Origin of the sequence: Paraglaciecola sp., assembly GCF_039943935.1 — a bacterium.
Classification (GTDB): domain Bacteria; phylum Pseudomonadota; class Gammaproteobacteria; order Enterobacterales; family Alteromonadaceae; genus Paraglaciecola.
Map to the genome: position 1 here is coordinate 173,015 of NZ_JBDUZQ010000004.1, position 101,332 is coordinate 274,346.

The following is a 101,332-nucleotide window of genomic DNA, read 5'->3' on the forward strand; positions in this document are numbered from 1 at the left end:
CGGAACAGTAGTTCATCACCCACTCTATGACCATAGGTATCGTTTACGGTTTTGAAACCATCAAAATCTATAAAGATGAGCGCGCCTTTATGATTCAGCTTAGGCATATTCTTTATGGCTGTGTGTGCTAATCGGTAAAAGTAATTTCTGTTAGGTAACCCTGAATTAGCGTCATAATAAGCCAGCTTTGATATTTCTTTTTTATTGGTTTCAACGGTGTTCATCATATTAGAAAAGGACTCCTTAAGATCACGAATTTCTTTGGGGATGATTTTTGATAACTTCCATTGTAAATCGACATTAGTTTCTCCCTTTTCAATTGACTTAATCACTCTTGATAAGTTTTCTATGGGATTGATTAAAATGAAAGACACTGGGATGGTAATCAGTAGAGCAAGCCCTAGACCCAATAACATGACAAGTATTGCAGTTTCATCGATGGTCTTTGCTTTGTCTTCTAACTCTTTTATGGGCTGTGGAACCATCACTCCCCAATTGGCATTAGGGACATGGGTATATCCAGCAATCATGTCGCCTTTTAATGCTGGAGAATAGAATTTTTCTACGCCAGTTTTGTCTTCGAGCATTTTTGAAACAGCGCTGATCTGAACAATGTTTTTTCTTTCTTGGATCCAAGAGTCTAGTGGGTGGGCCAATACATTGCCGGCTTGATCTATGATGGCTGCATGCCCTTTTTCTCCAAATGCAACTCTTTTTCCCATTTCAATAATATATTCAGTTGAAAGGTAGGCGAGTAGAATCCCTTGATTGTTCCGTTTCACGACTAAAAGTATGGGACCACTGTTTATACTTGAGTCTTCAGTGACAGTGGATAGTTTGATGCTTTGCCCCTGAAGTGTATCCATGGCTAGGCTGACAATATCCTGGTTGATTTGTTGTGGGCAGCTTAATCTAGCTGTAAAAAGGCAGCTTTTGACATTGCCATTCTCATCAATCTGAGTGATTTCGGTAAATTTGTAGCTTGCTAATAGCGCACTAAACTCTGATGAATTAATTTGAGTGGTAGACTGTTGATCTACGATTGAAAATAGGCTGGTTATATCTTGATAATAGCGTTCGAATGTAGCTGAAAGGTTTTTGGCAATGACGAGGTGTTTTTGACTGACTTCTTCTACTTGAGAGTCTAATGCTTTTGAATAGGGCCAAGCCCAAAACAAGGTCATGGGAGTGATAACAATTACACAAACTGTCAAAGTGATTAAGTGTCTTAACTTCATACGAATTCTCTTTGTAATTAAAGACAGTCATTATTATTTTGCATAGTGTACTACATTCTTAATTGTTTGATGGCTGATGTCGCACTATTTACAGGAGGGTAGTTCTTTTTGGTAAGGTGGGAGATTTAAGGTAATAAAGCGGCGAAATAGTTAGACTGTATTCCATGACTTCTTGTTGGTTTATTTATTTGACTCTATACTTTATTCATAATTTTTGGCCGCCCGAAATACACTGTTGGCACGGTGCCCTCTGAGTTTGAGTTCCCTTTTTGAACAAGCGTTATAGCAAGCTAAAAGATGTTCATTAAATCTAATTATTCAACAAATAAAAAGGGAATACTGCTAAGTATTCCCTTCTTTGACATTAACTAAAGGAACTAGTTTACTGTTTAGTATTTAGTTCTATAGTTTCATTTTTGATTAAAAGTTCACCGTTAACGACGCTTGGACGTTACGAGGGTTAAGCGGTCGATAAAATGGTGAGCCAATAAATGCAAATGACAAGACTTCTTCATCAAACAAGTTATCCACGTTTAAACGTAAGCTAACGTTTTCTGGCATTCCAAATGGGTTTACACCGCCTAAGTCAATGTATGCACTAACTAAAGTGTAGCTGTCCATTGTATAGGTTTCTGCGTAATCCGTGTAACGGCTGCTTGTGTATTTGGCTGAAATATTAGCCACAAACCATTCTGTCGGCTCATAGGTTATTCCGCCTGTCATTAGCCACTTGGGACTATCTGCTAGACGACTACCGGCAGGATTGGTTCCGAATCCATCAACTAAGGTTGCATCTTTATATGAAATGTTAGCATTGAAGTATAGTTCTTTATTGAATGCTTCTGGTTGATATACCCCACTCAATTCAAAACCTACAGCTTCTGATGCGCCGCCATTAATATAAAAACCTTCTGGCTGACCCGTTGCAGGGTTGATAACGTTACTAGCAAATAAACGATTGTCGAAGCGGGTGTAGAATAATGCTAAAGCGGCATTAAAGTTTTCTTGGTTAGTACGGTAACCTATTTCAACGTTATCGGCTTCTTCTCCTTCAGGTGTGTCTGCTTCAAAACTAATGGCATTGTCATAGATATCGTCCGTACCACTTGGTAATGCAAAGTTTTTAGAATACGAGGCAAATAGTTGGTCGTTGTCATTTAAAGCATACACAGCGCCGATTGAAGGCAAAAAGTGATTGCTAAACTCTCCGCCAACAGATTGAGGGCCGTAACCTGCTGCTCCGTCAATTTCGTAATCGTTGTAATCGCGGTATCCATCTAGAGAGTAATCAACACTTAAAGATTTCATACCGACTTCTAGCTTTAAATCATCATCCATTAAGCTAATGGTATCTTTGATGTATAACTGAGTTGTATCCCGAACAGAGGTGTAGTCACGTCTGTAATAGGCCACTTCATCCCAAATTACGTCACCATCAGAACTGCCGGCCGTTTTGTTTAAACGTTTTTGGGTACGGTTGTAGGTATCTTCTTCAATCCATGCTCCAAATTCGATATGGTTGTTTTCAAGCTCTAAGCTAAAATCAGCCACAAAACCTTTACGCTCGCCACCAACTGAAGACAAACCGTATTGTACGCCTCTAGGGTGCACTACATCTAATCCTGCAGCAGCTTGGTCTGTGTAAATACCCAATGTATTGCTATAAGAATCTGGTGATACACCATAGCCATCTTTGTCTTCAAGGTAAGCCGTTCCGGTGAACATTAAGTTATCGGTTAAATAGGTATTTAATTGCAGAGAATATAACTTGTCATCCCGCACGTTAATACGGTCTTCATAGTAGCTAGTACAGTTACTACCGGTAAATACAGGGGTAAAGTCCGATTCGTCTATAACGCCATCTTGGTTAAAGTCATAAACCCCAGGATCAGCAGATATACAGCCTTCTGGAATAGAGTCGGAATAACTGTAGTAATAGTCCGCTTCAAAAGTAGAGGCAAAGCTTGATGGTGAGTCGTAATCAAAAAAGTCATTAGCTACGTAACTAAATTCTAGTGTTGTACCTTGGTCAAAGGTGTAAATTGCTTTACCTTCAATGTGCTCTCTGTCAATTGTTCCCGGTCCGCGCCACAGATCACTGTCTGTTTTTGAACGGCTGATATAGGCTTTAAATCCATTAATATCGCCTGTTTCAAGCTTTACAAAAGAGCGTTGTAAATTATCATCACCAATGGTCATAGAGACTAGACCGCCCATTTCATCTGATGGGGCTACTGAGTAATAAGACGCTATAGGACCTAAAGAAGAATAGCTAGGCGCTGAGACATCACCAGCTCCTGGAGAGGCAACCACAGATGCTAAGTTTTCGTTGTCGACATATCTAAAAATTGGACTTCCACCAAAAGCATCAGAACGCCCCATGGGCACACCATTTAATACAAACCCTATTTGACTTAAGTTAAAGGCACGTACATTGACTGAGTTACCAAATTCATATAAGCCTAAAGCACCATCTGTTTGAACATTAAAGCCGGGTAAACTTTCTAGCATTTTTAATCCAGAAATCCCCGCAGGAGCAGACAATAATGCTTCACGTGTAACGGCTAAAGTGTTGGTGACTTCACCTGTACCAATCGCTATTTCGGTTTCAGAAATTCGACGGCCCACGACTTGAATTTTTTCTTCTGCGTCAGCAGTTTGACTCGTATCAGATTCTTGTGAAAAAACTGGAGATGCAACGAATATAGCGGCAATCGATGCGCTGATTAAAGAAGGGGAAAAATACTTATTGGTAGTTCTCAAAGGTAGCTCCTTGGCTGTAATAGTTCTTTGTAATCTTGGAGGTTGTTGGTAATAAATAATTACTGAAATCAATAAACGTACCAATAAGGATCTAATCGATTTGGATTTCTCTATTTACGTCAGAAGGCTAGATAAGCTGGGGGGAGCTAATTTGTAACATTTTGTAAGGTGTGTTTTTTGTTCAACTTGATAGTGGATAAAAATTGTTTATTCGTTTAGATTTGCACCATTAAAGAATAATTGTGCACTATTATTTCATTGGTGGAGAATAATATATTTTTAACATAGGTTAATATATGTGATTTAGGCTACAAAATATAGCCCTGTTAAAGTAAAGAAGGTAAATTGTAGAATCTATATTCTAGTTTGACTTGGCTGGTGGTTGGTATTAGCAATTTATGTTCTTATCTTATGCTGGCTTAAGGGCTTAGGTTTTTGTTAAATTCAGTGCGGTTTCCTTTGCAATATCGTAGTGATAAATATGATTCTTTTTTACAACTCGATTTAGAATATCACTAAATCGTTTTTTGTTAACATTACTAAGTTGGCGACTTTGTATTTCTTTAAGTAATTCTAAAGTTTTTATTTTCTTAAAATCTAGTAACTCAGCATCAACTAAACCTTGAAGTAGATTTAAACTAAAGGCGAGTTCTCTGGGAAACAAGATATAGGCTTGGTAAAATTGCTTTGTGGCTTCTACAAACTCTTTTGCTGCATACTTTCGTAAGCCATTCTTATTGTACTCAAGAGCTTGAGGTTTCCTTTCTCCAATGCTTTCCGCTCCTTTAGCTATAAGCATTGAGGATACTGTTTTTTCGTTTTCGTCTTCAATGTGTTTGAGTTTTTCTTCGCCCAACTCCAAAAATTCCTTGGCTTTGATTGTGTTGCCGATATTTTGCCATACCATTACTGCGTCAGTAATGGTTGAAATCTCTGAATTTCGAAGGTCTCCCATACCTTTTCGGGTCAACACTTCGTGAGTCTTTTTTTCGTTTCCTTCTAAAAAAGCCACAATGGCATGCATGTAGTCTTTACGAATAGTGAGTTCTGGGTTTAATGATTTTCTGCCTGCGGCTCCGATTAAGTATTTTGCCACTTTTAAACTTTCATGCCGTTCGTTGGCAAGTTTTTGTTCTGCTTCAAAAATATAGCAACGAGCTAACTCAAGTGATATTTCGTCGAAATGCTCTCGGTTTGAGCGGTTGGACTCTCGCTTCTTTTCTAGAAATTTAATTGCATCCTCACAGCGATTTTGTGCTTGAAATATATGGGATTTCAATTGGCACGCTGGAATAGATAGTTCTCCTTCATTAATTTTTCCCATGTAAAGTTCAGCTTTACTGTATTGATTTTTTTCTACATTTATTCTAGCTAACCATTCACAGGCTTTACCGTTTGTGAGTTGTGAGTCAGTTAGGCTTGTTAACAGTTCTTCACTTTGCTCCACTTTACCGTCTAGGAATAGTGCCTGAATGAGCCCCCATTTCGCCCAAAGCACCTTATCGGAGCGCTCTAATATTTCAGAATAGAGTTCACGAGCTTCACTGAAACGACTAAGTTTAGTTAATATTTGAGCCTTTAATTTAACCATGGCAGAGCGGAATCTTGGCCTTTCGTTGGCAGCAATTAACGAATCTACAGATTTTAGTGCTTTTGAATAATTGTCGTCATATAGGTTTTCATAAATTGGTAACAGAAATTTATGTAAATTTAAGCAATTTTTGACACTTTTTTGTAGATTATGAATAGTGTAAGGCTTTACGACTAATGCCTCAGGATGAATGTTGACTATTTGTCCTATGATTAATGGCAAACGATCGTAGGTTATGAACATGACGCATGTTTTTTCATTAATCAGTTTGATTTTTTGTAAATCTTGGACCACTTCAACCCCATTTTTGTATAGGCCGAGGTGAAAATCCATCAGTAATAAGTCAATTTTATTTCGCTTGATGTTCGCCTTGAGCTCACTGCCATTACTAAAGCAACTTATATGCGAAAACCCCATGCCTAAAAGATGGTTACGAATATTGGCTCGAGCCATTCCGTTATCTTCGACAACGGCTACTTTAACTTTGTGAAATGACATAACATCTTTATAAAAACAGTAATCAAGAAGTAGCATAACAAGATACATCAAGAAGATAGCGAGCCTATTTAAGGTGTAAGTATGAAAATATAGAACTATAAGATGCCAAGTTTTATGAGTTTGGTATATTGAGATTAGTCACTTAAAATTTCAACATTACGCTAATGTTTGAGTAATGGTTTTGTAACATTTTCAGCTCGAGTTATGTTAATAGAGCTCAACCTGATAGGAGTAAAAAAATGTCTATGGAGACCGCTTCAGTCATTTTTGAAGAGCTAGAGTCATGCCATGGCGTTAAGATTGGGCATGCAAAATTAGCTAACGGGAGGGCTTTGAATGCCTTAGCCTTAGGTATGATAGATTTACTTTACGCGCAACTTAAAAAGTGGCAACAAGATGAAAACATCGCCATGGTTTACATAGACGGGGATGGAGACAGAGCTTTTTGTGCAGGTGGTGATGTGGTGTCTATGTTTCACACCATTGCAACAACCAACAGTACGCCAGCTAGCTCAGATGAATATGCGCTGCAGACCTACTTTACCCTAGAGTATGAGCTTGATTATCTTATCCATAATTATACCAAACCCTTGCTGGTGTGGGGGAATGGAATTGTTATGGGAGGAGGTTTAGGTTTGATGTGTGGTGCAAGTCATCGTATTGTGACGACAAGTTCACGTATTGCTATGCCCGAAATAACTATTGGTTTGTACCCTGATGTTGGTGCAAGCTTTTTTTTAAATCACATGCCTGCAGGGTGTGGTTTGTTTCTTGGGTTAACTGGAGCAAGTATTAATGCTGCTGATGCTCTGCATACTAATTTGGCTGATTATTTTGTGTCTGATGGCCTCAAGAAGCCTTTTTTTGAAAAACTGTTATCAGCAAATTGGCAACGTGGTTCCTTAGTCGCCACTCTAGATGAAATATGTGAGACCTTTCAAAATGCTAGCTTTGAGTTTTTACCACAAAGCCACTTAATTCCTCATCAAAATTGGCTGCATAAATTAGCTGACTTACCTTCTGTAAGAGATACAGTTAAGGCTATTTTATCAACACCTAGTGAATCAGATCTTTGGCTTAGTAAAGCACAAAAATCCTTGAGCCATGGCTCTGCTGTGTCGGCTCATATTGTGTTTGAACAACTCTGCCGTGCTCAGAATATGAGTCTGTCTCAATGTTTTCAAATGGAATTAGGTCTGTCATGTAAGGCTGGAGAGTTTGGGGAGTTTCAAGAAGGGGTGCGTGCACTGCTAGTGGACAAAGATGGCAAGCCAAACTGGAAATACAAAACCGTTGAAGAGGTACCTGAATCTGTGGTTGAGTATTTCTTTGAAGCAATATGGCCAGCAGAATTACATCCTTTAGCCCATTTTTGTGAAGTGTAATACTCACCAAATTTAAATTAAGAGAACAACAAGTGAATTTACAGAATAAAGTTATTGCCATAACAGGCGCAGCCCAAGGGTTAGGAAAAGCCATGGCACAAGAGTTTGCAAAACAAGGGGCACACATCGCCCTTTTAGATATGCAAAAAGAAAGCGTTGAAGCTCTAGCTAATGATATAAGAAAGCTAGGCGTAAACGCCCTAGGGTACGCGGTAAATGTGACCGACGAAGTGCAGGTTCAGCAAACCTTTGCCACGCTTGTAGATGATTTTGGTCAGATCAATGGTTTGATCAATAGTGCGGGGATTATGCGTGACGGTATGTTGTTAAAAGTAAAAGACGGCAAGGTTGCAGATAAAATGTCTTTGCAACAATTTCAGTCAGTGATGGATGTAAATGTAACTGGCACCTTTTTATGTAGCCGTGAAGCGGCAACTCAGATGGTTGAAACTAAAAGCCAAGGCGTGATCATTAATATTTCGTCGGTCTCAAGAGCAGGTAATATGGGGCAAACAAATTACTCGGCTTCTAAAGCTGCGGTAGCCACTATGACAGTATCTTGGGCAAAAGAATTAGGACGCTTCAAAATACGTACTGGGTGTATTGCACCAGGGTTAGTTGAAACGGCTATGGCAGCGCAAATGCGACCAGAAATGCGAGAGATGTTTATTAAAAGTATCCCTGCGCAGCGTCTTGCCGAGGTAGAAGAGCTGGCTCATGCCGCTAAGTTTATTTTTGAGAATGATTACTTTACCGGCAGAACGCTAGAATTAGATGGTGGCACTAGGGTATAGGATGTCTAACCCAGCTAAATGGGTTACTGTAAATTGGAGAGTACAACATTAGCCCTTATTTATTTCTAATGTCGTACTGAACTCCTTGGATTAACTGGGCTAATCAATAATATCTTCAGCAGGTGTATTTACCTTAGGAAAAGGCTTAGCTTGTAATGTTTTAACAGGCTTACGCTTTATTTGTTTTTGTAAATACTTGATGGCCGCTTCTAGTTGGGCATCTTCGCCATTATAGGTGGCGTAAGGTAAGTTACTGACTTCTATATCTGGAGAGATGCCTCGACCTTCTGTGATCCAGCGCCCATCCATAGCAAATACTGGAAATTCAGCCACCCTTGCTATGCCTTTATCAGCCTGTCTGTTACGACCAGTTAACCAAACGCCTGCTCCTGCGGTTTGTTTGCCAATAACCGTTCCTAACTCTAAAGCTTTAACACCAGCAGTAAAGGTTTCGCCATCTGAGTAGGTATATTCGTCAGCTAATATGACCAGATGGCCTCTAAAGGTTTGCTGCATATTGGTGTTGGCTTCTTGTCCTGGGGGTTGCCAAAAAGACCATGCGCGTCTTAATAGTTTTTCGATAAGCCAGCTGTCTACGTTACCGCCTCGGTTTCGTCTTACATCTATGATCAGGCCTTGTTTTTTGTATTGAGCATAAAACTCTCTAGCGAAGGTAGAAACATCGTTGGCACCCATGGCATACAAATGTAGATAACCTAGGTTTTGGTCTGTATCAAATACCTTTTGTTGGTTATAGGTGGTCCAGTCATAGTAACGTTGAAAGATAGCATCTCGTTTGCTGCCGGCTTTAACCACTGTTTTTATGATCTTATCACCACGTTTTAGGTTAAGTAATACTTGTTTGCCCACTTGGTTTTGCAGCGCTTTAACTAAGTCTGATTTACTTTGAATTAATTTGCCATTTATGGCGGTGATAATATCACCGTTTTTAGCGTTAACATCAGGTCTAGCGAGAGGAGCGAGTCGTTTTATAAGCTCGGGATCATTTTGGTAAATGTGGCTGATTTTAAGGCCATCGTCTGTTTGTTGATACTCTGCGCCTAAAGATGCTTGTTGTGGTGCATTTTTATCGTAAGGCATATCGCCGCCGCGCACTTGTGAGTGTAAGGCGTTGAGCTCTCCCATCATTTGCTCAAAAATGTCGTTAAGTTCATTTCTATGGGTTAGTCGAGACAAAAGAGGTTGGTATTTTTGTTTAACTGCTGCCCAGTCTAAGCCTCGCATGTTTTTATCAAACAGAGAATCACGATGCATTAGCCATGCATCGTGAAATATTTGTTGCCACTCTAGCGCTGGGTCTATTGCTAACTTCCAAGCAGATGTTAGTACTCTGCTGCCCGAAGTTGAAGCGGGGAACTTGCCCGCGGCTTTCACCAAGTACATAGAGTTTTTACTATCGGCTCGTCTAATAAATAGGGTGTTACCATCACTCGACAAGGTGTAATTTTGTACTGAACTACTAAAGGTTGAGATTTTGGTGTTAGGTTTGATCTCTATGGCCTTTAGTGATGGTTTGGTATTGGGCTCCGATACTTTGTCTTGTAGATATAAATATTTTTTATTGGCCCGCAAATTGGAATAGTTGCCAGATGGGACAGGAACTTGCCACAATCGATTTTGTATTTGGTTCCAATCTACTTGTGGTTTGTCTTTTACTTGGGCTGTTTCATCGGCTTTATCTTGTTTGCTATCTGTCGTATCTTTTTTAGTCTCAGCATCTAGCTCATTGGTATCGCTAAAAGGAAATTTTGCATCCTCTTTAAGAGATATAGCGAATACTTGAGTCCGTCTGTCAAAACTTGGCCCCATGTTTCTGTCACCCCAAGGTGATCTTGGATAGCTATTAAATTCTCTGTCTGACAAAAAATATAACCATTTTGAATCGTCTGAAAATGCCGGAGAATAAGAGGCATATTTTTCAGTGGTTAGTAATTTTTGAGTATTGGTGGCCAGCTCAATCAGCATGATTTGGCCGCGCTCAGCTTTAACGCCAGAGTATGAAAGGGCGATCAGTTGACTATCTTTAGACCATGTTAATGATGCAACAGGGCTATTGCCTTCGTTTCCAGATAACAGCTTGTTATTGCTTAGTGTGTCTAAATCGAGCAACCATAGATCGCCATTTTTATCATCATGGACCAAGGTTTTCCCGTCTGGTGACAAATATAAATTCCATCTAAATAACTGTCCATCTGTGGTGAGTTGTTTCGAGCCTTCTGAACCGTCAGCTGGATATTGCCAGACTTCTATTTCGCCACTGCTGTCATTTAAAGCGTATACCCACTGATTGTTGTGGCTTAGAATAGCTTTACGGGTACGAGAGTCTTTGGGTGTGGCTATTTCAACTAAGCGTGAATTGTCAGTGTTAGCAATAGCAACTCTGCCCCTTGCTGTTAACACTACCTTTTTGGCCGAAGCTGCTTGCGATGCGCTGGTCAAATAGTCCAAAGGCTTGTTTATCCAGCGTTCACGTAAATGGGCGAAATCAGACGTAAGGGAAATATCTAAGGTCTTGGTTTGTTTGTTTGAAATATCAAATAACTTGATGTCAGCGCCTTGCTGAAAAACAATTTTGTCTTGATAAATATTTGCAGAACGTATTTCCCAGTCTTTAAAGTGTGTAAGTTGGGTTTGGCTTTTACCGTTTAATTTCATGGACCAAAGATTATCTACACCACTTTGATTGCTGATAAAATAAATTTCATCATCAGCGAGCATAGTGTTGCGAATTGAGCCTTTATGTTTTTTGCTTAAAGGCGACGCTTCTTTTTGTGAGCTTAATGTGAACTTCCATAGTTCACCTGTCGCACCACCTTGGTAGGCACGAGCGTTGTCTGTTGATACTTGTAACCCAAATTGCACAAAGTAGAGTTCATTGTTGGTGGCAATGGTGCCTTCAACGGCATCAGATAAAGGAAGAGTGTTGGTTTCTAGTGTATTTGGATCTAGTTGCTTTAAGGTCCAGTTACCTATAGGGCCAATGCGTCCATTGTAGCTATACAGAACTTTACCGTCAGGGCTCCAACCATGGTTTTTGACGGTAACGTTTTCAAAGGTTAAGCGTTTGGCTATGCCACCTTGAATAGGCATGATGTAAATTTCAGGAGAATCGGTGTAGTTGGCCACAAAGGTAATCCACTGACCATCATTTGAAATATGGGCTTCACGCTCTTCGTTGGGGTGAGTCGTGAGGCGTTGTGCGTATTGCTCTCCAAGGGTGAATTTCCATAGGTCGCCTTCTGCTGTAAATACTAAGGTATCACCATGTAAGGTGGGGTATCGATAATAACCTGGAGAAGCCCAAGCTTGTTGAATAAAGGTGATACACAGTACCAATAACAATACACGTATAGCAGACATAACACTTCCCTTGATTTATAGGTTCTTATTACTGAACTATCGCAATTTGTCATACAAAGTAAAAGACTGTTTTATATGAAACCCCCAATAAAAAGGTCAAAGTGAATATGCCCCTAATGTTACACTTAGCTATATTGAGTTTAATTGTAAATATTAGGTGTTATGAGTAAGCTTTTTTCTCCTTGGATATGCCCATCTTGTCAAAGTACTTTGGTTTTAAATCAGAATGTATGGCGCTGTGAAAACAACCATAGCTTTGATCTCGCTAAAGAAGGCTATGTAAACTTGTTACTAGCCCAAAATAAAAATAGCAAAGCTCCTGGCGACAACAAACAAATGGTAAATGGCCGTAGGGCTTTTTTAGAGTCTGGCCTTTATCAGCCTTTGGCACAAACCATAACGGGTATGTTCAAACTGCATCTGCCTTTCTCTGAACCTGAAAACAGTATCAATATACTGGATGCAGGGTGTGGTGAAGGGTATTACCTTAATTGGTTGGCTGAAAACCTAACATTGCCTAGTGATGAATTAACAATTCATTATAGCGGTGTCGATATCTCTAAATCTGCGATACAGAAAGCCGCGAAACAATACAAAAAACAGCAGTATGCGGTAGCAAGTACGTTTAATTTGCCAGTGTCTAGCGCTAGCCAAGACGGGGTGTTACAAATATTTGCACCAAGCAGCGAATCAGAAATTCATAGAGTGTTAAAAAGCAAAGGAATTTGGGTAGTGGTTAACCCTGCCGGTGACCACTTGCAGCAGTTTAAATATGCTTTATACGATGCGCCCACTCAACACCAAGCTAAATCTATAGAGCCTGAAGGCTTTATATTAAAGCAACAGTTTAATTTAAATTTCGAGTTGGAGCTGAATGATAAAAAACAAGTTGAAAACTTGCTTATGATGACACCTTACTACTGGTCTGCTACGGAAGAAAAACGGCAACAACTAACAGAATATGTAAGAGAGGTTACGGCTGACTTTGATATACGTGTTTACGTCAAAAAGTAGCCTTAATTGATTGCTGTAAATTTGGCTGATTGCCATTGAATCCAATAAAAATAAAATGAAGAGGCAATATGAATTCTTGGGTTAAAGACTCTATTCAAAAGATCAATGCAGACTTACACCGTTCGGCTGATACCCATTTGTTTAAATTGGATATCCCCAGATTAACCAATATTGATATTTACTTAAAAGATGAAAGTACTCACCCAACGGGCAGCTTAAAGCATAGGCTCGCCAGATCACTTTTTTTGTATGCTCTGTGTAATGGAAAAGTTAATCAAACAACTACCATTATTGAAGCTTCTTCGGGAAGTACTGCTGTGTCTGAAGCGTATTTTTCAAGAATGCTAGGTTTACCATTTATAGCTGTTATGCCTCGTAGTACTGCCCAAAGTAAAATTAAATTGATAGAAATGTACGGTGGCCAGTGCCATTTTGTAGACTCAGCTTCGCAAATGCATGGCGAGTCACTGCGTTTAGCGTCTGAGCTCGATGGTTATTTTATGGACCAGTTTAAACATGCAGAACGAGCCACTGACTGGCGGGGTAACAATAATATTGCCCAAAGTATATTTCAGCAGATGGAGCGTGAGCGATATCCGGTTCCTGAATCTGTGGTCATGAGTGCAGGTACTGGCGGAACATCTGCCACATTAGGGCGTTATATTTTGTATCAAGGTTTTAATACTAAGTTGGTGGTTGTTGACCCTGAAAACTCTGTTTTTTACGACAGCTATATGAAAAAAGACTCTACTCTTATTAGCGACAAATCAAGCCGGATTGAAGGTATAGGGCGCCCTAAAGTTGAGTTATCTTTTCAGCCTGATGTCATTAACCACATGATAAAAGTGCCAGATGTTGCCAGTATCGCTACTATTCATTGGTTAGAAAAACTAATAGGCCGAAAGGCGGGCCCATCTACAGGAGCTAACTTGTGGGGAGTCTTACAGTTAGCAAAAGAGATGTTAGACAATAAGCAACAAGGCTCTATTGTCAGTGTAATGTGTGACAGCGGTGAACGTTATTTAGATACCTACTACAACCATACTTGGGTAGCTGAGAATATTGGTGATTTAGAAGATGTCACCAAAGCACTAGAGTGGTGGTTAGTTAGAGATTAGCCTGTAGTCAAACGTCCATCTACAATTCTTTTTTTTCATTTAAATATAGTGAAACGAGCTAACTGTTTTCAGTCAGCTCTACCTCGAACTAACATATTTTATTTAGATTTCATTTTGGGTTTAATTAGGCCTAAAGCTTGCTTGTTATGTGTACTGAAATGTGAGTCTTTTGAACTTATTATTTACAGAGGCCACGTCATTATTAATATAAATTATGATTTTAACGTTGCAACTTATTAACAATAAAAAGACCAAATGTCTTAACTTGGTGACATATTCATGGAGATAGAAGTCAAATGCAGTGCAACAGGAGTGAAAAGCATAATAGAACAGGTTGGGCTCAAGTTTTATTAATATCTCTATTTTGGGGTGTGCTGATAGCCATAGCCTCTCAGGTTTACGCCGCAGACATGAGTCGCTCTGGTTTTTCCGGGCGCTTTGTTGATGGCATGATTTTACCAGCCTATAAGCCACTAAAAATTAGTGGGCAGGGGCCACAAGGGCAAACCTTAGATGTAAAGTTGATAAAAAATAATGCCACCGTCTCAATGGCCAGAGTGACAGTAAATAGCGACAACTATTGGTCTGTTACCTTAGCTGAACAAAGCCCAAGCGGGCCATATCAACTTAAAATCATTGAAAAAAAACGTACAAAAGTGATTAATGATATTTATATAGGCGGCAGGGTTAACGAGGTAGATAACCCAGAAGGGCGCATTATTTTGTCAACGACCCTAAGCGACAATATGTATTTGGAACCCGGTGAAGACATTAAGGTTAGTGGTTATTCAGCCCCTAAAAGCTCCTTAGATATAAAGCTTATAAAGGATAAAACCACGTTTACCATGGCCAGAGTAGAAGCCGCTGGTGATGGGCAATGGCAAGTAATTATGCCAGGTCAAACAGCAGGTGGGCCATTTACGTTACTTGTAACCAATGGCAAGTTTAACAAAGTGGTTAACGGCATTATTATTGGGCAAGCCGACATAAAAAAGCCAGTAGTTAGCCAAATTAAAAATGAGTTTTTAAAACCAGACTTTGATGATTCATCGTGGCCATTAGCTAATTTACGTTCACTAGAAAACCTACCTACCAATCAACCTTTACTAGTTAGAAAATATGTCAACTTTGCGTCAGCTCCCAGCAAGACTATTCGTTTTAATTTGGGAGACAACCATCAGGTTAAACAGATTTATATTAATGGTGAGTTGTTAGATGATAAAAGTTGGACCAAGGGCTCGCTAACTATTAATGTACCTAGCAGTATGTTGCATTCTGGGCCGAACCTTGTAGCTATGATTTCTAAAGAGCATTGGGACAATACACGCTTTATTGGGACCGCAGGACGTTTCAGCCTTAGCATTAATAACCATGATCTAGATTTAAAGAGCAGCTGGCGAATTTTTAATTCGTCAGCTGAAGCGTTATAATATCTAACCATTTATGTACTCTTAGATTGAAGGGTAGGTTGAAGTGAAAAACGAAATAGACAGTAAATTTGTATTATCTGTATTTGATAAAATGCGAGAGCATGGTGAAAAACAACAAGAACAATATATTTTAGGGGGGCTAAAGGGGTCAACTGATTTTGACGGTTACACCCTGTTTATCGAAGATGCATTGGTGATGTTGCGATTTGGTTTTCACAATCAATATGCTTTTGAATATGAAAAAGAAGAACATTTAGAGCAATTTTTGAAGAAAATGACAGCAATAGAGAATAGATATTAGAACAAGGAGCCGCAAAGGCCGTTCGGTTCGTTTATCAAGCAAGTGTTTTTGTTACCTTTTGATGTCTAGAGCAATGCGCCCTGTATTAGCTTGTCTTTTGTTTCGCATTTAATACTTATTAACTTAACTCGGTAGAGTTGATGTCGCGAGAAGTTAAAGTTATTGGCTTTGCCAGCAAGTACTGTCAGTTGCTGCATCCTCGAAGATTTAACACACTCTACTAGACGTTGGCGTTATGTTCGGATTAGGCCTGTTTAACTCTTGCAAAATCAATGACTGTGCTGAAATCTATGTGCACAGGCCTTCAACCTTTAGGGACGAGTAGTTTAGTTATTTAATAATACATTAAGTATTGTTTAGTATAATAAAAGCCACTGTTATTAAGCTGAGGTTCATATATATTAGAAGGCACTTCCTTTGATACTTATCATGAAAAAGTGAACTCAACTATGTTGTTTATGTTAATTTTTGCTTCTCTTGCTTTGTGCATTTTATTGTATTTCAAGCAAAGCCCCAAAGCTGGCAAGCAGTCACTCAATACGCTAGTAAAGCATAGAGAAAAGCGAATGTCGCTTATGCCTGTTGTTAAAAGTGATTTACCTGATGCAGCAAAAGTGCATGCACATGAAAAAAAATTAAAAGAGCTCGAATACGCTGAAATACCTGAGAGTTTTTATCAATTTGAGTTAATTCAAGATATAGATTCCGATACGGAAATTGACATCAAAAATCACTTGCAGACAATTCGTAAGCCTCATCCCTTACTGCAACACTTAGTACATAATATTTCTGACCCTAAAAAATTATATGATGTGATTAAAACTGATCCTGAGCTTGTCGCTAAAATAATTAATGTAGCTAACTCACCGCTATTTGGTTTGGAAAAACCCATAACTAATGTAAATCATGCCGTTATTTACTTGGGTGTTATGCAGGTTAAAAATATTGCCACTCATTTTGCGTTACAAGAAAGTGTAGCTTTTGGAGATAAAAGTCAGCAGTTGGCTTATGAGAAAATTTGGTCAGCTGGTTTTTTGGCTAGCTCTATTGCTCAGTTGTTGGCCCAGGAAATGAATTTAGATAATTCTGCTGAATTATCTACTAGGTGTCAGTTGAGCTATTTAGGTGATATATCAATTTTATTTTCAGAACCACAAACAGCTGAGTTATATTTAGGAAAAGTAAGCTTTTTTGATCGTATTGATAGGATACAAAAACTAATAGGTACGAATCCGAGTGTGCTGGCTAAACTATTGGCTGAACAATGGAAACTTCCACAGGAAATATCAGCTAATATTTACTTAGGGCTATTACCCTTTAATAACTCCCTAGCTAAGTTAGGGTTGCCAGAAAGACAAGTGAAGGAAATCTTGCTTTGTTATATCAGTTGTCGTTTGGCTGATATTATTTCCTTTGACCACAAAACAGATTTCATCAATAGTCAGGATTTGAATTTTGAACACACCCAAAGGCTTGAGTTTTTTCACATTGCAGAGCAAATTGAAAATGTGCAGTTTGAAGAGATAAATAAAACTTTTGCTAGCCCTAAAGTAAAAAACAAAATTACAGAGTTGATAGCGGGAATTAAAGAAGACAAATCGATATGAGCATTTAGTCTTTTACACTGGCAAATAATGGTGCGTTACATATTATCAACCCTTCTATGCTTACGACCTTGACCTTTCTTTTGCTTAACATTTTTTGAAAAAAACATCGGCATAAAAAACCACGCCCAATAATTATTTGAGCGTCTAATCGTATCGATGTTTAATGGTGCTCATAGAATGTATCAACTTTTGTTTTTGGTGCTATCTGTAATCACTGATACTAATAATGCAGGTAAAAAACTTAAAGTTAAGAAAGTTGAAACTAATATCCCACTTAGTACGATAATTCCCACTCCACGGTACAGTTCTGTACCTTCACCGGGAATGACTACTAGAGGTGCTAGCCCAAAAATGGTGGTGGAGGTTGACATTAGAATGGGCTTTAAACGCTTATTGACGGCTTGTAAAACGGCATCTCTTACCATCATGCCTTGTTCTAATACATAGCGGCGTGTTTGGTCGACTATTAAGATAGGGTTATTGACCACAGTACCTAGTAAGATTAAAAAGCCTAACATAGTGATCATATCAAAAGGCTGATGGTATGCAGCGATCCCCATTGAGGCAAATAAGGCATTAGTGCCATTGACGGTAACCAAGCCTAATAACCCGCCTGCCATACCAAGTGGTACGGTTGCTAAGATAAATATGGGATAACGCCAATGGGTAAAAATAGCCACCAATAATAAATAGCTAAGCACTAAAGCAATAATGAAATTATTGGATAAAGCGGCTTTTGTTGCTTCAAGTTGGTCTGCTGCGCCACTAATACTCACATTAATTCCTTGGGCGATTTTGCCTTGTTGCCATAGGGTAGGTAATAGTTCTTCACGCACCTTTTTCTCGGCGGTTTCTAGTGCTATATCTCGCGGAGGAATGATATAAACCGTCACTGTTCGATTTCCATCAACTCGGCGAACCGAGTTGCTGTTTTGGCTTTCATGTAAGTCTGCTAAGGCATTTAATGGTAAAATTTGTCCATTTGGGGTAACAATTGGCATGCTTTCTAGTTGTGATAAATTCTGTTGATTACCGGCTTCACTGAAAATGAACATATCCACTTTGTCATCATTTAAAATAAACTCATCAACATAAGCCCCATCACTCATGGCCGAAACTGTGTAACCAAAATCGCTATTGCTGATACCCAACTCAGCTAAGCGGAACCAACGAGGTTTAATTTCAATGAGAGGTTGATCTAGAGTCAATGAGCCCGGGTCAGAATTGATTTGAGGGTTATCAAATATCGTGTTTGCTTGCTGATAAACAGCATCTGCGGCCTGATATAAATCAACTACATTGCTTCCTGCAATATCTACAGCTACGGCGCGAGTGCCACCGTCGTTACTAGAAATTATGGAGCCTCTGGCAGAAAATGCGCGCATGTCTGGATAGCTCTTAAATTTTTCGGTTATGGCGGTCATCATTTGATTGATATTGGCTGGATCTACCGGTGCGCTTAGAAACCAAATTCGCCCCACTGACACCGACATTGAATAGTACTCTAAGGGCGGCATATCGGTTTTACCAGCGTCAAAATCACTGCTATCTGCCATTATATAATCTTTGAAGTAGGTGCGTAGTTCAGCACCAATTTTTTGCATTTCTGATAGGTTATAACTGGGCGGGGCTATCATCATAGAAAATGCTTTTGGCTCTTCGCCTTCTGGCAAATATTCGGCTGCTGGCATCAGTGAATATGCTGCGCCCAAAATCACAACAATAAAACCTGCTACTGAGACTCTAGCTCTGGATTGACTAACGGTGAACCAATCCGCTAGTTTTAGCCACTTTTTTGAAAGTGTTAGGCTTGTATTTTGTTTAGCATCAGTCTTTTGAATGATGTTGGTCATGGCTACTGGTACCAAGAATATAGCCACTAACATGGAGGCTATAATTGCTCCTGATATTGCAATGGCAATATCTGAGTATAATTGCCCCGCTTCTTGGTCTATAAATAGTATTGGGGCAAACACTAAAACGGTGGTGGCGGTTGACGCGAGTACAGCTGGCCATACTTCGGTGACACCATTTATGGCTGTTTGTGCTTTCGAAATACCTTTACGTTTTGCCTGAACAATGGACTCTAGCACCACTATAGTATTATCAACCGTCATGCCTATGGCGAATGCCACACCGGCTAAAGAAATTATATTGATGGTGCGACCAAACATTTTCAGGGCTAAAAATGCGGCGATAGTACACAAAGGAATGCCCAGTACCCCCACTAATGTGGCTTTTCCTGACCGCAAAAAGTAAAACATTACTAAGGTCGACAAAATAGCCCCTAAGGCTAGATTCTTCCAAACGTTTACCAACGAGCTTTTGACGTATTTGACATCGTCACTGGTTAGGACCAATTCTAAGCCATTCTGAGCCAATAAGGTTTGATTGATGTCCTCCACTAAAGGCAACATTGCGGCTTTTATAGCGAGTACATTTGAGCCTGATTCTCGATTTACTGAGAGCCTAATTGTGCGTTCACCATTATTAAAAGACACCCCTCTAACTTCAAAGTGATCTAAGGTAACGTCTGCCACATCTTTGAGTAATATGTTTGCGCCATTGTTGCTGGTGTCACGACGCACAATAAGGTTTTCTAATTCAGGTAAATGTTCGAATCGCCCAATAACACGCAATAGGTAGCGACTCTTACCGCTTTCGATATCGCCCGCAGATGAATCGCTATTTCGGTTACGTATAGCTGTTCTAAGCTCGGTTAAGCTAATGCCTCTTTGTGCTAACTTAGCGGTATCGACTTTAATTTGAATTTGCCTCTGAGCTCCACCATTTACGCTGACTTCTGAAACACCGGGTACGCTTTCCATTCGAGGGCGAATGTAGTCATCTGCATAATCACGCAATAAGTCTACATCTAGCTGCATGGGGTTACCAAGTTGAGGTTTTAAGGTAAAGTGCATAAAAGCATTACCAGAAAAAGAGCTAGAGTAAATACGAGGTTGGTCGACATTTTCTGGATAAGCCGGTACTTGACTTAAAGCGTTGTTTACTCGAATCAAGGCATCATTTGCATCTACGCCAAATGGAAACTCAAGCTCAATATTGGCAGAGCCCATTTCAGCGTAAGATACCATGCGGGTTAAGTTGGGTAGCCCGCGTAAATACCTTTCTTGTTCTATGAGTATTTCTTTTTCGACGTCTTGAGGCGTTGCTCCTGGCCAACCTGTATCTACACTTATGGTCCGTACTTCTAAATCGGGGATCATTTGCACCGGAATACTGAGTGCTGCAACTAATCCTAAAATAGTGACTATAAGTACGATGACAGTGACTAATGTGCCACGTTTGACGGCTTCGGCAATCACAATGAAGATTCCGAAGTTACTTCGACTAAAGCGTCATTTTTCAATACCGCTACGCCACTAATAACCACAGGTAATTGACCGGCAATACCCGTAATTCCCACTAATTCACCATCATTCTCAACAATGCTAATACTCACTTGTTTGGCTTGGTTTTTAACAATGGTAAATACACTATTGCCGCCATCGGGGTGCTGTTTTATGGCTGACTTAGGTACCCATGCTATTGCTCGTTCACTTGAGGGTAAATTTATCTCTGCTTGGGCAGACATACCCACTAATAAACCTGCGTCACTAGGTAACTCAATTAAGCCGACTAAGGTGCGGCTTATATTTGCTGCGCTGTTGACTACAGTATTTAACTTAGCAGGTATACTGGTTGCATCAATGAAATCAGGTGTGACTGCTACCACTATGTTCTTTGAGCTTGATAGGGTGCGGTAATATTCCTGTGGGATCGATACAGCTAAACGCAGATTATCTTGTGAAACTAACTGAAAAATAGGGGTTTGCTGAGTAACCCACTCCCCAATATTGACATACCGGGCTGTTATGAGACCAGCAAAGGGGGCTCTCAGTGTATGCCGCGATAACATACTTTGTTGTAGCTGCAGTTGTGTATTGGCTTTACGAACTTCTGCGTTAGCAATGGTAACATTTGCTCTTAGCTCTGCTATGAGGGTTTCGGCTGCAAGTTGCTGTTGTGAGAGCTTTAGCGATTCTTGATACAAACGCTCAGATTCTTGTTGTGCGGCTATTGCTGCCTCTAGCTCAGCTTGAGCTTGTTGCACTCCTAGCTCAATTAATTGGGAGTCCAATGTCATCAAGGTTTGGCCTTTTTCTACTGCTTGCCCCTTTTCAACTAGTAATGAAGCAATTAGTCCTGCTTGAAGTGATGCTAGTGATGATGATTGAGGAGCTTCAACTGTGCCAATCAATAATAGAGACTCAGTTTGTTGGCTAATTTTAGGGTTAACCACTTGCACCCTTACGGTCTCTGCTAACGTGAGTTCGCTGAAAAGGAGTAACGTTAATATGCACAACTGGGCTAAAAAATAATTCTTCATTAGAGGCCTATATGATTTTGGAGTAGCCGAGCTAAGCAGATAGAACCGCCCCATGGAATTTGTTGTTAATTATAAATAGTAACTATTCTCATCAAGCCTTGCAATGATATTTAGTTACCTTATTTAAGGTTTGCATTGAAGGTTTATACTTTTTTCATAGAGGCGATTTACTTAAATTTTTTTAAGTATTTTATATTATGCCATATCAACCTAGCACAGATATTTACACTAGAATTATCCTAATAAACATATCAATTACCTTAAAGCCAAAAACGTTTTTTTTGCAACAACATAAAATTTTGTGCAATGAATAAATGTGTTATCAGTAGAAGGTTGTTTGACGGAAAGTTATGTAATGGAGGCATTAGGACAATCATATTAGTTGATGCTTTCTTAAGTATAAAGAGACCTAACACTGAAAAAAATTAGGTCACAATTAGTTACTTGAGGTGTATGGAGAGTTAATAATAGGCTGAAGCAAACGTAATAACTAGCTACATTACAGGCTTTCTATTTTCGCTAACATTTGACTAAATTCAGCTAGTTCTAACTCTAAGTATTCTCCACCATCTAACCATTCTACGCCAATCATGACGTTATCTTCAGCTAAGTCCTCAACCCAAAACTCTAACCAATCTGCAAGGGTAATGGCTTTAGGAGTGTAGTCTTGCCATTCGTCAATGCAGTGTGCTTGAGCAAGTTCAATGCTTGACCATAGTGGCATAACATCGGTATTTTCAAAGTTAACTGAGTCAAGAATGACCCAACCTTCGCTGGCGGTGTCTTGTAATGCCCATAGTGTTTGGGTTTGTTTTACTTTTGTCATGAAATCGGCAGGTGCGGGATTGGTGTCTGTCATAATAAAGTGTCTTTTATTGATATATGGCTAACATTCTACGGGGTTCGGTGCATCAATGCCATGTTGCAGAGATATATGTGCAACCCTGCTTTAAACAGCACGCTACAGATATTGGTTGTTTTGTTTAGTAGCAACAAAAAAGCCCTAAATACTTAGGGCTTAATCATGGTCTATATGAACTCTAACTCATCTTCTGGTGACATTCCGAGTTCACGAAGCTCCTGTTTTAGTTGATGTCTATCGCGAATAGCTTCGATTTCTCGCCATTTACGTTTGCTGTTTTTAGTCTTGGATGTACGGCTTTCTGAATCTAACGTTGACAATAATTCGGACTTATCCATTTGGAACCTCTTTATCATTATTTATAGCGCAGTGATTACAACAATACCTCTTTTAAGCAAATGTGATTTTTGTTCACAAAACAGCAGCTTATAAGATATGTACCATACAGCAACCTAAAATAGAACAATAATTTGCCTATTTTATTTCTCAGATTTGAATTGTTGATGCAAAAGAAAACTTTAAAAGCTTTAATTTAACTACTGTAAAGCCACCTTAGATTTAGTTATGTTGTTAGGTGTATTGTTCTTATAATTAGGTGGTTGGAGTATTTGAATGTTAGGAAAAGTACTTTTTCCATATTGAGCAAAGTTGTTGCGTATCACTCAATAGTGCAAAGTTGATGGCCATAGCTGATAAGCTTGCATCATGAACTTGAGGCTCGTACGCCGCACAAGCATCGGTAACAACAATGGCGTGGTAATCTAAGTGAAATGCATCTCTGACGCTAGACTCAACGCAGCATTCGGTGGTGACACCACAAAATACTAAGGTGTCGATATTTTTTTGGTCTAATTGCTTGTCTAACTCGGTGCCATGAAATGCGCTATAGCGGGTTTTATAAACAACAGAATCTGAAGGCTCTGGGAGAACTTTGAAAAAATCACTCCCTTTAGTTCCAACTCGACAAATTGCGCTTTCTATTTCAGGATCTCTACCTTGACGACTCATCCATTTTTTCCAAGAAGGAGAGTCTGTTTCTTTTGCTGTTTTTAAGCCAATAAAATAAATAGGGACGTTGGCTTTACGGGCGGCAGTGACTATTTTTTGGCAGTTGGCAATAGCGGTTTGAACCGAGTCCATGTTTAAACCAAACTGGCCTAACAAACCATCTGGACTCGCAAAGTCTTGTTGTATATCAATAATACATAAGGCTGTGCGACTAGGCTCAATCCAAGAGGCTTGTAAGGTTGTGACTTGACGTTGGGCTGAATCAGCCATAGTGCGCTCTTAAGTCAGGTAGAATATGCTGGCCAAACTTATGTAATCCTTTTTCGTAATCATCAAAGATGATCATCACACCATCCATTTCAGTGTTATCTATGACGTCTATTAGCTGCTGCTTTACTGACTTTACTGTGCCTACTAACTCGCGGCTCATAAAAGCTCCTTGAGAGCGAATCACCATGGCATTGTCTTTCAATGCGGGATCAATTCCATAAGAGCGCATCATGCCCTCAACTGCCCCTGAATCTTTTCCTGCTCGGTAATAATCAGCTTTGGCTTGTGCTGCTTCTTCGGTGTCTTCAATAATTAAGATGGCCATGCAGTAACACTTCACTGAGGTGTTTAGTTGATCTGCAATGTCACGCGCCATGCGAGTGATTTTTAAGGTTTCTGCATCATCTTTTCCACCTACAAAACAGGCATCTGTATTTTTTACAGAAAAGCGTAAGCCACGCTCTGACTGGCCTGCACATACAGTAAATGGTTTTTTAGATGGTTTAGGTTGTGACACACAATCTTCAAATTTAAAGTACTTACCGTCGTAATTGACATGGTCTTCTTGCCAAAGCTTATGAACTAACTCTGTCCACTCTTGGGCATAAACATAACGTTCATCATGGTCGACGTCATCGCGCCAAACACCCATTTGATTAAGCTCATCTCTGAACGACCCTGACACTATGTTAAGCCCTGCACGACCGCCAGATATCTGGTCTAAGGTGGCAACCATTTTAGCGATGGCGGCTGGATTCATCATTAAGGTATGCACAGTGGCAATAACTTTTGCGTGGTTCGTGGCTTCTGCTAAGCCTGCCATCATAGTAATTGATTCTAAGGATGTGCCCCAATGCTCGGTTTTGCCCCCATAGCCACGCCATTTAGCCATGGACATGATGAAGTCCATCTTGTAGCTATCAGCAATTAGGGCTGCTGTCTTATTTTGTTGATATGTGGCATCTAGAGGTGGGGTGTTTTCTGAAACAATCCAGCCGCCATTTGCTATAGGTAAAAACACACCAAATTCTTTTTTATCAGTCGTCATTGATATTATTCCTTTTCTGGAACGGTTAACGGCATAACGGCAGATATCTATTGAGTAGGTGAGCTATCTGTCAGTGGTTGCTTTAATCGAGGTGGTTGCATAAAGCAAATCCCAATAAAGATAAGTATTGGAAGGGTGCCAATGATTAAAAAAGGTGGAACGAATGTGCCAGTTACATCTTTTAGGTATCCGCAGACCAATGGCGCAGCCGCCGCAACTGTGGCGCCTAAATTTAGTATTGAAAATAAGGGTAAATATGGCCCTGTACCAAAATAGCGAACTAACAAAACAGTACAAGACAAGAAGGTTAATCCGAATCCAAAACCAATTGCAAATGAATAAAAACCTAAGGTGATGATTGTTTGCCCAAAACTAAGGGCAAACATACCTCCTCCTAGTAACAACAGTGCTATTTGTAGCATGATTTTGGGCTCAACAAACTCTCCTATAAACCCTCCAAATATTCGAGATATGGCGTTACAAAATGCTTCAGCTGACAGCAAGGTACTGGCTAAAGCAAATGTAATTCCTACTTCTGTTAAATGTGCTACTGAAAAGCTATTGACTGTAATGCCAACAAATAACACCGTTGAGTAGGCCGCAAGTAATAGGAGAAACTGAGGTGTTCTTATGGCCTCTTTGAAGGTCCAAACTTGTTCTGTGGCATAAACCCTCTGATTGCCCGTATCCACCAATGCTTGTTCAGGTGGGTGCTTTAGTCGTTTTGAATCAGTGAATAGTAAAGATGTAAGCATTAGTATAACTGATACTATAATTGCTCCTAGCATCAGCAACCAATGATAACGCCAATTTCCTAACATATCGGTTGCTAACCAAACGACTATAGGACCAACAACACCTCCTAAGCCGCCTACTGTGTAGTAGAAACCAAATGCAGTGGAATGCTTTTTAAAAAAGTGAGTGATAACGTAAGTGCCGGGCACGGAGCCAACAAAGCAATAACCGGTACCAACTAAAATACAGCCACAAAAATAAGACAACGGTGTTGCTGTCATGAACAACATCATGAACCCCACGCTTAATAAGGCGAGGCCTGCTAGAAGAGTATGTGATAAACCCCACCGTTTAATAGTGATTGTAGGTAAGTAACTCCCAATTCCGCATGCTAGGCCTAGGCATGTGAAACCTAGGCCAGCGGTTGTCCAATCCCATTGAAGCTCTGAAACCATAGCAGGCAATACTACGCCTAAAGACGTAAAGGTTGCTGCGGTAATCACAAAGAAACCAAGACTAAAGGCACACAACACGAAACGCGCTTGTATATCAGCGGTTAACTTACCCATAAGGTCTCCAATATTTTATCATTATCATTTTGACTACTTTCTACAAGTTGTAGTGAACTGACATACGCCATTCACGACCCTTACCCGGTAATACTGCCACATCGCCATATATATCTTGTAATGGGGTGAAATAGGTTTCGTCTAACACGTTGTCTACGTTCAAGCTAATGGACCAGTCGTTGTAATTGACGAATAGTGCCGCTTGCATCAACAAGTAGCTAGGGTACTTAGTGGAAAACTCGGTGAAGCCAGAGGTTTCTGTTACATGACGCACACCCCATGTTGTCCCTACGCGGTCAAACATACCCACTTCACCAGCATAGGTGGCATAAACACTTGTCACTGCGTCTGGTATACGAGTATCTTCTAACGCACCTAAATAATATTCACTGCCAGTTAAGGCATACAAGCTGTCAGAGAAATTGAAGGCTGCTACAGATACCCCATAGTTGGATACATCGTCTAAGCCAATCTCTCTAGGGTTAATAACATAGTAGCCATCATAACCGTCAACATATTCGGTTTTTTGCTTATTAGATGTAATGCTGAAGCTTAGGTTGTCGGTGGCAAGAATACGTAGTTCGAGCTCGACGCCTTCGCTTTCAGTGCGGTTTACGGTGCTACCTGCGACAGTGCTAAGTTCAGTTCTTTCTTGATTATAACCAGAGAGTGAACCTGTCACTATTCCATCGAACAACTCTAATTTAACCCCAGCTTCAACTAGCTTGCCATCTGATAACCATTCACCATCAGCGATTAAATCAGGGGATACTTCACCTGCTTGGCTAAATTCGATAGCAGCGGACTCAGCGTAACTAATGTAAGGTCGAATACCTGAAGGTAGGTCTAACAATAAGGTGGCGCTGTAGGTAAACTTGTCATCTGTATCTTTGGCTTCTGTTACGCCAGCATAAGAGTAGGTAGGGTCACCATTTTCAGTGGAATCTAAGTCGTAATAGTCGTACCTAGCACTCAATGAAAGATCCCAAATATCCATAGTTGTGGCATCAAGCATTGCAAAAATAGCGTTGTCGGTCCACGTTGATTGAGTATCTAAATCCCAAAAGAAATCAGAATTAAAAGGAGAGCCCATAATATCATTTGGCATAGCGCCAACTGATAAATCCCGACGACTAATGGCAATTTGCCCACCGTTATAAGATGCTTTTTTACGGGCATCATAATAGCGGCTGCTTAAGCCGACATTGTAAACACCTGTGATGGCGTCGCTGTTATTACCGAAAGTACTAATGTAAGACACCCTAACTTCGAATGTTTTCGCTAAATAATCAGCAGGAAAGCCATAACTTACAAAGCGCTGGTTATCTAAATAATCAGCAAAAACTTGTATTTTTAATTGGCTGTCATCGTCATAGGATTTGATAAGGTCTACAAAACCGGTAAAGGTGCCGGTATCAGAAAAGTCATTGTCACTGATGTAGACATCTTGTGGTGATAATTTGGTTGTGCCTAGATTGGTATCTAATGCTGCTACATCACCATCGGCGTATAAGTAAAAATCTGGATAGTGTGTCAGTTTAGCAAAGTAGGTAGGGTCCTGTGCAGACAGCTCTGTCCATTCCATCTGGCCATTACCATTTGTGTCTACTAAATCAGTATCCTGTCCGGTTTGGTAGGTGCCATTATCTATTAGCTCTTGGGTGACTCTGTTCCAGCCTAGGGTTTGCACATAACCTTCAGAAGTATATGACATCAGGCCCGCTGCTAGCTTCCAGCTATTACCTATTTCAAAATCAGCCGATAATTGCAGCATTTGATGTTCTGGGGTAATGCCATTATAAAAACTCCCAGAGTCTTCTAATTCAATGTAGGCATACACGCCGCCTTCAGCTTCTGAGATATTAACAGGTACACCTATCTGAAAACTGGCATTTTTCTTATCATAAGAGCCAAAGGTGACTTGGGCTTCACCGACGACATCAGGTAAAAAGCCACCAAACTGGCTGAGCCTAGCTGTCTTTGGCTCAAGGTTTAACAAGCCGCCTATTTTACCGGGCCCAAAGTTTGCTGTGGGCGGCCCTCTCAAAATGTCTACTCTGGAGGTAGAGCCTATTGGTGTTTGGTAGGTTCCTCTATTTTCAATACGCTTGAACCCATGAAAATAAGTTTCGGCCATTGTGCCCCTAACATTTAAGGCCCCTTCAACTCCATAAAATGAAGCAGTAAAGGTACCGGGTGCGACTGCCGTAAGGTCATCCACTGTAGTTACACCAAAGGCTTTTAAGGTTTCGTCTCCGACAAAGGTGGCAGAGCGACCTGTTTCTAACAGTGACTTTTCAAAACCAAAAAGCAAACTACTAGGTTGATTCTCTAGAAACCCTGCAATATCCCGTTTTGCAGTTATCGATATAACTTCTACTGCATCTTCATCAGTAACTTGAGTGGTATTATCCGTCGGTATTGTCTCTTGAGCCAATAGCATGTTTCCTGAACCACTAATCACAACCGCAGCGATTGAAATAAATGCAAAAAACTTATCTAATTTTCGCATAGTGTGGATCCTTTTGTTTATTGTGGTGTCAAGGAAGGTCTTACACTATCAATTTAGTCATCGTTACTTTGCCATCACCTGTTGAAGTACTTGACTATTTATGCAACCAATGACGTTTAACTAGCAGATATAGAGTGTGCGAGTATTATATACTAGTTATATACGTTGAATTTAATCTATTATATCTATTCGAAATAATAAATGTCTGTTCGGTTGATTTTTAAAAAGAATCATTTGCACATAAAAATATTGTCGGTCTCTAGAGAAGGTGAATCAATTTTTAATTTAAAAAAGCCAGACATCGTAATTCTAATAAGGAAACATAACTGATCATGAATACTTTAGCTAAAGCTGTAACTGTTGGTCTATTAGGTTGTGCGTGTTTTCTCAGCTCAGCAGCAGAGCTTGCCGATGGGCCCATTATCTTTGGTTATGGAAAGCACACTTCCGTGAAACAAGATATGAAAATTGCTAAGGATACAGAATTAAAAGTAGTATTTGATATTGCTAAACCAGGCAAAGATGGTGGGTTAAACCGAGGCTTTGATAGCGTGGCTCGTTTTTATAATATGCATGCTGCTAACGGGATCCCAAAGAAGAATATCGACTTAGTGGTTGTGGTTCATGGTGGAGCTACAAATGAAATGCGTAATACTGAATCTCATCAAGCTAAGTACGGTAAAGAGAATCCAAATGAAGAACTGATTGCTACTCTACTCGCTAATAATGTCCAGTTTGTGCAATGCGGTCAATCGGCCGCTTTTCATCAAGTTGATAATGAGGATTTGATTGAAGGCGTTGACATGGCTTTGTCTGCAATGACTGCTCATGCGCTTTTAGCTGCTAAAGGGTATAGTCAAAACCCTTTTTAATTTTAAACTGTGGTCAGTGACAAAAAAGGCGGGTGATATTCTATCATCCGCCTTTTTAAGTGTGTGTTTACTGCTTTAAATTAATTGTTAGCCGCTCTAAATTTAGCAATTAACTGGTTAGTTGAAGCATCAAAACTTAACGGTGCATCAGTGTTAACAAGTTTATCTAATACCTGATTACCTAGTTCTTTTCCTAGCTCAACACCCCATTGGTCAAATGAGTTCACACCCCATACTGCACCTTGTACAAATACTTTGTGTTCATACATAGCAACTAAAGCGCCTAGTGTTTTAGGGTCTACTTTATCAAACAACATAGTATTACTTGGTTTATTGCCAGGCATAGTTTTGTGAGTGGCAAGAGAGTTTAACTCTGAATCATCCAATCCTTTTGACGCTAAATCTACTTTACACTCTTCAAAGGTCTTACCTTGCATTAAAGCTTGGGTTTGACCAAAACAGTTAGAAGCTAACATAGCATGGTGGGTATCATCTTGGTTAGGCACATTCAGTGGTAACATAAAGTCAGCGGGTACTAAGACTGTACCTTGGTGAATAAGCTGGTGGAACGAATGTTGGCCGTTAGTGCCTTCACTTCCCCAGATTATTGGTCCTGTTTCATAGTCTGTTGCTGTTTCTGCACCAGCTATGCGTTTACCATTACTTTCCATATCAAGCTGTTGCACATATGCAGGGAATCCTCGTAAATAATGGTAATAAGGCAGCAGTACATGACTTTGAGCCCCAAAGAAATTGACATACCAAACCCCTAAGAGCCCTAACAACAGTGGCAGGTTTTGCTCTGCAGGAGCCGTTTTGAAGTGCTCATCCATGTCAAAAGCACCTTGAAGTAGTTCACGATAGTTGTCGTAACCTATAGTTAACGCTATCGGTAATCCAATCGCAGACCAAAGTGAGTAACGACCACCTACCCAATCCCACATCGGGAAAATATTATCTTCAGCCATGCCAAACTCAGTGGCAGCTTTGATGTTAGAAGATACGGCAATAAAGTGTTTTGCTATATCTTGCTGCGTACCGCCGGCTCCTAAAAACCATGCTTTAGCAGTCAGCGTATTTTGTAAGGTCTCTTGGGTGCTGAAAGACTTAGATGACATAACAACTAAGGTTTCTTCATGGTCTACTGTGGCTAAAACATCCTGAATGTGACAGCCATCTACGTTCGCCACATAGTGTACTTTTACGCCCTCAAACCAATAAGGTTTTAGTGCTTCCGACATGATTTTTGGACCTAAAAAAGATCCCCCTATACCAATTGCGACAATTTCTTTTAAAGCTTTGCCTGTATACCCTTTAAGCTCACCACTGTGAACACTCGCCACAAAGTCTTGAATTTTTTGTTGGCATGCCAATACCTCTGGCATCACATCTTCACCGTCAACTAAAACAGGCTTTCCTGAAAAGTTACGAAGAGCTGTATGCAAAACTGCACGTTTTTCGGTGTGGTTTATGATATCACCAGCAAACATGGCATCGCGCTTTTCTGAAACCTGACATTCAGTAGCTAATGTTTGTAATGCACTAAGTACTTCGTCAGTGATTAAATTTTTTGAAAAGTCTAACTCAATGCCACAAGCTGATTCGGTGTACTTTTCTGCTCTTTGGGGATCGGCTGCAAACCAATCTCGCATATGTTGAGTTTTTATTTGTTCTGCTAGGCTTTCTAGGTTTTGCCAAGCTTTAGATTCAGTCAGTGCTGTCATAGGAGACCTCGAGTGTAGAGTGATATAAAAATAATGACAAAAAAGCGCCGCAGAACGACGCTTTTTTTTAAACTAATTTAGCTTATAGATAGCTTTTCAATAGTGTTTCTAGTTTTACTTGATCGATGGCGAAGTTGCGAATACCTTCAGATACTTTTTCGGTTGCCATTGCATCTTGGTTCATTTCCCAGCGGAATTGCGCTTCGGTTAAAGGCGCGCCTGGTGTTTTCGTTGCGCCACTATCGGTCAACTTAACAGGAAGAGGTGCGTCTGATTGTGATAACTCTTCTAACAAAGCTGGGCCTATTGTTAAACGGTCGCAACCAGCTAGTTCTGTAATTTCACCTGTGTTACGGAAGCTTGCTCCCATTACAACCGTTTTGTAGCCGTGCTCTTTATAGTAATTGTAGATCTTTGTTACAGATACTACACCCGGATCTTCTTCGGAGGTATAGTCAGTTTTACCTGTACTCTTTTTGTACCAGTCTAGAATACGACCTACAAATGGAGAGATTAAATAGGCGCCAGCTTCTGCACATGCTTGAGCTTGAGCAAAACCAAATAAAAGTGTTAGGTTACAATTAATTCCTTCTTTTTCTAGCACTTCAGCTGCTTTGATGCCTTCCCAGGTAGAAGCCAATTTTATTAATATACGACTTTTATCGATACCAGCTTCTTTATAAAGAGCAACTAACTTATGAGCTTTTTCAATACTGCTAGCAGTATCAAACGATAAACGAGCATCTACTTCGGTAGAAATACGACCAGGAACAATGTTTACTATGTCTGTACCTATGGTTACGGAGAGTTTATCGCCTGCATCAATGATTTGCTGTTCTGGATCTGATGACTGCTCTTTGGCCCATGCTACAGCGTTCTCTAGATGAGATTTGTACTGTGGCATTTCAGCGGCTTTTAATAACAAAGAAGGGTTTGTAGTTGCATCTACTGGCTGGTACTTTTTAATTGCTTCGATATCGCCTGTATCTGCTACAACAGTGGTAATTTCTCGTAAAGCTTGTAATTGGTTAGACATAGTATCCTCTGTAATGGGTAACGCTTAGTTTATGCATGATGTTAATGTGCTATAGCTTGGTCATGAACTCAAAGAAGTAAGCTAACTATCTTATGCTTAATGTTTACCAAACATATTAACAGTCCTTGTGGCGAAGGATATAACTGTTAAAAAACTGATGCTAGTAAAAGGCTATTATTACTGACAAAAAAACTAAGGTGTATCAGAATAGTAACAGTTTTGTGGGTTTCTATGTCGTAGGTTGACAATGTTGTGCTCTTTTTAATTTAATGATTACCGTTAAACCAAACAAACTTGTTTTCTTGAACCTGCCCCCAATATCCGTTTCTAACGTTTATTATTTAATTATTACTTCACAGGGCCTTTTTAATGTTAGTGGTTATATCTCCCGCAAAAAATCTCGACTATACAACACCGCCTACTACTGAAACATTTTCACAGCCTGAAATGTTAGAAGACTCAACGTTTCTTATTGAGCATTGTCGTAAATTAAGCCCAGCTAAAATTGGTTCGTTAATGAAAATTAGTGACAAATTAGCGGGGTTAAATGCTGACCGTTATGCCAGTTGGGAATTACCTTTTACCACCGATAATGCCAAACAGGCATTACTTGCGTTTAACGGTGACGTATACACAGGGTTAGATGCTGGGACGTTGACGGAAGATGACTTAAGTTATGGACAGCAACATTTACGCATATTGTCTGGCTTGTATGGGGTTTTAAAGCCTCTAGACTTGATGCAGGCGTACAGGCTGGAAATGGGCACTAAGTTAGATACAGGCACACATAAAAATTTGTATCAATTTTGGGACGACCGAGTAACCAATAAATTGAATGAAGCGCTTGCTGCACAAAGAGATAATGTTTTGCTTAACCTAGCTTCTAATGAATATTTCAAAGCGGTAAAACCAAAATCCTTAAATGCAGAAGTTTTTACACCTGTTTTTCAAGATTGTAAGAACGGCCAATACAAAGTGATTAGTTTCTTTGCTAAAAAAGCCAGAGGTATGATGGCTAGGTATATCATTGAAAATCGTCTAACGGATGTGTGTCAGTTAAAAGAATTCGACACAGGGGGATATCAATTTTCAGAAGCAAAAAGTACAGATAAAGACTTAGTCTTTACCAGAGAAGAACAAGGGTAGAAGAAAATTTCAGCGGTTGAATAGTAAGGTGCAATAATTTTTAGTTACTGCCGATATATTTATTGGTGGCATTAATTTTGCCTTTACAATATTAACCAATACTCAAAATAGAAAATAAGGAGGCCTTATGACCTTTAAATCATTAATGCTAGTAAAAATCGCCACTGTTTCGCTGTTGTTTTCAAACCTCAGTCTTGCTCAGTCTGAGCAGTTAGAAGTTAAAAAAGCTGAAATTCAAAAAGAAATGCAACAAAGAATTGAAGACCGCTGTGGGGACGATCAAGATTGTATTGAAAAAATGAAATCTCGAATGGCAGATAAAAAAGGCGCTGAAAGAGGAGGTAGTGACAGTAAAAAACAGCAGATGTTTATTGAGAAACGCTGTGGTGATGACCAAGACTGTATTGAAAAAATGAAATCTCGTATGGCAGACAGAAAAGGGACTGAAAGGGGAGAACGTGACAATTCTAAACAGCAGATGTTTATCGAAAAACGCTGTGGCGATGACCAAGACTGTATTGAAAAAATGAAATCTCGTATGGCAGACAAGAAAGGCACTAAAAGAGGAGATAGTGACAGTGTTAAACAACAGATGTTTATTGAGAAACGGTGTGGTGATGATCAAGATTGCATTGAAAAAATGAAATCTCGAATGGCGGAAAGAGAATCAGTTAAAGAATAACTAGAGAAAGCTATTGATTTAATTGCGAATTAAATAATTAGACTAATAGGTCTAGGTATTGTACCTAATACTCAAGTATTGACATGCAGATTTTTTAATCGCACTCGACAGGTTTAAATGAACTTAACGCAATGATGTTGCATTAACTTATTAAACCAATTCGAGGATTAACCATGTTGAAAATTGTTAAAACTTCTATCGCTATCGCTACGGTATCTTTGTTAACTGCTGCTCCAGCCCAAGCTGACGTTGGTGAAGCTTTACAAAATATTTGTACTATTGTAAAAGCTGATGACAAAGGCGAATTACGTAAGAAGATGAAACGAGTACAATCAGATTTTAGATTGAAATTAAAAGATTATTACACGGGCGTTTCGTGTGGCGGTAACAGCCTAATTCGTACCGCAATGTTAAACAATGCAGTTGAAACAGGTACCTTGATGGTTAAAAAAATGCCTAAAGGTGATCTTTCTGCTCCAGAGAAAGATGGTAAAACTGTTTTAGATTGGGCTAATGAGAATGGTTTAACAACTTCTCCTATCGTAGCTGTATTAAACGACCGTATTTAATTAAATAGTATTTAGTTCCATCGTGAACACCCAGTTCAACATGGATGGTAAGGCACTTTTTATTAAGTAATTTACCTTGGAAACGACCTCTTTGAGGTCGTTTTTTTTGTTTGAAATTCGTATTTGATTTTGGTGGTTCCCTGATTTTATGCAAACTCACGTAAAATAGTGGTACTCCAAGGCACCAATAAGGGACTAGCGTAAGGTGCGATAGTCTTTAGTTTAAGCGGAGTATTGGGTTTTATCATTTAGAGATTAGGTTGGGTGCTTTGTTTATTTTTCGTTGCTGTATCAGAACTAATACTAAAGTATTAATAGGCAGATTTCTTAATCACTCTCGGTGCGCTTTAATAAGGTCAACGCAATGATATTGCATTAATTTATTAAACCAATCCGAGGATTAACCATGTTGAAAATTGTTAAAACTTCTATCGCTATCGCCACTGTATCTCTGTTAACTACTGCTCCAGCCCAAGCTGACGTGGGTGAAGCACTGCAAAATATTTGTACTATTGTAAAAGCTGATGATAAAGGCGAATTACGTAAGAAAATGAAACGAGTACAATCAGATTTCAGATTGAAATTAAAAGATTATTACACAGGCGTTTCGTGTGGCGGTAACAGCCTAATTCGTACCGCAATGTTAAACAACGCAGTTGAAACAGGAACCTTGATGGTTAAAAAAATGCCTAAAGGTGATCTTTCTGCTCCAGAGAAGGACGGTAAAACTGTATTAGATTGGGCTAATGAGAATGGTTTAACAACTTCTCCTATCGTAGCTGTATTAAATGATCGTATCTAGTTAAGTCTTAACGTTACGCTAAAAACGACCTCATCTGAGGTCGTTTTTTTTGGGCGTATTTATCTAACGATACTGTTACTTAGCTTTAATTAGAGAATGAAATTGAAAGTTTTAGACAGATTAAATTGATTATTGCCTAGGGTTTGTTTATTTTTATGAAATCGTTTCCATCATACAAAATTAAACTAAAGGCTTATACTTGCAGCTAACTAAATCACATAAAAAATTTCTGGTAGTAAAAACCACACTACTTCTCCCTCTTTTAATTGCATTTTCTGGGTGTAATGAAACTAAATCTGAGCAAAAAACGCCGTTGTTCGCACCTAACATTAGCGCTATCAAGGTCGATCCTAACAATTGGCCAAAATCTGAATCTCCTATTAAACGCAGTACTGAGCAAGAAACAAAAATCACTGCATTACTTCAAAAAATGACCTTAGAAGAAAAAGTCGGGCAGGTAATTCAGGCAGATATTGCATCCGTTACTCCAGAACAAGTGACCAAGTATCATTTAGGCTCAATACTGAATGGAGGTAATAGCGCACCTAACGGCAATAATCACGCAAATCCTGAAGAATGGTTGAAATTAGCTGATGAGTTTTGGTTGGCCTCAACAGATGCATCTGATGATGGAGTCGCTATTCCAGCTTTATGGGGGATCGATGCTGTTCATGGTAATAATAATGTCTTAGGTGCGACAATATTTCCTCATAACATAGGGTTGGGAGCAGCAAATGATCTAGACCTAATGCGAAACATTGGGGCTATTACTGCCAAAGAAATTTTAGTGGTGGGTATTGATTGGACATTTGCTCCCACCCTTGCTGTGGTTCAAAATGATAAGTGGGGCCGTACCTATGAAAGTTATTCAGAAAATCCAGAAGTAGTAGCAAAGTATTCTGGTCCTTTGGTGGAAGGCATTCAAGGTGTGCCAAATACCGATAGCTTTTTAGGCGATGGTCATATGTTAGCGAACGCTAAACACTTTTTAGGTGATGGCTCTACTAAAGACGGTAAAGATCAAGGTGATACTTTTGTTAGTGAAGCGATAATGAGGGATATACATGGCGCAGGTTACCCTCCAGCAATTGAACATGGTGCGCAGGTTGTGATGGCCTCGTTCAATAGCTGGCATGGTAGAAAAATGCATGGTAGTCGCCAAATGTTGAATGATATTTTAGTGGACAGGCTAGGTTTTGATGGTTTTGTTGTTGGGGATTGGAATGGCCACGGGCAAGTTGCTGGGTGCAGCAATGTGTCTTGTCCTCAGGCAATGAATGCTGGATTAGATATGTTTATGGCGCCCGATAGTTGGGAGCCGCTATATCATAATACTTTAAAACAAGTTAAGTCCGGTGAAATAAGCCTAGAGCGACTTGATGAAGCTGTATCTAGAATTTTACGAGTGAAATTCAGAGCAGGTTTATTTACCGCTGGCCTGCCATCAAAGCGCACATATGCCGGAAAGTATGAGTTGTTAGGGGCCTCTGAGCATAGAGCTGTAGCCCGTGATGCTGTAAGAAAATCTCTAGTCTTACTAAAAAATAACGATGATATTTTACCATTAAGTCCTAAGAGCAAAGTATTGGTAGCGGGTGCGGGCGCTAACAATATTGGTCAACAAACTGGCGGTTGGACTTTGACGTGGCAAGGTACGGGTAATAAAAACTCAGATTTCCCTAATGCAGATTCCATATACGCTGGAATAGCAGATGCTGTTCAAAGAGCGGGCGGTGAGGCAATCTTAAGTGAAGTTGGCAATTTTGATGAGAAACCAGATGTGGCTATTATTGTTTTTGGTGAACAGCCTTATGCTGAGTTTCAAGGGGATGTGACTGATTTAGATTATAAACCTACTGAAGACTTAGCCTTGTTGAAGTCCTTTAAAGCTAAGGGCATTCCAACCGTTTCTATATTTTTATCTGGTCGTCCGATGTGGGTAAATCCGGAGCTTAATGCTTCAGATGCCTTTATTGCTGCATGGTTACCTGGTACCGAAGGAGCTGGTATTGCTGACATGTTGTTTACCGACCCTCAAGGAGAGACTCAACATGACTTCACTGGGCGTTTGTCTTTCTCATGGCCAAAGGATCCCCTTGATGTAGAACTTAATATTGGCAATGCTGACTACGATCCTCTTTTTGCATATGGTTATGGCTTATCTCTCAAGGATAGCCAAAACCTAGGGCGACTAAATGAAGAAATTGATCCTTCTTTAAATACAGTGAATGATAGTCGATTCTTATTTGCAGGAGACCCTGTACAACCTTGGCGTTTAGTATTGAATGATAATGGGGGTAATACTCAAGTGAGTTCAAACCATCAAATCAGCTCACAGTCAAAAGTAGAAATTCAAGCAAAAGACTTTAAAGCACAAGAAGATATAATCCAGGTTAATTGGACTGGACAAGGTAATGTTTCGATTCAAGGTAATCCCGTTGACCTCAGTAAAAAAGCGTCAGGCGGTATGGCAATCGAGTTTGATTATAATGTCTTGTTGCACAAAGCGACAAAGGTGAGTTTATCTCTGGGATGTGGTCTTGAATGTGCTAAAGAGTTTGATATAACTGAGGCGTTAAAAAGCAAGGCTATGTCTGAATGGCAAACAGCAAAAATTGATGTACGCTGTTTTATTAATGACGAGTCTAAGTTAGATAACGTTAATGTACCTTTCTTACTTAGATCTGATGCTGGATTATCCATACAATTAAGCACTATCAATATAGTTGAAGGTACACCCGGTAGTACTTGTAGTTTGTAATTATATAAGGTCCTCTTCTTGGTTTTTATGCTTAAAGCCAAGAAGAGTAAGTAAAATAGTAAGGTTCTGCATTCTGTTTAAAAAACTCATCAGTTTGAATTGTATACGCCAAATTAAAAAATACTTTAAAGCTCAACAGGCCTAGCCATGGTTAAAATAATTGTTAATATGATAGCGTTTTAATCTCATTAATCAGGAACGCTCTTTGTTAAACTGGCCATTCAATCTATCTTGTATAAAGCTAACTCAATTTATTGATCTTCCTAAATTTTATCAAGTTTTTGTCACTACGGGTTTACTTCTTAGTTATCAGCCTAGGCTGAGCGCGCAGGGATCAATTACTGAAGGCCTGCCAAGTGGAGGAAGCTGGTATCTCTTCATTGGCATTGTATTGGCATTGACTGTTATCACTATGTTGATGATGCAAACCATTCGAAACAGAAGGCTAGCTCGTAAACTAGATAAGTTAGCGACAATTGATGACTTAACAGGTTTAATGAATAGGAGGAAAATTTTAGAAAGTGTTGAGACTCAGTTCAATGAGATTAAAAATCGAAGTGGTAGCGTGTCTATCGCCCTAGTGGATATAGACTGGTTTAAACAAATTAATAATAAATTTGGGTATTTCACTGGAGATAAAGTACTTAAATTGTTTTCAGAACTGTGTATTGAAAAGCTTTCTGGTGACTTTTTATTAGGGCGGATCGGTGAAGAAGAATTTTTAATACTGATGCCAGATACCCATAGGGATAAAGCATATTTAGCATTAGAGCATTTACGCAGAAGCATGAGTGAAATTAGCGCAAAGATTAACATGCCTGATTTAGATGTAACTCTATCGGCTGGTATCTGCGAATATAAAAAAACCGACACTCCAGATAAAATGCTGCAATTAGCAAGTACTGCTTTGTACCGTGCGAAAAAAAATAGTAAAAACATTGTGGTAGTGTGCGACCGCACCATTGAATCAGGTTTGTAATGTCTGCAATTTTAGATGGGTTTGTTCTGACAGCGAACAGTTTTGAACGCAATGGTAAAACCTATTTAGATATTTGGTTTTTGACTGAGAATGGTCCAGTTAAAGGCACTACCTCTTCTCAGCAAGCTTTATTTTTTGTAGAGCAGTCAGATAGGCAAGCTATCAGTGAAATCTTCGATACTAACCGTGTAAAACATCACTACAAGCCTTTAGGCCTTACTACCTTTGAGCATAAGCCAATAGGAGGAGTGTACTTTGATACTCTACCTGCATTTTTCAAGGGAAGAAAGCTACTAGAGCATCATGATGTGTCCCATTTTGAAGCTGAAATTAGACTAAATGATAGGTTTTTAATGGAACGCTTTGTCTATGGTAGTGCGAGATTTACAGGCTTGGAGCAAGCAGCAAATGTAGCCAACCGGGCATTAGTTGATATCAATTGTAAGCCTGGTGAATTTGTCCCTAAATTTAAGGTTTTATCTTTAGATATAGAATGTAGTGAAAAAGGGCATTTGTTTTCGATTGGACTAGCCAGTGAAAATTTTCAATCTGTCTTGATGATAGGCACGCCGCAGCCATCACCTGATTGGATAACTTGGGTTGCAAATGAAAAACTGCTATTGCTGGCACTTGTAGAGAAGTTTAACCATTTTGATCCCGATTTAGTAATTGGTTGGAACATAGTTAATTTTGACTTTAAGTTACTTATTAAGCGTGCTGAAATTTATAGCGTGTCATTAAATATTGGCCGCGATGGTCAAAGTATATCTTGGCGTGATGCACGTAATGATAGTTACCAAGGTTTTGTGACAATTGCTGGGAGAGTGGTAATAGATGGCATTGAGGCCTTAAAAACAGCGACATATCAATTTGATAGTTTTAGCCTTGAGGGTGTCGCTCAAGAATTGTTAGGGCGCGGCAAAAAGACTGAAGACGTTGATAATCGGCTTGCCCATATTGAGCATGATTTTTTGTACAATAAACCTAAACTTGCTGAATACAACCTTGAAGATTGTCGGCTTGTTTTAGATATATTTGAAAAAACGAAAGTACTGGATTTTTTAGTGCTTCGAAGTCAGCTCACTGGACTTGAATTAGACCGAATGGGAGGGTCTGTTGCTGCTTTCGTAAATTTATATCTACCAAAGTTACATCGAGCTGGCTATATTGCGCCCAATCGACCTGTTGACGGTGGCTTAGCTAGTCCAGGTGGTTATGTCATGAATTCTAAGCCTGGTCTTTATGAGCATGTATTAGTGTTAGATTTTAAAAGTTTGTACCCCTCAATTATCCGAACTTTTAAAATTGACCCATTGGGATTAGTGGAAGGGTTAAAGTTTCCCAATGATGCAATAGAGGGGTATCGAGGCGGAAAATTCAGTCGAGAGAGTCATTTTTTGCCGGGTATAATCGAATCTTTGTGGAGGCAAAGAGATGAGGCTAAAAAAAATAAAGACGCACCTCGTAGTCAAGCCATCAAAATATTAATGAATTCATTTTATGGCGTTTTGGGTTCAGGTGGATGTCCATTTTACGATACGCGTTTAGCAAGTTCTATAACTCTTCGTGGTCATGAAATCATGCAAACCACAGCGAAATGGATTACAGGCGCGGGCTATCAAGTTATCTATGGTGATACAGATTCAACCTTCGTTTGGTTAGATGGAGAGTTTACTGCAGCAGAAGCAGAAAACGTGGGGGAATCACTGGCGACAATGATTAATGAGAATTGGTCTGCAGTTCTAAAGGAGGAATTTTCTTTAAATTGTGAATTAGAAATTGAGTTTGAAACTCACTTTAAAGATTTTTTAATGCCTACCATCCGAGGATCTGAATTAGGTAGTAAGAAAAGGTATGCGGGCATCAAAGTTACCTCTAAAGGAGATGAGCTAGTATTTAAAGGTTTAGAAACGGTGCGCTCTGATTGGACGCCTTTGGCTAAACAGTTTCAGTTGTCCTTATATAAAATGGTGTTCGCAAAAGAAAATGTGCATCAATATCTGCAAGATATGGTGCAAGAAACCCGAGAGGGTAAAAATGATGAACTATTGATTTATCGAAAACGTATTCGTCGGAAGCTAGTTCAGTATATAAAAAATGTTCCCCCTCATGTTAAAGCTGCAAGAATAGCCGATGAAAGAAATACTAGCTTGGGAAAACCCCTTAAGTATCAAAATAAAGGTTGGATTAGTTATATAATAACCACGAATGGACCAGAACCCATTGAATATCAGACGAATGCGATAGACTATGAACATTATATTGAAAAACAAATAAGACCTATTGCAGAGGGAATTCTACCGTTTATTGGTCTATCATTTGAAGAGATCACAGGTCAGCAATTAGGCTTGTTCTAAAACAAAAAAGGGCATCATATTTTACAATGGCGCCCTAAAAATATTCAATCGTTGATGGTACAAGTTACTTTTGAGTAGATAACCACACCACTAAATCAACCATATCATCTTGAGTTAAGTTTCTATCTTTATTAAAAACAGCTTGGTATTTTCCATTAACAATAAAACTTGGAACACTGCTGACATGTTTACGATATTGATTGATGTTTTTATTATTCATTTGCACTAGGCTGTTTACGCCAAAACTAGAAGCCATTTTATCGAAATCTGCTGGCTCAACTCCATTAACAACAAATATATTTCTAAGGTCATTAAGGCCTGTTACTTGAGAGCGTTGTACATGAATGTATTTAAAAATTGCACCATTTAATTGATCTTCTTTTTTCAAAGCTCGCGCGATCATCATGCCACGTGTTGCCTCATCTTGTATCTTAGGTGACGTAAAGCCCATGAAATTAACATGCACCTTTTTAAATTCCACGTCATCAGCCAGCTTAGTTTTCATATTCTTAACTAAAGGTTCAAAGCTAAAACAGTGAGGACACCAAAAAGAGAAAAACTCCATTACTTGTTTTTTTTCAGTCGCCTTCTCTGCAAGGACGTTGTAGTGAACACCTTCCTGCCATTTTGCTTGGGCTGCAGCTTGTAAAGGAATGAGGGTAGCAAGTGCAATAAGTAGTAGTATTTTTTTCATTGTGTTTCGCTTTTACAGGTTAGATATCTGCTATAGATTAACATAGCTCTTTAAAAAATCCGATAGGACTTTGTAAGTCAATGTTAATGTTTTTACTCAAATAAAATCAACAAAGCTAGCAAATATGCTGGCTTGCAAAGCTAACCTTTTAAAAGAGAAGTCCATACTAAAAAATATAATTTATTGCAAATCGAAGAAGTGTTGTCTCAGCAGATACATTAGCATTGTCATCGTAATTTATTGCAAACGTCCATATCACTCTCTTGGCTTAATTGATAACCTAAGGCCGTTGGTGTTGGACCGGCAATCGCTTCAGCTATTACTTAATTAGTTATGCCATTGATTCGAACGTCAGCTTGAGCGGTAAATGATGTTGCCGCTGTAACTGCGGTGGTAATTCATAATCTATTACACAATGTAACCCTTTGTTAGTTCAACAAAGTGATTTTTACAACGAAAGTAACAGAAGCGCTACTAATGTATCTGAGTCAAACGCTTTTCTAATAGGGCCGCAAGTTACCTGATCAACCGGAGTAGCTTCTTTGTAATTAGAAAACTTATTCTCTTTTTCTAAAAAATTTGTTGTTTCGAATTTTTGTTTACTTTCACAAAGTGAAATTTAGATTTTATCTGTACGGGTAAAAAGTTAGTGGTCGCACGTATGAGGAAAATAAATTTTTAAGAAGGAGATTTGATTAAATAACTATGTAATCAGTTAAGCATCTTAAGCACATGAATTTGCCGATTAACATTTCATTTTTGTCTTTTAAGTTTGAAACGTTAACACGTTAGATTTTTAGAGGAGGCTCTTGTAGGGCTGAAAACTGCTCTTTTAAAGCTAGTATTTGCTGTTCCCAATATCGCCCTTCAGCAAACCACGGGAATGCTTGAGGGAAAGCTGGATCGTTCCAACGATTGCTAAGCCAAGCCATGTAATGGATCATTCTCATCGCACGTAAAGGCTCTATTAATAACAGCTGAGAGCTATCAAAATCACAAAATTCTTCATATGCGGCAATAAGTGTGTCCATCTGAATAAACTGTTGTTGTCTATCACCAGATAGCATCATCCACAGGTCTTGAATCGCTGGGCCAGAACGGCAGTCATCTAAGTCTACGAATGTTGGGCCATCTCGCCACAAAATATTGCCTGCATGGCAATCGCCATGAAGTCGAATATGGTTGGTTGAATGATAGAGGTTTTGTGTTAATTCAATAACTTGTTCTAAAATAGTAAAAAATGCTTGGTGTAAATCCTTTGGGATCAAGGTGCTTTGTTTTAATTCTTCAGCAGGTGTGAATAGGTGGGATTGCATGCTGATAGCTGGCCTATATTTAAAATTAGCACTTTTAGCAATACCATGCATACGGCCAATAAATCGCCCCATCCATTCTAGTTGTTCTAAGTTATCAGCTTCAAACTGCCGTCCGCCTGCAGAAGGGAAAACCGCAAACAGATACCCTTGATAAAAATGTAGACTTTTCCCAGACTGTGTTAATGGCGCGACAATCGGAATTTCATGTGTTGCTAATTCCACAGAAAAGTCATGTTCTTCTTGTATTTGCAACGATGTCCAACGCTGAGGGCGATAGAATTTCACAACATAGCGTTTTTTGTCTTCGGCTAAAAATTGATAGACTCTATTTTCATAACTGTTCAAAGCTAGTAGTCCAGATTCCACTCGAATATTGGTAGATTCAATGGCATCTAAAATAAGGTCTGGGGTTAGCCCAGAAAAATCAAATGCTGTCATAAGTCAGGGTACAAAAACTTACTGATGGCTTCACTATGAATCACTTCTTCTGAACTAATTGTTGCATCTACTTCAAAATTAAACTCGGTTACTTTTTGTTCAATGTCATTAGGGTTTATGGCAATACTAATGGGTAAGTTAAATAACTCGCCACCTGCGACTGTCGCTTGTGCTGTGCCTATCATAATGTGTTTAGGCAGCCCTGATACAGATACAGAATATGTCTGCATATCTTGAGACTTGTTAAGAATTTTAATTGTGAATATGTTTTCAATCATGCCATTGCCCGTTTCCCTGTAGAGTGGAGTACGATCTTTAATTATATCTATTTCTAGAGGTGAGCGCGTGGCTATTTCAAACACTAACAAACCTGACATTAATAGTAGAACAACCGCATAGCCAATGAGCTTAGGGCGAAATATTTTTGTTACGCCACCGGCAAGTTCGGTTTCAGATGTAAAACTTATTAAGCCTTTGGGGTAATTCATTTTTTCCATCACCCCGTTACAAGCGTCTACACAAGCTCCACAGTTGATACACTCGTATTGCAAGCCATTGCGAATGTCAATTCCAGTGGGGCACACTTGTACACAAAGGTTGCAGTCAATACAGTCTCCCAAGCCTTTTTCTTGGTTTACTTCTCGCGGTACTTTACGACCTCTCGGACCTCTACTTTCTCCTCTTGAAGCATTGTAACCCACCGTAAAAGTATCTTTATCGAACATAGCCGACTGGAAACGAGCGTAGGGGCATATGTGGGTACACATTATCTCTCGCATCCAGCCCGCATTACCGTATGTACAGGTTGCAAAAAATAACACACAAATTGTTGCCCAAAAGCTGCTGGAAAATGTGAAAAAATTAATAAATAAAGCATCGATAGGGGTGAAGTAGCCCACAAATATTAAAGCGGTAAACAATGCTACGGCAACCCACGCTATGTGTTTAAGAGTCTTTCGCCATAGTTTGTCAAAGTTCCAGGCTCGTTGATCAAGCTTTATTCGTTTGTTCCGGCTGCCTTCTATGGCTTCTTCAAACCAAATATAAATAAATGTCCAAGTGGTCTGTGGGCACATAAAACCGCACCAGACGCGACCCGCAAAAGCCGTAACAAAAAATAATGCGAAGGCTGCAACGATTAGAATCCAAGCAAGTAGTGTTAAGTCTTGAGGCCATAACGTTAGACCAAAAATATTGAACCTTTGCGCACCTATGTCTAGCAAAATAGCTTGCTGCCCCTGATATTGAATCCAAGGAAAGATAGCAAAAATACCTAAGAAAAATAATCCAAAAAAGCGTCGAACATTTTCTAAAAAACCTTTTACAGATCTTACATATATTCGGCTACGAGGTGTATAGGTATTGTCATGTTTGTCTTTGTCAGGTTGATGAACTTTTACTGGTGAGATATTTTTTACGGGAATTCGCTCACTCATTTGTGGATCCTTAGAAAATAGAAAAGCAAAAGCACTGAAGCAATTTCACGTTAAGTATATCAGTATCTAGTTAACCCTGCTTGATGCTCATCATGAATTTTAAATTTAGTGTTAATATTAAATTGATATAAAAATATCATTTTTTTAATTCATTTTTGGTCGTTAAGTTCATGTCACTATTAGCTATTTACCTGTTAAGTGATGTCGGTTTAATATAGTGGTATATTTGTTTTTTATTGATGCTGGTGTGAGCGTAATGTTTCGATGGTTTATAGGTATATTAGGAATATTGGCTGTAGTGATAGTTCTAAGAACGCCGTTTGTGCAGTTTTGGGTTGCTGATATTCAAAAAAAGATGGCTGATTGGATGTTTGAAGCTTCGTTAATTGTTGAGAAACAACAATTACAGAGCTTTAGAGAAGAAATTAATCCTCAAACCCAAAATTTGCGTGAGTATCAAAAAGAATATTTGCTCGATGTCACTGAAAATATGTCGTCCCTAGGGAACTTTAACCTTCATTATTGTCAGAATAATGACAAGAATCCATATATTTATGGAGATACACTGCAATACATATGTGGTGAGATCATTCGAACTGGCATTCTTGATAGATATTGATTTCTATTTAGTTTGTTAGAAGCAATGTTAGCTCGGAATTTTTAACTTTATTAGGAGCGAAAATAGTGAAGACCTCAATGGCTGCATGTTTGAGTGCAATTATTCTGATTGCAAATTTTCAACTTATGGCTGCGACACAAGTTGAAGTTCAGTGGTTAAACCCAGAAAAATATCGAGATGTGAGGCCTACCTCAGAGCCAAGAAAACGGTTTAGAGAGTCAACCTTTAAAAAGCTTGATGCTTATTTACAAGAGTTAAGTTTTAGATTACCTGCGGGTAGTAAACTATTAATGACAGTGACAGACCTAGATTTGGCTGGTCAGGTTTTACCAGCTTCTTTTGCTGGTTTAGGGCATGGTTCTTCTGAAATCAGAATTATTAATGCTGTTGATATTCCTAGAATGAGTTTTAGTTATCAACTGATGTCTAGCACGGGAGAAATCCTTCAAGAGACAGATGTTAACTTAAAAGATATGTCGTTTATGAATCGGATGCCACAAAGCTTTAGGAGTGATACTTTGGGGTATGAAAAAAGTATGTTGAAGCGTTGGTTTAATAAAGAGTTTAATCAACAAATAGCGCAAAACGTTATGAAAAAAGAGACAGCAGAATAAGATAGTTAGCCGTAAAAACTATGTCTGTTTTTACCTGCTTTTTTAGCTGCATATAAGGCTTGATCTGATTGTTTAATCAATAACTCAGATGTGGTTGATTCATTAGGTGAAGTGGTTTTTATACCTATACTTAGTGTGACATGTTTGGCCACATCGCTGTAATGATGGGGGAGTGCTTCAGCCTTCAATTCATTAATAATATGTATCGCTAGTTCTTCTGCGCCTTCTGCTGAGGTCCGCGGTAATACGCATATAAATTCCTCGCCTCCATATCTTGCAACGAAATCAGTATCTCTTTGCAATGCATTACTAATTATTCTCGATATATCCTTTAAACATGTATCCCCAGCCGAATGCCCATAGTTATCGTTGAAGAGTTTAAAGTTATCTATATCCATCAGTAATACAGAAACGCTGTATTTATCTCTCATTGCTAGCTTTATGTCATGTTGAAGGCGAATATCTAATGCCCTTCTATTTGCGATTCCAGTTAAGCCATCAGACATTGACAGGTGTTCAAGTTTCTTCTTTTGTAACTCAATAGTTTCAGTAAACGCTTTAAAAGTTATGGCTAAATCGGTGATTTCATCATTACCAGATAACTGTGTTTGCAATTCAATCCCTTGAGATTTAGTCAATACAATTTGATTGAATACACTGATTCTTTTCAACACTCTTTGTTGAAATAAAAACGAAATAATGGATAAAAATATCACTCCACCTATTAAAACAACCCCTATTAGTTGGATTTGCTTTTGGGTTTCAATCGCAGAATAAGATACCTGCTTAGTGATACGTTGCTCTGTTTTATTGGTTACAAATCCAAGCTGGGTCACATAATCTCTAATTAAACTCTGAACAAAATTAGCTTTTCCTATTGTTCGACCTGCCAAACGTAAATATTGTATTTTTAACACTTCTAAGCCATTTTCTCCAAAAAGTAAGTTTTTGAGTTTGCTTGTTAATTTTTTCTCTGTCTCTGATCTTTCTTCCTGATAAAGTTTACTTAGCTGTTGTTTTAACTGCTTAAATAAAAACCTAACTTGTTGTAGTTTATTTTCATTTAAGGCAGTGCTGACATTGACTATGGCTTGGGAAAAAATCATAGTCCAATCTGAATATGATTCACCTTTAACAGTGATTGCCTGTTTGTTTAATTCGAATAGTTGCGTTTTCAGTAACTCTATATTGTCCCTAGTTTGCTGGCGTTCATCTATCAGGTCAGAAAACTCTTCAAGTTCTATAGCGATGGTATTAAGTTGTGTATCTAAAAACTCATTTTTAAATATTTCTTTTGCGGCTTTCCGAGTATTTAGCAAGTTACTTTGCAGCTGCTCTTTTGCCAATCGTTTCGAGGCATTTGAAGACGATTGAGACAAGATATCTGTGGATTCTAACAATGATGCGGCTTGAGTATAGAGTTGGTTTATCTCTATTATATGGGGCAAAGAGATTTCTGATACATTAGTTAAGGTTGATTCAAAGCTTAGTAGCCGTGAAAATGTAAAATAGCTCAATAGAATGAATATAAACATTATGCACATAAACCCTGCACTAAATACTGTGACTAAAGAGATTCTAGGAGCATTTTTTGCAGACGGTATTATCATTTCGTTATCCGCTTTATTCTATTCTCGATACTTGGGTATATAATTTTCTGTTGTTGAATTGAACGTGTCACAATTTCGGAAATTAAAGGTTGTTTTTGCGTACTTGCTTGCTGGCGTTTTGTATTCAAAAATACACTATATTCGTCACCTCCATTCGCTAAGTAATTAGAAATGGCTAGAGTATAGGTTTTTGACGGGATGATAGGTTCTTTGTTGATTAATATTGTCTGAACTCTTTGGTTGTCAGGATTGTCGGGTCTATAAGTAAATGATAACCCTGATATTTGTAGAAATCGGCCGTTGATTTGTTGTACCTGACTAACACTATGTTCTAGTGCTTTTTTTATTTGTGCCCCAGTGATGAATAGGCCTGTTATTGTGTTTCTAAAAGGAAGCTCAGTTACGATATCATGACGAGTAATAGGGTCGCCTTTGTTATAGCTTTTTTCTCCTCTAATATCTCCTGCATTCACAAACGCTATGTCTGTTTGAAGGTAACCTCTTATGGAGTCAGCAACTAAGTTTCCAAAGGGAGCCTCTTGCGTTCTGACTAGATTTCTCGAGGTGTTAATTTGAGTGCCCCAGGTTCCAATTTGTTGACCAAGTAATCTATTGAGCCTTTGATTATATTTTTTTATTAATGATGAAGTAGTTGGATTACCTGGTAATAATGCCCTGTCCAATTTGGGCACGTCAATCATTAGATTCTTATTGTCTGAATCCGAATCCCAGCGCATCCGGAGAAGAACAAATGGAGCTCTGGTTGCGACCGAATATATTTTATTCGTTTGCTGAAATGTTGAGTTTTGCTCTGATGTTGGTAGCACTCTTAATGCAAAGTCTATTTGATTTTCACTTAATAGCGTATGGTAATAGTCTCGCTCTTTAGCGTAGGTTAAAGCGATTAAATCTACTTTTTGGGCCCTTAGAAATGCAATTTCTCGTTGTATTACGTCACGAGGATCAACGACTTGTAGCCTTTTCAGTAAATACTCAGTAACAACTTCTTCATCAAGTATTGATATAAACCCAATTTTAATATCGTTCTTTTCAGCGATATAGGTTGAAGATATTCCTTCTAAATTATTATCAGTGAGTGGATCATAGATATTGCTAGAGATAAGTGGAAAAGCAGCTTCGTAAGAGCGTAAAGTAAGTTCATCTTCAGAATAACTAAATTCTCGCTTAGTTAATGTCATTAGATCAGGTTCTAGAGTATTCAGAATATCAATGATATGCGAGCCTTTATCTAGGCTAGATAGAGGGCTAGGTCCTAAACTTCCGCCTGCAAAAGTGAATACAGTCGGGGTTTCTTCAGCTCGTACGGTCTCTAATAAACTCGCTAGGTTGGAATAAGTACCATGAGTACTTATTCCAATGTCAGGCATATTCCCAGCATAAACAAGAGTTAAATGCTTTTCTGTTGCTACAACAACTGTATTTATTAATAGTAGACTAGCAGTCGTTACAAACAATAGCTTTTGTATCAACATATTTACCTTTGTAAAGCTGTATATACTCCGCCAAAACATATCTGTTGATGCTACCTATCAGTTGATGTGAAGTGTGACCACTTGTTCTTTATTTAATCATTATAAAGACTCTATTGTGTTTTGTTGTTCCTTTAACTTATCTATTTGCATACTAAAGTCAGCTAATTTAGCTTTTTCTTTATCTATTACAGCAGCAGGTGCATTGCTAACAAATTTTTCATTACTGAGCTTGCCCTGTGTTCTCGCACAATCTTTCTCTAGTTTATCCAAAGCTTTAGCTATTCGTGTTAATTCGGCGTCTTTATCAATAAGTCCCGCCATTGGGATCATTATCTCAAGTGAGCCTAACAACGACGTGGCGCAAGCGGGTGTATCTTCACTTTCTTGAATAGGGGTGATTGCTTCTAGTTTAGCTATGGATTGCAGGAAAATATTATTTTCGTGAAGTCGTCGAATATCTTCATCTGATGCGTTACGTATTAATACAGAAAGTGGTTTGCTTGGTGCAATATCCATTTCTCCGCGTATGGTTCTTATGGCTACAACAAACCCTTTTACCCACTCTAAATCAGCCATAGCTAAAGGATCAACACTAGATTTATCATATTCAGGGTAAGCTTGATTCATTATGGTTGCGCTGTGACAATTTGCTAATACAGCAACATTTTGCCAAATGGTTTCAGTGATAAATGGCATGATAGGGTGCATTAATCTAAGTAGGGACTCTAACACCACTATTAAAGTATGACGTGTACCTCTTTGTTGCTGTTCATCACCTTTTTGTAATACTGGTTTTGTAAGCTCTATGTACCATCCACAGAATTGATCCCAAGTAAACTCATAGATGATTTTTGCTGCCATATCAAAGCGATATGTGTCCATTGCCTCACGGTAAGCTTTAATAGTATGTTGGTATTGGCCCATTATCCACTTGTCTGCTAGAGAAAGGGTCATAGCCGAGTCTGAGTCAAATCCGCAATCGTGTTCTTCGGTATTCATTAATACAAAGTTACTAGCGTTCCACAATTTATTGCAGAAGTTTCGGTAACCTTCTAGACGTTTCATATCCCAGTTTATATCACGACCTGTGGAGGCGAGGGCGGCTAATGTAAAGCGTAAAGCGTCTGTACCGTGTTGCTCAATGCCATCTGGGAATTGTTTAGAGGTTTGCTTTTTGATTTTTTCAGCCATTTTAGGCTGCATCATATTACCGGTACGTTTTTCTAATAAATCGTCTAATGAAATGCCATCAATCATATCTAAGGGGTCGATTACATTCCCTTTAGATTTAGACATTTTATTGCCTTCGTCATCTCGAATTAAGCCAGTAACGTAAACGGTTTTAAATGGGACTTGTGGTTTACCATTTTCGTCTTTGATGAAGTGCATTGTCATCATGATCATTCTGGCTACCCAGAAAAATATGATATCAAACCCAGTAACTAGCACATCGGTAGGGTGGAAGGTTTTTAAGTCCTCGGTGTTATCTGGCCAGCCTAGAGTGGAAAACGTCCATAGAGCAGATGAAAACCAAGTGTCGAGTACGTCATCATCTTGTTTGAGTTTTATATCTTTAGGTAAATTATTTTCAGCACGGACCTGTGCTTCATCTCGACCTACATAGACCTTGCCTTGTTCGTCATACCATGCAGGTATTCTGTGTCCCCACCATAGTTGGCGAGAGATACACCAATCTTGAATATCGTTCATCCAAGAAAAGTACATATTTTCGTATTGTTTAGGTACAAATTGGATTTCACCATTGGTAACGGCTTCTGTCGCTACTTTTGCTAACGGTGCTGCACGCACATACCATTGATCAGTCAGCATTGGCTCTATGACCACGCCACCTCTGTCACCATAGGGTACAGTTAAGTCATGATCTTTGATTTCTTCTAATAAACCAATTTCTTCAAATTTAGCGACCACGGCCTTACGTGCTGCAAATCTTTCTAACCCTTGGAAGGCTTCAGGTAAATCTGCATTTAACGCGTCACTGGCTTCACCATTGGTATCAAATACTTCAGCTTCTTGACGAATTTCGCCAGTGAAAGTCAAAATGTTTATCATAGGAAGTTCGTGACGTTTACCTACCTCATAATCATTGAAGTCATGGGCTGGCGTAATTTTCACGCAACCAGTGCCTTTTTCCATATCAGCATGTTCGTCACCTACTATGGGAATACGGCGGCCTACCAAAGGTAACTCGATAAATTTACCGATTAAATCCTTGTATCTGGGATCTTCAGGGTTGACTGCCACGCCTGTATCACCTAAAACCGTTTCAGGGCGAGTAGTCGCAACGATCAGATAGCCTTTGCCACTAGAAGTTTTCACTCCGTCTGCTAATGGATAACGGAAATGCCACATATGGCCTTTTTTATCTTTGTTCTCTACTTCTAAATCTGAGATGGCAGTGTGTAATTTAGGATCCCAATTAACGAGTCGTTTGCCACGATAGATAAGGTCTTCTGAATACAATTGCACGAACACTTCTTGAACCGCATTAGATAAACCGTCGTCCATGGTGAAGCGTTCTCTATCCCAATCAACAGAGGTTCCTAAACGGCGCATCTGATTGGTAATAGTATTACCTGACTCTGCTTTCCAATCCCATATCTTTTCTATGAAAGTATCTCGGCCCATTTCTTTACGAGTCGGTTGATTTTCAGCTGCTAATTTACGTTCAACCACCATTTGAGTTGCGATACCAGCATGGTCTGTTCCTACTTGCCATAATGTATTGTTACCGCACATACGTTTGTAGCGAGTTAAAGAGTCCATAATAGTTTGTTGAAACGCATGGCCCATGTGGAGGCTACCCGTAACATTAGGTGGCGGTATCATGATGCAATAAGGTTCGCCTTCACCAGACGGTTTAAATTGACCGCTGTCCTCCCAATTTTTATAAATTTCTTGTTCAATATTATGGGGATTAAAGGTTTTATCCATGGTTTTGTGTCTCATTTATGCTTGAGGCAGGTAATGTATCAAGTTGATTACCTACGGCTCTATATTGTTTATAACGTTCTCTGGCCTGCGCTTTTAAGGCTTCTAATGCAGGTACAAAGTCAATGACTTGTCTAAACTTTTGGTGAAAAGCCGGTACAGTATCAGACAAGTTTATAAGAACGGGGCGATTGAATTGAGTTGGCGTTTGCCAGCAGATTTCTACCGGTGCGCCACCAACAGGCCCTTCACCAGCTAAATTGTGTGGTACAAAAGCATCATTGGGTAATTGCCACAATAGTTCATCAAAGCTTTCAGCTTGATTTTGATCTTGGCAGTATACTATGCACTTTTGTTTTTGCCTGTAGCTGCGAGTCGCTAACAAACAAGCCAGCGCAAAATGCGCTGGCTGTTGAAGTTTTTCTTGGGTTTCATCAAGTAGATAAAACATGATGTTAGACATTCTTTAAATGGCCTTAGTCTGGTTTTTAGGGCTAGTCTTCGGTTTCTATGCCAGCCCGATTCATTAAAAACTGTGACAGCATAGGAACTGGCCTACCTGTAGAGCCCTTATTTTTGCCTCCTAGCCAGGCTGTTCCTGCAATATCCATATGTGCCCAATTGTATTTTCGGGTAAAGCGAGACAAGAAACATGCTGCAGTAATAGTGCCTGCTGGCCTGCCACCTAAGTTAGACATATCGGCAAAGGGGCTCTCGATTTGTTCTTGATACTCATCCCATAATGGTAGGCGCCAAGCCTTGTCACCACTTTGTTCAGAAGCATTGATTAATTCATGGGCTAGTGGGTTATGATTGCTCATCACACCAGTGGCGTGTTTACCTAAAGCGACAACACAAGCTCCAGTTAATGTGGCTACATCAATTACTAACTCAGGATCAAAACGTTCTACATAGGTTAGGGCATCACATAACACCAAGCGCCCTTCAGCATCGGTATTTAATACCTCAACCGTTTGCCCAGACATAGTTGTTAATATGTCTCCTGGACGGTAAGCATTAGCATCTGGCATGTTTTCACATCCAGCTAATATCCCAACAATGTTGATAGGTAAGTTCAATTCAGAAATAGTATGCATCGCACCTAATACACCGGCAGCGCCACCCATGTCATATTTCATTTCATCCATGGCTTCCCCTGGTTTGATAGATATTCCACCAGAGTCAAAGGTCAACCCTTTTCCAACAAGCACCACAGGAGCTTGGTCTTTAGGACCACCGTTATGTTCCATAATAGTCATAATAGATTCGTTTACTGAGCCACGACCAACAGCTAAGTAAGTATGCATACCTAAGTCATCCATTTGCTTTTCATTAACTGAACTTACAGTTAAGTTTGGATAGACTTCGGCAAATTGTTCAGCTTGAGTTAACAAGTATGCCGGATTACATATATTGGGTGGCATGTTGGCCACATCTTTAGCTGTTTTAGAACCGGCTGCTACAGCTAAACCATGAGCCAATGCTCGTTCACCAAGAGAGAGTTCTCTTCGAGTAGGAACATTAAATACTATTTTTCGAAGTGGGCGACGTAATTCGCCTTTTTTGGTTTTGAGCTGTAAAAATGTATATAACGAATCTTGGGTAGCTTCTACTGCTTGACGGACTTTCCAGTAGGTATCTCTTCCCTTTACATGTAGTTCAGTTAAAAAACTGACAGCTTCCATTGAACCAGTTTCATTCAACTTCTTGACTGTTCTTGATATGATTTGTTTGTATTGACGCTCGTCTAGTTCACGTTCTTTGCCACAGCCCACCAATAATACTCTTTCACTCAAAATATTAGGAACATGGTGCAGAAGTAACATTTGACCAGCTTGGCCTTCTAGGTCACCGCGCCTTAATAGGTTGCTAATGTACCCTTCGCTGATATTATCAAGTTGCTCTGCAACAGAAGTTAAACGTCTGGGCTCAAATACCCCTACTACAATACAAGCACTACGCTGCTTTTCTGGACTGCCACTTTTAACACTAAATTCCACTGTCATTCCTTATTGCATAAATTGATTGAGTCACACCACCTTTAATTGTCGAGTTTTCCAAAACTTGTAATAAAAATAAGTCAGGTTTGGGCAATGTAGTGATATTATTGTAAAATTATCCACAGCCATAGATAATCTGTAAAGATTGTTTTGGCTTAGAGCCTTAAAAATAGGCACTTGATAAATTAAACTTGTGAAAACATTAAGTTTACTTAAAATTTCGCATAGTGCCACTAAAAATACTACTTTTCTATGGATGTATTGTGCTGATTTTCCGTTATTTAGTGAAAGAAACTTTGAAGTCTCAAGCGGCTATTTTTCTGCTGCTCATGGCAATATTTGTCACGCAAAAATTCGTTAGAGTATTAGCTGATGCATCAGATGGGGATATCCCCGCTGGTCTGGTTTTGGGTTTTCTCGCCCTTAGTACACCTGTGTTAGCGTCTCTTATTTTGCCATTAAGTTTGTTTTTAGGAATTATGCTTGCTCATGGCAGGTTATATGTTGACAGTGAAATGAGTGTAATGCGCGCGTGTGGCATTAGTGAGTGGTACATTACTCGTGTGATGTTAGTGCTAGCTATTATTATGTCAATAATTACCGCATTCTTTACCTTATGGCTAACCCCATATTCAGTGGAAAGCCAATACCAGCTTGAAGAAGAAATTGGTGCAAAAAGTGGATTAACAAGTCTTATTTCTGGGAGATTTCAACAAACAGCTAATCAACAAGCAGTTGTTTTTGTGCATGATATTGATGGCAGTGGGGAGCCTTTAAAGCGAATCTTTTTAGCACAAAGAGGTAGTGATTCTGAGCTAGAGAACGTGCGCATTGTTTACGCTAAAACAGGCGGAGTAAAAGAAGAGATTGATGGTTCTGAAAAGTTAATATTGAACCATGGTAAACAATACGAAGGAAAAATCGGTCAACAAGATTACCGTGTTGTTGAGTTCGACGAATACCAAATTCAGATAGCCGAACAACAGGCTGAAAAGAAGCGGCGAAAGTTAAGTGCCTATAAAACTATTGATTTACTCCATGATCCTTCGTTAGATGCTATTTCTGAACTTCATTGGCGTATTGCTATTCCTTTATCTTTACCGTTTTTAGTTTTAATTGCTGTGCCTTTAAGTGCCGCTAATCCAAGACAGGGGCGTTTTGGAAAAATGTTTCCTGCACTTATGTTGTATCTTGGATACTTTTTAATGTTGATGGCTGGGCGTAAAGCGTTAGAAGAAGGAACCATACCTCAGCAGTTAGGTTTGTGGTGGGTTCATGGCATTCTATTTTTCATTGGTTGGATCTTACTCGTGAAAGGCCGGCCTTTAGGGATCAAATTAAGAGCTGGGTTTAAGGGTAATGCTAATGTTTAAAATTTTGGATTTTTACATTGCAAGGACATTGTTAACCACTACGGCAATGAGTTTAAGTGTTTTAGTTGGCTTGAGTGCGTTAATTAAGTTTATAGAGCAAATGCGCCAGGTGGGTAAAGGCAGTTATGACATGACTGTAGCGGGTATCTATGTATTATTAAGTTTACCTCGCGAAATTGAACAGTTTTTCCCCATGGCGACTTTGATAGGTGGCTTGATTGGGTTAGGCGTACTCGCCAGTAATAGTGAGCTGGTTGTTATGCAATCTGCAGGGCAAAGTCGCTGGAATATTGTTAATTCAGCAATGAAATCTGCACTCTTAATGGTGTTATTTGTTATGTCTATTGGAGAATGGATCGCTCCTATTACCGAAACGAAAGCCAAAGAAATTCGTACTCAGGCGATTTCTGGCGGCAGCTTGTTTGCTTCAGACAGGACAACATGGGCAAAAGATGGAGAAAACTTTGTAAGCATCGACCAAGTTCTCAATCGAGATACCTTAATTGATATTAAGATTTATGAATTCGATGACGATTTAGTCTTAAAAAAAATTACTAGTGCCAAACAAGCCATTTACAAAGAGCAACAATGGGAGTTAGAGAACGTACAACATACCTATTTAGAAGAACAAAACGTTACATATGTTGAACTAGAAAAGGGAGTTTGGAAGTCTACTTTAACACCAGACAAATTAAGTGTTGTTACCGTTAAGCCAGAAGCTTTGTCTATTCAAGGTTTGTTTGAGTATGTAAATTACCTTGAGAATAGTAGCCAAGATCCGAGTCGATACCAGTTGGCTTTATGGCGTAAAATTTTGCAACCTGTTTCAGTGGGAGTCATGCTGCTTATGGCATTGTCTTTCATATTTGGCCCCCTGAGAAGTGTAACTATGGGGGCAAGGGTTATCTTAGGAGTTTTAACTGGATTTGGCTTTTTTGTAAGTAATGAAGTATTTGGGACTCTTAGTGGTGTTTATCAATTTCCCCCCTTTATTGGTGCTGCTCTCCCAAGCTTCGTATTTGCAATGTACTCAATCTATTTATTACGAAGGACTTAAACACTGCCTAACCGTATTTATGTATTTTACGGCTAGGCCTAAACCTAGTTATTCTTGAATATTTTTCCATGAAGCATGATGGTTCGCTTCTTTGCTCAGCACTAGTATCTCTGTGTGTGTTAACCTGTCTTGTAAAGATAACTTCGATTTCACATCAAATAACACTAACAAAGTACCTAGCCCGCCTAAAGAACATACTAGTCGTAACAAAGCTCTTTTGTAACCAAAGGGTTTGTCATTGGTACTAAATAATCTAAGCCTCCAAGCTCTCATTCCAATAGTTTGCCCGCCATTGCGCCAGAACCATAGAAAAAATATCACAACCCAAAAAGTCACCCAAATTTGTAGTATCAGTGGATAAATTACAGAACTTTGCATGAGATCCATAAAGTGCTCATGAGCACCTCTAGTGATTATGTTTGCCTCAAATAATGTTAGAAGACAAATCAACATAATGAGGCCTGTACACATACCTATCGCGACAGCGACCAATATGTCATAAATCATTGCGGCTATGCGGCGGAAAAAACCTGCTCGTAAAGTTTGTTTAGTTTCGTTTATCACAAGTATTAAATCTTTTTATTCGATTAGTAGAGACAGTTTATCAGTAAAAAATTTTAATTATATGTTTTAAAAAGTAAATGGTTATTACCAATATTGGTAACAACCAATTATTTAACATTGATGGTCCATAAGCTAGGAAGTTTTGTTATGCTGCAGGCTACGTTGCTGTTTTTGATAACAAACTTATAACAAGCAGTGAGTGTGGAAATATTATTGGTATGACCAATGATAATAATTGGTTGACATTGTTGGTGGTATTGGTTACGTTTATACGTAGAACCTAGCTGGTCTTTCTTCTTCATGAGACGGTATACATGTCTAATGGCTTCCAGTTATGGTTTAATAAACATTTTATCTAGTGAAGTTTCAGTGGAGAACATTATGACAATGAAAGGCAAAGTGGCAATTGTTGCCGGCGGTGGTAGAGATATCGGCCGTGCCTGTGCGATCGAATTAGCACAACGTGGTGCAAACGTAGTAATTACTTATCATTCAAGCAAGACGACAGCCGAAAGTGCTGTTGCCGAAATTGAAGCACTTGGTTGTAAAGCCTTAGCACTTCAAGCTGATTTAACGAATCAAGAAAGTGTAGATGCTACAGTTCAAGCAACCCTAGATACTTTCGGAAAAATTGATACTCTTGTTCATGTTTCAGGCGGTTTGTTAGCTCGAATTAAAATTGCAGATATGAGCCTTGAGCATTGGAACAACGTTATGGACTTAAATATGACGTCATTGTTCATGATGGCTAAAGCATGTATCCCTCATTTAGCAGCGGGTAGTTCTATTGTTACTCTAGCCTCTCAAGCAGGTCGCGATGGCGGCGGCGGCGGCGCTGTAGCTTATGCTAGTTCTAAAGGTTCAGTAATGACCTTTACTCGTGGTTTGGCTAAAGAGTTAGGGCCTGATGTCCGTGTAAATGGTGTATGTCCTGGAATGATTAGTACAGGTTTTCACGATACGTTTACTCCTGATAATGTACGTACAATGGTTGCTGGTAACACTTGTGCGAAAAGAGAAGGCTCGTCTGAAGAAGTAGCTAAATTAGTAGGTTTCTTAGCTTCTGATGAATCGTCTTATATGACTGGCAACAATATCGACATCAATGGCGGTATGCTCTTCTCTTAGAGAATAAATTAATAATAAAAGTAGAATATCAAGCTACTGTACCCTGCAAGGCCATATTATATATGGCCTTTTTTCATTCTACATAATAGGTTTTTTTGTTTGTTTCTATTGATTGGTACGTACAGTAGGTCTTCTAGGTGGTTGCTTTTAAGGGCTGCCGAGTCAGAGTTAACCTCAGGATACTAAGTGGTTCAACGAATATAAATCACGGGTTTCGCTGGTTTGTTTTCTGACTTCTTCTAAGGCTTTTGCTTCACTTGCTTCAAATAATGCGTTGATTAATCGGTTAAAGTGTAAATGCATAGCTGCCCTAGCAGCCTGCGCATCACGGTTCTCTAGTGCGGTGTATATGGCCCTATGCTCCTCTAGTCTTTTACTGTCACTTTGACTGCATACTCCTTTATAAGCCAACTTTACAGATGGGCTACTTTCACGCATGTTCCAAAGGTTGGTTACTGAAAGCAAGATGGCCTTGTTTCTAGTGGCGGTAGATATAATGGTGTGAAACTCTTTGTCTGCGGCTTCAGGGTCTACACCTTGTTCCATTTCTATTAGTGTTCTATTTAGATTAACTAACTCTTCTTCTGAAATAGTCGTAGCAGCTAATGCTGCTGCTTCTCCCTCAACTAAAGCTCTAGCTTGGGTTAGTTCGAAAGCGCTGACATCATGCTGTACCGCTTGTTTGGTTGTATTTTCAAGAACATAAACCCCTGAGCCAGTTTTTACTTCAACTCGCTCTAGAACTTCAAGGGCAATGATTGCTTCCCTAATGGTAGGCCTACTTACCTCAAAGTTTTCTGCTAATTCTCGTTCTGGGGGCAGCCTGCTCCCGGCTGGATATTGCCCTGAATCGATTAACAATTCTATTTTATCGACAATATTCCAAAATAACCGCCGGTTTTTCATTCTCCGTTCCTTATGCTACGAAAGGTACTATTAATTACGTGCGCGTAGTTTATCGTTTATTTTTACAATCGTACACACGTATACGCTATCACTTTATAACACGTTGTTAAGATAAAACCAAACTGGTAACATTTCATTAACTGGTATTGGTATTACCAATGAATTGAATATTGGTAATAATTTAAATGTAAAATTGGTTAATATTTGTTTGACATTGTATTTAACAATTAGTTACATTGCCTTGGTCTGTACACAAAACGCAAAATGAGATCTCACAAATGATAAAACTAAATAAGATTAGTAGCGCATTTCTAGCAACAAACAGAAATAGCGTACTTGCCAAAAGTCTTTGTGCAACCGCACTTATGTGCATGGTTACTTTTCCAGCCACTTCTCAAGAAACATCAGAAGCCCCGGAAGAAGACCTAGAAGTTATTCAAGTTAAAGGCATCCGCGGCACGATTCAAAGTTCAAATAATATTAAAAAGTTATCAACAAGTATTGTTGACGGGTTATCTTCAGAAGATATCGGTGATTTACCTGCTTTATCAATTGGTGAGGCGTTAGAGACTTTGACCGGTGCCGCTTCTCACACAGAGCAAGGTGGTGCAACTGAAATTTCGATTCGTGGTTTAGGGCCATTTCTAGGTAGTACAGTATTTAACGGTCGTGAAGCGGCTAATGGTAGTGGTGACCGTTCTGTTAACTTTTCACAGTTTCCATCTGAACTTTTTAATAAAATTGCCATATATAAGACTCAAGAAGCAAGTTTGATTGAAGGTGGTGTTGCTGGTCAAATCTCATTAGAGACAGTTAAGCCTTTAGATTACGGTAAACGTCGTTTTCAAGCTCAAATTAAAGGCAACTGGAATCCAGATGAGGCTGATATAGATAACAGCGCTCGTGATTTTGGGACTCGTTTTACTGCAAGTTTTGTTGATCAATACGAAACTGATAAATTAGGTGAAATTGGATTTTCAATCGGTATACAGAAAGATTTAAAAACTAACCCAGAACAAGAAGCACGCTCTACCAGTGGTTTTGCTGATTGTCGACTTGATCCAAATACTCCTTACGGGATTTATAGTACTTCAGGTGATGATTGTGATGATGATGATAGCAGCTTAAACGCTAATGGTGATGGTGGCGTTAACTATAACGTTGATCCTAATACTGGCCTTCCTATAGATGATGGTGTGCCTTATGTATTTTCACCTAGTTCATACTCATATCGCCAAAATACAACAGATGATGATAGAGAGTCTTACTTTGCAGCTGTGCAATGGAGACCAACTGAAAAATTTGAAATGAATGTTGACGTTGAAGTATCAGAACGTTTATTTACAGAGACGAGAAACGACTTAGTATTTGCAAATAGTAAAAGGCTTGATGACCCTACAGTTGTTCGTGATGGCCAATTTGATACTGACTTAGTAGTATCTGATTCTGGGGCGCTAATTTCAGGTACCAATTTTCAAAGAATAGAAACCCTTAGTACATATATAGAAAGACTAGAAGAATACCAAGGTGGGGGCGTGTCATTCGACTATGATGTGAGTGATGTGTTAACTATTTCAGCTGATTTATCTGTGTCAGAAACAGAGCGTCGTGAAAGCCTTTATCATACTCGTTTACAATCAGAGCCAAATGACATTCTTGGGAACCCTGTCGAAGGGGCTTCTAATAGCGGTTATGTTAATACCTCTGTTGAAATTGGACAAAATGGCTCGCTAATTCCCATTATGCAAGTTAGAAACTTTGATGTGACCAATCCTAATAATTTTGCTGATGCTGCACGTACCCGAGTTGATTTAAACCAGTTCAGAAATAACACAGTTAGCGCATTTAGAACCGACTTTCAGTACCTAGCTGATCACGATGTTATCAGTCAGATAAAGGGTGGGGTCCGTTTTTCTAAATTAGAATTCGACAGTGCCCCTCGTTCTAGAGATGAATTCACTAACGATGATAATGACATTGTATATGCAGCCGTTGCATCATGCCAAAATGATAGCTTTCCTGAGAGCGGCTTTTTATCATCAGTAACAGGTGGTCAGGCTCTAATCACTAACGTTGATGATAATGGTGCGGTTATTTCACAAGGTACAGGCAATGCATTTGCTTCGTTTGATCCACTATGTTTGGCGAGAGCTGTAATCGGTGGAGATCCAGTGATTCCTGAGCCAGAAGACACCGTAGCTAATGTAGACGTAGATGAAGAAACTTTCGCTGTTTATTTACAAGCAGACTACGACACGTTGATTGGTGATTACTCTGTACGTGGTAATTTTGGTGTTCGATATATCAAAACTGATGTGACTTCTGTAGGTCTAAGAGGTCCATTAGAGTCGTCTATTAACTCTGATGGAAGCATCTCTGTAAGCGAGGTGTCTGGTGAGCTAATTGAAGTTACAGGTGGGGGTAGCTACTCTGAAATACTACCAAGCTTTAATGCTGTTATGGACTTGAGTGATGATGTATTACTGCGCGGCGCGGTGTACCGTGCACTATCAAGACCGTCTCCTTCTGACTTAGGCTTTGGACGAGCATTTACCGGCTTAACGGAAGATGGTGAAGAGGCTGAAGATATCAGTGCTGCCATAGGAACTGCAATTGCAAACGGTAACCCAGATCTTAAGCCGTTTACTTCTTGGAATGCTGACGTAGCTATTGAATGGTATCCAAATGAAGATACCATCTTGGCAGTAGGGGGATATTATAAAAGTTTTGAAGGTGGATTTGAAAACACCTCCATTACAGAAACATTTAACGTTGACGGTGAAGACTTAGAAACCATAGTAACAACTCAACAAACTACTGAAGATACCAGTACTATTTATGGCCTAGAAATGACCGCAACTCATGCGTTTAGTTACTTACCAGGAGCGTTAAGTAATACTGGAATTAAGTTTAGCTATAACTGGGCTGATTCTGATTTTGAGGTAGAAGATACAAACTTTGGTGCATCTAATATTATTAACCCTGACGGATCTATTACTGAAAGAGTGGGGATTGTACCTTCAGCTGAAATTTTCGGATTCTCAGAAAACGTAGCCTCTGCTCAATTGTATTATCAAGAGGGCGGATTTAATGCTCAGTTGATCTACAAGTACAGAAGTGAGTATTTTCAGCAGTATGTAACGACACCAGGCAACTTAAGATATGTAGATGATAAAGGGCAATATGAAGCTCGTGTAAGCTACAAATTAAATAGTAACCTTAAGTTCTCTGTTGAAGCGATTAACTTGTTTAATGAAACAAAAAGACAGTTTAACCCTACACCTGATAACTTCTCAGAAGTTAATGTATATGGACCCCGTATCTTTGCCGGTGTGACATACAAACATTAATATATAAGGTGCGGCAGAGTCTATTTTAGATTCAGCCTTACATATTAAAAAGTATATTGAGCTCTCCGTTATGTTTGCAATGGAGAGCTTTTTTAATACTTTTATAACAAGCTATATAAAAGAGATAAGAGTAAATCTATATGATACGTTGTTTTTCCTTAATGGTTTTTACCTATGTGGCTGTCGTTTTATTTAGCCAAAATACATTTGCTAAAGAATATTTAGTAAAAACTCCTAATGAATATGAGCAAGTCGCTGCAGGACTACAACCCGGAGACGAAGTCATATTAGCGAATGGCACATGGTCTGATTTTGAAATTTTGTTCAAAGCAAATGGTACCAAAGACGCGCCTATAAGGTTGAAAGCTGAAACGCCAGGAAAAGTATTTTTGTCTGGCCTTTCAAATTTGAGGTTGGCTGGTGAGTATTTAGTTGTTTCAGGGGTGGTGTTTAAAGATGGCTATACCCCGACTGGAGAAGTGATTTCTTTTAGGCAGAACAAAGATAATCTAGCCAATCACAGTAGAGTGACTCAAATTGTAATTGATAACTACAGTAACCCGGAAAAATTTGAGCAAGACAAATGGGTGGTCATGTATGGGAAACATAACCGTTTTGACCATAATAATTTGGTAGGCAAAAAGAATGCTGGCGTTACTATGGCTGTGCGTTTAAATACCAAAGATAGCCAAGAAAATTATCACCGTATTGACAATAATTATTTTGGACCGCGCCCTGTTTTAGGATCAAATGGTGGTGAAACTCTGCGGATAGGCACTAGTCATTATTCGCTTACCGACTCATTTACCACAATTGAAAACAATTACTTTGACCGTTGTAATGGTGAAGTTGAAATTATTTCTAATAAATCTGGTAAAAATAAAATACTAAATAATTTGTTTTTTGAGTCAAAAGGAACTCTCACTCTGCGTCATGGAAATGGCAACTTGGTTGAAGGTAACGTTTTTGTAGGTAATGGTGTTGACCACACGGGTGGGATACGAGTTATTAACAGAGATCAAATTATTCGTAATAACTATATGGAAGGCCTAACTGGTTATCGCTTTGGTAGTGGCTTTACAATTATGAATGGCGTACCAAACTCAAAAATCAATCGTTATCATCAAGTGGATAATGCGTTAATTGAAAACAATACCTTAGTTAATGTTGACCATATTCACTTTGCTGCAGGCAGTGATGCAGAACGCAGTGCGGCTCCGATTAATAGTACCTTTCAAAATAATCTTATCGTGAACAAAGATAACCGTGATGGTATTTCAATTTTTGATGATATAAGTGGAATTCATTTCGAGAACAATACCGTTACTAAAGATACGGTTCCTACTATTAAAAATGGATTTTCACCAACTTCTATTGAAATGAAAAGAGCTGAAAATGGGCTACTTTATCCCAATAGTGGACAGATTGAGAATAATGGCGCCTCTAAGAATTTAGCTTTAGTTAATAAAGAAACAGTTGGCGCTAGTTATTATCCAAAAACAGAGCCAGAGGTAGCCTTTGACTCAGGGCGAGTCATAAACGTTAAACCAGGTGAAAATGCTCTTTTTGATGCCATAAATAATGCATCTACTGGTGACATTTTACTGTTAGATGATGGTGATTACAGCATTTCTAAGGTAATCAAACTTACAAAAACAATCACTATAAAGGCTGCAAGTAAAGGTCAGGCCTATTTATACCCAGGACGTTCAACCTTTGTAGATATCAATGACTACGGGAGTTTACAGTTAGTTGACTTAGTTATTGATGGAAAACAAACTCCTGATTCAGCTGGCAATACACTTGTACGAACTTCAAGAACGCCCATGCAGAGAAACTATCGATTAGTAATCAATGGCAGTGTAATTAAAAACTTAAACGTAAATCACTCTTTTCACGTATTTGATGCTGGGAGCAGAAGTTTTGCAGATGAAATCAAGATTTTAAATAGTACGTTCAAAAATATCACAGGTGATATTTTACGTTTAAACAAAGAAACTGACGACCTTGGGATTTATAATGCGGAGTATATTTACTTCAATGGTAATAACGTTAAAAATGTAGAAGGCGCAATTGCGAAGGTTTACAGAGGGGGGACTGATGAAAGTACATTTGGTCCGCATTTCTTGATGAAAGATAACTCTCTAAGTAATGTTGGTAATGGTAAACGTAACAAGGTTGGTGCCTCTGTCTTCTTACATGGTGTTCAAGTTACAGATATAACCAATAATAAGGTTGCTAAATCAGCTCTTGTAGATATTGAACATACAGTAGGACAGCCTTTGACTTCACTGAGCAATAATACATTTATTCAAACTAATGCACCAAAGGTTGTTGAACTTGTTGTCAGTGGGCCTCATACCGCAACGCTTGAAAATAACAAAGTTAATTAAAGTTAGTTTTCTAACAGTAAAGTAGCAGACTGAGTTGACGGGTAATTGAGGTTAGTGATTTTGTTTACTATGTCCAAAATGACGTAAAAAATATAATCACATAACAATATAAATTGAACGATGTAATCAATACTTTGTTCGATTACATTCAGACATTAACATTATGTCTTATTGCGCCAAAGAAGTTATAATAGAGTGCCATTTTTAGTATTCTATTGTTCTACGTAAAAATTAGCTTGATTCTTTGCTTGGGTGAATTAAGTCACCCACAAACAATAAACTTTACTTAGTAATAAAACACCAAAAAAGAGAATTAATAATATGAAAATTAAAGGATTACGCTGGTGGGTAATTGCATTGATTGCACTTGCCACAGTTATTAACTACATAGATAGGCAAGCACTCAGTGTTCTATGGCCTTATATGGGCAGTGAAATATATCCAGACAAAAACTCAGATGAACTTAAACAAGTTCTGGGTACAGTGAGTGTTGTATTTTTATTTTCTTATGCGATAGGCCAAGCATTGTTTGGCAAGATTTTTGACTGGATTGGAACCCGTTTAGGTTTCGTTTTGTCAATTGGTGTATGGTCAATTGCTACTGCACTGCACGCATTTGCCCAAGGGGTGCTTACTTTTAGTATTTTTCGTGCAATTTTAGGTGTGTCAGAAGCAGGTAACTGGCCAGGTGCTGCTAAGGCAAATGCAGAATGGTTCCCCAGTAAAGAGCGAGCCTTAGCGCAAGGTATCTTTAACTCTGGGGCTGCAATCGGCGGTATTATTTCGGTTCCATTGATTGCATATCTAGCAACTTTTTTAAGTTGGAAAGTTATTTTTGTATTGGTTGGCTTAGTAGGACTTCTTTGGTTAGTTCCATGGTTAATTTTAGTAAAAGCGCCGCCAATTAAGCACCCTTGGATTACTGATGAAGAACGAGAGTACATTCTAACTGGTCAAAAAGTTGCTTCGTCAGACGATAACGCTGTCGTAAAAGAAGCGGAGTATGTTCCTACTTATGGTGAAATGTTGCGTCGCAAAGAGAGCTGGGGGGTGATTTTAGCCACAGCTGCAATTGATCCAATATGGTGGTTGTTTATAGTCTGGATACCGACCTACTTAGTAGAAGTTTACAATATGGATGTTAAAGGCCTAGCTATCATTGGCTGGGTGCCATATGTAGGCGCTATGTTTGGTGCTTGGTTTGGTGGTTTATTATCTCAAAATAGAATCAAAGCTGGGTGGAGTGTCAACAAAACCCGTAAAACAGTGATAGTGCTAGGTTGTTTAATAATGTTACCTTCGTTATTACTTTTATCGAACCCTGGTAGTTCAAATACAGCAGTTCTTTTAATGGCGGCTATATTGTTTGGTTTCCAAACATCGATTGGTAGTATTCAAACTTTGCCAAGTGATATGTTAGGTAAAGATAGTGTAGGTTCGTTATCAGGGTTTGCTGGAATGGCTGCAAAATTTACTGCCGCAGGTTTGACTGCTATGGTGCCAATCTTGACAGCCGGCGCAAACTATCAAAACGTATTTATTCTTGGTGCGGTTCTAGCTTCAATTGTGATGGCAAGTATATTATTTCTTTGCCCGAAAATCGAACCATTGAAAGACACCAAGTAGTAACTTGGTGTCATACTAATCAATTACATTCTTAATTAAGAATAAGAGACAAGGTTTATCATGCAAAAAGTAGTGCTATTTGGTGAGTGTATGCTTGAGCTTAAGCAGAATGAACCTGAAGTTATGCGTCAATCCTTCGCTGGTGACGCATATAACACCGCGGTTTATCTCAAACGCTTATTCGGCACTCAAGATGTTAGTTTTATGACTGCATTAGGAAAAGATCTTATCAGTCAACAAATGACAGATAAGTTTGCCAGTGAAGGGTTAAATAATGAATTGGTATTTGCTGATGAAGTAAAAACGCCTGGGATTTATTTAGTTCAAACAGATGAGCAAGGTGAGCGTTCTTTTTTGTATTGGCGAGACAGCTCTGCTGCCCGCCAAGCCATGAAGTTTGTTGACGATAACGTTTTAAGTTCATTAACCGCCTCTGATGTGTTTTTCTTTTCTGGAATTAGTCTCGCAGTTATTGAACCTGCTTATCGAACTGCATTTTGGGAAATGTTAAATACACTTAGTATCGCTGGTGTTAAAATTATTTTCGATCCCAATTATAGGGCTCGTCTATGGCGAAGTGTTGACGAGGCAAAAGAAGCCTTTGAGAAAGCCTTTGCTTTAAGCAATATGTTACTACCTGGCATTGACGACTTTGAACAACTTTATGGTTTGACTTCAGTAGAGCAAGTTGTAGATTTTTGTCAACCATACAATATTGCAGAGTTAGTGATTAAAAATGGACCTGAAAGTTTGTTTATTAAGCTAGACGGTAAGTTGACAGAACTACAGATTAAACCCGTTGAAAATGTGGTTGATACTACTTCAGCAGGCGACTCTTTTAATGGAGGGTATATCGGGGCAAGGCTAAATGGTCATTCCACCGAGTATGCTGCAAAAATCGCTTCTGCCGCGGCTGCGTGTGTTATTCAGCATCCCGGAGCTATCGCCCCTCAAGCCGATTTTATGGCGTTTATGAAAAGTAAGTTCTCTGATATTTAAGATTCGTTTAAAAAAACACCATGTGATTTTAATGACGAAGAAATTACTTGCATGAAAGAAGGCGATGGCTATAATGCCTGCCTCTTAATTGCTAAGTAATTTGGCAATTCAATAGAATGCCAGTGTGATGGAATTGGTAGACATGACGGATTCAAAATCCGTTGCAGCAATGCGTGGCGGTTCGAGTCCGCCCACTGGTACCATCTCTTTGTTGTCTGCGCGAAGAGAATCACAAACCGACTTTAAGTCGGTTTTTTTGTGCCTGAAATTAATGAATGCATTTTTAAGCACATCTTTAATATCACTCCATCCTAGTTCAATATGTCTTATACTAATGCATTCTTTATTTATACATAATTGAAGTGCTAAGTTTACGGTTAGTGGTTAAAATATCACAGTTACATTGTGTTGAGTTCAATTGGCCCTACACCTTTGAATTTAGCTTGGTAACTCAATATTATTATTGATATGCAAGCACACACGTTTTTTAATGAAAATAAAAATTGGAATTCTATGAAAACTCTGTCTGATATCGGCCTAATAGGCCTAGCTGTTATGGGTGAAAACCTAATTCTTAATATGGCCAGTAAAGGTTATACCGTTACGGCTTATAATCGTTCAACTGATAAAGTTGAAAGTTTTATTAATGGTCGCGCTAAAGGCGAGAGCATTAGAGGGGCCTATTCGATTGAGGAGTTAGTTCAATCTTTAGCGACACCTCGTAAAATTATGATTATGGTGAAGTCCGGAGCGCCAGTTGATGCTACCATCGAACAGCTTCTACCTTTATTAGACAAAGGCGATATCATTATTGACGGTGGCAATACTCACTTTCCAGATACCATTCGCCGTGAAAAATACTGTGCTGAAAAAGGTATTAACTTTGTCGGTGCAGGGGTTTCTGGTGGTGAAGAAGGCGCACTTAAAGGGCCTTCAATTATGCCTGGCGGTTCTGCTGAAGCATGGCAGGCGGTTAAGCCTATTTTCCAAGATATCTCAGCCAAGGTTGAAGATGGTTCACCTTGTTGTGATTATGTGGGTGAAAATGGCGCGGGCCACTTTGTTAAGATGGTACATAACGGTATTGAATACGGCGATATGCAATTATTGTGTGAAGCTTATCAAATAATGAAAGAAGTGCTTGGCATGTCTGCGGACGAAATGCATGAAGTATTCAAAGAGTGGAACACTACAGAGTTAGACAGTTATCTAGTTGAAATTACTCGCGACATCTTGGCCTATAAAGACGAAGACGGTAGCCCTCTTGTTGAGAGTATTCTTGATACGGCTGGTCAAAAGGGAACAGGTAAATGGACTGGTGTTGTGGCACTTGATTTAGGTGTGCCTCTTACTCTTATAGCTGAGTCTGTTTTCGCTCGTTGTATTTCTGCACTAAAAGAAGAGCGTGTAGAAGCATCAAAAGTTATCTCTGGTCCCGAAAAAGTATTTGAAGGCGACAAAGCAGCGTTTATCGAAGATTTACGTCAAGCTGTACTGGCCGCTAAAATCGTATCTTATGCGCAGGGTTATACTTTAATGCGTGAAGCTGCTAAAGAGTTTAATTGGAACCTTAACTACGGTGGCATTGCATTAATGTGGCGTGGTGGTTGTATCATTCGTTCTGCATTCTTAGGTGATATCAAAAATGCTTTCGATAAAAATCCAGAGCTTAACAATTTATTGTTAGATGATTACTTCAAAAATACAGTCGTTGATGCTCAACAAGGTTGGAGAAATGTTGTGATAAGTGCAGTGACAAATGGTGTACCAGCACCTTGCTTAACTGCAGCACTTAATTACTTTGATGGTTATCGCACAGAGCGCTTACCAGCTAACTTATTACAAGCACAGCGTGACTACTTTGGTGCTCACACTTATGAGCGCACAGATAAGCCTAGAGGTGAGTTCTTCCATACTAATTGGACAGGGCGAGGCGGTAATACATCTTCGTCTACTTATAACGCCTAAACTCTATTAAGTACAAATTTAAAGCCCTTGCTCTTTTAGAGTTGAGGCTTTTTTTATGCCCCGGAAAGAGTATGTTTATATGCCATTTGACTGTCTATTGAGCAAACTAGTAAATGATTACAACATACGAAACTGGATATTTTAGATTCCCAAGTTTTAGCTTGATAAAGCGAACATTTCAGTTAAGCGCTGAGTATTTTGAATGGAGCTTTATGCTGTTGCTAGTATTAGGCTTTTTTCTATCTTCTTGGCACGATGCACACATAGCAAAATTAATCGTAGAAAAGCCTCAGCGTAATGATTTCTTTTTAGTCGACTATTACGCTTTGAATAAAGATTCGGATATTCGACATCGATATGTACCAATGAAAGTGCTAGAGGTAAAAAGCGATTCTATTGTGTTCAAGGTCGGTGGTATTGCTCACTCAACCAAGGTGTCGGTGGATAAGCATGTTCAATTCGATAAACCCATGTTAGATAATTTTTATCGTAAGCAGACCTTAGAGTTAAGCTTTTCTAAAATAGCTGATTTTTTTCAAATTGGAACTATCTATTCAGCGGCAAGGCCCCGTAATATTTATATTAATGGCTGGATTGTGATGCATGAAAGTGAGCTTTAGCAGTGGCTATATTTTGCTAGTACATTTGTAAGGGGAGAAGGCTCCATAGTGAATTTTCACTATGGAGCCTAGTATTAAAACTCTAGTCTATTGCTTAAAAACGATATCCAAGCATCACACTGTAAACCAATGGGTTAACATCTACATCAACAGAGCCAGTCGCCCCATTTAAGTCAAAAGTGGCTTTGGTATCAATGTCTATCCAACGTACAGACGTATTAACAGACCAATTTTCATCAATAGCATAATCGAATCCAATTTGTGCAGCCAACCCTACAGAGTCATCTAATTCTAATTCACTAAAGCCTGCTTCTGTATTAGTTGCGGTAAAATCTTCATCAAAAAAAATGGTGTAGTTAAGGCCTGCCCCCACATATGGCTGAAACGTAGCGCTTGGATCAGCAAAGTAGTAATTGATACTCAGGGTAGGAGGAAGGTGTTTAGTACTTCCTAGATCTCCTACTGTATCTAGGCCTATATCGTGATTAAAAGGTGTTGCAGCCAATAATTCTAGCGCTAACTGGGGGGTGTAAAAATACAGAATATTTAAACCAAGTTGAGTATTGCTATCTACGTTTACACCAATCCCTAAATCACTGCCGCCTACACTGACATTGCTACTAGAATCGTCAGGTGAAACGGCAGTTATGCCACCTCGCACAACCCAATCTCCTTCTTCGTAACAAAAGGCAGGTTGTACAGAGCAAAGTAACAGGCTCGCAAGGGGTAATGCTAAATGTGTTTTTTTCATGTGTGTCTCGTTTTATTTCAAAGGTTAAGGCTATTTTAATAGCCCTTAACAGGTAGAAATTGATCTAAAACAAGGTTTTGTTGCACTGACTAGACGATTGATACAAGGTAATAGTTTTCTAGGCTAGCTTTTTATTTGCTGCTTCTATCATAACGGTTGCTAGTGTAGTGTAGGTAATTAGCCAAGCGCCTTTTAGTTCTGGAGTGAAGTCTTTGCCAAGACCTTGCTCAAGGGTCCATATTAGTGCCTCTCCTACAGTATCGTAGTGTTCTTCTTTTACACCATAACCAGTATGACGTTCACCCAGTGTTTGCACTATTGGGATCAACATCTCTAGATTATTTAAGTTATTTACAGCTACGCCTAACATTTTCATAAGTTTGGTACCTTGTTCAGTTATATCTTGTTTGAACAAAGGCTTTAACTTTGGGTTTAGTTCGAACAGCTTATTATAGAAAAGCTCAGCGGCTAGACTGGAAATGGGAATTATTTTCGAAAAGCTTTCCTGTACCAGGGTTATTTGATACTTGTTCATCGGGCGTCCTAATTTATTAAGTCAGTTTATTCGACTGTAATTCTGATGTGTTTACACAGGTTGGAAAAATTATGTTTAAAAATTTTCCAAAAAAAAGACGCCTTGACATAATGCTATGTCAAGGCGCCTTTGCCTATTGAGTTTGTTTATTTTCAGCCTTTATTATTAGTGTTTTTATTGTTTTTTATTTGTGGCCATTAAAGAATCTGTCTGTACACTCTTTAACTAGTTCCCTACACCCAGAAAACAAACATACTCATACATTAATACTTAGCACGTTTTAGGCCAGTTTTAATATTCATTAAAAAACAATAAGTTATGCTATTTTAGCATTTTTTTGCATGCTGCTAGACAAAACGTTTGCTTAAAATTAGTGATAGATATCACCAATATTGCGCACTTGAACAAGTCATCTTTAATCAATGAAATTAAGCCAAGCTTCTAAGGTGTGTTGTAGATCAATCAATCCACAGCCTGCAGATTCTTGTTCGTGCCACTCTATGTCTAATTTGGCTGAAGGTGCGAGACTGGCATTGTTTAGTTGTAGCTCGGCTTCACTGTAATCTAATAATAAATGATAGGTGTTGCCGATATAACTATAGTCTTGAATTTCACGGGTTTGTAATTGCTGAATGATGGCGAGAAGCTGTTTTATGCCACTAATATTGCCACCCACGTCTTGAGTGAGCCAATCCCCAAATAATTCGCAATCAAGCTCACATTTGGCCGTTGGTTTCCCTAAAAAATCATAAGAAAATTGATATTCCACTATAAAAGGTTACCTAAAACTTAAAATGTAAGATTAACATAAGATAACGACTTATTTGCCAGTGAATACACTGCCCGAACGCTCTAGCGCAGTTAGGTATACCCGAACATCAAATTCAACTTGATGATACTCAGGCATCATATGTTCACACAGTTTGTAAAATGCTTTGTTATGTTGTTTTTCTTTAAGATGGGCTAACTCATGTACCACAATCATTTGTAAAAATGCATCGGGAGTATTTTTGAACAAGGTGCTAACGCGTAATTCATTTTTACTTTTGAGCTTGCCACCTTGCACTCTAGAAACGTAACTATGTAAACCAAGTGCGTGATTAACAATATGAATTTTACTGTCGAAAATTATTTTGCTCAGTGGCTGGGTCTTTTTCATGTACTGATTTTTTAACGACATTGCATAGTCACGTAAGTCATTGTCGTTGGCCACTGTATGTAAGTCTGGGTAACGTGAACGTAACCAATCACCTAGCTTGTTTTTATCCAGTAATTGCTGAATCTGTTGCTGCAAGTGTTCTGAGTAGTGAGCTAGGTAGGTTAATTGATTGGGCATGTATGTATTTGGGTTAGTGTAAAAAGATTTTAGATTATACGTGAATTATAGAGATAAGAGCAGAGTTGGTATGGAGCTGATTTTTATCATTAGGCAACGCATAGCAGACGATATAAATAGGTTTAAAATTGTACGAGTAAGGTTTATTGCAATGCATTGTTGACGCTATCCTCGTCGCAACGCCGAATTATTGGCTTATGGTTACTAATGATTGTTGCATATTTAGCCTATCTTGGATTGACAGATGAGTCTCTATCAATATTGGTTCTCTCTGGAATAACAAACCTATTATTATTACCCCTCTATTGGACTAACTTTAAGCAAGAAGAGATGAATAACCGAGTAAGTAACCCGGTCGAACACTTTAGAATAGAAAATAATCTTGTGACGATTGGTGATAGCAAACTGCTCGTAGAAAAAGTAAAGCGAGTCGCTATTGATGTTCAAGACAAGGTTGCTTACTGCTCGCTCCCCTCTAATCACATAAAACCGGGGATTTTCCCTAATTTCACGTTTGCTTCTGAGCAGGCTGATGAGTTAAAGCGGCATATTGGCCTGAAATTACCTTCGGCAACGATTATTGAATAGTCGGCAATAAACATACGGGCCATCGGGGGCAGATACGAGGTTGATGACACATAGTATTTCCTTATCTTTTTCTCTAAGTATAAAAGGGGCAGCTCCAAATTAAATAGAGTCACTCGTTTTCACAGTTTAAGTAAACGAATATTACAGCCCTATTCGTATCGAAAACTAACTTTACCCAGATTGCCAGACAACTTTCGATATGTCTGCTGTAGATTGTTTTAATCTGCTTTGTTCTGCCTCAAGCCGCTCCATTCTGCTTTTATCTATTTTAATCTTTGACATATGAAAATTCATATATATGATATTTCATATGTTTGAGGGAAAATATTATGATCACCCCTGTATCCTTTTATAAATGTTTGTCAGAAGACACCAGGTTAAAGTGCTTGTTGTTGATCACTATGCACTCAGAGTTGTGTGTGTGCGATCTTATTTGTGCCCTTAAGTTAAGTCAGCCCAAAGTATCTAGGCATTTAGCCGAGCTTCGTAAATGCGGCTTACTTCAAGATCATAGGCGAGGTAAGTGGGTGTTTTATCGGCTTAACCCTTCATTACCTAATTGGGCTGTGGATGTTTTAAAAACGACTGCTAAAAGTAATGCCGAATATGTATCGAGTTGCCTAAACAATTTGAATATCAGTAAAAATTTAACCTCCTGCTGTTAACGTCAATTAAGGAAAACCCAGTGAAGATTTTATACATATGTACCCATAACCGCTGCCGCAGCATTTTATCAGAGGCAATTACCAACCATTTTGCACAAGGTAAAATAGTCGCTAAAAGCGCAGGCAGTCAACCTGTTGGCGAAGTGCATCCTTTATCTATCAAATACTTACAAGAAGCGGGAATTTCAACTGAAGGCTTAATAAGCCAGTCATGGGATGAGTTTGAAGATTTTGAAGCAGATATAGTGGTGACGGTATGTGACTCTGCTGCGGGTGAGTCTTGCCCTGTATGGTTTGGTAACAGTTTAAAAGTCCATTGGGGCTTAACAGACCCATCTAAATTAGAAGGGACTGAAGAACAGCTTGCCGATGCATTCCGAGCAACCATTGCTGAAATTAGAGAACGTGTTGAACAACTGGCAAAAATTGATGCCGATTTGAAAGATAAGAAAGCATTAAAGCTTGCTTTAGAAAACTTAGGGGCTAATTAATGAGTACAAAAGACATGTCTTTACCTGGTCTTGATGAAGAGCAGTTTACACAACCAAACATGGCAGAATTCTCCAGTACGCCATCTAATCACAAACCCAAAATATTGCTGTTATATGGGTCGTTACGTGAGCGCTCTTTTAGCCGTTTAGTGGTGGAAGAGTCGGCTCGTTTGTTGGAAAAAATGGGGGCAGAGACCCGTATTTTTGATCCAACTGGCTTACCTCTACCAGATGGTGATGAGCCTACCCACCCTAAAGTAGCAGAGTTGAGAGAGTTAATGATGTGGTCAGAAGGGCAGGTGTGGTGTTCACCAGAGCGTCATGGCGCTATGACGGGCATTTTAAAAAGCCAAATAGATTGGGTGCCACTGAGTGTGGGTGCGGTACGACCCACTCAAGGTAAAACCTTAGCTGTGATGCAAGTCTGTGGTGGCTCACAGTCGTTTAATGCGGTGAATCAAATGCGTGTTTTAGGTCGTTGGATGCGTATGTTGACTATCCCTAATCAATCATCAGTTGCCAAAGCCTTTATGGAGTTTGATGACAATAACCGCATGAAGCCTTCGTCTTATTACAATCGTATTGTGGATGTGTTGGAAGAGTTAGTGAAATTTACCTTACTGACTAGAGACAATGCTGACTATTTAGTCGACCGTTATTCAGAGCGAGTGGAAACTGCCCAACAGCAAAGCAAACGGGTGAATCAGCGTTCAATCTAGGAGTAAAGACATGGGATTATTTGAAAGATATTTATCAGTGTGGGTTGGGTTAAGCATATTAGTAGGCATTGTCTTAGGCAGTTATCTACCTAATGTTTTTGCATCGATAGCTGCACTTGAATATGCCCATGTGAATATTGTTGTGGCTGTATTAATTTGGTTAATGGTGTACCCCATGATGATCCAAATTGACTTCTCATCTATCAAAGATGTAGGCAAAAGGCCTAAAGGGCTGGCACTGACACTGATTATAAATTGGTTAGTTAAGCCCTTTTCTATGGCTGCGTTAGGGTGGTTGTTTTTTAAAGGTTTTTTTGCAGACTGGGTTGACCCTCAATCAGCAAATGAATACATAGCTGGAATGATTTTGCTAGGAGTTGCGCCATGTACGGCTATGGTGTTTGTGTGGAGCCAGATGACCAAAGGTGACGCCAACTACACCCTAGTACAGGTATCAATAAACGACATTATTATGATATTTGCTTTTGCTCCGCTTACTGCGTTATTACTGGGTGTGAGTGATATTGAGGTGCCGTGGAATACTTTACTGTTATCTGTGGTTTTATACGTGTTATTGCCCTTAATTGCCGGTGTCTTAACGCGGTCTTCACTGGATAGAAAACATCAAAATTCAAGTGAAGCAGATGCGAAGGCCATTGATGATTTTGTGGGTAAGTTAAAGCCATGGTCGATTATAGGTTTGCTCGCAACAGTTGTGCTGTTATTTGGTTTTCAAGCGCAAAGTATTTTAGAGAAGCCACAAACAATCGTATTAATAGCTATTCCCTTGATTATTCAAACCTACGGTATTTTTGCTATTGCTTACTTTTTCGCTAAACGTTTAAAGCTACCCCATAATGTGGCAGCACCTGCGAGCATGATAGGCACTTCTAACTTTTTTGAACTAGCAGTAGCGGTAGCCATTTCTTTATTTGGTTTGCATTCAGGTGCAGCACTGGCCACTGTGGTTGGTGTGTTAGTTGAGGTGCCAGTGATGTTGTCATTGGTGTATTTTGCTAATAAAACTAGACATTGGTTTGATTAATTGAGGTAAGATAAGGGCTACTAACCTCATTTATATGGATATCTAATGAAGCTATATTTAACCCTTACTATTTTATCTCTGTTATGTTTAAGCTGTAGTGACTCTGAAGACTTACCCACGCAAGCTTTTGCAGATGAATACCAACTCGCAGACTTCAACCTAAGTGATAGCTATATCTATTGGGAGAAACGTCGCGGTAATCTTTACGGCCAAGAAGAACAGGCTGATGAAGTACTGATTCAATTTGATGCTGAGATTTATACTGATTTAAGCACGGAGCAGGTCGCGCTTTTAGATACCGCAGATACCAACAATGGCTACGACGCACAATGTTTACCTGAATATTGCCCTATTTATGGAGTGGCACTACTAAATGACTCAAGTTTTGTGATTGAGTCTATGACTGACTTAGTAGATTTTTTTGGAGATATCGACACTGAAGCTGAGTTATATCATTTGGTGTCTGTTGATAGTTCAGTTGCAAAAAGCTATGAAAAGAATGAAGACGGATACAGAGTTGTTGTAGAATGGAATAATTTATGTGGCCTTAAAGGCACAAACCTTATTCAAGTTTTTACTGACGGCAGCCAAGAGTTAATAAAAGAGCTAACCACAGAAGAAACAGGGACTTGTGTCTAATCACTACAACCTAAGTTGTGGGGCTACATTTGTGTTGTTGAAATTTGGAATATACAAGTGAAGTTAGGCAAAAGTTTGTTGTTAATATGTTCGATTGGACTCTCTAATATTAGTTGGGCCCAATCAGAACAACCCTCTGAAGAAGAAACCGCTGCAATACATAAATGTGTGTTAAAAGCGTTCAACAATGCCAAAGCAGAGCAAACCATTGCTGATATACGCAAAAAGTGCGCTTATACAAAGCAAACGTTAGTCAAAAAGAGAATTAACTTAGAGCAGCAAGCTTCAGAGAACCCTTTTGCAATCTTACCCCATAAACCTAATTTCGTATTGCCTGCAAGTTTAACCAGCATCAATCAAGAGCCTTATGTGGACTTACCGGTGGATTCTGAGTTAGACGATGTGGAAATTAAGTTTCAAGTGTCAATGAAATACCTAGCGGCACAAGATGTACTATTTAACGACTTAGATTTACAAATAGCATTTACAGCAACTAGCTGGTGGCAGGCATACAACGGAGCTATTTCGGCTCCCTTTAGAGAAACCAATTATGAGCCTGAACTGATACTTGATTACCATCATTCTTGGTCGCTATTTGGGTTACCTGTAGAGCAAACAAGCTTATCATTTAATCATCAATCAAATGGGCAAACAGGTTCATTGTCTCGTAGTTGGAATCGTATTATTTTAGGGTTTACCTTTGCTGCGACTGAGAAAGTAATTTGGGGCTTTAGGACGTGGTATCGAATTCCTGAAGATGAAAAAACATCACCTCTTGATGCAAGTGGTGATGATAATCCCGATATTGAAAAGTATCTGGGTTATGGTGAATTGGGTGGCCTGTGGAGTATTTCTGATAAACACTCATTGGAGTTTATGATTCGCAATAACTTACGCAGTGAAAATAAAGGTGCAATACAGCTGGGTTGGTCATTTCCTATAAATGATAAAATCCAAGGCTATGTTGAGTATTTTAATGGTTATGGTGAAAGTTTAATTTACTACAACTATCACACCCAACGACTTGGTATCGGGTTTAAGTTAACTAATTGGTTATAGTGATTTGAGTCATTTGTTTACAATCGCTATAAGCAATTATGGCAAACAATGAACCATAACTAATACCATCATACTGATAGCTATATAATTAAATGCCTCCGGCTTGTCTTTAGCTGGTAAACCTGTGACATTCACTTCAAATATCCCAGTTAAGAATGACTCAGCTAAAAATATAGTGGTAACTAAATACCACACATATTTAACTAAATCTTGTTGTTCTTTAATACGGTTGCGTAGTCCATCTTGCAGTACCATGAACCTTTCTTTGGTTACGTCTTAATTTTCAACATACCGGGTCTTACAACCTACTTGGTTTCTTCATCCAGACCGTTTTTCTTGATCTAAATGTCTATTGAAGCGATACATCGCTTCTAACGTATCGCCTATACTAAGAAGCCTGAATATTGCTGTAAATCCAAGTTACTCAGTTTATTTATAGCTGCGAAATGGTTATGCACTGTGTGTAAATAGTTACACCTTTTTATGTTTTTTTACTGAAATTTCAAAGCTGTAGTAAAACCCACTATAAATCAATGCTTTATGTTCTGGCATGTTATTAGCATTAGGCTGCATTCCTTACCTTTTGCAATGCTATGAGCACTGCTTTCAGGGAAAAATAGAGGGTGAGGATTTAGTGACATCCATTAATGATGTGAAGGTAGCGTGGCTCCCTTGTTGAATATCTTAAAGTTAGACTCAGAACACTACCAAGTAATAGCAGTTGTAGAGAATACGAAAGACGTCTCTAAAGTTATAAACACTATTGAACTTGAAAAGTGAGTTGTTAAAAATTCATTATGATCGAATAGATCCCAGCGCTTTTAAAGTGTGATTTTTTTGTGGAGCAGGAACCTTCCATTATGCAAAAACTCTTAGTAACAGTATCAAGCTTTATTGACTCAATGACTCTAAAGGAGCATGACGCGCCAGATTGTCTCTTAATAAGTGATTTTAATTGGTTCACCCAAATAAAACTTAATTTTTAGGAACCGCTTACTATGTTTGCATCCAGTAACAATATTTTACAGGCCGCCGAGACAGAATACCTTGGCCGAGTTTTTACTGAGCCAAATCAAAGGTTAATGTTTGTCGGCGCAGGTAGAGCACTAGAATGTTTGTCATTATCATTTACTCAGACCTTCGATGTGATTACTACTTCTCATACTAGTGATATTTTTCAAACGTGTAGCGATGTAGACGTCGATATGATCATACTTTACGTTGGAGACAGTAAAGAGTTGTGGGTAGAAACTCTTAGGAAAATTCGCTCTAACTCAATGTTAAATTTTATCCCAGTTATTGTGTTAACTGAAACTAACTCTATTAATGCGCAGCTTATTGCATTGGAGTTGGGAGCATTAGATTGCATGGTTAATCCCGTCAATACTTTTTTGCTAAACGCAAAAATAACTAACTACATGAAACTGATGAAAAACATTAAGGAGCTAGAATTGATTTCTTGTACTGACGGTTTGACAGGTTTGGCCAATAAAATGCAGCTGAATACCAGATTAAACAGTGAATGGTACAGAATGAAAAGAACCGACTCATCTTTATCTGCTTTAATGATCGATGTAGACCACTTTAAGCATTTTAATGATACTTTTGGTCATATTGAAGGTGACGAGTGTTTGAAAAAAGTCGCCAAAGTGATTAAAAATGTCGCGGCTAGAGACTCCGATTTTGGGGCCAGGTTTGGAGGCGAAGAGTTTGCTATTTTATTACCTAATACAGACCGTAAAGGTGCCCAAAAGGTAGCTAAAGCTGTATTGCTAGAGTTACAAGCTTTACACATACCTAATCAATATGATGATAATGAGTATTTGAGTGTGAGTATAGGTATCGGTAGCTGTGAACCTAATTCTTTTGAGGACACCAACATTGACCCAATGTGGTTGTTAGAAGAAGCTGATAGCAACCTATACAAAGCAAAAGTCAATGGTCGCAATCAATTTTGGGTGTGAAATTTACTGGTCAATCAAATGCTAACTTTATATTTCTTTGTTCTACAGCGTTACATTTGTAACGACTAACCCTGTGACATGATTAAAAACAGATATATACACCGCCTTAAAATCTTTTCAGTATGTTAGGCGTATTTGGTTGAATAAAACGATATTGATTCATCATGCGCCTTAAATAGAAAGCCGACCCAATCCATTTTAGAAAGACTAGGTAGCTGTTGCTCCAGGAATAATGTGCCTATGTGGTTGAGGTAGAAAGCTAATGTCTCTTTTTTAATACATGGAGCTTAAAGTTCGAACTATGTTACTAGGCTAAGGTTTATCAGATGAATACATCACTCCTTTTTAACCTGCAATCTCAGTCTTAAATGGGTCGGAATAGCTCGAAAAGAGCAATTAAAACGGATGTTTTTGAAATATGGCGTAATAACTGCTTTGGTAAGTTATTAAGCCTAGTTAGTCTAAAGATAAGGAAAGTAGCTTGTATCTAAAAAGTGTTTTTTTTGCATTGATATCATTGAGCTCATGGGAAGTTGTGTCACAAAATATAGAGCAGCGGGACTTACCAAGTGAGAGTAGCCCGTTTCTTCAAAAACTTGTGCTTCAAGCTAAAGCTGAGATAGATTTTGAGCCAATTCAGGCCATTGAAAATGAAGCGTTAAATAATATTGATTATCAGCAATATCGTTCCATAAGGTTTGAACCCAAAGAGAGCCTTTGGCGAGGGGTTTATCCGTTTGAGGTGCAGCTATTTCATTCAGGGTTTCTCTATAAACACCCTGTTAATATTCATATGATAGATTACAAAAACCATGTGACTCAATTACCATTCAACACAGATTACTTTCGTTATGATCCACCTGCAGAGTTTCTTGGTGACGAAATCAATGAAGATGTCGGCTTTGCCGGATTTAGAGTGCATTACCCATTAAATAGTAAAAACTACAAAGATGAACTAGTGGCTTTTTTAGGGGCGACTTACTTTAGATTAATTGGTAAAAATCAAAAATATGGATTATCTGCAAGAGGTATAGCGATTGATACAGGCATGCCAGAAGGCGAGGAGTTTCCTTATTTTACTGATTTTTGGTTAATAGAACCTGCCAATGGTAAACAATTAAGTGTTTACGCGAAGATGGATAGTCCATCAATGACAGGTATTTATAAATTTACAATGGAGTCTGAGGTCTCGGGCGACACGGTAACAGATGTTAAAGCGTGGTTATTTGCAAGAGATGATATAGACAAAGTAGGTTTAGCGCCTTTTACCAGTATGTTCTTGTATGGAGAAAACTCATTAACTAAGCCTGATGACTACCGCCCTGAAGTTCACGACAGTGATGGTATGATGCTTATCACCTCTAACAATGAGAGGTTATGGAGACCTTTAGATAACCCTAACCGTTTACGTATTACATCTTTGGGAGACAAAGCTCCAAAGGGGTTTGGGTTATTGCAACGAGACATTCAATATGAGAACTATGTTGATAGCGAGGCCCACTACCATCAACGCCCTGGCTTTTGGGTAACCCCTTATAAAGGGTTTAACCAAGGCCGTTTAGAATTAGTTGAGATCCCTACTAATTCAGAGACTCACGACAATATTGTGGCCTATTGGGTTAATGATAAGCCAGTGAAGCAAGGTGACAGTATTCATGTGCATTATGAACTGAAGACAGTTAGTGCAGATGCTCACGCGTACGATAAATCAAAGGTGCTTCGTACTTTACAAGGGGCCGATAGGTTGCCCGGTGAAGAAGTAGATGAAGACAACCTAACTCGCCGCTTTATCGTAGATTTTACCGTGCCAGATGGCGTGGTCCTTAACCCAGAAGATTTGGCTGCAGATATCTCAGCGACAAATGGTAATGTTAGCCAAGTAAGGGTCTTTAAAACCAACTTTGATCACGAAATAAGAGCGACCTTTTTGTTTACCCCTGAGAGTGAGCGTAGTGTAAATGATATGCGACTTTTAGTAACCCATAAGGGAAAACCTATTAGTGAGGTATGGACATATGTTCATGAAAAATAACTTTGTTTTGAAGGTTAGAGCCCGAAAAATCCGTTTGTTAATCATGGCATTATTGGTATTGCCAACAGCTTATTGGGCTATGTCACAGGTGTATATCATCTTTCAGCCCAATGAGTTCAGACCTTTAGAATGGGTCCAGCTAGGCTTAACTTCAGTGCTCTTTTTGTGGTTAACCATGGCCTTTTGGACATCAATTATTGGTTTCTTTCTTAAGCTTTTTAAGCGAGACCCATTAACGTTTCAAGCTGAACAACATGCTCCTGTAAGCTCGGAGCCACTTCAGAAACGCCACGCTATCGTCATGCCAGTATATAACGAAGAGACCCAGCGTATTATGGCTGGTTTTGAAGCAACAGTACTCACTATGCTAACCACACACAGTGCTAAGCAGTTTGATTTTTACATGCTTAGCGATACCCAAGATCAAACCTTACTATCTGCAGAGCTTAGGTCTTGGGAAAGTTTGTTAAAACGTTTACCAAGTAATTTGGCTAGGCACTGTTTTTATCGTAACCGTAAAAAAAATGTTGGCCGTAAAGTAGGGAATATCAAAGATTTCTGTCAGCGCTGGGGGCATCAATATGAAAGTATGATAGTGCTGGATGCAGACAGTATTATGACCGGTGAAAAAATGCTTGAGTTAGCTCAGCGTATGGAAACCAACCCAAACACGGGTTTGATTCAAACCATCCCAATGCCAGCCAGGCAAAGTACTTTTTTCGGGCGTTTTGTGCAATTTGCAGCGCAAGTATACAGCCCTATGCTGGCAACGGGTTTGTCGTTTTGGCAAGCTGACTGTGCTAACTATTGGGGACACAATGCAGTTATCCGAATGAAGGCTTTTATCGACACCTGTGGACTGCCAGAGTTGAAAGGTAAGCAACCGTTTGGTGGAGAAATTTTAAGTCACGACTTTGTTGAAGCAGCGTTACTGCGCCGAGCTGGTTGGCAAGTGTTTTTGCTAACTGATTCTGCTGGTAGTTACGAAGAAGTACCTAGTAATATCATAGATTACGCCACCCGAGACAGACGCTGGGTGCAAGGTAACATGCAGCATTTGGGGATTGTTACCACTAAAGGTTTGCGCCTAGAGAATAGAATGCACTTTAGCTTTGGAGCATTTGCTTACGCCAGCTCAATATTACTGCTTTTGTCTTTGTTAGCTGGTACCGCAGATGCGTTAATTCAAGCATTTACCACTCCTGTGTATTTCACTAGTACTTATCAGCTTTTCCCTACTTGGTTGATCACCAAAAAGAACGTGATGATCACAACGTTGTGGGTCACTATCGCATTACTGTTTTTGCCGAAAGTGTTAGGCATAGTGATCACATTATTGCAGCGACGCAAAGAGTTTGGGGGGGGTCTTAACTTTTTAAAAAGCGCAGTAGTCGAGTTTTTCTTTGCGGTACTGTTAGCCCCAGTAATGATGATGTTCCATAGTTATTTTGTGCTTAATGTTTTAGCGGGTAAGAGTGTTAAATGGGAAGCGCAAGTTAGGGAAGGGCGAATGCTTCCTTGGTCACAGGCTTTACGTTTTAGTTATCTGCTGACTACCATTGGACTAATTTGGGGGGGCGTAACTGCTTATTATACCTCGACCTTATTCTTGTGGTTGTTACCGGTATTTTCTGGCTTGGTGTTAGCTGCTCCTATTATTAGGTTATCAAGTAGTGTCAAGTTTGGCCTGTGGTGCAAGCATAAAGGGATCTTTTTATTAGAAACAGAATGTCAGCCCAATAGTGCTATCCGTAATGTTAATCGTAGTATGAAAAACTTACAGATGAAACGAAAGCTTGCTGCCGTCCCTACTTTACCTGATGAAGTTTGGGTAGATATGCCCTTGCAACCATTAGCAAGAGGTATCTATCCTACAAAAAAGAATCCTGATGTAGAAACTGACTCTGAATCAGTATCCGTATCCGTTTCTTCAAAAATAGGTTAGCCACGCTTCTTGTTAAAATATGCAAAAGCCCTGTTTAAATACCTAAGCAGGGCTTTTATTTTTTATTACTGTTTATAATAAACGTTGTACGATTGGGCAGTTGATTATGATCCCTGTCGAACCATAAGGTGCGCCACCTGGACCCGTTACAAAGCCTCTTTCAACCATACCTAGAATGGCAAACTCTTCAGTCATTCTTGAACGATAACCCTTGTCTACCGCTTCTTGTGTCCACTCTCCTAAGTTTAAATCCCAAAGAGGGCTGTAGTCAGTCGCTATAGTTGGGATCCCACCTAATACATTAAGTGGCACGCCTTCTCCAAGTATTGCGCTATTGAAACCTTGGCGCTGTGGACTAACCTGGCCACTAGCATCGTTTACCGGGCCATTGGTGAAACCAAATATACGTTCTACACCACTAAACAATGAATCATCGGCGCCTACTGGTATGTTACCCATAGCTGGAGCATGAATAGCGCCTTCTAACGCCGCAGGTAAACCAGCTGAAGCATCAGTTGAAAGATACAAAACAGGGCGACCAAAGCTAAAACCTAATGTTAACTCCAAAGTTACAGTACCGGCTTCGCCGTCTTCACCTGGGCAGATGGCAACCACACTATCGTGCAGTATTGCTTGGGCATCAGCCAGTTTCTCTTCTGGTATACCATCACAATATGCAGATAATTCTTCAGCGTCTGTATTGAATGAGACCATAGGTGCATTAAATATGTGGTTACGGGCATTTTCAATTTTTACTAAAGGGCTATAAAAGCCATCAGGATCACCAACATCAGTCCCTACTGCGCCGGGAGAGGTGGTTAATGCTGCGATTAAATTACTGGTACCCGATGTGTCATCAGAGCTTGATGCAACACTTCTAACAGTAGAAAAATCGACTGCACCACCAGAGGTGATTAATACCCCTTCACTATCGTAGAAACCGCGGCGAACAGCATTAGGTTCAAAACTATCTCCATCTGCAGAAACATCAGTAAATGCGAGCTTTTCACTGAAGTTTAAACCTAGCGCTGCTGCGTTATCTCGGTCAGAGGTATCGGTAACAATATACCAAAACTGCTGGTCATTTTTAGGCCCGCCAGAGGCTAAACGTCCTCGGTAAAGAGGTAAAGTGACTGTGGCTACTTCCGACTCAGTATCTACGATACCAGCAGTAAGCAGTTGTACCGGACCTATTAACCTTGGATTACTGTCAGATGGAGCTGGCCCAAAATAAGTAACGGGGATGTCGGCACCAACTGAAGGGGGACCTGGTGCGACATCATCGTCATCTTCTTCAAATTCAGCGGGTGTTCCCGGCACTAATTCAAAGGCGTTGGTGCTCGATTCAGTTGAGTCAGCAAAATCTTGAGCCAGTCGTCCACCAAAAGGAACCGTTATTTCAGAAGGAGGCTCCGCAACAAAGTCTTGGCCAGCTTCACCTTGTGGGCCAACTGGACCTTGCACACCATCATCACCGCTACATGCGCTTAAGGTTAAGGCGATAGCAACGCCGATAAATATTTTTTTTGTGTGAAATTTCATAATCTTAATCCTGAATAAAGTAGTAAAGAGCTTTTATAGAAAACGGTGTACGATTGGGCAATTGATGATAAAACCCGTTGAGCCATAACTTGCGCCACCTGGGCCAGTGATAAAACCTCGCTCTACTAAGCCAAGGATTTGAAACTCTTCGGTTAATCGTGATACATAGCCGCGGTCTATCGCTTCTTGTGACCACTCTCCCAAGTTGAGATCCCATAATGGGCTATAATCGGTTGCTACCGTTGGTATGCCACCTAGTACGTTTAAGACATCACCTTCACCACGTAATGCGCTTTCAAAGCCTTGCCTTTGTGGATTTACTACTCCTTCTTCAAGGTTAACTGGGCCGTTAACAAATCCAAATATACGTTCGACCGAACTAAACAATGAATCATCTGCACCAACTGCAACATCTCGTAAGCCTGGAGCATAAGTGGCACCTTCTAGTGCTGCGGGTAACGGATCATTGGTATCTGTAGAAATATATAGAACTGGTTTCGCGAAGCTGAAGCCTGGGGTTAATTTAAGTGTTACCGTGCCTTCTTCCGGACAAATATGTACAACTTTGTCGTGTACTAGAGAATAATCTGGCGTGGTATCACAAAAGTCTAAGTCTTCTCTTGGCGTGTTGAAGGCAATCATAGGGGCGTTATAAACATGGTCGCCAGCGCTAATAATTTTAACTAAAGGTGAATACAGCTCGTCGCCTACTGAACCAGGTTGAAACGCAACGGGTGGAAATGCGTTAGGTAATTCGCCCGGTGTGACACTCCGTTCAGGTGAGAAATCAACAGCTCCCCAGTGAAACATCAAGGTTCCATCGACGTCTGTTTCTGCAATACGGGCAGAGCGTGAGTTGTCAGCAAACGCTAGTTTTCCAGCGTGGTTAACACCAAGTGCAACCGCTACTTCAGCATCAGTTGTATCAGTAATAACATACCAAACCGCTTCACCGGTTTCTTTTAACTTTCCGTAGTACAGGGGAAGAGTGATGGTACCAGCATCAACATCTAAGGTACCCGATCGTAATAATTGTACTGGACCAATCAATTCTGGCTCAATACTTGACGGAGGTGGACCAAAATAGGTGACTGGAATATCTGTACCAATTGATGGTGGTGAAGGTTGTACTTCATCATCAAGTTCTTGTGCAAAAACCATTGCTGAATACAAGCTTGAGAGTGTGAAAAGGCCAACGAGTGCCTTGATAGATTTATTACGCATGTTTTTACCTTCTGAAATTTAAGTGACAGTGAATTGAGAAGCTTTTATTTTTAGCTAGGTGCTTTTCAATGTGGTAAAGGCTACGGAGTATTCGTCACGATTTATTCACGAAGTAAACACTGTTTTATAGTGATGGCATCACATGGTCGTGATGAATATCACAAAAGAATTGTATAGAGATGAGAGTGAATTTATCGATTTATAGATGTTTGCAGGCAGCTAGGTATTTAGAAAGCCGATGGCATGCAAAGCAACTATCACAGATTGTGAATGTTGTTTAGTAAATGGGACAACTGTTATATTTTCCTTTTGCGAGAGGCGCAGCGCTTGGAGCAGTATTTCACGTGCGCCCAGTCTCGTTGCCATTTTTTACGCCAATTAAAAGGTCGCTCGCACACTATGCAGATCTTACTTGGGAGTTCAGACTTCTTCATTGCTTTCTATAGCCTTGAAGAAAATCTGACTATCGCGGCTAATGGCTAAGCGTTTTTCGTCTGTCATTTTGTTGAGGGTACGGTATGGCATGCCAAGTCTGGGGTTATTGCCTAGCTTTTCTTTGTTTCGGTCTAAAAAATCCCAGTACAAATAATTGAAAGGACAGGCTTGCGCCCCTAGTTTTTCTTTTACGTTGTAATGGCAGTGTTGGCAGTAATTAGACATCTTATTGATATAGCTTCCGCTTGCGGCATAAGGTTTACTCGCTAATAAGCCTCCGTCAGCGAATAATATCATGCCTGTGACATTGGGCATTTCGACCCATTCGTAAGCATCGGCATATACAATTAAATACCACTCATTGACCTCATCTGGATGCAAACCAGCTAACAATGAGAAATTACCCAGTACCATCAACCTTTGAATATGATGGGCATAAGCATTGTCAGAGGTTTCAGTTATGCACTGAGACAAGCAATTCATGTTGGTTTTTGCATCCCAAAAAAAGCGGGGTAGTGAGCGCTTGGCGTTTAAAAAGTTTTCATTTTGATAACCAGGCATTTTGAACCAGTACAAGCCTCGGACATATTCGCGCCAGCCTAAAACTTGGCGAATAAAGCCTTCTACTGCGTTTAACGGAGCATCACCTTGACGATAAGCATTCTCTGCTTGCTCGATAACTTCTTTTGGGGTGAGCAGCCCGCAGTTTAGGTAAAAACTGATATGTGAGTGGTACATCCAAGGTTCGCCTTGCACCATGGCGTCTTGGTAGTCTCCAAAATTATCTAGACGTTCTGCCACAAACACCGAGAGCACTTGTAGTGCTTGTTCCCGGGTAACCGCAAAGTGAAACGGTTCAAGCTTGCCAAAATGATCACTGAAATTGTCTTTGACTAGTGTGATGACTTCTTGGGTGATGTCGTCTGGCTCAAAGGTGGTGGGTGGTGGTGGTGACATTCCCTTTGGCAAGGCTTTGCGATTGGCACTATCGTAGTTCCACTTATTGCCCACTGGTTTATCGCCATCCATCAAGCAATACCAAGCTTTACGCATTTCTCGATAGAAAAACTCCATGCGTAACTGTTTGCGCCCTTCTGCCCAGTTTGCAAACTCTTCTAGGCTTGCTAAAAAGCGATCGTCTTGTCGGATCATCACATTAATGCCTAGTCTGTCTTGCCAACTTTGCATATCAGCCAATACACGGTATTCGCCAGGGTGGGTTAGTATAATGTCGGTAATGGCTTTGTCGGTGTCAGATACTTTTTCGCAAAATGCCATCACCTCGTCAAATAGACTTCCTTTATTCTCTTTATCGTCATATTTTCGGTAAAAAACCTGATGGCCGCTGCTTGTTAACTCTGCTGCGAAATGACGCATAGCAGAAAATAAAAACGCTATTTTCTTTTTATGATGTTTTACATAGCTGGCTTCACTGCGTACTTCAGCCATTAATATCCAGTCTTCGGCTTGATTGCAGTCTTGCAGGCTAGCCAGTGAGTGACTTAATTGGTCGCCGAGAATTAATCGTAAAGAAGCCATAGCTAAGCATTAGCCTGTTCAGCTAACTGCTTAGCATCTGCCAATGCATCTAACGCTCTTTGCCTTGAGGCTTTTAAATCGACCAGCGGGCGAGGGTAGTTTGCCCCCAGTTTCACCTTGGCATAATCTAAAATATTTTGCGGCGCATCCCATGGGTTATGAATGTATTTCTCAGGTAGTTTACTTAACTCAGGACAATAACGTTTTACGTAGTCTCCTTGAGAATCAAACTTTTGCCCCTGTGTTACAGGGTTGAATATTCTGAAGTAAGGTGCTGCATCAGCACCTGTGCCTGCAACCCACTGCCAGCTAGCACTATTAGCGGCAAGGTCGGCATCGAGTAAACAGTCCCAAAACCAACGTTCGCCTTCACGCCAGTGAATGAGTAAGTTTTTCACTAAAAATGAAGCCACCACCATGCGTACCCTGTTGTGCATGGTGCCGGTTTGCCACAGTTCACGCATGCCCGCATCAACAATAGGAATGCCTGTTTGGCCTCGTTGCCAAGCTAGCAACGATTCGTTGTCAGTGCGCCACGGAAAATGCTCAAACTTTGGGCTAAAGTTTTGCTCAGGAATATGAGGGAAGTGATACAGCAGGTAATGAGAAAACTCACGCCAACCTAATTCACTCAGGTAGCAATCGAGCCCTTGATTGTCTAGGTTGCCATTTAGTGCGTGGATCCCAGCATACCAAACCTGATTGGGAGATATTTCACCAAAATGTAAGTGAGGTGAAAGCTTAGAGGTCGCCCCTAGCTTTGGAAAATCTCGGTTGTTTTTATAGTCTTTTGCTCCATCAGGTAAAAACTCACTTAAACGTTTAGCCGCGCCTTCTTCTCCTGGCAACCATGTTTTCGCTATAGTGTCATACCAGTCAATACTTGGCATTAGCGCTAACGAGTCTAAGCCATGGTCAAGGTCGGGTTCATATGCAGTTGTAAGGTTTTCAGGTTTTGCTACTGGCATACGAGGGGCTGTCTTGGTTAGGCAGCCTTTGCGGTAGTAAGGTGTGAATACTTTATAAGGCATTTCGTCTTTTTTAAGTACTTGCCAAGGCTCCCAAAGTAAATGGCTGTTAAAGCTTTTAACCTGTATACCCATGTCCACTAATTGTTGTTTTAATTGACTATCACGCTTGATTTGCCAAGGTTCGTAGCAGCGATTCCACACAATGTGTGTGATGTCATGAGTGCTAATGATATCTAGTAAAATCTCTGTGGCATGGCCTTTTTGCATATGCAGCTTGTCATCAAGAGAAGCATTCAACGCGTGCAAAGAGTGGTGCAACCACCACTGGCTAGCCTCTCCTATTTGGGCGTGTTTAGGACAATCTTTATCAAGGATAAATACCGGCAATACTGACCCTATGTCTGCTGCGTAGTGCAAGGCTGGATTGTCTTTTAGTCGTAAGTCTTGTCTGAACCACACTAAGGTCGTTCCGTTGATGGGAGTTTTCATTTCTTAAAAATTTCTAGCGCTTATATAATGACACACTACGTTTTTTACAGTTTTTCAGATCAACCTAGTCATTAATTTTATGGTTTAGTGAACCAGAAAATTCATCCTCCCGTAACGGTGATTTATGAAAATTAATAATTTGAATAAATATTGCCCAGCTGATGTGTCGCGCATCATTGAAATGGCGTGGGAAGACAGAACCCCTTTTGAGGCCATCGAGCACTTATTTGGGATGACGCCAAACCAGCTGACACGCTTCATGCGGGCAGAATTGAAAAGCGCTTCATTTAAAGTGTGGCGTAAGCGCATGGCTGGAAGAAAAACAAAGCACCTCGGTATGCGGCCTGAAGGTATTTTACGAGGATATTGCAAAACTCAATATAAACATAGGTGATAGTAGTTGCCTGTTCATTTTAGCTTTGTACACTAACAATAATAAATATAAACACAGAGTCGAACGCCTAACATGATGTTGCTGCAACACATTATAAAACATTTGCTCGATAACTTAGCACTGCAAGGGTTTAATCCAGTGGTGCACTTTGAGTTAGAAGGGGTGTTTGAGTTATATCCATGGCAAAAGCAACTTGATTATTCTGGTATCAATCGCAAGCTAAAAAAACTTGATATAGATGGTGAGCTTAAAACTGAGTATTGGAAAAACCAATGGGAGTATGTCTCTCTTTTTAATGGTCAATCCCCTTTGAAAGAGGCACAAAACCTCGACAAGGCTATGCAGTTACTGCCTCAACTTATGCGTCAATACGGCGCAGCAAATGTATTGATGCAGCCCGTTGCTTGGGGCGCTGATAATGGACGTTATCTCAGTGGTTCGGGTGCAATATTTTCATTAGACACGCGGTCTGTTCATATACCTAATGCCATACAATTGAACGTAAGTGTGGAGAACGACAAGGGTGAAAATTTATTTGCACAGCAAGGGTTAGGAGAGTGGGTTCAATACCACCTACTGAAAAATAGCTACCACAACTGCATTTTGTTTTTACCTGAAGAAGATGCGTTTAAGCGCTTATCTCTAAGAAAAGACTATGGTTTAGATGCTGAATTAAGTTCGCCTGTGGTGTTATCTGGCGGGCATCAAGGCAGCATCGCTTTGTACAAAGAAAAAGGCAAGCACAACCAAGCTATGGGCCAAGAACCATTATTTTTTGCGGCAGACAACTCGGTGTTGTCTTACACCACTGATTGGCAAAAAACAGCTCGGGTTGAACACAGAATAGGGGCAACGAGCCAAGCATATAACCCTTATTTAAATGTGATATTTGCATTGTTAAATGTACTCGAAGGTATAAACAGTTGGAAAACAGGGCAGCTTGCCCCTAACGCTTTAGATAAGGCGTTACCTAGGTCGATAGATGACACATACCATTGTGATACCTTAGTTCTGGGTGCTCTTTCTTTATTTAAAAATGATAATTGGCTGGTGAATAAAGTAGACCTATATTGTCAAAATATGTTTTACGCAGATGCCACAAACCTAGGTAAAAGGATTAGAGATATGGTTTTAGCACCATATCAAGGGTCCAATATTACTTTAGGGTCATAAAAATTTAATAGGCTATATTTAAGCTGATAATAAAAATATTAGGAATAACATTTTGTTAAAACAAAAAGTAATTACCCTTGATAAGCCACCTTTATTAACGGGTGATAATGTTGAAAGTAAACGGGCCGAAATCAGAACCTACTTCGAACAAACGTGGGATGTATACGAATCATTGTTTTCACTGATTAATCAAGATGAAGCCTATTACCTTCGGCCCGAACCTTTGCGACATCCACTAATATTTTATTATGGTCACACCGCTGTTTTTTACATCAATAAATTACTCTTAGGGCAATTTATTCATAGCCGCGAAAACGAAAAAATTGAATCTGTTTGCGCGGTTGGTGTAGACGAAATGTCTTGGGACGATTTGTCGCCAGGAAATTATGAATGGCCAAGTGTAGGCGCTGTGTCTGAATACCGAGATAGTGTTAAAAAACGCGTTTTGGCGCTGATTGATACTATGCCTTTGGCTTTGCCAATACAGCAAGATTCACTGGCTTGGGTGTTGTTGATGGGGTGTGAACATGAACGTATTCATGTAGAAACATCGTCTGTGATCATACGCATGCTAGATTTGAATTATCTCACTCCTTCGAACCTATGGAAGTCTTGTGCTGAATACGGTGATGCGCCAAATAACCGCTTAATTGATGTGGCAGCTCAAGACCTTGTTTTGGGTAAACCTGAAACCAATGCAACCTATGGTTGGGATAATGAATATGGTCAACAGCCTCTTTCTGTAGACAAGTTTTCTGCGTCTGAGTATTTGGTTTCTAACCAAGAATTTATGGAGTTTATCAATGCTGGTGGTTATCAAAATAAACAGTATTGGACCGAAGAGGGGCAAAGTTGGTTAGCGTTCACTAAAGCTACAATGCCGAGATTTTGGGATGTAAAGAATGGTAAGTACTGGCAACGTAATCTAACAGAAGAAATCCCGTTACCGCTCAATTGGCCTGTTGAAGTTAATTACCTCGAAGCAAAAGCCTTTTGTAATTGGAAAGATAGCCTAAGCAAAGATTTTGTACGTTTGCCTACTGAAGGAGAGTGGCAAGTACTCAGAGACCAACTTGATACCGATTTACCTTATTGGAGTAAAGCTCCGGGTAACGTAAATTTAGAACATTACGCTTCTTCTTGTCCTGTTGATCAATTTAAGCAAACTGAGTTTTATGATGTTATTGGAAATGTGTGGCAGTGGACAGAAAGTCCAATAGATGGCTATGAAGGCTTTAAGGTTCACCCTTTGTACGATGACTTTTCGACCCCTACTTTTGATGGTCAACATAACCTTATAAAAGGGGGCAGCTGGATCTCTACTGGAAACGAAGCGACCCGTGATTCGCGCTATGCGTTTCGCCGTCATTTTTATCAGCATGCTGGGTTTCGTTATGTAGCAAGTAACAGTCAAGATGTCCCTATTACGGCTGTGACTAAATGTGAGATGCAAACCGATATTAGCCGTTTATTGCATCATCATTTTAAGGCCACTAGCTTAGACTCCACAAGCGATCTGCAACAACTATTGAGCCTTAGCAAAGCGTATGTTCAAGCTGACAGCCGAGTGCTAGATATAGGGTGCGGTGTAGGGCGTTTGTCATTTGAATTAGCAAAATTGGCAGGTCAAGTAGATGGTATTGATTTTACTGCACGGCATATTCAGCACTGTTTAGATTTAAAAGAGCAAGGGCAGCTGCGCTACGCTATGCCGACCCAAGGTGAAATATTTGACTTTCACGAAGTCACTCTCGCTGAGCTAGGCTTTGAACAAGCCCCTGAAAACCTGAATTTCGCCCAAGGCGACGGACACAACCTTAAGCCGCAATTTGCTGATTATGATTTGGTTATTTGCCACCGTGTCATTGAATACAGCTACCACCCAGAAGTGTTATTGAAACAATTAAGCCAACGAGTGAAAGCTGGTGGAGTCGTGGTGATAGGCAGCAGCTATGGATGGAACGAAGACCTAACTGACAAAAAGCACTGGATTGGCGGCGTAAAACGTAACGGTGAAAACCTAAGCAGCGAAGCTCATCTGTTAGACATCATGCAAGATCAGTTTGAGCTATTACAGCAAACTGACATTGTTAGCCAGTTTGAATTAGACAAACGTACTAGCCAAACTGCTAACAACCATATTACTATTTGGCGTAAGAAAAGCTAACCCGTTAGGATCCCTTTTGGGCACAAAAATTGTAATAGCAGGGGCAGGAATTGGCGGCCTATGCGCGGCATTAGCCTTGAGTAAAAAAGGCTTTGATGTTGCTGTTTATGAACAAAGCGCTGAACTAACTGAGGTAGGGGCGGGGTTGCAGTTAAGCCCCAATGCCATGCATGTATTGGCGCGTTTAAATGTAGCTGATGAGATCAAAGCATTAGGGTTTCAACCTAGCGCAGCCGTGATGCGTCATTACCAAACAGGTGCCGACTATTTTTCTGTGCCTCTTGGGGCGCAGGCTACGCAAAAGTACGGGGCAGACTACCTGCACATTCATCGTGCTGATTTACAATCCACTCTCTACAAATCATGCCTTAAGGAGAGTGTAAGCGTTCACTTATCTTGTGGTGTTGTTAGTTATCAATTGAGTGAAAAAGGTGTGTCGGTTGAGCTGCAAAATTCTACTCAAGTGCAAGCTGATTTACTTGTTGGGGCAGATGGTATTAAGTCTAAGGTGCAGTCTTGTATGCTGGGGCAAACTCCTGCTGTGTTTACCGGGCAGGTGGCGTGGCGGGGCACAGTTGAGGCATACAAACTGCCTAAAAACTTGGTTAAGCCAAAGGCTAATTTATGGGTGGGGCCTGGGCAACACTTTGTTAGTTATTACTTGCGGGGCGGCGACTTAGTGAATTTTGTGGCTGTGCAAGAGCGAGTCGATTGGCAACAAGAGTCATGGAATGAGCCTGGTGATATTAATGAACTTAAGGGGGCTTTTAAAGGCTGGCATCCAGAGGTAACCGAAGTACTTGATGCTACCGAGTCATGTTTTTTATGGGCTTTGTTTGATAGAAAACCGTTAAACCAATGGGTTGATAAACAGGTTGCGTTATTAGGTGACGCTTGCCACCCCATGTTGCCATTTTTAGCACAAGGCGCGGCGATGGCTATTGAAGACAGCTATGTGTTAGCCCATTATTTAGGGAGTGATTTACCCATACCCACCGCTTTAAAAAAATATCAAGATTTACGATTAGCCCGCACTAAGGGGATTCAACTTGGCGCACGTAAAAACGCCGGCTTATACCATATGAGCTCGCCCACCAATCAAGCTAAATTAGCTGTGTTATCTGGTTTATCAAAGTTTGGTTTAAGTGATGCCATGGCTGCAAATAAACTAGACGATATTTACGGTTATAACCTACCGAAAAAATTGGGCTAAGAGGACAAGTGCTGATGATGGAGCCTACAATTAAAGCGGTATTTGATAGTTGTCAGCCCAATACTCAAGAGACCTTGTTAACTATTCGGCAGTGGATTTTTGATATTGCCAATACATCAGAAAGCATAGGAACCATTGACGAGTGTTTAAAATGGGGGGAGCCAAGCTACCTAACCCATACACCTAAATCGGGTACAAGTTTAAGACTATCTCCCCTTAAGTCTAACCCGCAAAAGTACGGCTTATTTGTACATTGTCAAACCCGTTTAATTGAAGAGTTTAGGTTGGTTTACCCAGACTTAGATTACGACAAAAACCGGGGAATATTATTTGATAGCCACGACCCCATTGATGAAGAATTGATAAAGCAATTTATCTTTGCTGCGTTAACGTATCAGCTACGTAAAAAACGCTAACCATTAAGACAAACAATCAAAAAAGTAAGCTTAGTTGCTTACTTTGTTGTTGACCCTATAAAAGCTTTTAATGGGGTGATTATCTAAGATACCATAACCGCCTCTAGCGTTAATAAAACATAAAAGGATACCCATATGAGCCGTCATTTTGACCAAGCTAAAGGCCTAAGTGAAGAGCACGACCCGGCTACCCATGAGTTTGTATTTAATCAAACCATGTTTAGGATCAAAAACCCTGAGCCTACCTTAGCGTTTTATACTCAAGTGTTAGGTATGACATTAGTTAAACGTCTAGATTTTGAAGACATGAAGTTTACTCTGTACTTTTTAGCCTGTGTACCGCCAAAAGCCAGCGGTGAGTGGTCTACAGACGATGACGAACGTATGGTGCAAACGTTTGGCCGCCCAGCGATGTTAGAGCTAACCCATAACTGGGGAGATGAAAACGATGACACAGTGGTTTACCACAATGGAAATTCAGAGCCTAAGGGCTTTGGTCATATAGGTTTTTCTGTGCCTGATATTGACGCTGCCTGTGAACGATTTGAATCACTAGGTGTTGAGTTTCAGAAAAAGCCAAACGATGGCGGCATGAAAGGCATTGCTTTTATTAAAGATCCTGATGGTTATTGGATTGAGATTTTTACACCTGCTCGCTTGCCTACATTATTAAAAGGTCACTTGCAGCAAAAATAGTATGATTCATACCCCTCAAGGAAAGCATCTGAACTATTACCTTACAGCAGCAGGATGCTTAAGCGCCTTAGCAGGGCTATTACACCTAGGGTGTATTTACTTTGGCGCGCCTTGGTATCGATTTTTTGGTGCTGGTGAGCATATGGCAGTGATGGCTGAAAAGGGTTTATTACAGCCAACCATTATTACTTTGGTTATTTTCAGCGTTTTATCTGTTTGGTCTCTTTACGCCTTTTCAGCAGCTGGGATCATTGTTTCCATGCCTTTAGTTCGTTTGGCACTTATCGTTATCACCAGTGTTTACCTTTTACGGGGGGGGGCAGGTTTTTATTTTGTGACTAACCCTATTGGTAGAAGCCCAGAATTTTGGATTTGGAGCTCGGTTATTTGTTTGCTAATTGGTTTACTACATTTAGTGGGTTTAAAACAACAGTGGCCGACCCTATAAATGCAAATTCACAGAATATACTCAGTGTTCCTTGTAAGATGATGCCCCATTATTAGTGGGGCTTTTTGGTGTTTTGGTAAATGGTTAGAGGGTTATCGTTAGCGTTGATGTAAATGACAAATAACTCCACTGGGCTGTGGGTTTTGTTGACGCCTTTATGCCATTTTCCCACCAGTTCTACTAAGGCTTCGCCTTCAATAATCTTCAGTTCTTTATCTTCTGATATAAGTGTTAACTCTCCTTTAATGACATAACCCACACTTAATACAGGGTGCAGATGCACAGCCGTGCTGGAGTTCGGCGGAATAATGACTTTCAAAGCAGTAATTTGATTAACACTATTTTGTGCATCACTTAGTTCAGTATTATCCCAGCTTTTAGTGGTGTTCAATATCTCAACGGCCTGCAGTTTGTTGGCGTCCTGAGCGTACCCAAATGAGATACTTAGACTGGATAGCATCAACAATATCAGCGGTTGTATTTGAATTTTCATATGGTTTATCGTCCTATTAGATTTGAGCCAATCCGCCGTCAACTTGTATGTCAGCGCCAGTAATAAATGATGCCTTCTCAGAATTTAAATACATCACAGCGTTTGTGATGTCTGCGACTTCGCCTAAACGCTTTAAGGGGGTGGCGTTTTTGATTTGCACAAGGCTTTCATCTAAAACTCCTCTATCAATCCCAAATTTATCGAATATTGGCGTTTGCGTGACACCGGGTGATAGACAATTTACCCGCACACCTTGTGCGCCTAGCTCAGCTGCAAAGGAGCGAGCTAACGATCTGACCGCTGCTTTAGAGGCACCATAAGCTGCCCATACACCGGCCCCGCGATTAGCCTGTATGGATGAAATTAAAGTGATAGATGCATGCATGTTGAGTACAGGCAATGCCTTTTGTACGGTAAAAAATACGCCTTTTACATTGATGTTTAGGGTGTTTTCAAAGCTCTCTTCAGTTACCTCTGATATCGCTTCTGCATGGGCGATACCCGCGTTGGCAAGAAGGATATCGAGCCCTTGCCAAGTATCTGATATTTGTTGATAAAAGCTTTCTAAATCTTGTGAGTTCTCAACTAACCCCTGTTTACATATTAAGCTTTTGGGGTACTGCTTAGCCAAAGCTTCACATTGGTCAATACTTCGTGAAAATGCTGCGACTTTGTGACCCGCCGCAAGATAGGCTTTAACAATGTCTAGCCCGATACCCGAGTTTGCACCTGTCACCGCGACTACTTTTTTAGATCCTGTCATGACTAACCACCTGAATAAGTTGTGTTTTGAATGGTGAGTCTGGCGCTTTCTTGATGACTGTGTAAGTATAAATAGGAATTTATCCAGTATATTGGAATATGGTGAGGAGTATGACAACAGACACTATTGATAAAAAGTACACGCAGAGTGAGCCAAGCTTTGATTTTATTGGACATTTTGTACGTAGTTATCGGGCCGCGAAACAAGAAAGCTTGCAAGCCCTCGCGGATCGCTCAGGTGTAAGTCGTTCGATGATCGCACAAATAGAGTCAGCGCAGACTACGCCAACCATTGTGGTGTTAGCCAAGTTAGCCAATGCTATGGAAATAAGTTTAGGAGACTTAGTACAGCCACCAGAGCAGGCACTTAATATTCGTGTATCTGAAATCAATACAGAGAACTTAGTTAGTAAAAAAGACAGCCCCTTTGTATGCCATTTGCTAAATAGTCAAACTCGGCACTTTTCGAATGAAATTTATCATTTTCATTTTAAAACCAGTGGTAAAACAGCCTTTGCAGCCAATGTGGCAGGGTCGACTAAGCATATATGGTTAGAGCAGGGCAGTATGCTGATGTATATCGCCAACAAGCGAGTGTCTATAAAACCCCAGCAACTCACTAGTTTTAATGCAGCGATTCCGCACCGCTTTGAATGTATTTCAACTCCACTGGCCAAAGGCCTGTTTTATGTGGTTTATTGAACTATGAGAAAAGTTAACGTTATTGGAACGAGTGGAAGCGGGAAGTCTCATTTTAGTAAACGACTCGCTGCGGCACTAGATATCACATACATTGAAATGGACGCAATACTTTGGCAGCCAGATTGGCAGCCACTAGAGACGTTAGAGTTTGTTATGACCATTCAAAAAATTATCAGCAACCCCAGTTTTGTTTTAGACGGAAATCATTCTAAAACTAATCGCGTTAAATGGTCTGTTGTTGACACTATAATTTGGTTAGATTTAGGCTTCTGGCGCACGTTTACACAAATACTTCAGCGCTCAATCAAAAGGTCTTATGCCCGAAGCGAAATCTGGCCAGGAACCGGCAATAAAGAATCCTTTTATCGTAGTTTCTTTTCATCAGAATCAGTGATTTGGTGGATGCTAAAAAACTATTGGAAAACGAAGTCTAAATATCGAAACCTTTTTAAAGAAAAATCGTCGAGCAATATGCGCTTAATTCGCTAACGTTCACGAGCAGAAGTAGAAGCCTTTTTAGTGAACATAAGGCGCAGTTAGTAAAAAGGCTAAAGCAGACACCCCACGTAAAAGTAGCAATATTTTAGTCTGCGATAGTATTGGGGCATTGTAGGTTGAGCTTTAGCCCGTCGGCTTGTCTAGCGGTGACCTTCAACTGCTAAATCAACAACATTGATTTAGGCATATAGCATTCTTACTAATTTACATGTGTATTTATACAAGTTCAGTAAGAAATCCGTATAACAGCAAGCTCTAGGAAAAATTCCGTATTTCCCCATGTGCTGAATTAGTCACAGAGAATAAAGTTAACCTGTACAAAGGGTTAGAGGGTATGGTAGAAATGAGTGATGTAGAAAGGCGGAAAAATTCCGTGTTTAAAGGCGGAAAAATTCCGTGTTTAAACACGGAATTTTTCCATCTATTAATACTGTTATGAGCAATTTTAATTTCACAGAGGTGGAGTTTGTCCAAAAAAAATACAAAACGAATATTTAGATTAGCACTTATAGTCGCATCTATTTCTTCTTTGTTCTTTGTTCCTTGGTTATTAGTAAAAGCATGGATACTTCCGATACCAAGTACGATTCAAGAACAGTTAGATGAAGCTATTGAACATGGTTTTGATGGAATGGTAGTTTACATAAACAAAGCTGGTCAGCCAGCTCAATATTTCGCTTCCGGCTGGCATGATCGAGAAACTAAGATACCTGCCAAACCTCAAGCCCTATTTAAGATTGCCAGCATTAGCAAGCTATATGATGCTGTTGCAGTTACCAAACTGATAAGTGATGGGCTGCTTTCACTAGATAAAAAAATTACTGATTATTTACCTGAACTTGTGGGAAGAATTGAACACGCAGATAAAATTACCTTAAGAATGATGATACAGCATAGAAGTGGTATTCCAAATTTTACGAACGCTCCGAATTTCTGGGAAGCTCCAACAGAGACCTATGAAGAAAGTCTTGCCTTGATTCTGGACAAGCCAGCTAACTTTGAACCCGATGAAAATTATGAATATTGCAATACGAATTATCTTATAATCAATAAGATAATGGATGATGTACTAGGTTATGGTAACTTCCATTTCATTCAGGAACGAATTCTAATGCCACTAAACCTTAATAACACCTTCGCTTCGCTCAATGATGTGAATATAGACGATGTGATGAGTGGTTATCATGTGGGGCATCCTTTTGATTTAAAGGCAGACGAGCATGGCATGTTAGCTACAGCAGAAGATGTAGGTGTTTTCTTAAGAGCGCTGAATGAAGGAGCGGTTTTTGAAGAAGGAGAGCAGGAAATATATTCCTCCATTTATGAATATGAACACGCCGGTTGGGTTCCAGGATACCAGAGTTTTGCAAAATATCACAAAGATCTTGATGTTGTTGTTATTCAGTTCTACAGCACAACTGATCCTAAACTGTACAACTGGAACTTGTCAGAAATTGTAAATAATAGAATTATTGAAATACTGAGCAGGTAAAAAAGCTCATAACAAGTCATTAAAGCAGGACAAAAAACAGTTGGTTTTTTCTCGTGCCTCGCTATTTTGACCAACTATTTTTTGCTTCTTAATGAGGCGTTATGTTTCAGGAATATAATTATGAAATCAACTGTAGATAAGGATGGAGTAACAGTAATTGTCGGTGATAATAAAATAAACAAGACACCCATTTTTAAAGTTAGCTAAATCACAGCTTTGTTCTAAGCTTTAGGTTATTCAAACAACCAAGGATGGTGTGTTATGCCTCAGTCCCGTAAAAGCCAAATTAGTCTTGTCGATACCCCTTATTATCA

81 protein-coding genes, 1 tRNA gene and 1 pseudogene (1 of these 83 only partly in view) are annotated in these 101,332 nt (G+C 39.6%); 47 read left to right on the top strand and 36 right to left on the bottom strand.

The annotated features are described in order from the left end of the window. The 3 genes from ABJD71_RS02700 to ABJD71_RS02710 form a co-directional block, all read right to left on the bottom strand. Nucleotides 1-1,238 carry the 5' portion of a sensor domain-containing diguanylate cyclase gene (locus ABJD71_RS02700; RefSeq protein ID WP_348164153.1) on the bottom strand. The gene continues 367 nt to the left of window position 1, outside the view, so the window shows 1,238 of its 1,605 coding nt (coding positions 1-1,238); it begins with the start codon at nucleotides 1,236-1,238; its stop codon lies beyond the left edge, outside the window. Between the two features lie 420 nt (nucleotides 1,239-1,658). Next, nucleotides 1,659-4,001 (bottom strand): TonB-dependent receptor, encoded by a 2,343-nt coding sequence (locus ABJD71_RS02705; protein ID WP_348164156.1) that lies wholly within the window; start codon nucleotides 3,999-4,001, stop codon nucleotides 1,659-1,661. Between the two features lie 427 nt (nucleotides 4,002-4,428). Further along, nucleotides 4,429-6,090: a response regulator gene (locus tag ABJD71_RS02710; RefSeq protein ID WP_348164159.1), complete on the bottom strand. Its 1,662-nt coding sequence runs from the start codon at nucleotides 6,088-6,090 to the stop codon at nucleotides 4,429-4,431. Nucleotides 6,091-6,329: 239 nt separating this feature from the next. Here ABJD71_RS02710 and ABJD71_RS02715 point away from each other — a divergent pair, with 239 nt between their 5' ends. Together ABJD71_RS02715 and ABJD71_RS02720 are read left to right on the top strand one after the other, a co-directional pair. Further along, entirely contained in the window at nucleotides 6,330-7,475 is a 1,146-nt protein-coding gene (locus tag ABJD71_RS02715) for an enoyl-CoA hydratase/isomerase family protein (protein WP_348164162.1), read from the top strand. Nucleotides 7,476-7,507: 32 nt separating this feature from the next. Next, nucleotides 7,508-8,269 (top strand): SDR family oxidoreductase, encoded by a 762-nt coding sequence (locus ABJD71_RS02720; RefSeq protein WP_348164165.1) that lies wholly within the window; start codon nucleotides 7,508-7,510, stop codon nucleotides 8,267-8,269. Between the two features lie 99 nt (nucleotides 8,270-8,368). Here the strand turns inward: ABJD71_RS02720 and ABJD71_RS02725 are convergent, their stop codons facing one another. Continuing rightward, entirely contained in the window at nucleotides 8,369-11,650 is a 3,282-nt protein-coding gene (locus tag ABJD71_RS02725) for a S41 family peptidase (protein ID WP_348164168.1), read from the bottom strand. Nucleotides 11,651-11,812: 162 nt separating this feature from the next. On the opposite strand from ABJD71_RS02725, the gene ABJD71_RS02730 reads away from it, so the two are divergent. From ABJD71_RS02730 to ABJD71_RS02750, 5 genes are all read left to right on the top strand, one after another. Then, on the top strand, nucleotides 11,813-12,664 hold the full coding sequence (locus ABJD71_RS02730) for a putative RNA methyltransferase (protein WP_348164171.1): 852 nt from the start codon (nucleotides 11,813-11,815) through the stop codon (nucleotides 12,662-12,664). 68 nt (nucleotides 12,665-12,732) lie between these two features. Continuing rightward, a complete protein-coding gene (locus ABJD71_RS02735; protein WP_348164174.1) occupies nucleotides 12,733-13,782 on the top strand; it encodes a PLP-dependent cysteine synthase family protein in 1,050 nt (349 codons plus the stop codon). Between the two features lie 296 nt (nucleotides 13,783-14,078). Beyond that, complete coding sequence (locus ABJD71_RS02740) at nucleotides 14,079-15,212, top strand: DUF1533 domain-containing protein (RefSeq protein WP_348164177.1); 1,134 nt, start codon at nucleotides 14,079-14,081, stop codon at nucleotides 15,210-15,212. A 43-nt stretch (nucleotides 15,213-15,255) separates the two neighbouring features. Then, on the top strand, nucleotides 15,256-15,513 hold the full coding sequence (locus tag ABJD71_RS02745) for a DUF3081 family protein (protein WP_348164180.1): 258 nt from the start codon (nucleotides 15,256-15,258) through the stop codon (nucleotides 15,511-15,513). A 575-nt stretch (nucleotides 15,514-16,088) separates the two neighbouring features. Continuing rightward, entirely contained in the window at nucleotides 16,089-17,120 is a 1,032-nt protein-coding gene (locus ABJD71_RS02750; RefSeq protein WP_348164183.1) for an HDOD domain-containing protein, read from the top strand. A 182-nt stretch (nucleotides 17,121-17,302) separates the two neighbouring features. Here the strand turns inward: ABJD71_RS02750 and ABJD71_RS02755 are convergent, their stop codons facing one another. The 8 genes from ABJD71_RS02755 to ABJD71_RS02790 form a co-directional block, all read right to left on the bottom strand. Then, complete coding sequence (locus tag ABJD71_RS02755) at nucleotides 17,303-20,446, bottom strand: efflux RND transporter permease subunit (protein ID WP_348164186.1); 3,144 nt, start codon at nucleotides 20,444-20,446, stop codon at nucleotides 17,303-17,305. Continuing rightward, the gene (locus ABJD71_RS02760; protein WP_348164189.1) at nucleotides 20,443-21,510 is read right to left on the bottom strand and encodes an efflux RND transporter periplasmic adaptor subunit; all 1,068 of its coding nucleotides are present in this window, start codon (nucleotides 21,508-21,510) and stop codon (nucleotides 20,443-20,445) included. The genes ABJD71_RS02755 and ABJD71_RS02760 overlap by 4 nt, the downstream gene beginning before the upstream one ends. Nucleotides 21,511-22,009: 499 nt before the next feature. Next, a complete protein-coding gene (locus ABJD71_RS02765) occupies nucleotides 22,010-22,369 on the bottom strand; it encodes a DUF2750 domain-containing protein (protein ID WP_348164191.1) in 360 nt (119 codons plus the stop codon). Between the two features lie 170 nt (nucleotides 22,370-22,539). Next, complete coding sequence (locus ABJD71_RS02770) at nucleotides 22,540-22,710, bottom strand: DUF3545 family protein (RefSeq protein ID WP_348164193.1); 171 nt, start codon at nucleotides 22,708-22,710, stop codon at nucleotides 22,540-22,542. 277 nt (nucleotides 22,711-22,987) lie between these two features. Then, nucleotides 22,988-23,650 carry a cysteine hydrolase gene (locus tag ABJD71_RS02775; RefSeq protein WP_348164196.1) on the bottom strand — a complete coding sequence of 221 codons (663 nt, stop codon included), beginning with the start codon at nucleotides 23,648-23,650 and terminating at the stop codon, nucleotides 22,988-22,990. Beyond that, nucleotides 23,643-24,698, bottom strand: a complete 1,056-nt coding sequence (locus ABJD71_RS02780; RefSeq protein ID WP_348164199.1) for an LLM class flavin-dependent oxidoreductase — start codon at nucleotides 24,696-24,698, stop codon at nucleotides 23,643-23,645. The genes ABJD71_RS02775 and ABJD71_RS02780 overlap by 8 nt, the downstream gene beginning before the upstream one ends. Before the next feature lie 47 nt (nucleotides 24,699-24,745). Continuing rightward, entirely contained in the window at nucleotides 24,746-26,002 is a 1,257-nt protein-coding gene (locus ABJD71_RS02785) for an MFS transporter (RefSeq protein WP_348164202.1), read from the bottom strand. A gap of 40 nt (nucleotides 26,003-26,042) precedes the next feature. Then, entirely contained in the window at nucleotides 26,043-28,514 is a 2,472-nt protein-coding gene (locus ABJD71_RS02790; RefSeq protein WP_348164205.1) for a TonB-dependent receptor, read from the bottom strand. 332 nt (nucleotides 28,515-28,846) lie between these two features. Between ABJD71_RS02790 and ABJD71_RS02795 the strand changes: the two genes are divergently transcribed. After that, complete coding sequence (locus tag ABJD71_RS02795) at nucleotides 28,847-29,386, top strand: DsrE family protein (protein WP_348164208.1); 540 nt, start codon at nucleotides 28,847-28,849, stop codon at nucleotides 29,384-29,386. Between the two features lie 80 nt (nucleotides 29,387-29,466). On the opposite strand, the gene pgi is transcribed toward ABJD71_RS02795, so the two are convergent. After that, nucleotides 29,467-31,110, bottom strand: coding sequence for a glucose-6-phosphate isomerase (gene pgi / locus ABJD71_RS02800; protein ID WP_348164211.1), 1,644 nt, complete (start codon nucleotides 31,108-31,110; stop codon nucleotides 29,467-29,469). A gap of 82 nt (nucleotides 31,111-31,192) precedes the next feature. Beyond that, nucleotides 31,193-32,146 carry a transaldolase gene (gene tal / locus ABJD71_RS02805; protein ID WP_348164214.1) on the bottom strand — a complete coding sequence of 318 codons (954 nt, stop codon included), beginning with the start codon at nucleotides 32,144-32,146 and terminating at the stop codon, nucleotides 31,193-31,195. 369 nt (nucleotides 32,147-32,515) lie between these two features. Here tal and yaaA point away from each other — a divergent pair, with 369 nt between their 5' ends. The 7 genes from yaaA to ABJD71_RS02840 all read left to right on the top strand — a co-directional run bounded on the left by yaaA (nucleotide 32,516) and on the right by ABJD71_RS02840 (nucleotide 41,442). Then, nucleotides 32,516-33,292: a peroxide stress protein YaaA gene (gene yaaA / locus ABJD71_RS02810; RefSeq protein WP_348164217.1), complete on the top strand. Its 777-nt coding sequence runs from the start codon at nucleotides 32,516-32,518 to the stop codon at nucleotides 33,290-33,292. A gap of 127 nt (nucleotides 33,293-33,419) precedes the next feature. Beyond that, entirely contained in the window at nucleotides 33,420-33,974 is a 555-nt protein-coding gene (locus tag ABJD71_RS02815) for a hypothetical protein (RefSeq protein WP_348164220.1), read from the top strand. A gap of 173 nt (nucleotides 33,975-34,147) precedes the next feature. Further along, complete coding sequence (locus ABJD71_RS02820; protein ID WP_348164223.1) at nucleotides 34,148-34,543, top strand: DUF3718 domain-containing protein; 396 nt, start codon at nucleotides 34,148-34,150, stop codon at nucleotides 34,541-34,543. Between the two features lie 406 nt (nucleotides 34,544-34,949). After that, the gene (locus tag ABJD71_RS02825; protein ID WP_348164226.1) at nucleotides 34,950-35,345 is read left to right on the top strand and encodes a DUF3718 domain-containing protein; all 396 of its coding nucleotides are present in this window, start codon (nucleotides 34,950-34,952) and stop codon (nucleotides 35,343-35,345) included. A gap of 199 nt (nucleotides 35,346-35,544) precedes the next feature. Further along, nucleotides 35,545-38,106: an exo 1,3/1,4-beta-D-glucan glucohydrolase gene (locus ABJD71_RS02830; RefSeq protein WP_348164229.1), complete on the top strand. Its 2,562-nt coding sequence runs from the start codon at nucleotides 35,545-35,547 to the stop codon at nucleotides 38,104-38,106. A gap of 205 nt (nucleotides 38,107-38,311) precedes the next feature. Next, nucleotides 38,312-39,085, top strand: a complete 774-nt coding sequence (locus ABJD71_RS02835; protein WP_348164232.1) for a GGDEF domain-containing protein — start codon at nucleotides 38,312-38,314, stop codon at nucleotides 39,083-39,085. After that, complete coding sequence (locus ABJD71_RS02840) at nucleotides 39,085-41,442, top strand: DNA polymerase II (RefSeq protein WP_348164235.1); 2,358 nt, start codon at nucleotides 39,085-39,087, stop codon at nucleotides 41,440-41,442. Before ABJD71_RS02835 ends, ABJD71_RS02840 begins: the two co-directional genes overlap by 1 nt. 64 nt (nucleotides 41,443-41,506) lie before the next feature. Here ABJD71_RS02840 and ABJD71_RS02845 read toward each other — a convergent pair whose 3' ends face one another. From ABJD71_RS02845 to ccoG, 3 genes are all read right to left on the bottom strand, one after another. Next, nucleotides 41,507-42,136: a thiol:disulfide interchange protein DsbA/DsbL gene (locus tag ABJD71_RS02845; protein ID WP_348164238.1), complete on the bottom strand. Its 630-nt coding sequence runs from the start codon at nucleotides 42,134-42,136 to the stop codon at nucleotides 41,507-41,509. Between the two features lie 788 nt (nucleotides 42,137-42,924). After that, entirely contained in the window at nucleotides 42,925-43,890 is a 966-nt protein-coding gene (locus ABJD71_RS02850; protein WP_348164241.1) for a serine/threonine protein kinase, read from the bottom strand. Next, on the bottom strand, nucleotides 43,887-45,326 hold the full coding sequence (ccoG, locus tag ABJD71_RS02855; protein WP_348164244.1) for a cytochrome c oxidase accessory protein CcoG: 1,440 nt from the start codon (nucleotides 45,324-45,326) through the stop codon (nucleotides 43,887-43,889). Before ccoG ends, ABJD71_RS02850 begins: the two co-directional genes overlap by 4 nt. A 256-nt stretch (nucleotides 45,327-45,582) precedes the next feature. On the opposite strand from ccoG, the gene ABJD71_RS02860 reads away from it, so the two are divergent. Together ABJD71_RS02860 and ABJD71_RS02865 are read left to right on the top strand one after the other, a co-directional pair. Further along, nucleotides 45,583-45,945, top strand: a complete 363-nt coding sequence (locus ABJD71_RS02860) for a hypothetical protein (protein ID WP_348164247.1) — start codon at nucleotides 45,583-45,585, stop codon at nucleotides 45,943-45,945. 65 nt (nucleotides 45,946-46,010) lie between these two features. Further along, nucleotides 46,011-46,559, top strand: coding sequence for a DUF3016 domain-containing protein (locus ABJD71_RS02865; protein ID WP_348164250.1), 549 nt, complete (start codon nucleotides 46,011-46,013; stop codon nucleotides 46,557-46,559). 5 nt (nucleotides 46,560-46,564) lie between these two features. Here the strand turns inward: ABJD71_RS02865 and ABJD71_RS02870 are convergent, their stop codons facing one another. From ABJD71_RS02870 to pepA, 5 genes are all read right to left on the bottom strand, one after another. After that, nucleotides 46,565-48,169, bottom strand: a complete 1,605-nt coding sequence (locus ABJD71_RS02870) for a diguanylate cyclase (RefSeq protein ID WP_348164253.1) — start codon at nucleotides 48,167-48,169, stop codon at nucleotides 46,565-46,567. After that, the gene (locus tag ABJD71_RS02875; RefSeq protein WP_348164256.1) at nucleotides 48,166-49,662 is read right to left on the bottom strand and encodes a 5'-nucleotidase C-terminal domain-containing protein; all 1,497 of its coding nucleotides are present in this window, start codon (nucleotides 49,660-49,662) and stop codon (nucleotides 48,166-48,168) included. The genes ABJD71_RS02870 and ABJD71_RS02875 overlap by 4 nt, the downstream gene beginning before the upstream one ends. Before the next feature lie 99 nt (nucleotides 49,663-49,761). Further along, the gene (locus ABJD71_RS02880; protein ID WP_348164259.1) at nucleotides 49,762-52,614 is read right to left on the bottom strand and encodes a valine--tRNA ligase; all 2,853 of its coding nucleotides are present in this window, start codon (nucleotides 52,612-52,614) and stop codon (nucleotides 49,762-49,764) included. Then, complete coding sequence (locus ABJD71_RS02885; protein WP_348164263.1) at nucleotides 52,607-53,074, bottom strand: DNA polymerase III subunit chi; 468 nt, start codon at nucleotides 53,072-53,074, stop codon at nucleotides 52,607-52,609. Before ABJD71_RS02885 ends, ABJD71_RS02880 begins: the two co-directional genes overlap by 8 nt. A 31-nt stretch (nucleotides 53,075-53,105) precedes the next feature. Next, a complete protein-coding gene (gene pepA / locus ABJD71_RS02890; protein WP_348164266.1) occupies nucleotides 53,106-54,611 on the bottom strand; it encodes a leucyl aminopeptidase in 1,506 nt (501 codons plus the stop codon). 263 nt (nucleotides 54,612-54,874) lie between these two features. On the opposite strand from pepA, the gene lptF reads away from it, so the two are divergent. Beyond that, complete coding sequence (gene lptF / locus ABJD71_RS02895) at nucleotides 54,875-55,984, top strand: LPS export ABC transporter permease LptF (RefSeq protein WP_348164269.1); 1,110 nt, start codon at nucleotides 54,875-54,877, stop codon at nucleotides 55,982-55,984. After that, complete coding sequence (lptG, locus tag ABJD71_RS02900; RefSeq protein ID WP_348164272.1) at nucleotides 55,977-57,041, top strand: LPS export ABC transporter permease LptG; 1,065 nt, start codon at nucleotides 55,977-55,979, stop codon at nucleotides 57,039-57,041. Before lptF ends, lptG begins: the two co-directional genes overlap by 8 nt. Before the next feature lie 48 nt (nucleotides 57,042-57,089). On the opposite strand, the gene ABJD71_RS02905 is transcribed toward lptG, so the two are convergent. Further along, complete coding sequence (locus tag ABJD71_RS02905; protein WP_348164382.1) at nucleotides 57,090-57,548, bottom strand: RDD family protein; 459 nt, start codon at nucleotides 57,546-57,548, stop codon at nucleotides 57,090-57,092. 438 nt (nucleotides 57,549-57,986) lie between these two features. Here ABJD71_RS02905 and ABJD71_RS02910 point away from each other — a divergent pair, with 438 nt between their 5' ends. Continuing rightward, on the top strand, nucleotides 57,987-58,733 hold the full coding sequence (locus ABJD71_RS02910; RefSeq protein ID WP_348164275.1) for an SDR family oxidoreductase: 747 nt from the start codon (nucleotides 57,987-57,989) through the stop codon (nucleotides 58,731-58,733). A 174-nt stretch (nucleotides 58,734-58,907) separates the two neighbouring features. Here ABJD71_RS02910 and ABJD71_RS02915 read toward each other — a convergent pair whose 3' ends face one another. After that, nucleotides 58,908-59,639 carry a FadR/GntR family transcriptional regulator gene (locus ABJD71_RS02915; RefSeq protein WP_348164278.1) on the bottom strand — a complete coding sequence of 244 codons (732 nt, stop codon included), beginning with the start codon at nucleotides 59,637-59,639 and terminating at the stop codon, nucleotides 58,908-58,910. 278 nt (nucleotides 59,640-59,917) lie between these two features. On the opposite strand from ABJD71_RS02915, the gene ABJD71_RS02920 reads away from it, so the two are divergent. The 7 genes from ABJD71_RS02920 (at nucleotide 59,918) to ABJD71_RS02950 (ending at nucleotide 70,595) form a co-directional block, all read left to right on the top strand. After that, complete coding sequence (locus ABJD71_RS02920; RefSeq protein WP_348164281.1) at nucleotides 59,918-62,989, top strand: TonB-dependent receptor; 3,072 nt, start codon at nucleotides 59,918-59,920, stop codon at nucleotides 62,987-62,989. Between the two features lie 161 nt (nucleotides 62,990-63,150). Further along, nucleotides 63,151-65,382, top strand: a complete 2,232-nt coding sequence (locus ABJD71_RS02925; protein ID WP_348164385.1) for a chondroitinase-B domain-containing protein — start codon at nucleotides 63,151-63,153, stop codon at nucleotides 65,380-65,382. Nucleotides 65,383-65,703: 321 nt separating this feature from the next. Then, nucleotides 65,704-67,008, top strand: a complete 1,305-nt coding sequence (locus tag ABJD71_RS02930) for an MFS transporter (RefSeq protein WP_348164284.1) — start codon at nucleotides 65,704-65,706, stop codon at nucleotides 67,006-67,008. Between the two features lie 60 nt (nucleotides 67,009-67,068). Next, nucleotides 67,069-68,007 carry a sugar kinase gene (locus ABJD71_RS02935; RefSeq protein ID WP_348164287.1) on the top strand — a complete coding sequence of 313 codons (939 nt, stop codon included), beginning with the start codon at nucleotides 67,069-67,071 and terminating at the stop codon, nucleotides 68,005-68,007. A 118-nt stretch (nucleotides 68,008-68,125) separates the two neighbouring features. Next, a tRNA-Leu gene (locus ABJD71_RS02940) sits at nucleotides 68,126-68,210 on the top strand. A gap of 310 nt (nucleotides 68,211-68,520) precedes the next feature. After that, complete coding sequence (gene gnd, locus ABJD71_RS02945) at nucleotides 68,521-69,975, top strand: decarboxylating NADP(+)-dependent phosphogluconate dehydrogenase (protein WP_348164290.1); 1,455 nt, start codon at nucleotides 68,521-68,523, stop codon at nucleotides 69,973-69,975. 113 nt (nucleotides 69,976-70,088) lie between these two features. Next, nucleotides 70,089-70,595 carry a hypothetical protein gene (locus ABJD71_RS02950; protein ID WP_348164293.1) on the top strand — a complete coding sequence of 169 codons (507 nt, stop codon included), beginning with the start codon at nucleotides 70,089-70,091 and terminating at the stop codon, nucleotides 70,593-70,595. Nucleotides 70,596-70,689: 94 nt separating this feature from the next. Here ABJD71_RS02950 and ABJD71_RS02955 read toward each other — a convergent pair whose 3' ends face one another. The 4 genes from ABJD71_RS02955 to ABJD71_RS02970 all read right to left on the bottom strand — a co-directional run bounded on the left by ABJD71_RS02955 (nucleotide 70,690) and on the right by ABJD71_RS02970 (nucleotide 73,217). Beyond that, nucleotides 70,690-71,346 carry an OmpW family outer membrane protein gene (locus ABJD71_RS02955; protein ID WP_348164296.1) on the bottom strand — a complete coding sequence of 219 codons (657 nt, stop codon included), beginning with the start codon at nucleotides 71,344-71,346 and terminating at the stop codon, nucleotides 70,690-70,692. Between the two features lie 118 nt (nucleotides 71,347-71,464). Beyond that, a complete protein-coding gene (locus ABJD71_RS02960; protein ID WP_348164299.1) occupies nucleotides 71,465-71,881 on the bottom strand; it encodes a globin family protein in 417 nt (138 codons plus the stop codon). A 415-nt stretch (nucleotides 71,882-72,296) separates the two neighbouring features. Next, nucleotides 72,297-72,650: a YacL family protein gene (locus ABJD71_RS02965; protein WP_348164302.1), complete on the bottom strand. Its 354-nt coding sequence runs from the start codon at nucleotides 72,648-72,650 to the stop codon at nucleotides 72,297-72,299. A 51-nt stretch (nucleotides 72,651-72,701) separates the two neighbouring features. Then, the gene (locus tag ABJD71_RS02970) at nucleotides 72,702-73,217 is read right to left on the bottom strand and encodes a YgjP-like metallopeptidase domain-containing protein (RefSeq protein ID WP_348164305.1); all 516 of its coding nucleotides are present in this window, start codon (nucleotides 73,215-73,217) and stop codon (nucleotides 72,702-72,704) included. A 207-nt stretch (nucleotides 73,218-73,424) separates the two neighbouring features. Here ABJD71_RS02970 and ABJD71_RS02975 point away from each other — a divergent pair, with 207 nt between their 5' ends. The 7 genes from ABJD71_RS02975 (at nucleotide 73,425) to ABJD71_RS03005 (ending at nucleotide 78,423) form a co-directional block, all read left to right on the top strand. Then, nucleotides 73,425-73,805: a hypothetical protein gene (locus ABJD71_RS02975; RefSeq protein WP_348164308.1), complete on the top strand. Its 381-nt coding sequence runs from the start codon at nucleotides 73,425-73,427 to the stop codon at nucleotides 73,803-73,805. A 329-nt stretch (nucleotides 73,806-74,134) separates the two neighbouring features. Then, nucleotides 74,135-74,470, top strand: a complete 336-nt coding sequence (locus tag ABJD71_RS02980; protein ID WP_348164311.1) for a metalloregulator ArsR/SmtB family transcription factor — start codon at nucleotides 74,135-74,137, stop codon at nucleotides 74,468-74,470. Between the two features lie 20 nt (nucleotides 74,471-74,490). After that, nucleotides 74,491-74,961 (top strand): arsenate reductase ArsC, encoded by a 471-nt coding sequence (locus tag ABJD71_RS02985; RefSeq protein WP_348164314.1) that lies wholly within the window; start codon nucleotides 74,491-74,493, stop codon nucleotides 74,959-74,961. Further along, nucleotides 74,961-75,680: an arsenical resistance protein ArsH gene (gene arsH / locus ABJD71_RS02990; protein WP_348164317.1), complete on the top strand. Its 720-nt coding sequence runs from the start codon at nucleotides 74,961-74,963 to the stop codon at nucleotides 75,678-75,680. The genes ABJD71_RS02985 and arsH overlap by 1 nt, the downstream gene beginning before the upstream one ends. 10 nt (nucleotides 75,681-75,690) lie before the next feature. Next, on the top strand, nucleotides 75,691-76,725 hold the full coding sequence (gene arsB, locus ABJD71_RS02995; protein WP_348164320.1) for an ACR3 family arsenite efflux transporter: 1,035 nt from the start codon (nucleotides 75,691-75,693) through the stop codon (nucleotides 76,723-76,725). A 45-nt stretch (nucleotides 76,726-76,770) separates the two neighbouring features. After that, on the top strand, nucleotides 76,771-77,364 hold the full coding sequence (locus ABJD71_RS03000) for a hypothetical protein (protein ID WP_348164323.1): 594 nt from the start codon (nucleotides 76,771-76,773) through the stop codon (nucleotides 77,362-77,364). 207 nt (nucleotides 77,365-77,571) lie between these two features. After that, nucleotides 77,572-78,423, top strand: coding sequence for a phospholipase A (locus ABJD71_RS03005; protein WP_348164388.1), 852 nt, complete (start codon nucleotides 77,572-77,574; stop codon nucleotides 78,421-78,423). Between the two features lie 36 nt (nucleotides 78,424-78,459). Here ABJD71_RS03005 and ABJD71_RS03010 read toward each other — a convergent pair. Then, nucleotides 78,460-78,684 (bottom strand): annotated as a pseudogene (locus tag ABJD71_RS03010) (CorA family divalent cation transporter); the annotation flags it as partial. Between the two features lie 737 nt (nucleotides 78,685-79,421). Here ABJD71_RS03010 and ABJD71_RS03015 point away from each other — a divergent pair. From ABJD71_RS03015 to mdoH, 3 genes are all read left to right on the top strand, one after another. Beyond that, nucleotides 79,422-80,387: a diguanylate cyclase gene (locus ABJD71_RS03015; protein ID WP_348164326.1), complete on the top strand. Its 966-nt coding sequence runs from the start codon at nucleotides 79,422-79,424 to the stop codon at nucleotides 80,385-80,387. Nucleotides 80,388-80,922: 535 nt separating this feature from the next. Next, nucleotides 80,923-82,419 (top strand): glucan biosynthesis protein G, encoded by a 1,497-nt coding sequence (locus tag ABJD71_RS03020; RefSeq protein WP_348164329.1) that lies wholly within the window; start codon nucleotides 80,923-80,925, stop codon nucleotides 82,417-82,419. Then, the gene (gene mdoH, locus ABJD71_RS03025; RefSeq protein WP_348164332.1) at nucleotides 82,409-84,364 is read left to right on the top strand and encodes a glucans biosynthesis glucosyltransferase MdoH; all 1,956 of its coding nucleotides are present in this window, start codon (nucleotides 82,409-82,411) and stop codon (nucleotides 84,362-84,364) included. Before ABJD71_RS03020 ends, mdoH begins: the two co-directional genes overlap by 11 nt. 72 nt (nucleotides 84,365-84,436) lie before the next feature. Here the strand turns inward: mdoH and ABJD71_RS03030 are convergent, their stop codons facing one another. The 5 genes from ABJD71_RS03030 to ABJD71_RS03050 form a co-directional block, all read right to left on the bottom strand. Next, nucleotides 84,437-85,906, bottom strand: a complete 1,470-nt coding sequence (locus ABJD71_RS03030) for a hypothetical protein (RefSeq protein ID WP_348164335.1) — start codon at nucleotides 85,904-85,906, stop codon at nucleotides 84,437-84,439. A 33-nt stretch (nucleotides 85,907-85,939) separates the two neighbouring features. After that, nucleotides 85,940-87,130 (bottom strand): hypothetical protein, encoded by a 1,191-nt coding sequence (locus ABJD71_RS03035; protein ID WP_348164338.1) that lies wholly within the window; start codon nucleotides 87,128-87,130, stop codon nucleotides 85,940-85,942. Nucleotides 87,131-87,426: 296 nt separating this feature from the next. Next, nucleotides 87,427-87,564: a DUF2256 domain-containing protein gene (locus ABJD71_RS03040; protein WP_348164340.1), complete on the bottom strand. Its 138-nt coding sequence runs from the start codon at nucleotides 87,562-87,564 to the stop codon at nucleotides 87,427-87,429. After that, complete coding sequence (locus tag ABJD71_RS03045; RefSeq protein ID WP_348164343.1) at nucleotides 87,551-89,104, bottom strand: cryptochrome/photolyase family protein; 1,554 nt, start codon at nucleotides 89,102-89,104, stop codon at nucleotides 87,551-87,553. Before ABJD71_RS03045 ends, ABJD71_RS03040 begins: the two co-directional genes overlap by 14 nt. A 2-nt stretch (nucleotides 89,105-89,106) precedes the next feature. Then, nucleotides 89,107-90,564, bottom strand: coding sequence for a deoxyribodipyrimidine photo-lyase (locus tag ABJD71_RS03050; protein WP_348164346.1), 1,458 nt, complete (start codon nucleotides 90,562-90,564; stop codon nucleotides 89,107-89,109). 124 nt (nucleotides 90,565-90,688) lie between these two features. Between ABJD71_RS03050 and ABJD71_RS03055 the strand changes: the two genes are divergently transcribed. From ABJD71_RS03055 to ABJD71_RS03085, 7 genes are all read left to right on the top strand, one after another. Then, nucleotides 90,689-90,958, top strand: a complete 270-nt coding sequence (locus tag ABJD71_RS03055; protein WP_348164349.1) for a TIGR03643 family protein — start codon at nucleotides 90,689-90,691, stop codon at nucleotides 90,956-90,958. A gap of 72 nt (nucleotides 90,959-91,030) precedes the next feature. Next, nucleotides 91,031-92,131, top strand: a complete 1,101-nt coding sequence (locus tag ABJD71_RS03060) for a hypothetical protein (RefSeq protein ID WP_348164352.1) — start codon at nucleotides 91,031-91,033, stop codon at nucleotides 92,129-92,131. A gap of 52 nt (nucleotides 92,132-92,183) precedes the next feature. Continuing rightward, nucleotides 92,184-94,298: a 5-histidylcysteine sulfoxide synthase gene (ovoA, locus tag ABJD71_RS03065; protein ID WP_348164355.1), complete on the top strand. Its 2,115-nt coding sequence runs from the start codon at nucleotides 92,184-92,186 to the stop codon at nucleotides 94,296-94,298. A gap of 16 nt (nucleotides 94,299-94,314) precedes the next feature. Beyond that, nucleotides 94,315-95,511: an FAD-dependent monooxygenase gene (locus tag ABJD71_RS03070; protein WP_348164358.1), complete on the top strand. Its 1,197-nt coding sequence runs from the start codon at nucleotides 94,315-94,317 to the stop codon at nucleotides 95,509-95,511. Between the two features lie 14 nt (nucleotides 95,512-95,525). Continuing rightward, nucleotides 95,526-95,927, top strand: coding sequence for a DUF1801 domain-containing protein (locus ABJD71_RS03075; protein ID WP_348164361.1), 402 nt, complete (start codon nucleotides 95,526-95,528; stop codon nucleotides 95,925-95,927). A 135-nt stretch (nucleotides 95,928-96,062) separates the two neighbouring features. Further along, nucleotides 96,063-96,623 carry a lactoylglutathione lyase gene (gene gloA / locus ABJD71_RS03080; RefSeq protein WP_348142965.1) on the top strand — a complete coding sequence of 187 codons (561 nt, stop codon included), beginning with the start codon at nucleotides 96,063-96,065 and terminating at the stop codon, nucleotides 96,621-96,623. A 28-nt stretch (nucleotides 96,624-96,651) separates the two neighbouring features. Beyond that, entirely contained in the window at nucleotides 96,652-97,071 is a 420-nt protein-coding gene (locus ABJD71_RS03085) for a hypothetical protein (protein ID WP_348164391.1), read from the top strand. A gap of 52 nt (nucleotides 97,072-97,123) precedes the next feature. On the opposite strand, the gene ABJD71_RS03090 is transcribed toward ABJD71_RS03085, so the two are convergent. Further along, the gene (locus tag ABJD71_RS03090; RefSeq protein WP_348164364.1) at nucleotides 97,124-97,564 is read right to left on the bottom strand and encodes a cupin domain-containing protein; all 441 of its coding nucleotides are present in this window, start codon (nucleotides 97,562-97,564) and stop codon (nucleotides 97,124-97,126) included. Nucleotides 97,565-97,580: 16 nt separating this feature from the next. Continuing rightward, nucleotides 97,581-98,327: an SDR family oxidoreductase gene (locus ABJD71_RS03095; RefSeq protein ID WP_348164367.1), complete on the bottom strand. Its 747-nt coding sequence runs from the start codon at nucleotides 98,325-98,327 to the stop codon at nucleotides 97,581-97,583. Nucleotides 98,328-98,437: 110 nt separating this feature from the next. On the opposite strand from ABJD71_RS03095, the gene ABJD71_RS03100 reads away from it, so the two are divergent. The 3 genes from ABJD71_RS03100 (at nucleotide 98,438) to ABJD71_RS03110 (ending at nucleotide 101,018) form a co-directional block, all read left to right on the top strand. Beyond that, complete coding sequence (locus tag ABJD71_RS03100; RefSeq protein ID WP_348164370.1) at nucleotides 98,438-99,028, top strand: helix-turn-helix domain-containing protein; 591 nt, start codon at nucleotides 98,438-98,440, stop codon at nucleotides 99,026-99,028. Between the two features lie 3 nt (nucleotides 99,029-99,031). Beyond that, on the top strand, nucleotides 99,032-99,517 hold the full coding sequence (locus tag ABJD71_RS03105; protein WP_348164373.1) for an adenylate kinase: 486 nt from the start codon (nucleotides 99,032-99,034) through the stop codon (nucleotides 99,515-99,517). Between the two features lie 475 nt (nucleotides 99,518-99,992). Then, nucleotides 99,993-101,018, top strand: a complete 1,026-nt coding sequence (locus ABJD71_RS03110) for a serine hydrolase domain-containing protein (protein ID WP_348164376.1) — start codon at nucleotides 99,993-99,995, stop codon at nucleotides 101,016-101,018. Nucleotides 101,019-101,332 lie beyond the last annotated feature (314 nt).

Excerpts from the sequence above, each read along its gene's own strand:
- ABJD71_RS02740 (WP_348164177.1), top strand. The coding sequence starts at position 14,079 with ATGCAGTGCAACAGGAGTGAAAAGCATAATAGAACAGGTTGGGCTCAA.
- ABJD71_RS02795 (WP_348164208.1), top strand. The coding sequence starts at position 28,847 with ATGAATACTTTAGCTAAAGCTGTAACTGTTGGTCTATTAGGTTGTGCG.
- ABJD71_RS03055 (WP_348164349.1), top strand. The coding sequence starts at position 90,689 with ATGAAAATTAATAATTTGAATAAATATTGCCCAGCTGATGTGTCGCGC.
- ABJD71_RS02735 (WP_348164174.1), top strand. The coding sequence starts at position 12,733 with ATGAATTCTTGGGTTAAAGACTCTATTCAAAAGATCAATGCAGACTTA.
- ABJD71_RS03015 (WP_348164326.1), top strand. The coding sequence starts at position 79,422 with ATGTTTGCATCCAGTAACAATATTTTACAGGCCGCCGAGACAGAATAC.
- lptG (WP_348164272.1), top strand. The coding sequence starts at position 55,977 with ATGTTTAAAATTTTGGATTTTTACATTGCAAGGACATTGTTAACCACT.
- ABJD71_RS03035 (WP_348164338.1), bottom strand. The coding sequence starts at position 87,130 with ATGCGTAATAAATCTATCAAGGCACTCGTTGGCCTTTTCACACTCTCA.
- tal (WP_348164214.1), bottom strand. The coding sequence starts at position 32,146 with ATGTCTAACCAATTACAAGCTTTACGAGAAATTACCACTGTTGTAGCA.
- arsH (WP_348164317.1), top strand. The coding sequence starts at position 74,961 with ATGAGTACAAAAGACATGTCTTTACCTGGTCTTGATGAAGAGCAGTTT.
- ABJD71_RS02885 (WP_348164263.1), bottom strand. The coding sequence starts at position 53,074 with ATGTCTAACATCATGTTTTATCTACTTGATGAAACCCAAGAAAAACTT.
- ABJD71_RS03060 (WP_348164352.1), top strand. The coding sequence starts at position 91,031 with ATGATGTTGCTGCAACACATTATAAAACATTTGCTCGATAACTTAGCA.
- ABJD71_RS02825 (WP_348164226.1), top strand. The coding sequence starts at position 34,950 with ATGTTGAAAATTGTTAAAACTTCTATCGCTATCGCCACTGTATCTCTG.
- ABJD71_RS02920 (WP_348164281.1), top strand. The coding sequence starts at position 59,918 with ATGATAAAACTAAATAAGATTAGTAGCGCATTTCTAGCAACAAACAGA.
- ABJD71_RS03040 (WP_348164340.1), bottom strand. The coding sequence starts at position 87,564 with ATGAAGAAGTCTGAACTCCCAAGTAAGATCTGCATAGTGTGCGAGCGA.
- ABJD71_RS02845 (WP_348164238.1), bottom strand. The coding sequence starts at position 42,136 with ATGAAAAAAATACTACTACTTATTGCACTTGCTACCCTCATTCCTTTA.
- ABJD71_RS02785 (WP_348164202.1), bottom strand. The coding sequence starts at position 26,002 with ATGGGTAAGTTAACCGCTGATATACAAGCGCGTTTCGTGTTGTGTGCC.
- ABJD71_RS03075 (WP_348164361.1), top strand. The coding sequence starts at position 95,526 with ATGATGGAGCCTACAATTAAAGCGGTATTTGATAGTTGTCAGCCCAAT.
- gloA (WP_348142965.1), top strand. The coding sequence starts at position 96,063 with ATGAGCCGTCATTTTGACCAAGCTAAAGGCCTAAGTGAAGAGCACGAC.
- ABJD71_RS02925 (WP_348164385.1), top strand. The coding sequence starts at position 63,151 with ATGGTTTTTACCTATGTGGCTGTCGTTTTATTTAGCCAAAATACATTT.
- gnd (WP_348164290.1), top strand. The coding sequence starts at position 68,521 with ATGAAAACTCTGTCTGATATCGGCCTAATAGGCCTAGCTGTTATGGGT.
- ABJD71_RS02970 (WP_348164305.1), bottom strand. The coding sequence starts at position 73,217 with ATGCCCAATCAATTAACCTACCTAGCTCACTACTCAGAACACTTGCAG.
- ABJD71_RS02905 (WP_348164382.1), bottom strand. The coding sequence starts at position 57,548 with ATGATTTATGACATATTGGTCGCTGTCGCGATAGGTATGTGTACAGGC.
- ABJD71_RS03030 (WP_348164335.1), bottom strand. The coding sequence starts at position 85,906 with ATGAAATTTCACACAAAAAAAATATTTATCGGCGTTGCTATCGCCTTA.
- ABJD71_RS02815 (WP_348164220.1), top strand. The coding sequence starts at position 33,420 with ATGACCTTTAAATCATTAATGCTAGTAAAAATCGCCACTGTTTCGCTG.
- ABJD71_RS02880 (WP_348164259.1), bottom strand. The coding sequence starts at position 52,614 with ATGGATAAAACCTTTAATCCCCATAATATTGAACAAGAAATTTATAAA.
- ABJD71_RS03090 (WP_348164364.1), bottom strand. The coding sequence starts at position 97,564 with ATGAAAATTCAAATACAACCGCTGATATTGTTGATGCTATCCAGTCTA.
- ABJD71_RS02790 (WP_348164205.1), bottom strand. The coding sequence starts at position 28,514 with ATGCGAAAATTAGATAAGTTTTTTGCATTTATTTCAATCGCTGCGGTT.
- ABJD71_RS02780 (WP_348164199.1), bottom strand. The coding sequence starts at position 24,698 with ATGACGACTGATAAAAAAGAATTTGGTGTGTTTTTACCTATAGCAAAT.
- ABJD71_RS02980 (WP_348164311.1), top strand. The coding sequence starts at position 74,135 with ATGATCACCCCTGTATCCTTTTATAAATGTTTGTCAGAAGACACCAGG.
- ABJD71_RS02930 (WP_348164284.1), top strand. The coding sequence starts at position 65,704 with ATGAAAATTAAAGGATTACGCTGGTGGGTAATTGCATTGATTGCACTT.
- ABJD71_RS02850 (WP_348164241.1), bottom strand. The coding sequence starts at position 43,890 with ATGACAGCATTTGATTTTTCTGGGCTAACCCCAGACCTTATTTTAGAT.
- ABJD71_RS02950 (WP_348164293.1), top strand. The coding sequence starts at position 70,089 with ATGATTACAACATACGAAACTGGATATTTTAGATTCCCAAGTTTTAGC.
- mdoH (WP_348164332.1), top strand. The coding sequence starts at position 82,409 with ATGAAAAATAACTTTGTTTTGAAGGTTAGAGCCCGAAAAATCCGTTTG.
- ccoG (WP_348164244.1), bottom strand. The coding sequence starts at position 45,326 with ATGAGTGAGCGAATTCCCGTAAAAAATATCTCACCAGTAAAAGTTCAT.
- ABJD71_RS02915 (WP_348164278.1), bottom strand. The coding sequence starts at position 59,639 with ATGAAAAACCGGCGGTTATTTTGGAATATTGTCGATAAAATAGAATTG.
- ABJD71_RS02960 (WP_348164299.1), bottom strand. The coding sequence starts at position 71,881 with ATGAACAAGTATCAAATAACCCTGGTACAGGAAAGCTTTTCGAAAATA.
- ABJD71_RS03095 (WP_348164367.1), bottom strand. The coding sequence starts at position 98,327 with ATGACAGGATCTAAAAAAGTAGTCGCGGTGACAGGTGCAAACTCGGGT.
- ABJD71_RS02875 (WP_348164256.1), bottom strand. The coding sequence starts at position 49,662 with ATGTTGATACAAAAGCTATTGTTTGTAACGACTGCTAGTCTACTATTA.
- yaaA (WP_348164217.1), top strand. The coding sequence starts at position 32,516 with ATGTTAGTGGTTATATCTCCCGCAAAAAATCTCGACTATACAACACCG.
- ABJD71_RS02870 (WP_348164253.1), bottom strand. The coding sequence starts at position 48,169 with ATGATAATACCGTCTGCAAAAAATGCTCCTAGAATCTCTTTAGTCACA.
- ABJD71_RS02715 (WP_348164162.1), top strand. The coding sequence starts at position 6,330 with ATGTCTATGGAGACCGCTTCAGTCATTTTTGAAGAGCTAGAGTCATGC.
- ABJD71_RS03045 (WP_348164343.1), bottom strand. The coding sequence starts at position 89,104 with ATGGCTTCTTTACGATTAATTCTCGGCGACCAATTAAGTCACTCACTG.
- ABJD71_RS02910 (WP_348164275.1), top strand. The coding sequence starts at position 57,987 with ATGACAATGAAAGGCAAAGTGGCAATTGTTGCCGGCGGTGGTAGAGAT.
- ABJD71_RS03050 (WP_348164346.1), bottom strand. The coding sequence starts at position 90,564 with ATGAAAACTCCCATCAACGGAACGACCTTAGTGTGGTTCAGACAAGAC.
- ABJD71_RS02955 (WP_348164296.1), bottom strand. The coding sequence starts at position 71,346 with ATGAAAAAAACACATTTAGCATTACCCCTTGCGAGCCTGTTACTTTGC.
- ABJD71_RS02775 (WP_348164196.1), bottom strand. The coding sequence starts at position 23,650 with ATGGCTGATTCAGCCCAACGTCAAGTCACAACCTTACAAGCCTCTTGG.
- ABJD71_RS02860 (WP_348164247.1), top strand. The coding sequence starts at position 45,583 with ATGTTTCGATGGTTTATAGGTATATTAGGAATATTGGCTGTAGTGATA.
- ABJD71_RS02725 (WP_348164168.1), bottom strand. The coding sequence starts at position 11,650 with ATGTCTGCTATACGTGTATTGTTATTGGTACTGTGTATCACCTTTATT.
- ABJD71_RS03100 (WP_348164370.1), top strand. The coding sequence starts at position 98,438 with ATGACAACAGACACTATTGATAAAAAGTACACGCAGAGTGAGCCAAGC.
- ABJD71_RS02935 (WP_348164287.1), top strand. The coding sequence starts at position 67,069 with ATGCAAAAAGTAGTGCTATTTGGTGAGTGTATGCTTGAGCTTAAGCAG.
- ABJD71_RS02770 (WP_348164193.1), bottom strand. The coding sequence starts at position 22,710 with ATGGATAAGTCCGAATTATTGTCAACGTTAGATTCAGAAAGCCGTACA.
- arsB (WP_348164320.1), top strand. The coding sequence starts at position 75,691 with ATGGGATTATTTGAAAGATATTTATCAGTGTGGGTTGGGTTAAGCATA.
- ABJD71_RS02750 (WP_348164183.1), top strand. The coding sequence starts at position 16,089 with ATGCCTGTTGTTAAAAGTGATTTACCTGATGCAGCAAAAGTGCATGCA.
- ABJD71_RS03105 (WP_348164373.1), top strand. The coding sequence starts at position 99,032 with ATGAGAAAAGTTAACGTTATTGGAACGAGTGGAAGCGGGAAGTCTCAT.
- pgi (WP_348164211.1), bottom strand. The coding sequence starts at position 31,110 with ATGACAGCACTGACTGAATCTAAAGCTTGGCAAAACCTAGAAAGCCTA.
- ABJD71_RS03000 (WP_348164323.1), top strand. The coding sequence starts at position 76,771 with ATGAAGCTATATTTAACCCTTACTATTTTATCTCTGTTATGTTTAAGC.
- ABJD71_RS02710 (WP_348164159.1), bottom strand. The coding sequence starts at position 6,090 with ATGTCATTTCACAAAGTTAAAGTAGCCGTTGTCGAAGATAACGGAATG.
- ABJD71_RS02760 (WP_348164189.1), bottom strand. The coding sequence starts at position 21,510 with ATGAAGAATTATTTTTTAGCCCAGTTGTGCATATTAACGTTACTCCTT.
- ABJD71_RS02975 (WP_348164308.1), top strand. The coding sequence starts at position 73,425 with ATGATTGTTGCATATTTAGCCTATCTTGGATTGACAGATGAGTCTCTA.
- ABJD71_RS02820 (WP_348164223.1), top strand. The coding sequence starts at position 34,148 with ATGTTGAAAATTGTTAAAACTTCTATCGCTATCGCTACGGTATCTTTG.
- ABJD71_RS02730 (WP_348164171.1), top strand. The coding sequence starts at position 11,813 with ATGAGTAAGCTTTTTTCTCCTTGGATATGCCCATCTTGTCAAAGTACT.
- ABJD71_RS02765 (WP_348164191.1), bottom strand. The coding sequence starts at position 22,369 with ATGACAGACACCAATCCCGCACCTGCCGATTTCATGACAAAAGTAAAA.
- ABJD71_RS02840 (WP_348164235.1), top strand. The coding sequence starts at position 39,085 with ATGTCTGCAATTTTAGATGGGTTTGTTCTGACAGCGAACAGTTTTGAA.